General features: G+C 51.4%; 105 protein-coding genes and 1 tRNA gene (2 of these 106 running past the window's edge). 69 read left to right on the forward strand and 37 right to left on the reverse strand.

The window, feature by feature from the left end; translation table 11 throughout:
• Positions 1–449: the end of a hypothetical protein gene (locus tag ACO0LM_RS07225; RefSeq protein WP_423035659.1), read on the forward strand. Its footprint begins 631 nt before the window's first position; only the last 449 of its 1080 coding nucleotides appear in the window; its start codon lies off the left edge, out of view; its stop codon occupies positions 447–449.
• A 49-nt stretch (positions 450–498) separates the two neighbouring features.
• Here ACO0LM_RS07225 and ACO0LM_RS07230 read toward each other — a convergent pair whose 3' ends face one another.
• Positions 499–636, reverse strand: a complete 138-nt coding sequence (locus ACO0LM_RS07230; RefSeq protein ID WP_423035661.1) for a hypothetical protein — start codon at positions 634–636, stop codon at positions 499–501.
• Between the two features lie 50 nt (positions 637–686).
• Positions 687–1418, reverse strand: a complete 732-nt coding sequence (locus ACO0LM_RS07235) for an SDR family oxidoreductase (protein ID WP_423035663.1) — start codon at positions 1416–1418, stop codon at positions 687–689.
• Positions 1419–1514: 96 nt separating this feature from the next.
• Here ACO0LM_RS07235 and ACO0LM_RS07240 point away from each other — a divergent pair, with 96 nt between their 5' ends.
• The gene (locus ACO0LM_RS07240) at positions 1515–2420 is read left to right on the forward strand and encodes an AraC family transcriptional regulator (RefSeq protein WP_423035665.1); all 906 of its coding nucleotides are present in this window, start codon (positions 1515–1517) and stop codon (positions 2418–2420) included.
• Between the two features lie 193 nt (positions 2421–2613).
• Here ACO0LM_RS07240 and ACO0LM_RS07245 read toward each other — a convergent pair whose 3' ends face one another.
• The 5 genes from ACO0LM_RS07245 to ACO0LM_RS07265 all read right to left on the reverse strand — a co-directional run bounded on the left by ACO0LM_RS07245 (position 2614) and on the right by ACO0LM_RS07265 (position 6899).
• Complete coding sequence (locus ACO0LM_RS07245) at positions 2614–3243, reverse strand: NAD(P)-dependent oxidoreductase (protein WP_423035667.1); 630 nt, start codon at positions 3241–3243, stop codon at positions 2614–2616.
• Positions 3240–4316 carry an alkene reductase gene (locus ACO0LM_RS07250; protein WP_423035669.1) on the reverse strand — a complete coding sequence of 359 codons (1077 nt, stop codon included), beginning with the start codon at positions 4314–4316 and terminating at the stop codon, positions 3240–3242. The genes ACO0LM_RS07245 and ACO0LM_RS07250 overlap by 4 nt, the downstream gene beginning before the upstream one ends.
• Before the next feature lie 80 nt (positions 4317–4396).
• Positions 4397–5266, reverse strand: coding sequence for an SDR family oxidoreductase (locus tag ACO0LM_RS07255; RefSeq protein ID WP_423035671.1), 870 nt, complete (start codon positions 5264–5266; stop codon positions 4397–4399).
• Between the two features lie 105 nt (positions 5267–5371).
• Entirely contained in the window at positions 5372–5944 is a 573-nt protein-coding gene (locus tag ACO0LM_RS07260; RefSeq protein ID WP_423035673.1) for an SRPBCC family protein, read from the reverse strand.
• 25 nt (positions 5945–5969) lie between these two features.
• Positions 5970–6899 (reverse strand): NADP-dependent oxidoreductase, encoded by a 930-nt coding sequence (locus tag ACO0LM_RS07265; protein ID WP_423035675.1) that lies wholly within the window; start codon positions 6897–6899, stop codon positions 5970–5972.
• Between the two features lie 108 nt (positions 6900–7007).
• On the opposite strand from ACO0LM_RS07265, the gene ACO0LM_RS07270 reads away from it, so the two are divergent.
• Both ACO0LM_RS07270 and ACO0LM_RS07275 read left to right on the forward strand, forming a co-directional pair.
• Complete coding sequence (locus tag ACO0LM_RS07270) at positions 7008–7892, forward strand: LysR family transcriptional regulator (RefSeq protein ID WP_423035677.1); 885 nt, start codon at positions 7008–7010, stop codon at positions 7890–7892.
• A gap of 218 nt (positions 7893–8110) precedes the next feature.
• Positions 8111–8278, forward strand: a complete 168-nt coding sequence (locus tag ACO0LM_RS07275) for a hypothetical protein (protein ID WP_423035679.1) — start codon at positions 8111–8113, stop codon at positions 8276–8278.
• A 378-nt stretch (positions 8279–8656) separates the two neighbouring features.
• Here the strand turns inward: ACO0LM_RS07275 and ACO0LM_RS07280 are convergent, their stop codons facing one another.
• From ACO0LM_RS07280 to ACO0LM_RS07295, 4 genes are all read right to left on the reverse strand, one after another.
• A complete protein-coding gene (locus ACO0LM_RS07280; RefSeq protein WP_423035681.1) occupies positions 8657–9025 on the reverse strand; it encodes a DUF1622 domain-containing protein in 369 nt (122 codons plus the stop codon).
• 33 nt (positions 9026–9058) lie between these two features.
• Positions 9059–9928: a pirin family protein gene (locus ACO0LM_RS07285; RefSeq protein WP_423035683.1), complete on the reverse strand. Its 870-nt coding sequence runs from the start codon at positions 9926–9928 to the stop codon at positions 9059–9061.
• 83 nt (positions 9929–10011) lie between these two features.
• Entirely contained in the window at positions 10012–10671 is a 660-nt protein-coding gene (locus ACO0LM_RS07290; protein WP_423035685.1) for an antibiotic biosynthesis monooxygenase, read from the reverse strand.
• 107 nt (positions 10672–10778) lie between these two features.
• The gene (locus tag ACO0LM_RS07295) at positions 10779–11414 is read right to left on the reverse strand and encodes an isochorismatase family protein (RefSeq protein ID WP_423035687.1); all 636 of its coding nucleotides are present in this window, start codon (positions 11412–11414) and stop codon (positions 10779–10781) included.
• 179 nt (positions 11415–11593) lie between these two features.
• Between ACO0LM_RS07295 and ACO0LM_RS07300 the strand changes: the two genes are divergently transcribed.
• Positions 11594–12517, forward strand: a complete 924-nt coding sequence (locus ACO0LM_RS07300; RefSeq protein WP_423035689.1) for a LysR family transcriptional regulator — start codon at positions 11594–11596, stop codon at positions 12515–12517.
• A gap of 133 nt (positions 12518–12650) precedes the next feature.
• Here the strand turns inward: ACO0LM_RS07300 and ACO0LM_RS07305 are convergent, their stop codons facing one another.
• The 5 genes from ACO0LM_RS07305 to ACO0LM_RS07325 form a co-directional block, all read right to left on the reverse strand.
• Positions 12651–14027, reverse strand: a complete 1377-nt coding sequence (locus ACO0LM_RS07305; RefSeq protein WP_423035691.1) for a tetratricopeptide repeat protein — start codon at positions 14025–14027, stop codon at positions 12651–12653.
• Positions 14024–15004 (reverse strand): glycosyltransferase, encoded by a 981-nt coding sequence (locus ACO0LM_RS07310; protein ID WP_423035693.1) that lies wholly within the window; start codon positions 15002–15004, stop codon positions 14024–14026. Before ACO0LM_RS07310 ends, ACO0LM_RS07305 begins: the two co-directional genes overlap by 4 nt.
• Before the next feature lie 160 nt (positions 15005–15164).
• A complete protein-coding gene (locus ACO0LM_RS07315; RefSeq protein ID WP_423035695.1) occupies positions 15165–16760 on the reverse strand; it encodes an SPASM domain-containing protein in 1596 nt (531 codons plus the stop codon).
• Between the two features lie 82 nt (positions 16761–16842).
• Entirely contained in the window at positions 16843–17619 is a 777-nt protein-coding gene (locus ACO0LM_RS07320; protein WP_423035697.1) for a hypothetical protein, read from the reverse strand.
• A 44-nt stretch (positions 17620–17663) separates the two neighbouring features.
• Positions 17664–19013 (reverse strand): hypothetical protein, encoded by a 1350-nt coding sequence (locus ACO0LM_RS07325; RefSeq protein WP_423035699.1) that lies wholly within the window; start codon positions 19011–19013, stop codon positions 17664–17666.
• A 979-nt stretch (positions 19014–19992) separates the two neighbouring features.
• Here ACO0LM_RS07325 and ACO0LM_RS07330 point away from each other — a divergent pair.
• Positions 19993–21972 carry a PAS domain S-box protein gene (locus ACO0LM_RS07330; RefSeq protein ID WP_423035701.1) on the forward strand — a complete coding sequence of 660 codons (1980 nt, stop codon included), beginning with the start codon at positions 19993–19995 and terminating at the stop codon, positions 21970–21972.
• Positions 21973–22120: 148 nt separating this feature from the next.
• On the opposite strand, the gene ACO0LM_RS07335 is transcribed toward ACO0LM_RS07330, so the two are convergent.
• Positions 22121–22300 carry a hypothetical protein gene (locus ACO0LM_RS07335; protein ID WP_423035702.1) on the reverse strand — a complete coding sequence of 60 codons (180 nt, stop codon included), beginning with the start codon at positions 22298–22300 and terminating at the stop codon, positions 22121–22123.
• A 175-nt stretch (positions 22301–22475) separates the two neighbouring features.
• Positions 22476–22682, reverse strand: a complete 207-nt coding sequence (locus ACO0LM_RS07340) for a hypothetical protein (protein WP_423035704.1) — start codon at positions 22680–22682, stop codon at positions 22476–22478.
• A 436-nt stretch (positions 22683–23118) separates the two neighbouring features.
• Between ACO0LM_RS07340 and ACO0LM_RS07345 the strand changes: the two genes are divergently transcribed.
• From ACO0LM_RS07345 to ACO0LM_RS07375, 7 genes are all read left to right on the forward strand, one after another.
• Positions 23119–23535 carry a BON domain-containing protein gene (locus ACO0LM_RS07345; RefSeq protein ID WP_423035706.1) on the forward strand — a complete coding sequence of 139 codons (417 nt, stop codon included), beginning with the start codon at positions 23119–23121 and terminating at the stop codon, positions 23533–23535.
• A gap of 67 nt (positions 23536–23602) precedes the next feature.
• On the forward strand, positions 23603–24121 hold the full coding sequence (locus tag ACO0LM_RS07350) for a hypothetical protein (protein WP_423035708.1): 519 nt from the start codon (positions 23603–23605) through the stop codon (positions 24119–24121).
• A gap of 270 nt (positions 24122–24391) precedes the next feature.
• Complete coding sequence (locus tag ACO0LM_RS07355) at positions 24392–26497, forward strand: catalase (protein ID WP_423035710.1); 2106 nt, start codon at positions 24392–24394, stop codon at positions 26495–26497.
• Between the two features lie 247 nt (positions 26498–26744).
• Complete coding sequence (locus tag ACO0LM_RS07360) at positions 26745–27278, forward strand: hemerythrin domain-containing protein (protein ID WP_423035712.1); 534 nt, start codon at positions 26745–26747, stop codon at positions 27276–27278.
• A gap of 370 nt (positions 27279–27648) precedes the next feature.
• Positions 27649–28773 (forward strand): sensor histidine kinase, encoded by a 1125-nt coding sequence (locus ACO0LM_RS07365; protein WP_423035714.1) that lies wholly within the window; start codon positions 27649–27651, stop codon positions 28771–28773.
• 8 nt (positions 28774–28781) lie between these two features.
• The gene (locus ACO0LM_RS07370; RefSeq protein ID WP_423035716.1) at positions 28782–28919 is read left to right on the forward strand and encodes a hypothetical protein; all 138 of its coding nucleotides are present in this window, start codon (positions 28782–28784) and stop codon (positions 28917–28919) included.
• Positions 28909–29322 (forward strand): response regulator, encoded by a 414-nt coding sequence (locus tag ACO0LM_RS07375; protein WP_423035718.1) that lies wholly within the window; start codon positions 28909–28911, stop codon positions 29320–29322. The genes ACO0LM_RS07370 and ACO0LM_RS07375 overlap by 11 nt, the downstream gene beginning before the upstream one ends.
• A gap of 543 nt (positions 29323–29865) precedes the next feature.
• On the opposite strand, the gene ACO0LM_RS07380 is transcribed toward ACO0LM_RS07375, so the two are convergent.
• Positions 29866–31473 carry a response regulator gene (locus tag ACO0LM_RS07380; RefSeq protein ID WP_423035720.1) on the reverse strand — a complete coding sequence of 536 codons (1608 nt, stop codon included), beginning with the start codon at positions 31471–31473 and terminating at the stop codon, positions 29866–29868.
• A gap of 92 nt (positions 31474–31565) precedes the next feature.
• Here ACO0LM_RS07380 and ACO0LM_RS07385 point away from each other — a divergent pair, with 92 nt between their 5' ends.
• A complete protein-coding gene (locus tag ACO0LM_RS07385; RefSeq protein ID WP_423035722.1) occupies positions 31566–31811 on the forward strand; it encodes a hypothetical protein in 246 nt (81 codons plus the stop codon).
• Positions 31795–38076 (forward strand): HAMP domain-containing protein, encoded by a 6282-nt coding sequence (locus ACO0LM_RS07390; RefSeq protein WP_423035724.1) that lies wholly within the window; start codon positions 31795–31797, stop codon positions 38074–38076. The genes ACO0LM_RS07385 and ACO0LM_RS07390 overlap by 17 nt, the downstream gene beginning before the upstream one ends.
• Before the next feature lie 463 nt (positions 38077–38539).
• Here ACO0LM_RS07390 and ACO0LM_RS07395 read toward each other — a convergent pair whose 3' ends face one another.
• The 3 genes from ACO0LM_RS07395 to budA form a co-directional block, all read right to left on the reverse strand.
• On the reverse strand, positions 38540–38749 hold the full coding sequence (locus ACO0LM_RS07395; protein ID WP_423035726.1) for a hypothetical protein: 210 nt from the start codon (positions 38747–38749) through the stop codon (positions 38540–38542).
• A 396-nt stretch (positions 38750–39145) separates the two neighbouring features.
• Positions 39146–39559, reverse strand: coding sequence for a VOC family protein (locus tag ACO0LM_RS07400; RefSeq protein WP_423035728.1), 414 nt, complete (start codon positions 39557–39559; stop codon positions 39146–39148).
• Positions 39560–39645: 86 nt separating this feature from the next.
• Positions 39646–40428 (reverse strand): acetolactate decarboxylase, encoded by a 783-nt coding sequence (gene budA / locus ACO0LM_RS07405; protein WP_423035730.1) that lies wholly within the window; start codon positions 40426–40428, stop codon positions 39646–39648.
• A 263-nt stretch (positions 40429–40691) separates the two neighbouring features.
• Here budA and ACO0LM_RS07410 point away from each other — a divergent pair, with 263 nt between their 5' ends.
• The 5 genes from ACO0LM_RS07410 to ACO0LM_RS07430 all read left to right on the forward strand — a co-directional run bounded on the left by ACO0LM_RS07410 (position 40692) and on the right by ACO0LM_RS07430 (position 49866).
• On the forward strand, positions 40692–41033 hold the full coding sequence (locus tag ACO0LM_RS07410) for an NIPSNAP family protein (protein WP_423035732.1): 342 nt from the start codon (positions 40692–40694) through the stop codon (positions 41031–41033).
• A 318-nt stretch (positions 41034–41351) separates the two neighbouring features.
• On the forward strand, positions 41352–42668 hold the full coding sequence (locus ACO0LM_RS07415; protein ID WP_423035734.1) for a glycoside hydrolase family 28 protein: 1317 nt from the start codon (positions 41352–41354) through the stop codon (positions 42666–42668).
• A 76-nt stretch (positions 42669–42744) separates the two neighbouring features.
• The gene (locus ACO0LM_RS07420; protein ID WP_423035736.1) at positions 42745–45165 is read left to right on the forward strand and encodes a pectinesterase family protein; all 2421 of its coding nucleotides are present in this window, start codon (positions 42745–42747) and stop codon (positions 45163–45165) included.
• A gap of 110 nt (positions 45166–45275) precedes the next feature.
• Complete coding sequence (locus tag ACO0LM_RS07425) at positions 45276–48119, forward strand: TonB-dependent receptor plug domain-containing protein (protein WP_423035738.1); 2844 nt, start codon at positions 45276–45278, stop codon at positions 48117–48119.
• 73 nt (positions 48120–48192) lie between these two features.
• Entirely contained in the window at positions 48193–49866 is a 1674-nt protein-coding gene (locus ACO0LM_RS07430; protein WP_423035740.1) for a glycoside hydrolase 43 family protein, read from the forward strand.
• Positions 49867–50017: 151 nt separating this feature from the next.
• Here ACO0LM_RS07430 and ACO0LM_RS07435 read toward each other — a convergent pair whose 3' ends face one another.
• On the reverse strand, positions 50018–50326 hold the full coding sequence (locus tag ACO0LM_RS07435) for a hypothetical protein (RefSeq protein ID WP_423035742.1): 309 nt from the start codon (positions 50324–50326) through the stop codon (positions 50018–50020).
• Between the two features lie 113 nt (positions 50327–50439).
• Here ACO0LM_RS07435 and ACO0LM_RS07440 point away from each other — a divergent pair, with 113 nt between their 5' ends.
• Positions 50440–51015 carry a hypothetical protein gene (locus tag ACO0LM_RS07440; protein ID WP_423035744.1) on the forward strand — a complete coding sequence of 192 codons (576 nt, stop codon included), beginning with the start codon at positions 50440–50442 and terminating at the stop codon, positions 51013–51015.
• A 48-nt stretch (positions 51016–51063) separates the two neighbouring features.
• On the opposite strand, the gene ACO0LM_RS07445 is transcribed toward ACO0LM_RS07440, so the two are convergent.
• Entirely contained in the window at positions 51064–52452 is a 1389-nt protein-coding gene (locus tag ACO0LM_RS07445) for a PQQ-dependent sugar dehydrogenase (protein WP_423035746.1), read from the reverse strand.
• A gap of 36 nt (positions 52453–52488) precedes the next feature.
• A complete protein-coding gene (locus tag ACO0LM_RS07450) occupies positions 52489–54159 on the reverse strand; it encodes a GH39 family glycosyl hydrolase (protein WP_423035748.1) in 1671 nt (556 codons plus the stop codon).
• Positions 54160–54524: 365 nt separating this feature from the next.
• On the opposite strand from ACO0LM_RS07450, the gene ACO0LM_RS07455 reads away from it, so the two are divergent.
• The 30 genes from ACO0LM_RS07455 (at position 54525) to tatC (ending at position 83634) form a co-directional block, all read left to right on the forward strand.
• Positions 54525–55241 carry a GntR family transcriptional regulator gene (locus tag ACO0LM_RS07455; RefSeq protein WP_423035750.1) on the forward strand — a complete coding sequence of 239 codons (717 nt, stop codon included), beginning with the start codon at positions 54525–54527 and terminating at the stop codon, positions 55239–55241.
• A gap of 59 nt (positions 55242–55300) precedes the next feature.
• A complete protein-coding gene (locus ACO0LM_RS07460) occupies positions 55301–57415 on the forward strand; it encodes a TonB-dependent receptor family protein (RefSeq protein ID WP_423035752.1) in 2115 nt (704 codons plus the stop codon).
• Between the two features lie 385 nt (positions 57416–57800).
• Positions 57801–58145 (forward strand): hypothetical protein, encoded by a 345-nt coding sequence (locus ACO0LM_RS07465; protein WP_423035754.1) that lies wholly within the window; start codon positions 57801–57803, stop codon positions 58143–58145.
• A gap of 161 nt (positions 58146–58306) precedes the next feature.
• Positions 58307–59005, forward strand: coding sequence for a transposase (locus ACO0LM_RS07470; protein WP_423035756.1), 699 nt, complete (start codon positions 58307–58309; stop codon positions 59003–59005).
• Positions 59006–59383: 378 nt separating this feature from the next.
• Positions 59384–64072 carry a glutamate synthase-related protein gene (locus ACO0LM_RS07475; protein WP_423035758.1) on the forward strand — a complete coding sequence of 1563 codons (4689 nt, stop codon included), beginning with the start codon at positions 59384–59386 and terminating at the stop codon, positions 64070–64072.
• A 106-nt stretch (positions 64073–64178) separates the two neighbouring features.
• Positions 64179–65642 (forward strand): glutamate synthase subunit beta, encoded by a 1464-nt coding sequence (locus tag ACO0LM_RS07480; protein WP_423035760.1) that lies wholly within the window; start codon positions 64179–64181, stop codon positions 65640–65642.
• Positions 65643–66109: 467 nt separating this feature from the next.
• Complete coding sequence (locus ACO0LM_RS07485; RefSeq protein WP_423035762.1) at positions 66110–66913, forward strand: ABC transporter ATP-binding protein; 804 nt, start codon at positions 66110–66112, stop codon at positions 66911–66913.
• Positions 66910–67680, forward strand: coding sequence for a lipid asymmetry maintenance ABC transporter permease subunit MlaE (gene mlaE / locus ACO0LM_RS07490; protein WP_422983299.1), 771 nt, complete (start codon positions 66910–66912; stop codon positions 67678–67680). The genes ACO0LM_RS07485 and mlaE overlap by 4 nt, the downstream gene beginning before the upstream one ends.
• Positions 67681–67884: 204 nt before the next feature.
• Positions 67885–68364 (forward strand): outer membrane lipid asymmetry maintenance protein MlaD, encoded by a 480-nt coding sequence (mlaD, locus tag ACO0LM_RS07495; RefSeq protein WP_422983297.1) that lies wholly within the window; start codon positions 67885–67887, stop codon positions 68362–68364.
• Entirely contained in the window at positions 68361–69143 is a 783-nt protein-coding gene (locus tag ACO0LM_RS07500) for an MlaA family lipoprotein (protein WP_422983295.1), read from the forward strand. Before mlaD ends, ACO0LM_RS07500 begins: the two co-directional genes overlap by 4 nt.
• A gap of 139 nt (positions 69144–69282) precedes the next feature.
• Positions 69283–69930, forward strand: a complete 648-nt coding sequence (locus ACO0LM_RS07505; protein ID WP_423035764.1) for an MlaC/ttg2D family ABC transporter substrate-binding protein — start codon at positions 69283–69285, stop codon at positions 69928–69930.
• 15 nt (positions 69931–69945) lie between these two features.
• Positions 69946–70221, forward strand: coding sequence for an STAS domain-containing protein (locus ACO0LM_RS07510; RefSeq protein WP_423035766.1), 276 nt, complete (start codon positions 69946–69948; stop codon positions 70219–70221).
• A gap of 354 nt (positions 70222–70575) precedes the next feature.
• Positions 70576–71496, forward strand: coding sequence for an ABC transporter ATP-binding protein (locus ACO0LM_RS07515; RefSeq protein WP_422983288.1), 921 nt, complete (start codon positions 70576–70578; stop codon positions 71494–71496).
• Between the two features lie 5 nt (positions 71497–71501).
• A complete protein-coding gene (locus ACO0LM_RS07520) occupies positions 71502–72257 on the forward strand; it encodes an ABC transporter permease (protein ID WP_423035868.1) in 756 nt (251 codons plus the stop codon).
• A 79-nt stretch (positions 72258–72336) separates the two neighbouring features.
• Positions 72337–72573, forward strand: a complete 237-nt coding sequence (locus ACO0LM_RS07525) for a BolA family protein (protein ID WP_423035768.1) — start codon at positions 72337–72339, stop codon at positions 72571–72573.
• Positions 72573–73823, forward strand: a complete 1251-nt coding sequence (gene murA / locus ACO0LM_RS07530; protein WP_423035770.1) for a UDP-N-acetylglucosamine 1-carboxyvinyltransferase — start codon at positions 72573–72575, stop codon at positions 73821–73823. The genes ACO0LM_RS07525 and murA overlap by 1 nt, the downstream gene beginning before the upstream one ends.
• Positions 73823–74476: an ATP phosphoribosyltransferase gene (gene hisG / locus ACO0LM_RS07535; protein ID WP_423035772.1), complete on the forward strand. Its 654-nt coding sequence runs from the start codon at positions 73823–73825 to the stop codon at positions 74474–74476. Before murA ends, hisG begins: the two co-directional genes overlap by 1 nt.
• A 17-nt stretch (positions 74477–74493) precedes the next feature.
• Positions 74494–75810, forward strand: a complete 1317-nt coding sequence (gene hisD, locus ACO0LM_RS07540; protein ID WP_423035774.1) for a histidinol dehydrogenase — start codon at positions 74494–74496, stop codon at positions 75808–75810.
• Positions 75811–75847: 37 nt separating this feature from the next.
• Positions 75848–76621: a DNA-methyltransferase gene (locus ACO0LM_RS07545; RefSeq protein WP_423035870.1), complete on the forward strand. Its 774-nt coding sequence runs from the start codon at positions 75848–75850 to the stop codon at positions 76619–76621.
• A 123-nt stretch (positions 76622–76744) separates the two neighbouring features.
• On the forward strand, positions 76745–77833 hold the full coding sequence (hisC, locus tag ACO0LM_RS07550; RefSeq protein WP_423035776.1) for a histidinol-phosphate transaminase: 1089 nt from the start codon (positions 76745–76747) through the stop codon (positions 77831–77833).
• Complete coding sequence (gene hisB / locus ACO0LM_RS07555; protein ID WP_422983274.1) at positions 77830–78432, forward strand: imidazoleglycerol-phosphate dehydratase HisB; 603 nt, start codon at positions 77830–77832, stop codon at positions 78430–78432. The genes hisC and hisB overlap by 4 nt, the downstream gene beginning before the upstream one ends.
• A 31-nt stretch (positions 78433–78463) precedes the next feature.
• On the forward strand, positions 78464–79102 hold the full coding sequence (gene hisH, locus ACO0LM_RS07560) for an imidazole glycerol phosphate synthase subunit HisH (protein ID WP_423035778.1): 639 nt from the start codon (positions 78464–78466) through the stop codon (positions 79100–79102).
• Positions 79103–79189: 87 nt separating this feature from the next.
• Entirely contained in the window at positions 79190–79981 is a 792-nt protein-coding gene (gene hisA / locus ACO0LM_RS07565; protein WP_422983270.1) for a 1-(5-phosphoribosyl)-5-[(5-phosphoribosylamino)methylideneamino]imidazole-4-carboxamide isomerase, read from the forward strand.
• Positions 79978–80742, forward strand: a complete 765-nt coding sequence (gene hisF, locus ACO0LM_RS07570) for an imidazole glycerol phosphate synthase subunit HisF (RefSeq protein ID WP_186947693.1) — start codon at positions 79978–79980, stop codon at positions 80740–80742. Before hisA ends, hisF begins: the two co-directional genes overlap by 4 nt.
• The gene (hisI, locus tag ACO0LM_RS07575) at positions 80739–81140 is read left to right on the forward strand and encodes a phosphoribosyl-AMP cyclohydrolase (protein ID WP_423035780.1); all 402 of its coding nucleotides are present in this window, start codon (positions 80739–80741) and stop codon (positions 81138–81140) included. Before hisF ends, hisI begins: the two co-directional genes overlap by 4 nt.
• 38 nt (positions 81141–81178) lie before the next feature.
• Positions 81179–81532 carry a phosphoribosyl-ATP diphosphatase gene (locus ACO0LM_RS07580; RefSeq protein ID WP_423035782.1) on the forward strand — a complete coding sequence of 118 codons (354 nt, stop codon included), beginning with the start codon at positions 81179–81181 and terminating at the stop codon, positions 81530–81532.
• 47 nt (positions 81533–81579) lie between these two features.
• Positions 81580–81951 (forward strand): histidine triad nucleotide-binding protein, encoded by a 372-nt coding sequence (locus tag ACO0LM_RS07585; RefSeq protein ID WP_423035784.1) that lies wholly within the window; start codon positions 81580–81582, stop codon positions 81949–81951.
• A 111-nt stretch (positions 81952–82062) separates the two neighbouring features.
• Positions 82063–82281, forward strand: a complete 219-nt coding sequence (gene tatA / locus ACO0LM_RS07590) for a Sec-independent protein translocase subunit TatA (RefSeq protein ID WP_422983260.1) — start codon at positions 82063–82065, stop codon at positions 82279–82281.
• A gap of 46 nt (positions 82282–82327) precedes the next feature.
• Entirely contained in the window at positions 82328–82813 is a 486-nt protein-coding gene (gene tatB, locus ACO0LM_RS07595) for a Sec-independent protein translocase protein TatB (protein WP_422983256.1), read from the forward strand.
• A gap of 44 nt (positions 82814–82857) precedes the next feature.
• Positions 82858–83634: a twin-arginine translocase subunit TatC gene (gene tatC / locus ACO0LM_RS07600; RefSeq protein WP_422983254.1), complete on the forward strand. Its 777-nt coding sequence runs from the start codon at positions 82858–82860 to the stop codon at positions 83632–83634.
• Here the strand turns inward: tatC and ACO0LM_RS07605 are convergent.
• Together ACO0LM_RS07605 and ACO0LM_RS07610 are read right to left on the reverse strand one after the other, a co-directional pair.
• On the reverse strand, positions 83617–84294 hold the full coding sequence (locus ACO0LM_RS07605) for a DUF2461 domain-containing protein (RefSeq protein WP_423035786.1): 678 nt from the start codon (positions 84292–84294) through the stop codon (positions 83617–83619). The two genes, tatC and ACO0LM_RS07605, sit on opposite strands and share 18 nt — an antisense overlap.
• 6 nt (positions 84295–84300) lie before the next feature.
• Positions 84301–85476, reverse strand: coding sequence for a Do family serine endopeptidase (locus ACO0LM_RS07610; RefSeq protein ID WP_423035788.1), 1176 nt, complete (start codon positions 85474–85476; stop codon positions 84301–84303).
• 7 nt (positions 85477–85483) lie between these two features.
• On the opposite strand from ACO0LM_RS07610, the gene ACO0LM_RS07615 reads away from it, so the two are divergent.
• Positions 85484–86251: a Nif3-like dinuclear metal center hexameric protein gene (locus ACO0LM_RS07615; RefSeq protein WP_423035790.1), complete on the forward strand. Its 768-nt coding sequence runs from the start codon at positions 85484–85486 to the stop codon at positions 86249–86251.
• A gap of 63 nt (positions 86252–86314) precedes the next feature.
• On the opposite strand, the gene mscL is transcribed toward ACO0LM_RS07615, so the two are convergent.
• Positions 86315–86734, reverse strand: coding sequence for a large conductance mechanosensitive channel protein MscL (gene mscL / locus ACO0LM_RS07620; protein WP_422983246.1), 420 nt, complete (start codon positions 86732–86734; stop codon positions 86315–86317).
• Positions 86735–87075: 341 nt separating this feature from the next.
• Here mscL and petA point away from each other — a divergent pair, with 341 nt between their 5' ends.
• The 9 genes from petA to ACO0LM_RS07665 all read left to right on the forward strand — a co-directional run bounded on the left by petA (position 87076) and on the right by ACO0LM_RS07665 (position 96742).
• Complete coding sequence (petA, locus tag ACO0LM_RS07625; protein ID WP_423035792.1) at positions 87076–87690, forward strand: ubiquinol-cytochrome c reductase iron-sulfur subunit; 615 nt, start codon at positions 87076–87078, stop codon at positions 87688–87690.
• The gene (locus tag ACO0LM_RS07630) at positions 87690–89102 is read left to right on the forward strand and encodes a cytochrome b (RefSeq protein ID WP_423035872.1); all 1413 of its coding nucleotides are present in this window, start codon (positions 87690–87692) and stop codon (positions 89100–89102) included. The genes petA and ACO0LM_RS07630 overlap by 1 nt, the downstream gene beginning before the upstream one ends.
• Positions 89103–89124: 22 nt before the next feature.
• Positions 89125–89889: a cytochrome c1 gene (locus ACO0LM_RS07635; RefSeq protein ID WP_423035794.1), complete on the forward strand. Its 765-nt coding sequence runs from the start codon at positions 89125–89127 to the stop codon at positions 89887–89889.
• Between the two features lie 149 nt (positions 89890–90038).
• Positions 90039–90650 (forward strand): glutathione S-transferase N-terminal domain-containing protein, encoded by a 612-nt coding sequence (locus ACO0LM_RS07640; RefSeq protein ID WP_110256517.1) that lies wholly within the window; start codon positions 90039–90041, stop codon positions 90648–90650.
• A 111-nt stretch (positions 90651–90761) separates the two neighbouring features.
• Positions 90762–91250, forward strand: coding sequence for a ClpXP protease specificity-enhancing factor (locus ACO0LM_RS07645; protein ID WP_423035796.1), 489 nt, complete (start codon positions 90762–90764; stop codon positions 91248–91250).
• Positions 91251–91308: 58 nt separating this feature from the next.
• Positions 91309–91384, forward strand: a tRNA-Thr gene (locus ACO0LM_RS07650).
• A 452-nt stretch (positions 91385–91836) separates the two neighbouring features.
• Positions 91837–93834 carry a sensor histidine kinase gene (locus ACO0LM_RS07655; RefSeq protein ID WP_423035798.1) on the forward strand — a complete coding sequence of 666 codons (1998 nt, stop codon included), beginning with the start codon at positions 91837–91839 and terminating at the stop codon, positions 93832–93834.
• The gene (locus ACO0LM_RS07660) at positions 93827–94267 is read left to right on the forward strand and encodes a response regulator (protein ID WP_423035800.1); all 441 of its coding nucleotides are present in this window, start codon (positions 93827–93829) and stop codon (positions 94265–94267) included. Before ACO0LM_RS07655 ends, ACO0LM_RS07660 begins: the two co-directional genes overlap by 8 nt.
• 309 nt (positions 94268–94576) lie before the next feature.
• Positions 94577–96742 (forward strand): S9 family peptidase, encoded by a 2166-nt coding sequence (locus tag ACO0LM_RS07665; protein WP_423035802.1) that lies wholly within the window; start codon positions 94577–94579, stop codon positions 96740–96742.
• A 171-nt stretch (positions 96743–96913) separates the two neighbouring features.
• Here ACO0LM_RS07665 and ACO0LM_RS07670 read toward each other — a convergent pair whose 3' ends face one another.
• Both ACO0LM_RS07670 and grxD read right to left on the reverse strand, forming a co-directional pair.
• Complete coding sequence (locus ACO0LM_RS07670) at positions 96914–97507, reverse strand: UbiX family flavin prenyltransferase (protein WP_423035804.1); 594 nt, start codon at positions 97505–97507, stop codon at positions 96914–96916.
• Between the two features lie 7 nt (positions 97508–97514).
• The gene (gene grxD, locus ACO0LM_RS07675; protein ID WP_186947667.1) at positions 97515–97826 is read right to left on the reverse strand and encodes a Grx4 family monothiol glutaredoxin; all 312 of its coding nucleotides are present in this window, start codon (positions 97824–97826) and stop codon (positions 97515–97517) included.
• A gap of 266 nt (positions 97827–98092) precedes the next feature.
• On the opposite strand from grxD, the gene ACO0LM_RS07680 reads away from it, so the two are divergent.
• A complete protein-coding gene (locus ACO0LM_RS07680) occupies positions 98093–99955 on the forward strand; it encodes a sigma-54-dependent Fis family transcriptional regulator (protein WP_423035874.1) in 1863 nt (620 codons plus the stop codon).
• Here the strand turns inward: ACO0LM_RS07680 and ACO0LM_RS07685 are convergent, their stop codons facing one another.
• The 3 genes from ACO0LM_RS07685 to ACO0LM_RS07695 all read right to left on the reverse strand — a co-directional run bounded on the left by ACO0LM_RS07685 (position 99956) and on the right by ACO0LM_RS07695 (position 104780).
• Positions 99956–100345 (reverse strand): DUF779 domain-containing protein, encoded by a 390-nt coding sequence (locus tag ACO0LM_RS07685; RefSeq protein ID WP_423035806.1) that lies wholly within the window; start codon positions 100343–100345, stop codon positions 99956–99958. It abuts the gene before it with no gap.
• Positions 100346–100588: 243 nt separating this feature from the next.
• Positions 100589–102109 carry an aldehyde dehydrogenase gene (gene adh / locus ACO0LM_RS07690; RefSeq protein WP_423035808.1) on the reverse strand — a complete coding sequence of 507 codons (1521 nt, stop codon included), beginning with the start codon at positions 102107–102109 and terminating at the stop codon, positions 100589–100591.
• 322 nt (positions 102110–102431) lie between these two features.
• Positions 102432–104780 (reverse strand): Tex family protein, encoded by a 2349-nt coding sequence (locus tag ACO0LM_RS07695; protein ID WP_422983228.1) that lies wholly within the window; start codon positions 104778–104780, stop codon positions 102432–102434.
• 436 nt (positions 104781–105216) lie between these two features.
• Here ACO0LM_RS07695 and ACO0LM_RS07700 point away from each other — a divergent pair, with 436 nt between their 5' ends.
• The 5 genes from ACO0LM_RS07700 (at position 105217) to ACO0LM_RS07720 (ending at position 109866) form a co-directional block, all read left to right on the forward strand.
• Entirely contained in the window at positions 105217–106215 is a 999-nt protein-coding gene (locus tag ACO0LM_RS07700) for an alpha/beta hydrolase family protein (RefSeq protein ID WP_423035810.1), read from the forward strand.
• Positions 106216–106399: 184 nt separating this feature from the next.
• Complete coding sequence (locus ACO0LM_RS07705) at positions 106400–107929, forward strand: COG3014 family protein (RefSeq protein ID WP_423035812.1); 1530 nt, start codon at positions 106400–106402, stop codon at positions 107927–107929.
• Positions 107930–107953: 24 nt separating this feature from the next.
• Positions 107954–108355, forward strand: a complete 402-nt coding sequence (locus ACO0LM_RS07710; RefSeq protein WP_423035814.1) for a YcfL family protein — start codon at positions 107954–107956, stop codon at positions 108353–108355.
• Between the two features lie 54 nt (positions 108356–108409).
• Positions 108410–109024, forward strand: coding sequence for a penicillin-binding protein activator LpoB (lpoB, locus tag ACO0LM_RS07715; RefSeq protein WP_422983220.1), 615 nt, complete (start codon positions 108410–108412; stop codon positions 109022–109024).
• Positions 109025–109044: 20 nt separating this feature from the next.
• Positions 109045–109866 carry a hypothetical protein gene (locus tag ACO0LM_RS07720; protein ID WP_423035816.1) on the forward strand — a complete coding sequence of 274 codons (822 nt, stop codon included), beginning with the start codon at positions 109045–109047 and terminating at the stop codon, positions 109864–109866.
• Positions 109867–109952: 86 nt separating this feature from the next.
• Here the strand turns inward: ACO0LM_RS07720 and ACO0LM_RS07725 are convergent, their stop codons facing one another.
• From ACO0LM_RS07725 to ACO0LM_RS07740, 4 genes are all read right to left on the reverse strand, one after another.
• Positions 109953–111554, reverse strand: coding sequence for an alkaline phosphatase D family protein (locus ACO0LM_RS07725; protein WP_423035818.1), 1602 nt, complete (start codon positions 111552–111554; stop codon positions 109953–109955).
• A 153-nt stretch (positions 111555–111707) separates the two neighbouring features.
• A complete protein-coding gene (locus ACO0LM_RS07730) occupies positions 111708–112115 on the reverse strand; it encodes a hypothetical protein (RefSeq protein ID WP_423035820.1) in 408 nt (135 codons plus the stop codon).
• A gap of 35 nt (positions 112116–112150) precedes the next feature.
• Positions 112151–112477: a hypothetical protein gene (locus tag ACO0LM_RS07735; protein WP_423035822.1), complete on the reverse strand. Its 327-nt coding sequence runs from the start codon at positions 112475–112477 to the stop codon at positions 112151–112153.
• 222 nt (positions 112478–112699) lie between these two features.
• Positions 112700–113374, reverse strand: a complete 675-nt coding sequence (locus tag ACO0LM_RS07740; RefSeq protein ID WP_423035824.1) for an energy transducer TonB — start codon at positions 113372–113374, stop codon at positions 112700–112702.
• Positions 113375–113741: 367 nt separating this feature from the next.
• On the opposite strand from ACO0LM_RS07740, the gene ACO0LM_RS07745 reads away from it, so the two are divergent.
• Positions 113742–114389, forward strand: a complete 648-nt coding sequence (locus ACO0LM_RS07745) for a response regulator (protein ID WP_423035826.1) — start codon at positions 113742–113744, stop codon at positions 114387–114389.
• A gap of 25 nt (positions 114390–114414) precedes the next feature.
• Positions 114415–115343: the 5' portion of a HAMP domain-containing sensor histidine kinase gene (locus ACO0LM_RS07750; protein WP_423035828.1), read on the forward strand. The gene runs 577 nt beyond the window's last position; 929 of the gene's 1506 nt are visible here — the first part of the coding sequence; it begins with the start codon at positions 114415–114417; the stop codon falls past the right edge of the window.

The following is a 115343-nucleotide window of genomic DNA, read 5'->3' on the forward strand; positions in this document are numbered from 1 at the left end:
CACTCAAGTACGCATATAAGAGTCTTGGTGAATATCAGGATGTAATTGAAATTCTTAAAATACATCTCAGCGAAGCAAAAGCAGGCTGGGATAAGGTCAGCGTGCTTAGCGAAATGCTAGAGACTTATGTCGAGCTCAAGTCTCCCCCAGAAGCTTTTGCATGTTTTGCGCAGATAGATGCAGAATTGTCGAGATTTCATAACTGGAAGGATGTGGGGCTTGGGAGAATATTAGTTTGCGCTGCCTTTGAGTATATTGCTCTATGCGAGAACAACGATTTAGCAATGCCAGCTTGTAAGCTGGCATTGTCATGGTTCCGGGAACTGACTTCTCATACTTATGTTTTGCTGATCGCCGGCGAGAAGGCAACAAGACGCTGCCAGATTCTGATCCACGCTGAGAAATTCAGACAACTGGCTGAGGTAGAAAGAAAGCGCATAGGCATCTAAAATAGATGTTGTACTATGCAGACGACACCTCCACCCTAGCGCATCAATATCATTGAGATAATGTCGATTCACGCCTGGACATGTCGCGTATGCCAGGCAATGCCAGGGTGTAGTTGGAAGTGTCGCTGCTGTCATCCAGGCTGATCGCTATGCCGCAGTGATCAAATGCTTCTGAAGACAATTCCATGTTAATACATGCACCCGCCAGCCACGACGGCGCCTCGCGAGGCGCCGTTGTTACATCAGCGCCACCGCATCTGCACCGGCTGCAATGCGCAGCGGCGCATTCGGATCGGTGGCTGCCAGCCACACCGCTTGCACCACATCAGCAGGCTGTGTGACCTCCTCAGTCGATTGTGCCCAGCCGGCAAACACATCTTGCGCCATCGCCGCATACGCTTCCGGGATCTGTATGCGCTGCTGCGCGTTGGCGCCAAAGCTGGTGGTCGGCGCGCGGCCTGGCAACACAAGGTTGACCCGCACGTTGAACTGTTCCAGCTCCAGCGCCAGAGATTCAGTGAAGGCGTTGACCGCCGCCTTGCTGGCCGTGTACAGCGACAACAGCGGCAACGATTTCAACGTCACGCTGGACGTCACGTTAATTACCACGCCCGCCTTGCGCTGGCGGAACTGTGGCAGTACTGCTTGCGTCATCGCTATGGTGCCAAAGGTATTGGTCTCAAAGACCTCGCGCAGGGCGGCCATCGGCGTGCCCTCCACTGCGCCCAGCATACCGATGCCGGCGTTGTTGACCAGTACATCGACCGGACCTGCAGCATCGAGCAGCTTACGGATGCTATCCGCATCGGTGACGTCCAGTGGCAGCACGCGCAGTCGCTCCGAGCGTGGCAGCAATTCTTCATCTGGCATGCGCATGGTGGCGATCACTTGCCAGTCGCGCTCAAGGAAATAACGGGCGATTTCAAGCCCGAAGCCGGACGAACAGCCGGTAATGAGGATTGTTTTCATGCGAACTCCTGTGGTTGGGTGTGACGTCACTATAGCGCGCAGGGTCTGGACTTGCTACAATCAAACGTCCACATTTCGTTATGTCAGAGTCCAGATATGATCGATCCGCTTGCCGAGGTGGTGACGCTGCTGCAGCCGCGTGCCCGGTTCTCGAAAGTCGTTACCGGCGCTGGCGCCTGGCGCGTGCGCCGCTCACTCGAGGGGCAGCCGTTTTACTGCGTGGTGCTGGAGGGCACCTGCTGCCTCACGGTGGCAGGGCAAGCGCCGCTGCCATTGCTGCAGGGCGATTTTGTACTGATACCGGAGTCGCACGATTTTGTCATGAGCAGCATGCAGCCACTGCCGGAAGATGCGCCCGACCTGTTACCGGTCGCGCTGCCAGATGGCGAAGTCCGCCTTGGCAGTACATCCGGCCCGGCAGAAACAGTGCTGCTGGTTGGCCATTGCGCCTTTGATTCGCCGGACGCAGCCTTGCTCGTGTCCTTGCTGCCGCGATTGATCCACGTGCGTGGTGAACAGCGCCTGGCCACCATCGTGCGACTGGTCGGCGAGGAATCGCGCGCCAAACGGCCGGGGCGTGATGTGGTGCTGGCGCATTTGCTGGAAGTGCTGCTGATCGAAGCGCTGCGCTCGACGGCGGGTACGGCCGCTTCGCCAGGCTTGCTGCGCGGGCTGGCCGACGAACGTCTGGCACAGGCACTGCGACGCATGCACGCGGAGCTGACGGCGCCCTGGACCGTAGCGCAACTGGCCAAGGAAGCGGCCTTATCGCGCTCCGCGTTCTTTGATCGCTTCAGCCGCGCAGTCGGCGTGGCGCCGATGGAATATCTGCTGCGCTGGCGCATGGCCAAGGCCAAGAGCCTGCTGCGGCAGCGGACCGATAGTGTGGCCGAAGTGGCCGAGCGTGTCGGCTACGGTTCAGCCAGTGCGTTCAGCGCGGCGTTCACGCGGCATGTGGGTTTGTCGCCCTCACGTTACGCGCTTACGCCGCCGCCCGCTTGACCGCTTGCGGGTGGCACGCAGCAGGCGCGAATGAAGGCGTAGCGCATGCGCGCCGGATCGTCAAAGCCAACTTCACACGCGACGACGTCGATTGCATGATTGCCTTTCTCGATCATTGTTGCGCGCCGCTTCCACCCGCAGGGTTTCCACCGCCTTAGCTGGCATCCACCGCCTTGAAAAGTATTCAATGCACTTACCACGTGATCAGCGGAGAGCGATGCAACCAGGTATTGGCACTCACTTGATCCAAGACGAAGCTCGCAACGTCTTCTCGTGAAATGGAGCCGCCATGGAAGTCGGAAAGATCCGTGAGCGCGCGAATCGAGTCGCGACGAGTCTTATCGTTCAGGACGGTAGGTCGAACTATAATCCATTCGAGCCCGCTGTCCCGAATGATAGATTCCTGCCTATTTTTGTCGGCATACACTTTACGCAAAAGAAGTGGGAAGATCAGCTTGTCGAAGGCAAAGCCGCCGTGGCCAGCACTGTCACCTGCACCAAGCCCGGTGATGCAGACCAAGCGTGATACGTGTTCAGCCTTCATCGCACTGACCAACTCGCGCGTCGCTGTGGAGAGCGACCTAACCTCTTTGAATGGACTGACTGCGGTGCCCAGCGCGCTTATCACCGCATCCTGGCCTTTCACGGCTTGGCGCAATGACATCGCATTGCGAGCGTCCCCTGTGACCAGCGTCACCCCCTTCAGATCAGCCGCTTTCTGCGGCGACCGCACCAGCGCGGTGACTTGGTGCCCCCGGGCCAACGCCTGTTCGACGATATGGCGGCCGGTTCCGCCGGTCGCTCCAAGGACGAGGAGTTTCATTGTTGCTCTCCTGCCCGTGGGTAATCGATATAGCCCTTGGCGGTACCACCATACATCGTCGCGTGGTCCGGGGTGGCCAAGGCATGCCCGTCACGGAAGCGCTCGGGCAGGTCAGGGTTGGGAATGAACAGCGAGGCGAAAGAAACCGCATCTGCCAAGCCTTTGCTCACGACTTCTTCCGCGGACTTTTGATCATAACCATAGTTCAGAATTAACATGCCCGAGAAAATCTCGCGCACCTTCGGGGAAAAAGGCTGCACGCCTTCGGGCAATGTCGCCATTTCCATAAAGTGCAACATACCCAGCTTCAGCTTCTCCAGCTCACGGACGACGTGCAGATAGGTTGCCTCTGGGTTGCTGTCGCTCATGCCGTTGTAGGGATTGCGAGGCGACAAACGCACGGAGACGCGCTCGGGGCCCCAGACATCGCTGACAGCCTTCGTCACTTCCACGAGAAAGCGTGAGCGGTTTTCCAGGCTACCGCCATACTCGTCCGTGCGTTGGTTGGAGCCGTCTTCCAGGAATTGCGCAGGCAGGTAGCCGTTTGCCCCATGGATCTCGACGCCATCGAAGCCGGCTTCCTTGGCCAGTTTCGCCGAATTCTTGTAGTCGGCGATTATGGCCTTTACTTCGTGCGTTTCCAGCGCACGCGGAGTCACCACGTCCTTCGGGCCGGACGGGGTATATGCTTGTCCTTGAAAGGCAATAGCCGACGGCGCGACCGGTAAGCTGCCACCGTGGAATTCAGGGTGGGAAACGCGTCCCACATGCCACAGTTGCAGGTATATCTTGCCGCCCTTGGCGTGAACGGCTTGTGTGATCTTCGTCCAGCCTTGGACCTGCTCCTGCGTATGGATGCCCGGGGTGAAGATGTAGCCGACACCTTGTGGGCTGATCTGGGCGGCTTCGGTGAAGATCAGGCCGGCCGATGCCCGTTGGACATAGTATTCAAGCATCATGTCATTGGGCTTCTGCTCCACGGCCCGTGAGCGAGTCATGGGTGCCATGAAGATACGATTTTTGAAGCTGAGTTGGTTCTTAGTAAAGCCTTGTTGTAAAACTGACGTGGTCATGATGTTTCCTTTTAAGTTGGATAATTAACAGTGGTGGTCGAGTAGATCATGATGATGTTCCCTGGCCTGATGTTCAGTCGTCAGGCCAAGGTCACAATCTCGGAAACGAAGTCGCGATAGGAACGAAGGGGACGCCCCAGGAGCGTAGTCAAACGTTCCACATCGCCGGCTTCCGGAATCATTCCCTCAGTGAGAAAACGCTCGCTCATCAGGCGCATATCAAAGGCCATCCAGCTCGGCATGAATTGTCGAAGGTTTTTCTCAAACCCGGCGGTGTCATCGCCCGGATAGACGATCGGACGACCCAAGACTTCTGTCCAAATCGCAGCGACATCTGCGCCGGTCAACGTGTCAGGGCCAACGAGATTAATCCGGTCCAGTGGAAATGGGACAGTGGTTCGTTCTCGGCGGATAAGTTCGATGGCCGCGATTTCAGCGATGTCGCACGTATCGACCATTGCCAGGCCCTTGCTACCGATCGGCATCGGATAAATGCCGTAGCTGGTTACCACATCCTTGATCGTGAGGTCGTTACCCATGAAGTAGGCGGGGCGCAGGATGGTTGCGTTGAGTCCCATTTGCTCGATCATGCGTTCAACGCCGAATTTGCCTGCGAAGTGCGGCACGTTCACGTAGAGGTCACTATGAATCACGGAGAGGTAGACGATCCGTTCGATGCCGGCCTCTCGGGCGACGTTAAGCGTGATCAGCGCCTGAGTGTATTCGTCGGGTACCACCGCGTTGAGCAGGAACAGCGTCGAGGCACCAGAGAAGGCGGCGCGCAGCGAATCGACGTCGAGCAGATCGCCTTGGACGACGTCGACGCCTGTTGGGAAGTTTGCCTTCGAAGGGTCGCGAACAAGAGCACGAACATCGGCGCCTCGCTTCACGAGTTGCTCGACAACTTGGCGGCCGATAGTGCCGGTAGCGCCGGTAACGATAATAGTCATGATGATTACTCCTTGGTATGGTTGGTAAATTCAAAGGTGGATAGAAACTGTCGATCAACTCGACACTGCTCTATCCACAGAAAGCCGTGCTGGGCGCACGTAGCGTTAAAGGAGATTGGCGAAATGCTTGGCGACATGCCTCAAGCAGACGTCCATATACCCCTTCCACTGGGTACCGACAAATAGCCCCAGCGGAATCTTGGTAAAACTGTTTTTGGCCAAGAACGTATAAGTCCATGTCACCTGAGTACCGCCTTCCGTAGGTGTGAACCAAAATTGCCCACGTGCATAAGACATCAGATGTTTCAACGAAAAGCTCGGATCGCTGACCTGGTATGCGAAATACGAGGGACGGTCGTAATGCGTAATTTCCTCCTTTACCGTGCTGCCATCCAGCAGGTGTACTGTACGGGTTGAACCGGGCTGATCCCACGGGCCGGAGACGTTCGAAGTTGACGCGACGCCAGGCACAAGCCCGTAACCCGTCAGGATCTTCGGCAAAACATCTTGCGCGGCAACGAAGTCGAAAACGTCGCTGATGTCGCCAGGAATGAACATCTCCCGCGTGACAGCAACTTCTAACCGCGCCGTGCGATCGGCTGCAGGATCGACACCGTCTTTACCCAAATGTCTGCCGCTCGATTCAGGATCGGCATGTATGATGTTTGCAATGCTCATGTTTTTCTCCTGTTAAGGAAGGTGATTAAAGGGAGAAATTCACTACGGTCTTGCCGACTTGCGGCTGAGTCCGATTACGCTCGATCGCTTCAGGCAGTTCGTCGAAGCTCACAACGGCGTTGACCTTTGACTGCAAGCGTCCGTGCGCCACGTCCTCTGCGATCATTTGCAGCCGTGCGGCATCCGATGTGTTCATAAACCACAGGCCACGACGCCCTGCGGGGGTGCTCGCCAGAATGGCTGGCGATGCGGTGCTGACGATGACACCATCTTCGGCAAGAACGGACCACGAGCGATTCAGCATCTCGCCACCGATGTAGTCGAGCACGAGGTCGATGTCGTTAGCCGAGGCTTCGAATTGCTCTTTGTCGTAGGCGATGACATGGTCAGCGCCTAGGCTGCGGACATAGTCCGCGTGACTATCCAAGGCGGTGGCAAAAACTACTGCTCCGGCTTGATGGGCGTACTGCACCGCGAATCCCCCAAGACCGCCAGCCGCGCCTTGGATAAGGATCCGCTGGCCGGCCTGGATCGGACCGGCAAAATTCAGGCTTTGCCATGCCGCCACGGACGCCACAGGCAAGGCCGCCGCGTCCACGAAGCTCAGCGAGTCTGGTATCAGGCTAAGATTGGCCTCGTCTACCGCTACCAACTCGGCATAGGCGCCCAGGCCACCGCGTGGTCCCATGACGCGATCGCCTTTGCGCAGTTTGGTGCCTGGACCCACCGCTTCGACCACTCCGGCCAGTTCGATGCCTAAGACGGTCGGCAATTGCAATGGGAAAGCATCTCGGACATAGCCTTCTCGGACCTTCCAGTCCAGTCCATTGACACCGGCGGCCTCGACGCGGACCAGCACTTGGCCTTCTTTTGCCGTCGGTGCCTCGATGGACGAAATCTTGATGGCGGATGGGCCGCCGTATTCGGTAAGAATCAATGCACGGATGTTGTTCATGACTAAACTCCTTTGTGGTGTGGGTTGCGTACGAACAAATAATATGTTGTTCCACATTAAAAACAAAGACTGTAAAATGTAGACACTTCGTTTCAAAAGTGAGACATAATGGATTTCAATGCCCTTGAAGACTTCCAATTGGTGGCCGCCCACGGCGGCTTCGGAAAAGCCAGCCGCGCCAGCGGGCGGTCGAAAGCGACCCTGTCGCGTCGTGTTGCTGACCTCGAAGAAGCATTGGGGATACGGCTCATCGAACGGGGCGCCCGTAGCCTGGAGTTGACCGAAGCAGGTCAACTGCTGCGAGCCAGAACGGAGGGACCAATGCACGAGGTCGCCGATGCAGTTGCTGCAGCGCGAGACGGCCTGGCGACGCCGCGAGGGCGTCTGCGCATCGCGGCACCGCTCCTGTTTTCGCAGTTGGCACTCGGGCGAATTGCCGCCCGGTTCCTGACCAGCTACCCGGAAGTACAGATCGAAGCCGTGGCTGAGGACCGTCTCGTCAATCTAGTAGACGAACACTTCGATGTCGCCATACGGATAAATCCGAGCAAAGACAGCGCATTGGTTGGCAGATGCTTTGCCAAAGACAGGATGGTCCTTGCGGCCGCACCATCCATTCAGATGCCGAAGGGAGATCGTGACAAGCCATTTCCCGTCCCAGCGGTCGTCACGACTAGCTATCGCGACGGGGACATCTGGTCCGTTCGTAATGGGCAGTTCACCATCGAACCGCGGCCTGTTCTGCGTCTGTCTTCGCTCCTGATGGTTCGGGACGCTATTGTCGACGGCGCAGGGGCAGCGATGCTGCCGCAATCCATCGTCGGGAGCTTGCTGGAAAAAGGGGAACTGGTATCGTGGGGAATTGCCGGCGGCGAAGTTGAGCTTTGGGTCCTGCATACCTCTCGCCGTTTGCAGAGTCCCAAAGTCCGGGCTTTCGTGGAGTTCATGTGCGGGCAATATCCCAACGGGTCGTTCAACATTCCAATCCGATGAATTGATTAGGCTGTGACGCGATTAAGCTGAGGACTTCGCCGCCGTTCGGTTATAGATTGTTCTTTTGCTCGCTGAATTGATACTCATCTAGCCATCCTCCCTTCGGCAAGCGCCGAGAGATAAAGTTACGGTGCGAACCCACTTTATCAAAGGAGAACGGCATATTATTTTGTGGCATAGACCTCCATTCGAACAACAGCATTGACGCGGCGCACGAATTGAACGGACATACGCTCATCGGCCTCAAGCGCCTGATGGAAGTGGTCGAGGACGTCGGCGGCCGCCTGTCAGTGGTCCTGGCCGGCCACCCAAAACTGCGCAAGGATTTGCGCCGACCGACAATGGAGGCAATCGGCTACCGCACCGACATTGCGGAGTTCGTATGAACGGCCATTGCCCGAGTCTGTACAAATCACAGAAAAAGATCACAAGGACTCAAGCTTGGATGTCAGGCGCAAAAGCCGCCCGGCCCTGAGTGCTCGCGCGGTGGTGAGGTGCTCGTGGACCAATGGCGTTAAGTCCACGGTGTCGGTATTCGCTTGCACCTCGCTCTGGGACGCAATTCCATTATTGACTTCACGCAGATGAGGGATTTCTTCTACAGTGTGGACTTGCGACATTGACGCGCTCCGAAAATAAAAAACTTCTGCCGTGCGTATTTCACGCATAAAGAAGACGGCCAACACGCGGACGCCTTCTGGTGAGGAAATAGGACGCCGGGCTCTGGATGACACGGTTGACCCTATGCGATGAGGAACGCCAGTTTATTCATGCTCCCGTGCTTTTTCCTCTTGCTCCATCTCACGCGTCAGAAAATAGTTCAACGCTGTTCGAAGGACGGCGATAGCGCCTAGCTTTCCCAGCATGTCCCAACTGGGTGCGACGGACGTTGCGAGAATGTCGGCACCCAACTGAAATTCCAGCGCGAGCGCCATGTATCGCGCCAGTGTCTGCCTCACCGAGTTGTTGTCACGAATCTGATGCGCGACATAGCTTCGTGCGAACTCAACGAAAGAGGCCACCATCCCGATCCCGATAACGAGCGCACCCACACTCTCGACAACAAGCTTGAGCCACAAGACGCAATTGACGATAGCGTCCTCAGCGCCCACATCGAAAGGGGAGGGAATCATGATGATGCTTTCGTGTTTTATGTAACCAGAAATTTACGCTAAGCGCCCACTATGGAAGTCACTGACGGCCTGATTAATCTCTTCCTGCGTATTCATGACGAATGGCCCGTGTTGTACGATCGGTTGATGTAGCGGACGTCCGGCGATCAGCAGGGCACGGCAGGGTTCGGTTGCCTGCAAGACGATGCCATCGCTAGCCGCATCATTTCCGAATGCCGCCATATGGCGAGCTGGCACGGTTTTTTCGCCTATCGATAATTCGCCACGGTAGGTGAAAACAAATGCGTTGAATTCCGACGAAAGCGTCTGGGCAAAGCGCCCGCCAGCGGGCAGATGCAGGTCAAGATACAGTGGCTGCGTGATGTCGCGCTGCATCGTACCCGCGACACCGTGGCTGGCACCGGCGATGACGCGCACTGTCACACCTTCTGAGGTGACGAATTCCGGAATCTCGGTACTCTTGAAATCGCGGTACCACGGTACGAGCATTTTGTCTTTGGCGGCGAGATTCAGCCAGAGTTGAAAACTTTCCAAGCGCCCTTCCTGTTGCTCCGGCATTTCGGAGTGAACCACCCCACGACCGGCGGTCATCCACTGCATCCCTCCGCTCTCAAGCAGGCCTTCGTTCCCGGCGCTGTCGCGGTGGCGCATACGCCCAGCGATCATATAGGTGGCAATTTCAAAGCCGCGATGCGGATGATCGGGGAAGCCACCAAAGTAGTCTCCAGGATTATTGGAGGTAATGGCGTCGAGCATCAGGAAAGGGTCTAGCCGGTGCTGCCAGTCATGGTTCAGCACTCGCGTCAACTGCACGCCTGCGCCATCTGAAGTCAACTCACCTGTCACCAGATGCTCGACAGCGCGCGGTTTATGGACTATTTCCAAGTTGGGGGAAGTTTGCATGGTCACATCTCTTTAAAAAATATTAATCGCTTATAGTCAACCCGATAACAGGTTCCGCGGATCAGCAGTGCGCTTCGGATCGCTCAGGCAAACAACCACCGCTTCACGAGCTTCGTATAGCGCGGCATGATGACGTAGACCATGAGCACAACGATGGTTCCCGTCACCACAAAAGTAGTGAACAAACGATGGTCGGGGATGCCCAGGAGCCGCAGCGCCGGTGAAACGATCATGGGAACGCCGAGGACCAGGGGATAAATCACAGACCAAGTCACCAAACTCTGCCGCCAGCGGGCGGGCACCTTGGTCTTGGTTTCCATCGGGGCAAACCAGAAATCCAGACCGCTACTAATAAAGAAATCGTCGCCACTGGCAAGAAACGGCTTGACTCTGTCGATGAGCTGACTGCGAACTGGTGACTCCGTCCAGGCCTGCAGATGCGCTTTGCTGTCAAACCGGATAATGACCGTGTAGGTCGAGGAGAAACCTGGAACCGGCGGAATGATCTGCCAATCAAGATTGCCAGCCGATGACCGGCAAAGCGGCCCGATTTCGCTCATCCATTTTTCATACTCCCCCTGCCTGCCATCACGCACCCGATGAGTGATGACCACCGTTGCCCCCATGGCGTCATCGGTGCTGGTCAAATTCGTGTTTGGGCTCATGGTTTCGTTAGCGAGATGTGGCATTCGTTTCAACAGATGAAATGGTTTCGATATTTCAAATGCACAAATGGATTTCATCGGAATTCATGGCAATAAGCACACTGCTTTTTTTGCAACTCATTCCAAGTTGAAGACTAAGAGGCCACCTGCTGCCAGGTGGCCCAAGTCCAGTTTTTTGCGTGGACTTATTTCACGCTTTTTTGTGCTGTGTCATAGCTCTCCATCAACGCCCCATAGGCGGGAACGATGTGATCGATCATGACCTTCGCGAAATCCATTGCTTCTGGGCGATTCCAAGTGTTCATCAACTCAGACATGACCGCGAATGTGTCAATCGGCATTGCTCCTGCCTGCGTGACCCGGGCAATGGTGAGGTCGGTTGCCATCTGAGAGTGGTTACCTGAGGCATCCACAATGCAGAACACCTTGTATCCTGCGGCAAGTGCGCTGAGTGCAGGGAAGGCCATGCAAATACTTGTGAGCGTGCCTGCGATGAGCAGTGTTTTCCGCTTGGTGCTTTCGATGGCTTCAACAAAGGGACGGTGATCCCACGCGTTGATCGGGCCGCTGCGCGGAACATGCACCGCATCAGGGTTGCTCTGATGAATCTCGGGAATGATTGGACCATTCGGACCTTCAGGAACTGATGCCGTTGTAATGGTTGGAATCTTTGCGATGTGCGCCACCTTCGCAAGCGTAGTCACGTTATTGCGGAGGGTCGTGTACTCTATATCGCGGACCAGTTGGAACAGCCCGCTCTGATGATCTATCAGCAGCAATACCGCATCGTTGGTGTCTATCATCCACTTGTTTGTTGTCATTTCATTTTCCTTTTGGCTTTGACTACTAAATTTGCTGCCCAAGGCAGCGGAGAGAGTCAGAAGATGGGGCTTGGCCTGAATCAGAGCCAATTCCGTATCCGATTACTGTATTTAATCAGTTGCACAATGGAAGATAAACCCACAAAATAACAATTCATTATTTGATTTTGTAAAACAATATGACTATCGACATCGTAGTGAGTATGCGGGTCTTTACCGCAGTGGTGGATGCCGGGAGCTTTGCCGGTGCAGCGGACAAACTCGATCTATCGCGAGGCATGGCCACGCGCTATGTGGCGCAACTCGAAGAGCATTTGGGCGTTCTGCTGCTCCAGCGGACCACGCGCAAGCTCTCGCTCACGGAGGCCGGCAATGACTATTACGAGCGTGCGATGCAGGTACTGACCATGATCGCGGAGGCCGAGAGTTCGGTAGCACAGGAGGCCTCTGTTCCGCGTGGCATTTTGAGGGTCAGTTCCTCAAATGCGTTTGGTGCCCGTCATTTGGGCTTGGCGATCACAGAATACCTGCAGAAATATCCAGGTGTTCAAGTCGATGTCACACTCAACGATCGGGTGGTCGACTTGGTTGAAGAAGGTTTTGATGTCGCGATCCGCGTCGCAACAAAAATTGACCCAGGACTGGTTGCTCGCAAGCTCGCGAGCTCGCGCCTCGTGGTTTGTGCCTCGCCTGGCTATTTGAAAAAGTACGGACTCCCCAAAGTGCCTAAGGACCTCGCCAACCATCAATGTCTTACCTACGCCTATGTGAGTTCACCAAACGAGTGGCGCTTCAGACGCGAAGGTGTGGAGCAAAAGATTCTGGTTTCCGGTAGTCTATCCGGCAATAGTGGCGACATCCTGCGCAGTGCCGCTATCGAAGGCCTTGGCGTTACTCTGCAACCAGACTTTCTGATCTATGAGACGCTACGTGAACGGAAGCTGGTGCGCGTTCTCCCGGATTGGGAAACCGATGATCTCGCCGTATTTGCCGTTTATCCTAATCGCAAGTTTCTGCCGCCCAAGGTGCGCAGCTTCATCGATTTTCTTGTTGAGCGTTTCGGTCCCGAGCCCTATTGGAATATTAAAGTGGGTGCCAGCTAAAAGTTGATAGCGGCAATCAACGTGAGGACAATGGCGCCAAAGCCATGTGCGGCGAGTACCCTGCCCGGGCGGAATCTGCACATCACCGCCACGCCGATGAATGGCTCGATTTGGCTGAGCGAAACAATCAATGTCATTGAGATAATGTCGATTCACGCCTGGACATGTCGCGTATGCCAAGCAATGCCAGGGTGTAGTTGGATGTGTCGCTGCTGTCATCCAGGCTGATCGCTATGCCGCAGTGATCAAATGCTTCTGAAAACAATCCCATGTTAATACATGCACCACCCAAGTTGTTATGGGCTTGGGCAAAATCTTTATCCAGCGTCAATGCCATTTCAAAATGCTGCTTTGCTTCCGGGAACAGACCTTTTGAAAACAGGAGCACCCCCATCTGGTTATACAGTGCTGCGCTTGGTGCGACACCAAGTTGTTCAGAGATGGCAGATACTTCCCTGATAAAGTTGAAATAGGCACCCGACTGGCTGAAGTTCATATTGGGTTCCAGCGCCCTGGCGGTCCCGGCATCTGCTACTGCAAGCCTGTGTTGTCCAAGCAAGGTATAACAGAGTGCGCGATTGACATAAGCATTGAAATCTTTGCTGTAATAATCGATGGCATTGGTGTATGAGCTGACCGCGTCTTCCAGCCTTCGCAAGCGCAGCATGATATTGCCTTCACTGGTATATATGCTGTCGTTGCGCGGCCCCCAGGTATTGAATCTGCGGTCTTTGCGGAAGACGTATATCTTCAGATTATGGTATGCATTGTTTGTGAACTGGTAGCCATACAGCGACCAATACTGTCGCGTCAGGATGGCCGCGCTCTGTTCGGTGATATGTCTTAACTTGTCGCTCAATGCAATTCTGTTTTCCTGGGTGACAGATTTGTAGAGCTTTGGTTGCCCGGACACAGAACCATTCGACAGGCGATACGACACCATCAGGGGTGCATGACTTGCCTTGTTGGCCCGCTCTGCAAGCTGGTAGGTTTTTACCAGCAGTTGATCGCTGGTTTTGTCCAGCGAAAACGCCAGCAAAACGCAAAGCTTGCTTTGTGCTGTGGCTTGTTTCAGCTTGGGGATTGCATCTTGCAGCTCAGGCAGGGTTTCCAGGAAAGAAAAAGCGGCTTCCCATGGTTCCATCAATTCCAGGTATAGCGTGGGTTGTTCATGTGTCGGCCCAAAGCAAAGTTTCAGGTACAGCATTTTTGCCGGGAAGGCCGCAATACATTTCTTGAATGCAGTGATGATGGTGTCTGGTACCTGCAATTTTTTTGCAAGTCCGATTAAATAGTCTTCTTGCCCGACCCCGCCGGTAATGATTTCCAGGTTGTCTTCAGTCAGGACATATTCTGCATAGTGATCAAAGTTGAACAGGTCTATGGTTGCTGACAACGCTTTTTCTTCAAGTTGATATACCCGGGCCAGCGCCATGATTTCTTGCCTGATGTCTGCATCGGCAAGGGCAAGGTCGGTGTGGGCTGCTTCCAGTGTATTTTCGGTGATCATGTGAAACTCCTTTGTAACAATTGATCGTCATCTTCATAGGACAGCAGGTGCGTTTGAAAGTAATGTAACTTGTCTTCAAAAATGCCTCTTTCTACTTCAGAAAAAAAGTACATGAAGACGTCTTCGCGCATGTCATCCGTGCTGAAGATGCCGGCACCTATTCCATGCTTGACAATACGGTCCGTGCCTTCAGCGCCATCGGCAGAATTGGGGATGCCAAGCACGGGTTTGCCGTGATAAATCGCCGATAAAACGCTAGTGGTTTGTCCACTGCAAATAACGCCCAGTACAGCATCTTTGATATAAGCGATGGTCACCAGGGGATGAAGGTAGAAATTATCAGGGAATTCAATATGCTCATTCACATAGTCGGAACGTGACAGGTCCAGGATGAAATTGACGGGCAAGTTGCCCAGTATGCAGATGAGCTTGTCCCATAGATGCCGGTCATTGAACAGGCGACCGATCTGCACATAGTACAGAGGGCGATTGTTTTCCTGGCTGGTGGCAATGAAATTATCCATGTCGACATTCACATAGGGCGGTTCAAAAATGAGACCGCCGACCAGCTCAACCTGGGAAGGCAGGTTGGTCTCTGTCGTTAGCTGGGGGATGCTCCTTAGCAGGTATTTATCACCGATCAGGGGCGTAGTCGCAGGATCGGCAGTGACCAAGGGAAGGCCCAGGTTCTCTCTTAAATTATTGTAGTGCTGGGTGAGCGACTCTATGCGCCACTGTTTGCTTGAACACGTATCATCGATGCCGGGGAAAAGGTATTCACAATACCCAATGACGATCAGGGGAATCTTGACTATTTCTGCCAACACGAAAGCGGGCATCACCAACTGGGTGCAAACGATGACGTCAGGCTGATACGCATCAAGGACCTGCTTGATAAAATCGTATTGATAGCGGCCCACCCTACTGTCATACCAGTCACGCGTCGATAGAAACGGATTGGGCTGGCTGGTCGTCAAAATACTTTTTAAGCCTGAACTGTCAAACAGAAATTTATTTTCATTGTCTGAGACAAACAGAACATCCCTTCTTTTTTTCTGCAATAAATGGGCTAAGCGTATCGCCGGAAACAAGTGCCCATACGAAGAAGAGACCAGAAAAAGATATTTGTGATGATGTTCATGACCTGGAAGCGAATTTGACATAAACCAGCTTTTCCTCTTTTAAGAAGTTTTTGTTTGTAAAGGCGTCGTCCAGGTGATTGATTTTCAAATCAGATTTCAAATCAACTTCGCTCATATACGATTCAGTCAAATACACCTCTTTCAGATAATCTTCACTCAGGTAGTCCTCTTTCACAAACACTTCAGAACAAAGGCTGAGCGGATTGGTCCTGATCATCTCTGGTGTGTAGTCATTCCTGGTGATAAAACCTTCTTTTTCTGCACGCAGGACGATCTTTTCATTGATCGAATATTTAAGGCTGGGGCAGGGCAGAGATGCTTCACCCAGGGTATCGGCGGCATTGACAAATTTATGTGCGCAAAAGCTGCTGCAGTTTGGCAGGATTTTGCAGGAACTACATGTGGCATTGTCGAAGGGGTTGAATTGTTCCCATTTCTTTTGCGCCGGGCTTTTGTTGGCGAACAATGCATCCAGGTCAAAAATCGTACCTATCCTTTTATTTGGAAATGACACGGTGTCCCAGCACTTATGTACATCACCATTCGGCACCACAATGTAATCATTGGGTTTTAAGGCTGAGCAAATCCCCATGAAGGATGGCACATAGGGCAGCTCGGACAAGCCTTTATCAAATGCATATCTGAGGAGTTCAGATTCCAGTTTGCCATATTGCAGTTTCTGTATCATCTTGTCTGCAATGGCGTGGCAACCTGTCGTAATGGATTCAACCGGGGCAAAATACATTTTAAGATTGGGCAGATTGGCCAGGCCTTCGGCCGCCAGGTCATCAATCAGCGCGAGGACGCCGCCCTTGTTGCGCTCGTCGATATTTACCCGCAAATCAATCTTGATCGGTATTTCATAAATCCATTCTTTCATGTTGGCGATGATCTTGTCGTAGCTGCCTTTTTTCGACAGATAATAGCGACGGGAATCATGATCTTCACGTGCGCCATCCAGGGTAATCTGTACCGTTCTGAGGCCATGTGCATAGAGTTGCTGGGCAACCGCCCGGTTCATTTTTGAACCATTGGAAATCATCGCGGCAGTGTAGTTGATACCGCGGTTTTTATTGATGTCGATAAGCCGGTCTGCCAGACTATAGATCACCGTGGGTCTTAACAGGGGTTCGCCTCCATACCACATGGAGCGCAGGGTGTGCAGCTCAGGGACGTGTTCCAGCAGCCGGTGGTAGAGTTGCACGACACCATCCTGCACTTCTTCTGACATGGTCTGTACTGGCTTGTCTGCCCCCTGGAAACAATAGTCACAACCGAAATTGCATGCCAGGGTGGGGCAGACGGTCAGGGTTACTGTGCCTGAATCGTAGCGGCTGGCATCGTACATTTTTTTGACGACATTGAGCTCGTTGACACTGTCAGGCAGAACAAATCCCTGGCTGCCCAATTGATCAAACAGCAGTTGCTGCTGGCCTGAAGCCAGTGGGCTGGGAAGACTGCCGAGATTGCCAAGGCTGTCAAGTTCATCGCCTTCCAGCAGGCATAAACTTTGACTCAATGAATTGAAAAGCAGGCTCTTCCCACCGAGCAGCGGTACCCTGATATTGTAGGTCGATTCTTTTAATTGCATGCTTTTCTCACTCAGTTGGTACTCAGTTGGTTGTCTCGCTGGCACTGTCCGTGTGTGGGTTGCCATGCTGGCCCGATTACGGTTACGGTGGCCAGCCTGCATTTGCACCACACAGAGCGTCAAAACCACAGGCAGCTGCACCGCAGGCACCCGTAGCGGCACCGCAGGCAACAGTGGCGCAACCGTTCAGGGCGCAGGCCACAGCACCACAGGCTGCTGCCGCACACCCATTGGCGGCGCAGCCAACGGCACCACAGGCCGCAGCGGCACAGCCACCGCCACCTTTACCGGCGGCGGCGCAGGCTACGGTCGCACAGCCGACGGCACCACATCCGGCCGCTGCACATCCTACCCCCGCGCATCCGGCAGCAGCGCAGCCACCGCCGCCAGCACCAGCCGCTGCGCAGCCGACCGTTGCACAGCCTACTGCACCACAGCCACCCCCGGTACCACCGGCAGCAGCACAGGTGGCCATTGCATAGGTAATCTGTTTGCCGTCCTGCGGCTCCGTAACAGGAGTATGTGTATTGACGTCGTCGATATTGGTAGCGTAGCCATTTACACCAGCAGGACGGACACGCAGCGTTACCTCAGCTACCTCACCTGCCGCACTAGACACGAGATCGTGCGCCGTCAACACCAGGCGCAACTGATGGGTATTTTTTATCCTGGCAAGCTGTTCAGGGAGTGCGAGCTGTATCCCGTCCATGAACCCCGAAGTGCCAATGCCATCGACCTTGAATTCTATCGATTCACCACTGGTGTTGTGCTCAAAAACAGATTCAGAATCCGTATTTTGCAAGAATGCCGTGACATTCCGGCTTTGTTTTTGAAATGCTGATGCGACTAGGATTTGCATGTTCATCCTCCAACTTTGGTGTAACGCACAAGGTATTCAGCGGGCTAATGGATTTTTTGGCTGTGCGATGCCGCGCTGGCTTTAGCGAACTGGAAAGGGTCTTCCCGCAGGGCATTCTGGTCCAGCATCATGGGCTTCAGTTTTGTACTGATCGCGATGTAATTGGTCCTGTTGGTCATGGGATTGATTGCCATAGCCTGTGAGACTGCCCTAAGCGCTTCAATGTAATAACCGGCATCAAAGTAAGTCCCAGCCAGATTGTTGTACGACTCTGCCCTGACCAAATCTGTCGAGATCGAAATCGCCAGTTGAAAATAGGTAGCGGCCTGGACATGAAAGCCGTTTTTGTGGAGGTGGATACCGACATCGTTGTAGCCAGCCGCAGAGATTTTTGTATCAAGCGCATCAAACAAAGGCTTGAGCGAGGTGTCATACTGCGCCTTGAAAAACTGCGCAAAACGCAAATTGTTTTGTCCCAGGCTTTGATCCAGGCTGCGCGCTTCAAGACAATCTGCAATGGCAAGATCAAAATTGCGTAAGTTGAGGTGACTGGTGGCCCGGTGGTTCAGGTAGCCGGGCAACAGTTGGCCGATGCCGTTAAGATTGTTTGCGGCAAGTTGCTGGCGGGCTTCATCCACTTTTTGATTGAAAAAATCCAGCGAGTCAACGTATTTTCTGGCAAACAGGTAGTCCACTCCTGTCGCTTGTACTTCGCTGGCACTTGAGTAACTTGCCATGGCAGGCTGATCAGGAAAACCAGACACAAAGGCTTGTGGGTCTTGCCCCAAACCTTCAATTTGTGGCAGGGACAACAGATAGTTGGTCTTGTCAATTGCCGGGTTCAGCAGCACCGCTCTCGCGCTGGCAATGAAAGCTTCAATGATCAGCCCCGATCCAAGATAAGACGCACTCAAAGAGTCATATAGTTGCGCCAGTTCACTTTGTTTGGCGACTGAAATCGCCAGGTGATAATAACCGGCAGCATGGGCATAAAATCCATGACCGTGGTAGGCGTTGGCGATCTTTCGGCATGCATCCGTCGTCAACTTGTTCTTGAGCTGGGCCATTTGCGGCAGGATCAGGCTTTCATAATGATGAAAGAGCAAATTTGCAAGATTCAGGTTGTCCTGATCGAGATTGGCATCTCGCTTCCTGGCTTCCAGGCAATCCGCCAGCCCCTCCCTGAAATGGCCTAGCTGCAGATGAAGAAAGCCCCGGGTGTTAAGATGGTAGCTCAGCGCATGGATTTGATTGGTCGCCAGCACATCTTTGGCACTGAGCGCACGCACCAGTTTATCAATCTCTGCGAACGCTTCCTCGAAGTCATATGCCTCAATACGTGCACCGGCATAGGGGGAATAAACAGATTCTAAATTCGCACTATCAGTATTCATCTTGCATATCCTTTTTCGATATTAGCTTGATAAATAGGACTTACGCAAAATCGCCCCAGCTGCGTTGTAGCTCCTCTCCTAGGAGCCGCATACCAAAATACTGTCTTCGTCGCTACGGTGTAGTTGGGGTTTTAGACAACATGTTGTCTGCCAACGTAACGAGCCTCCCTTGTAAGGGAGGCTACCTTAGCGATAGCCTTGCTGGTACGGTTTTGCGTATGTCCTAATAAAGCACTTCTGTAGTGAATAAGTATTGCTATATATACACTATATTAAAATGGTAAATAGTCAAGTTTTTTATTTATTGATATGGATAGGGCTTACCCAAATTTCATGATGTCAGATGGGCTTCTTGGCTGCATACAAAGATAATCGGCAAGTAATCCTTGTTTGACACGCTAAATGGTTTGTTGAGTTTGCCAGGCAATGGCGGTCAGTCTGATCTAAACCAGCATGGCACAGGCAATGTGATTGCGCTGTATACCTGCCCGGCCCTGACAAGCTTCGGTCGTAAAGTGCCACTCAGGGGCAGTAACAAAGATGTGATTGAATTTCTTGTTGTCTGGCAACCCTGGCTTTGGTCAAGTATCGTCACAGGACAAAAAGTAATTTCTTTGTACGCTACCGTACGATTAATGGGCTTCCCCACAGCTATAGTTGCACGAACTATAAAATAGAATAGTTTCCGGATGATCATGCCGCAATCTGGCGTCGTTCGATTTAACGCGTCGTGGAAGTACGATACCCATCTCTTATCCGTTATGGCAAATACGGTTGATACGCGCTAGTGTAGTGTTGCACGTAGATTGACGCTTATAAAATCGCGAATTTTTCGTTGAGACAAGGAAAAAACCGCAGCAATACCGAGGTATTGCGAGGATTTTTGACGCAGTATCGGCGGAAAAGGCGCATTTTATAAGTGGCAAGAAGAGTGCAGCACGACACTAGCTAACAAAGTTTGTTACCGTGGAAACAGCCGATGGCCATCCAAAATTTACCTGAAGATAAAAAACTCATTGAGGTGCCGCGCTTTCAGCTATTGGTTGATGCGATCACTGACTACGCGATATATATGCTGGACATTGATGGCCGCGTGATAAGTTGGAACGCCGGTGCGCAAAAATTCAAGGGCTACATATCGGCAGAAATCATTGGCCAACACTTTTCCCGATTCCACACGCCAGAGGACCAGAAGGCAGGTGTTCCCGTGCGCGCACTTCAGATTGCTGACACGGAAGGTCGTTACGAGAATGAGGGTTGGCGCGTGCGTAAAGATGGGTCCCGTTTCTGGGCCAGCGTGATCATAGACGCCATCCGGGAAAACGGTCAGCTAGTTGGCTTTGCACAAATTACCCGTGACATCACTGACCGCAAGAAAGCGGAAGAAGCATTGCGTCTGAGCGAACAGCAATTTCGTATGCTGGTGCAGGGGGTGACTGATTATGCGATCTATATGCTGGACAAGGACGGTTATGTCAGTAACTGGAATGCCGGTGCGCAACGTATCAAGGGATATCGACAGGAAGAAGTGATCGGTACGCATTTTTCCCGCTTTTATACGCAGGAAGATCAGAAGAGCGGGGTACCACAGCGCGCACTATTGACAGCCAGGAACGAAGGTCGTTTTGAACAGGAAAGCTGGCGCGTGAGGAAGGATGGCAGTCAATTTCGCGCCCATGTGGTGATTGATCCTATTTACAATGCCTTTTACGAATTCGTTGGTTATGCCAAGATTACCCGGGATATTACCGAAAAATATGAAGCGGCAATCGCGCTGAAAAAAACCGAGCAAGCATTGCAGCACGCGCAGAAGATGGAAACAATCGGCAAATTGACGGGCGGCATAGCGCATGATTTCAATAACCTGCTACAGATCATTTCAGGCAATCTTCAATTACTGTCCGCTGAGATAGTCGGTAATCCGCATGCACAGAGGCGTGTTAACAATGCGCTTGCCGGTGTCAGGCGTGGTGCCAAGCTGGCCAGCTATTTATTAGCTTTTGGACGGCGTCAGGCGCTCGACCCTAAAGTTGTCAACATAGGTCGTTTTGTGATTGATATGGAAGATATGCTGCAGCGCAGCCTGGGTGAAACTATCGAAGTTAATACTATACTGGCTGATGATTTATGGAATACCTTTGTCGATGTTGCTCAAGTTGAAAATGCTTTACTTAACCTCGCGGTCAATGCACGCGATGCCATGGAATCCGTCGGTAAGCTCACCATTGAAATCAGTAATGCTGTTCTGGATGAAAATTATGCGTGCACACACGCAGAAGTTAACGCTGGTGATTACGTGATGCTGGCGGTATCCGACGTCGGATCAGGTATGCCACCAGAAGTCGTCGCCCAGGCATTTGAGCCGTTTTTCTCGACCAAGCCTGAGGGCAGGGGAACAGGATTGGGTTTATCCATGGTGTATGGCTTTGTCAAGCAGTCAGGTGGCCATGTCAATATATATAGCGAACTTGGCTATGGTACTACCGTCAAACTTTATCTTCCACGTTCGACAGAACAGGAAGGCGGGTTGGCGATACAGGCAGCGGAAAAAATTGTCGGAGGAACCGAAACTATTCTGGTGGCAGAAGATGATGAACAGGTTCGTACTACTGCCATCGAGATACTGAGCGCTTTAGGCTATAAAGTATTACATGCTGGCGATGCTGACAGTGCCCTGGCAATCATTGGCACCGGTGTCAAGATTGATCTGTTGTTTACGGATGTCGTCATGCCCGGCGTATTGCGAAGCCCTGAACTGGCACACAAGGCCCGCGAGCGTTTGCCGGATCTGGCGGTATTGTTTACCTCGGGCTATACGCAAAATGCCATCGTACATGGGGGGCGGCTGGATGCCGGCGTAGAGTTGCTGAGCAAGCCATATAGCCGTGAAGCGCTGGCACGCAAGGTCAGGTCTGTGATTGCTAATTGCAAGCAGCATAAAGCATCTAACCCCTTATAGTAACCACAATACCGCACATTGCATTATATCGGCTACATGCGGGGTCTGCTATAGCGCCGTTGATATAGTCGCGTACAACACAAATTCAAAATACTTTCAGATGACGAATGCCATCGGTTCCTGTGCTGATAACTAATCGATTTTGTTGCTATGGAGATTGATTGGCTATGACCATCTCGATTTTTCGCAAAAACTGATCCTTGGCGGCACTTATTTCTATGTCTGACATTGAAGGCAGGCGGTCGATCAATTTATCGAGCGCATCTTTAAAATCTGCACTTGAACTGTAGTTTGGATTGTTTGAATTTTCTGTGATTTTTTTCGTCATGCTTATTCCTGTCTATTGAATATACGCCTGGCGTTGGCTGATTTCATGAACATATGCAGATAAAGAAAAACATATGTTCCAGTTTGTCGCATGGTCTTTTATTTCCGGTGCGCAAATTAACATTGTCAGCTACTGCGCTAGGCAGGTGACCGCCAGGCTTTTTGGGGGAGGCAATTTAGCTGGAAAAATACATGGTTCGCAAATTTCGACGGTGCTCTTCCATTTTCTTCAATTGCATATGGTGCTTTGCAGGAGTCAAATTTTTCGGCGTTTTAGCGCAGCCAATGTCTGTCGCTGTAATGCCAGGATCAACTTTTTGTTCGTTGAGCGCAGAAAGTTTTTGATTTTTTGTTGAAAAATGGAAACCGAAAAAATTCCTCATGATGACTCCTCTGAAAAGATAGCTTGGTTAAGTACTTTCTCTACCACATAGTATCAGCATCGGCAGGGCCGATGAATTATGGCAGCTACTCTGCGATAGAGCTGTTATGGTAACTAGAATCCCGCATATTCAGTACCGGACAATAGCGACCAGATTTGTAGGAAAAATCTTACCACTCGCTTTATGCAATCTATACAGGATTTTCTGTTTATTCAACATTGTTATAGGTAAAAAAAAGCCAATGTGCTCAGCCACATTGCTGAAATCGGGTATTGATAAAGGTGTAGATAAAGGTGTATTTCTCCGATGAAATAACATTGCATATCTTTGCCTCTCCCTGCTTCCTGTTCCGTGTGACCTACCGCACAGATGATGGGTGATTAATTATCTTAATCTATCGCCACTTGTCCGCAATGGACTTAATCAGGAGGGATAAATGGGACGAATATTAAATCAGGTTGGCTGTGCCGCTTTGCTGGGCTTCGCCATATTGCCAGGTATAGGTTTTGCAGCAGATCCAGTTCCCCCAGTTGTTACAGAAGGGAAAACTGCGTCGAACGTCGATAATACGGCGATCAATAACCGTGACAAGTATGCCGGGAATAAAACGCCAGCAGATCAATTCAATACAAAAGAAGATCGCAAGCTTCTTGCTGCAGTCCGGCGTTCAGTCGTGCACGACAAATCGCTGTCAATGATGGCCCATAACATCAAAATTATGGTGGATGCGGGTGTCGTTACTTTACGCGGTCCGGTAAAAACCGCAGACGAAAAATCGCAAGTCGAAAAAATCGTTCAGGCTGTCAATGGTGTGAGTTCTATCAATAATTCACTGGATGTAAAAACCAATTGAACCTGGGCAGGCAAGGCAGGTAAGGCAGGTAAGGCAGGCATGTAAATAACTCACCAAAGGAAATCAAATGAAAACCGCTATCTACTGTATCGCAACAAATCGTGTTCAAGCAGAAACCATCGTCGACAAGTTGAAAATTTCAGGATTTTCAAGTGCTGATATCTCGGTCTTGTTGCCTGATCAAACCGGTACCCGGGATTTTGCGCATGAGCAAAATACCAAATTGCCCGAAGGGGCTGCCACTGGCGGGGTTGCTGGTATGGGTGTAGGCGCCATACTGGGTTGGTTGACAGGTATAGGTACGTTGGCAATCCCTGGCGTTGGTCCTTTCATTGCGGCTGGCCCTATTATGGCTGCATTGAGTGGTGCTGCGTTGGTGGGGGCGGCCGGTGGCCTCATTGGCGGCCTGGTGGGTATGGGTATTCCTGAATATGAAGCAAAATTATATGACGGAAAAATTCGCGGCGGCAATGTTCTTATCTCTGTGCATACCGATAATTCTGATCAAGCTGAAATTGCAAAAGACATTTACAAAAAAGCTGGCGCAGAAGACATCAACTCGACGTCCGAGGCCAGCGTCGCTTAAGGTTTTTTCAGGGTAACAGATTACTTGTATCGCAAGAACGGACTGTGTAAGCAGTCCGTTTTTTTTCTTGAAATTGAAATACAAAATTCAGGAAAAAAAATCAGTAGAAAATAAAAGAGTATTTCTATTGCAAGCCTGCCCTGAGTGTTCGCTTCCGAACAAATAATTCCGTCATTTTGGTCTATCGTCAAATCAGAAAAAATTAAGCGTCGATCTGATCCATGTTTGATTTTTATTGTGTCAAAATCGATCTTTTGTAGAGTGTCTGCCATGTCTAAAACTAATACGACCATCGCCAATCCCGAAATACAGGAAACAAAAAATCTGACCACCACTTCGATTGGTAATGGGGGAGAACTACATCAGATTGCTGGAAATACTCATCCTGAACTGACAACCAATCAAGGTGTCGTCATTGCAGACGATCAAAATTCTCTCAAAGCCAGTGTCAGAGGACCGACTCTGCTGGAAGACTTTATCTTAAGAGAGAAAATTACCCATTTTGATCATGAGCGTATTCCGGAACGTGTCGTGCATGCACGAGGAACCGGTGCTCATGGCTATTTTGAACTGACACATTCACTGGAAAAATATACCACGGCCAAAATCCTGACCGAAACAGGGCATCAAACCCCGGTGTTTAGCCGTATTTCCACGGTTGCGGGCGGCTCTGGCTCTGCTGACACGCCAAGAGACGTGCGCGGGTTCGCCGTCAAATTTTATACATCCGAAGGCAATTGGGACTTGGTCGGCAATAATATTCCAGTCTTCTTTATCCAGGATGCCATTAAATTTCCTGACCTTGTCCATGCGGTAAAAATGGAGCCTGATCGCGGTTTCCCGCAAGCGGCGACAGCGCACGATACATTTTGGGATTTTATTTCACTGACGCCAGAAGCCATGCATATGGTGATGTGGATCATGTCCGACCGCACACTGCCTAGATCACTACGTATGATAGAAGGTTTTGGCGTGCATTCATTCCGCCTCATTAATGAGATGGGTGAACCTACCTTCGTGAAGTTCCACTGGCGCCCGAAGGCCGGGCTGCAGTCCACCGTTTGGGATGAGACGGTAAAAATTGCCGGTGCTGATCCTGACTTTCACAGGCGCGATTTCTTTGATGCCATCAGTGCCGGTGATTTCCCCGAATGGGAATTGGCAGTACAACTATTTACGCAAGAAGAAGCAGACGAATTCCCGTTTGACCACCTCGACGCAACCAAGCTCATTCCTGAAGAGTTGGTACCACTGACTGTGATTGGACGCATGGTGCTTGACAGGTGGCCGGATAATTTCTTTGCCGAGACTGAACAAGTTGCATTTTGTCCATCGCATATTGTTCCTGGCATCGATTTTTCCAATGACCCTCTGTTGCAAGGGCGTTTATTTTCCTATCTGGATACCCAGCTGTCCAGGCTGGGTTCAGCCAATTTCCATCAGATTCCCGTTAATGCGCCGAAGTGTCCGTTTGCCAATCACCAGCGTGATGGTCATATGCAAATGACGCACCCTACCGGCAGGGTAGCGTACGAACCCAATTCGTTGGCAAAGGATGCGCCACGCGAACAACCGGCGACAGGCTTTAACAGCATGGCAGAGCCTGTGGTGGGTGACAAAGGCAGGATACGCCCAGAAAGTTTTGCTGATCATTACAGTCAGGCACGCCAGTTTTTTGCCAGCCAGAACGACACTGAACAAGCACATATCGTTGCAGCGCTGGTTTTTGAGCTGTCAAAAGTTGCGCATCTGCATATACGCGAAGCAATGGTCGGCCATATGCTGCATATCAACGAAGAACTGGCGCGACGTGTTGCCACTGGCCTGGGCATCAAGGATTTGCCAGCGGCACCAGCTATCCCGGTTGCGGTACAAAATTTACCTGTGTCACCTGCCTTGCGATTGATCGACAAGATGAAGGACACCCTGGCCGGCCGTGTGGTTGGTATTCTTATTGCCGAAGGCTCCGATGCCAAGACCCTGGAAAAGCTCAAAGCGGCTGTTGCCAGTGCAGATGCCAAGTACAAAATTATTGCTCCACAGATTGATGGCATACACCTGTCTGATGGCAAGGAAGCCAAAGTGGATGGACAACTGGCAGGTAGCCCCTCGGTAATATTTGACGCAATCGCGCTTGTTCTCTCCAGCGAATCGGCAAAAAAGCTGGAGCGAGATATGGCAGTGGGCGACTTTGTCAGGGATGCTTATAGCCACTTGAAAGCGATTGCTTATGATGCCGGTGGCGAGATTCTGTTGAATGCGGCAGGTATCAATAAAGACACCGCCGTTACATCGACAGATAATGTGAAGGGCTTTCTGGCAGCGGCAAAAACACGGCAATGGAGTCGCGAGAAACTGGTAAGGCCATTGCTGTGAGAGGGCAGGTCCCGCAAACAGCTACTGTCCAAACATCAAGGAATATTGCGTCTGCAAGCAGGACGCTATCTGTGGTTACTGTCCTACACGGCTTCAGCGCAGAGGCTTACTGCCATTTACAGCACAGGTTTTAAGATGACCTTACCTGCTCGTCTGAGCTTATTTTACAAGCAGCTCTTGGTTTTTGAATGCGGTCAGGCAGGTAGGTTTATTGCACTTCCTCTTATCAATGACATAAGGAATCACCATGCGCACTACGACACCTTCGGCCAAAGCCAAGCCTGTAAAAAACCCTGCTGTTATCGCTAAAAAGGCGAATGATACAACAGCACAAGATGCTATCAGCCTGCTTAAGCAAGACCATGAAAACGTGAAGGCATTATTCAGTAAATTCGAAAGCCTGGGCGATGCTGCTGTAGTCAGCAAGAAGAAAATTGTTGCCCAGATTTGCCTGGAATTGACCAAGCACACTATTGCTGAAGAAGAGATTTTTTATCCAGCGATGCGTGAGATTGGCGAAGATACCAAGGACATAATGGACGAAGCTAATGTCGAACATGCCGCTGCCAAGGACCTGATTACACAGATCCTGGCGATGGAGCCTGGTGACGATCTCTATGATGCCAGAGTCAAAGTCTTATCCGAACAAATTGAGCATCATGTACAGGAAGAAGAAGGTGAGATGTTCCCCAGAGCAAAAAAAGCAAAACTGGACCTGATGGCCCTGGCCGAAGCAATACAGGAGCGCAAGGATGAAATTGACCTGCCGTCCCTGCAATAAGTGAAGCAACACAAGGACCCAAGGCATGAAAGAGCTTCTTTCCTGCCTGAAGTTCTGAAGTGTTGTTTATGGAGTATAGTTATCAAGAACAACGCTGCCACCCAGGATTGAGTTCGGAACTTTTGGGTGCAGTGATTATTACTCGGGTTTTTAAATTTTCGCCTTGATGACTAGCCAGATTGATTGGGCGCAGGGAGTTCCAGCGTCGGCCCGGGCCAGTTGAGATGAATGTGCTGTAGCGCACAGATTTATTAAGCAAAAAACTCCACCATCATGGCATGCGTTTGGCTTTCTTGACGTAAATCCCCATACCGGCATTTCTCGCCGTAGGTCTGCAATTGGCAGGCATGGGATACCTACGAGGTATACCATGATGCATGAATTTTTGATCGTCCATCGCGCAGAGCTTGAACGCAGATGCCGCGAAAAAGTTTCCGCTCGATCTGGCGGATCCCCGAACAAGCAACAACTGGAGCAAGGTATTCCTATGTTCCTGGATCAACTCATACGCACACTGCAGGCAGAACACCGGGGTAGCGCGAATGAGGCACTGGCTGTATCTGGTTCGGCATTAGGCGATCCTCAACGGCACGCTGAACTAGGCGTAACGGCTGCAATTCATGGAGCCGATCTTCTGACGCTGGGCTATTCGATCAATGAAGTAGTGCATAATTACGGTGATCTTTGTCAGGCTGTATCGGATCTGTCGATTGATCTTAAGGAGAAATTTGAGGTCAGTGAGTTCCGTACGCTTAATCGCTGCCTCGACAATGGTATCGCAGACGCTGTGACTGCGTTTAGTGAGCACCGCGATTTGGTGATCGCCGATGAACAGGCTTTGGAGGCGAACCAGCGTTTGGGATTTTTCGCCCATGAGCTTCGCAACTACTTGCACACGGCAATGCTGGCGCTAGCGGCTATCAAGTCGGGTAATGTGGGCTTGACTGGTTCCACCGGGGCCGTGCTGGATCGCAGCATGGTGGGACTTCGGGGACTGATTGACCGTTCCCTGGCTGAAGTCCGCATAGGGCCGGGTATGACGCTGCACCGCGCAGTTTTCAATCTTGCCAATTTTATTGGAGAAGTGCAATATTCCTCTTCGCTCGAAGCTGAATTACTCAAGTGTAACTTCAACGTTGAGCAAACTCCATCCATACTGATGGTCGATGCTGATAAGGACTTGTTGTTCTCTGCGCTGGGTAATCTGTTGCAGAACGCATTCAAATTTAGTGGCGAAGGCGGTATTGTTACGCTTGGCGTCGACGCAACAACCGACCGCATACGCATCAATGTCAAAGACAGCGGGCCAGGACTGAGCGAGGATGCTAGCCACAATATATTTTTGCCGTTCACTCAGAGCGGTTCCAACAAAAGCGGCCTGGGACTGGGACTCTCTATTGCACGGCGCAGCGTTGAAGCGAACGATGGCTTGCTGACAGTGAAAAGCCAACCCGGCCAAGGTTGCGTGTTCACTATCGATTTACCTCGTCAATGAGTAGAAAATTGAATGATATTTCCTTTTTAATTGTTGAAATAATGAAAAAAACTTCGCTTGAGATGGATGTTTTGAACGCATCTGATCCTGCTTTTGCGGTACAGGAAGAGTTGCTTTCAAACCCGATAGGTAACAATGAAAAATAAAGAGAACGAAACCTCCGTCGCCAATGAACCTGCCAGTGAGGCGGGGGCAGGCTTGCATATTCTGGTTGTTGAAGATAATCAGGATTTGCTGGAGATGCTGTGTGAAATGCTGGATATGATAGGGCATTTTGCTATCCCTGCCGCTAGTGCAGAAAGGGCTTTGGAATTATTGGCACAAAAGCGTTTTGACGTGCTGCTGACGGATATCAATTTACCCAAAATGTCTGGTATCGCCTTGGGAAAGCAAGTTAAGCTTGATGCACCTGATATGCATATTGTTTTTTCATCCGGTCATGGCCCTCATATTCATACTTATGTGAATTTCCCCTGCTATGTGCTGACAAAGCCTTATGAATTGAGCCAGATTCAGCAGCTACTTGATGGATTTTCCGTTGCGTCGTGATAGGGAAAGCCGGTGTTATGAACGACGTATACTAAAAATTCCATTGCTTGACGCTCTTTGACCGCTGCATAGGCGGTAACAATTTTCTATTAATTTGCTCTTTGATTGTCCGAGTTATCTTGCACCATTTAATGTGTGGTTAGAATACGCAGGCGGAATAGCGCCAGCAGCTTCAGATTTGATCCATGTCGGGTGTATTGGAAGGGGCAACCCAGAGTATTCCCTGGATTTACCAGTTTGAGGAAACTTGACCTGCTGGACCTGAACTTCATTTTATTTTTCATGATAAGCACCGACCGCAGTTGACTAAATGAGATGACCAATCTTAAAGTCACTCAGGCGCGCCGCATATCAGTGGGCCTCCATCAGTCGTGTAGGATGGGGACGACAAAGTAAGCTGAGCTTGACCTAGCCAGTTACAATGGCTTGATATGGAATCAGACAAATACAGAAATGCGTCTGTGCACATGTAGCTACATATACCTGTGCATATACATCAGGCAGATTTGAATTTTGGCTTCATGCAGAGATATGAGCACTTTTTCAGGCAACTTGAAGAGTTTCTATGGCAAGCATAAGTTGCTGGAGTTTTAAAGGTTTGACGAAGTGGGCATCAAAGCCGGCTTCCATTGTCATTCTATGGTCTTCACCGAGCCCATAACCGGTCAGTGCAATTAAGTACATGCCCTTGGTATCTTTATCACTGCGTAAGCGTCGTGCCACTTCATAACCATCCATGCCTGGCAATCCGATATCGATAAGGGCAATGCCAGGCTTTTCCTCTTTCGCCAGGATGAGTCCCTCGGCACCGGTCGCCGCATCAAGAACCTGAAACCCGTGCGCCTTGAGTAACTGTGTGGTCATTTCACGGGCATCTTCATTGTCTTCAATCAGCAGCAGCTTCCTGGTCGTTTTCAGACTTCGAACCTCGTTCAGCTCAGGTGAGGGCCTGCTTTCCGTAGCCTGGGGTAATACAATAGAAAAAGTGCTGCCCAGATTTTCACCTTCGCTATGGGCGAGGATGTCGCCTCCGTGCAATTCAACCAATTGTTTAACCAGAGCGAGGCCTATACCGAGTCCACCTTTAGCACGGTCCAGGGAATGTTCTCCCTGGACGAAAACATTAAAAATCCGGGGTAGCAAGTCTTTCGCAATACCTATACCTGTGTCGGTGATCGTCAATTTTATGGCACCCTTGCATACAGCATTTTTGATAGTGATGGTTCCACCAGTGGGGGTGTATTTGATGGCATTGTCCAACAAATTGGTAATGATTTGCTCTACGCGAGTAGGATCTGCATCTATCCAGGTGTTGCCGGGATCAATACTCCATTGGTAATTGTCAACCGGGCGGCTGGCTCTTAGACTATCTAGGCAGGACAAGACAACGTCGCCGAGATTGACTGCAGTTTTGTTGAGAACGATTTTTCCGGACATCACTCTCCCCAAATCCAGCAAATCATCGACTATGCGCGTCAGATGGAGTGATTGTCTTGAGAGGATTTTTTTTGCACGCTCCACGCTATCTGCTTTTGCGCCCGGAAATCCTATGATGGATGCTGCGCTGGTGATTGCGCTTAAAGGATTGCGCAACTCGTGACCAAGCATGGCCAGGAATTTATCTTTCGCTTCATTTTGTTCAACCGCTATTTTTCTTTCTTTTATTTCACGCTGAAGTTTGTCATTTGCAGCCTGTAAATCCTGCGTACGAAGACCAAGAGCCTCTGTTTGCGCTTTCAATTCCAGATTTTTTTTTGCCAGCGAAACAAATACGGATACCTTCGCTTGTAAGACCTGGGGAATGACGGGGGTGAAAAGATAGTCTACGGCTCCTTGCTGGTAAGCCCTTAATTTATTCAGATCGTCGACCAGAAAAGCGGTAATGAAAATAATCGGTATCGAAGAGGAGCGTGCGCGCTTGTGTATCGCTTCTGCCGTTTCGAATCCATCCATACCGGGCATGTTGACATCCAGTAGGATCACGGCAAAGTCATCCAGCAATACGTGACGCAGTGCGTCCTCGCCAGATTTGGCGGTAACGACCAGGCAATTATTCTCATCAGCCCAACTCGTGAGCAGTCCGCTTAAGGCAAACAAACTCGCCGTATCGTCATTGACCACCAGAATCTTAGGTTTATATTTTGCTTGCACGGGTTTCCTCGCCGGCAGGATTTCCAGTTGGAGACATTTTTACCATTATATAAATATTCAATTGTCACAAATCTTTAAATTTGAAGTAAATTATGGCACCGTATCTCATTTTAAGGAAAGAAAAATACCTGGATATCTTTGAAAAGGTGCTTGCAGATTTTTTTGTACTGTTTTCCCCGCATATTGCAGTGCAAGTTACATGCGTTATTTTGATATTGCCTGGGGGACACTACATCAATTCCAGTCAAATTCTTGCAGAAAAAGGGCAAGACAGTTGGTTGGGTAACATTTGCTATCAATCTTATTGCATAAAAGGCCCGAATGAACATGCTCACTGACATCTCAGAAACACTAGATTCCAAGCTATTGCTCGCTGCACTGACAGCGCTCAAGAAGGGTGATTTCTCAGTCAAAATGCCGTCTGACCTGACTGGCCTCAACGGCAAGATCGCCGATACCTTGAATGAGATTATCGAAAATAGCGCATCTATGACGCAAGGCATTCTCAGCGTCAGTCAATTAGTTGGTCAGGAAGGTCGCTTGTTGCAGCGTGCTTCTTCCGTACGGGCTGAAGGTGACTGGGGAACGATCGTCAATTCTGTCAATTCACTGATTGATGATCTGGTCCGTCCCACCACAGAAATGGCAAGGGTGATTGGTGCGGTGGCAAAAGGTGATCTTTCCCAAAGCATGGCACTGGAAGTCGACGGGCGCGCCTTGCAAGGGCAATTCCTCAGCGCCGCAACTACGGCTAACACGATGGTCAGTCAGCTCAGCTCTTTTGCGTCAGAAGTAACCCGCGTGGCGCGTGAGGTTGGTACTGAAGGTAAGCTTGGTGGTCAGGCGAATGTCCCCAGCGTGGCAGGTATCTGGAAAGATTTGACTGACTCGGTCAACTCCATGGCGGGTAATTTGACTTCACAGGTACGCAATATCGCCGAAGTGACTACTGCCGTGGCAAACGGTGACTTATCCAAGAAGATCACGGTTGACGTGCGCGGTGAGATCCTGCAACTGAAAGATACTATCAACACCATGGTGGATCAGTTGCGGTCTTTTGCGTCTGAGGTTACGCGAGTGGCACGTGAGGTGGGTACCGAAGGCAAGCTAGGTGGCCAGGCATATGTACCAGGCGTAGGCGGTACCTGGAAGGACCTGACCGATAACGTCAATTTCATGGCATCCAACCTGACGGGGCAGGTACGCAATATCGCCGAAGTGACAACAGCGGTGGCGAATGGAGACTTATCCAAGAAAATTGCGGCGGATGCCAAGGGTGAGATTTTGCAATTAAAAGATACCATTAACGTGATGGTGGATCAGCTCAGCTCGTTTGCGTCTGAAGTGACGCGGGTGGCAAGGGAGGTTGGTACCGAAGGCAAACTCGGTGGACAGGCGCAGGTCAAGGGTGTAGGCGGTACATGGAAAGATTTGACTGATTCTGTTAATTCCATGGCGGGTAACCTGACAGGTCAGGTACGTAATATCGCGGAAGTGACAACAGCTGTGGCCAATGGGGACTTATCGAAGAAAATTACGGTGGACGTGAAAGGGGAAATTCTTGAACTGAAAAACACGATCAACGTGATGGTGGATCAATTGAATTCGTTTGCATCTGAAGTAACCCGTGTGGCACGCGAAGTAGGTACTGAGGGAAAACTCGGTGGTCAGGCAAACGTGCCCGGCGTAGCGGGTACCTGGAAAGATCTGACCGATTCGGTCAATTCCATGGCAGGTAACCTGACGGGGCAGGTAAGGAATATTGCCGACGTCACTACAGCGGTGGCGAATGGTGACTTGTCCAAGAAAATTACTGCTGATGCCAAAGGCGAAATTCTGGAATTGAAAAACACCATCAACGTCATGGTGGATCAGCTCAGTTCTTTTGCGTCTGAAGTGACCAGGGTGGCCCGCGAAGTGGGCACCGAGGGTGAATTGGGCGGACAGGCGAATGTGCCTGGTGTGGCGGGTACCTGGAAAGATCTGACCGATTCGGTCAATTCTATGGCAGGTAACCTGACGGGGCAGGTGAGGAATATTGCCGACGTCACTACAGCGGTGGCGAATGGTGACTTGTCCAAGAAAATTACTGCTGATGCCAAAGGTGAAATTCTGGAACTGAAAAACACCATCAACGTCATGGTGGATCAGCTCAGCTCGTTTGCGTCTGAAGTGACGCGTGTGGCGCGTGAGGTGGGTACGGAAGGTGTCTTGGGTGGCCAGGCGAATGTGCCGGGGGTCGCGGGTACCTGGAAGGATTTGACGGATAATGTCAACTTCATGGCATCCAATTTGACGGGTCAGGTGCGTAATATCGCCGATGTGACGACGGCGGTGGCGAAAGGTGATTTGTCGAAAAAAATTACGGTCGACGTCAAAGGAGAAATTCTGGAGCTGAAAAACACCATCAACGTCATGGTGGATCAGCTTAGTTCGTTTGCGTCTGAAGTGACCCGCGTGGCGCGTGAAGTTGGTACGGAAGGCAAGCTGGGTGGACAGGCATTTGTGAAAGGGGTCGGCGGCACCTGGAAGGATCTGACGGACAACGTCAACTTCATGGCGTCCAATCTGACAGGTCAGGTGCGTAACATTGCCGAAGTGACGACGGCGGTAGCGAATGGTGATTTGTCGAAGAAAATCACGGCCGACGTCAAGGGTGAAATTCTCCAGTTGAAAAACACCATCAACGTCATGGTGGATCAGCTCAGTTCTTTTGCGTCTGAAGTGACCCGTGTGGCGCGTGAAGTTGGTACAGAAGGCAAGCTGGGTGGGCAGGCGAATGTGCCCGGCGTTGCTGGTACCTGGAAGGACTTGACGGATTCGGTGAACTCCATGGCAGGTAATCTGACTTCACAGGTGCGCAATATTGCCGACGTGACGACAGCGGTGGCGAATGGTGACTTATCCAAGAAAATTACCGTGGACGTGCGTGGCGAGATTTTGCAACTGAAAGACACTATCAATACCATGGTCGATCAGCTCAATTCCTTTGCCTCTGAAGTCACACGGGTGGCGCGTGAGGTGGGTACTGAGGGACGTCTGGGGGGCCAGGCGAATGTGCCCGGCGCTTCCGGTACCTGGAAGGATTTGACGGATAATGTCAACTTCATGGCGTCCAACCTGACTGGCCAGGTACGTAATATTGCCGACGTGACGACAGCGGTGGCGAACGGTGACTTGTCCAAGAAAATTACGGTGGACGTAAAAGGTGAAATTCTTGAATTAAAAGACACCATCAACGTCATGGTGGATCAGTTGAGTTCCTTCGCTTCAGAAGTGACACGGGTAGCACGCGAAGTGGGCACAGAAGGCAAGCTCGGCGGGCAAGCGCAAGTGAAGGGCGTTGGTGGCACCTGGAAAGACTTAACAGAAAACGTCAATTTCATGGCGGCGAATCTCACAGCACAGGTACGCGGCATTGCGGGTGTGGTGACAGCCGTGGCGAACGGTGACCTTAAAAAGAAACTGACTGTCGCCGCACAGGGTGAAATTGCCTCGCTGGCCAATACCATCAATGAAATGACGGACACGCTGGCCGTGTTCGCGGATCAGGTGACCACGGTTGCGCGCGAGGTCGGTGTCGAAGGTAAGCTCGGTGGCCAGGCCAGTGTGCCCGGTGCATCTGGCACCTGGAAAGACTTGACTGAAAACGTCAACCAGCTTGCTGCCAACCTGAGTACACAGGTTCGCGCCATCGCGGAAGTGGCAACCGCAGTGACGCGGGGCGACTTGTCACGCTCTATTCAGGTCAAGGCGCGTGGTGAAGTGTCCGACTTGAAAGACAATATTAATGAAATGATCCGTAACCTCAAAGAAACGACACAGAAGAATGCTGAACAGGATTGGCTCAAGACTAATCTGGCACGCTTTACCCGTTTGCTGCAAGGCCAGCGTGATCTGAGTACGGTTACCAAGCTGATCCTGTCTGAACTAGCTCCGCTGGTTTCTGCCCACCATGGGGTGTTCTACATGATGGACTCCAATAACGACGCACCCTTGTTGGAAATGATCGCCAGTTATGGCTACCGTTCCAGTAGCAAATTACCGACTTCCTTCCTGCCGGGCGAAGGCTTGGTAGGACAGTGTGCAATGGAGAAAAGCAGGGTCTGGCTAACGAATGTGCCGCGCGACTATATCAAGGTGTCTTCCGGTCTTGGTTCTGCACCACCTACCAATATTGTGGTCTTGCCTATTTTGTTTGAGCAGCAGGTCAAAGCGGTGATCGAGATTGCTTCGCTCGATAAATTCACGCAGACACATATGGGTTTTCTCGATCAGTTGATGGAATCTATTGGCGTCGTGTTGCATACCATCGAAGCTAACAGCCGTACCGAGAGTCTGTTGACACAGTCCCAGTCATTGGCGCAAAAGTTGCAACAGACTAATCAGGAGCTGGCAGAAAAAGCCAGTCTGCTGTCCGATCAGAACATTGAGGTGGAACGTAAAAACCGAGAGGTGGAGCAAGCCAAACTGGCACTGGAAGAAAAAGCGACTCAGTTGGCTTTGTCATCCAAATACAAATCCGAATTTCTGGCCAATATGTCACATGAGTTGCGTACGCCACTGAACAGTTTGTTGATCCTGGCCCAGCAATTAAGTGATAATCCGCAGGGTAATCTATCTGGAAACCAAGTGGAATTCGCCAGGACCATCTTTGGTTCTGGTAGTGATTTGCTGACGCTGATCAACGATATTCTGGATTTGTCGAAGATAGAATCAGGTACCGTCACACTGGAACTCAGCGAATCGCGCCTGTCCATACTGGCCTCTTATGTCGAGCGCACTTTCCGCCACATGGCAGAAGCCAAGAATATCAATTTTTCGATTACCCTGGATCAAGGCTTGCCAGCTGCTATTAAAACCGATACCACACGTTTGCAGCAGATTTTAAAAAACCTGTTATCCAATGCCTTCAAATTTACTTCTCGCGGTGAAGTGCGGCTCAGCATTGGTGTCGTGCAGTCAGGTTGGACACCGGATCTTCCCCAGTTAAGTCATGCAGATGCCGTGCTGGCATTCTCGGTGGCTGACACGGGTGTTGGTATCGCCAGTGACAAATTGCAATTGATTTTTGAGGCGTTCCAGCAGGCAGATGGTAGTACGGCACGTAAATACGGTGGTACAGGACTGGGGCTTTCCATTAGTCGCGAACTTGCGCGTTTGTTGGGAGGGGAAATCCGCGTTACCAGTATAGTCGGGCGAGGTAGCACATTTACCCTGTTCCTGCCATACAGCGGTGGGGGGCTGATTCGCCCGATGCCGCACCAAAGCACGATCTCAACGCCTCCCACACTGACCAGGGTGTTAGAAACACCCGTGAGTTCTTCTGATGGCTCGGTGCATCCTGTCACTAGCGAAGCAGCGACGATGAGCCTGAACTATGCTGATGGTGAGGCTGCATTCGATGACAGGAATATGATTGCCAGCGGGGACCCAGCTCTATTGATCGTTGAGGATGATGCCAGGTTTTCTGCGATTTTACTCGCTTTCGCCAGAGAAAAAGGTTTCAAGGGTATAGTCAGCCAAAGTGGCGATGCGGCGTTGACGCTGGCACGCGATTACAGTCCGACTGCGATTTTGCTCGATATAGATTTGCCGGACTGTGATGGTTTTACCGTGCTCGACCGCCTGAAGCGCGACCCCGGCACCCGGCATATCCCCGTGCATATCATGTCCAACGCAAATGAGCGCGAGCGTGGTCTGCTACATGGTGCTATTTCTTATCTTACCAAGCCGATCAAGCGCGAGAGACTGGAAGAAGAGTTCAACCGCATTCAACAATTCCTGATTCGCGGTAAGCGCAGTTTGCTGGTAGTGGAAGATGAAGAGTTGCAACGTGCCCACATTGTTGAGTTGATAGGGGAGCATGATGTGCAGATCACCGCTGTAGAGAATGGCCAGAAAGCGCTGGACGCACTAAGAAGCACGCATTTTGATTGCATGGTATTGGATCTGACTTTGCCTGATATTGACGGTTTTGAGTTACTGGACATCATCAGCAAGGATAAAAAACTTAGAGATTTGCCGGTGATTATCTATACAGCCAAGGAATTGTCACGCAAGGAAGTCACAAAGATACGCAAGGTCGCGAAAACCATTGTGGTGAAAGATGCCCGTTCTCCAGAGCGCCTGCTTGATGAGACGGCACTCTTCCTCCATCGGTCGCCAGCCGATTTACCCGAGTTGCAAAGACGCATGCTGGAAGACATGCATGCATCCGATGGCAGCCTGGCAGGACGTAAAGTGCTTGTCGTTGATGATGATTTACGTAACATCTTTGCCCTGACGACAGTATTGGAAAGGCAGGACATGCGGGTCGTCTTTGCGGAAAATGGCAGGGATGGCATAGAGTTGCTGGAACAGGACTCCGATATCGAAATAGTCTTGATGGATATCATGATGCCGGAAATGGATGGCTACGACACCATGCGCGCCATCAGGAAAATACCCAAGTTCAAAAGCATGCCTATCATCACCCTGACTGCCAAGGCCATGAAAGGCGACCGGGACAAATGTTTTGCGGCGGGGGCGTCCGATTATATTACCAAGCCGGTAGATAGTGCGCAGTTACTGTCATTGATGCGTGTCTGGCTGACGGAATAAAGCAGGCATCTGATGAACGCATTAAAAGTCGAGGATATCGAACTTGATATGCTGCTGGAAGCCATCTACCGCTATCGCGGTGATGTCTGTATGCTGGTTTCATGCTTGTCATGTCTCAATCTGATTTTTTAGATTGAGTGTCAGAGTAAAGCACTATTGTGCCGTGCTGTATCGGACTTTTCGACGTTCTTTGGTAGGAGAGTGGCTAATCACGGCAGGCAAAGAGCATCGTTGTTAAGGAGCGCGTGACATAGAAAAAATACCGCAAAAACTGACAATACCCTTCAATGGAGATAAATACATGGCGACGCTAACAGGCTTGGAAATAGTGAAGCATCATGATGCAGACCACGCAGGTATGAATCAGTTTCAAATTTCCAAGCCTGTCCTTTCATTGTGCGACTGTAGCAATTAGACAGTGATTACGCAGTCGCAGCCATTCAGATTGAATGACACGAAAGAGTTAACGATTTTTGGAATCCGAAGTGGATTTGGAATCGTTGCGTTGCGAGTTGCCAGCGCTGTTATTGCCACTGGTAGATTTTGACCCCTGGCTGGAACCCTGGGTATCATTTTTGTGACTTTGCTGACCGGCCTTCACGTGTTGCTCGTGTGTGCTGCCTGGTGAATTGGCTGATTTTTTAGACTGGTTGTTGTTTGCTTGAGAAGGCATACTTAACTCCTTAAAGTTTTCCGCTGAATGCCGCGGTCACATTTTACTGATCGTTTGCAATCAGTAAGGCCATGATAGTTGCAATACTTTTAAGGAGGAGTAGGACCAGCGTAGGAGAGTGCGCACTATCCATGTCAGAAGATGAAGCGGTAAATTTGTGCGGGCGTCGTTTCATACCGCAATGTTAAAGCAGATATTTCGCAATCCTTGCCAAGGCGTTTTACTTTTACAAACCCATCTTCAATGGGGGACCTTGGCAGCAACAGATTGATGTTGCCTATCCATAATCTACTTACTGTTCACTTATCTGTGTAGTGGAGTTTTAGATGCTTTGCCTGTCACAGATGCATGTTTTGCAGGAGGCCCGTTTCAGGCAGTACTTGTGACTGGGTCTGGCTATGCTTGTGACACATTCACCATCCATGACAAACCAAAGCGATCGACTACCATGCCGGACAATGATGACCAGAAAGTTTTTGCCAGTGGCATTTGCACCTGGCCACCATTGCTGAGTGCAGCAAACAGGTGTTTGGCCTCATCATCGTCTTTGGCCCCAAGATTAAGTGTTATGCCCTTGAAATCCGGTTGACTCAAGGTTTGGACACCGTCTGTTAACATCAGTGTGGTTTCGCCGATGCGAAATGAAGCATGCATGATCTTTTCCGGGTCAGAAGAGACAGTGCGTAGAGCCGGGTCTGGGCTGTCTTTCCAGCGTATCATGACGATCAGTTCGGCACCGAGTGCTTCGGTATAAAATTTGAGTGCCTGTTCGCTATGGCCACCAAAAGCCAGAATGATTTCAACTTGCATGATAATTTCCCTCACAATTCCGTTAAAGAAGGCGTGACAGCGGGTCAGAACTCCTGGGCTGGCTGTATTGCAGGCTGTGCCAGTTTTTAATCCTTACGCAAGCCCTCAACCGCCTTCAATTCTTTCGCACGATCAACAGTTTGATTGCTTGTGGCAAATAGTTTGTTAGCCGGCAGTTTGATTTCAATATCAGATACTGCACCTACCTTGATCACACCCTGGCTGAGGTTAAGTGCCAGTACGTGGCCGCCGGCTTTGTGGTCGTTGGAAAGATAGTGCCAGTGATACCCAGGTACATTAAAGCCCTTGGCAAAACCGGGGCTGCGAAAGGCGACTAGTACGCCTTTGGTATTGGTGAAGTTGAACAGGGTCTGTGTCTTGGTGACTTCAGCCAGTGGTTTGTAGGGTTTGTCCTGTGGCGCAATGGCGCGTGTGGTCAACTGTTTAAAATCACCCTCTACCCGGATCGCATAGAAAAGATTTTTATTTTCCAGATGCTGATCCAGCATGTCTTCCAGTTCTTTCATGCTGGTTTCTTTACTGACCTCATAGCGATAGTCGGTGTTGAATCTGGTGACCACAGCGAAAGGTGTCAATTGCGTGCCGCTGGCTTTTACAACGGTGCCGTCGGCTTTGAACTGGAACACCTCACCATCGAGGACGATCATCTCTCCATCCACCCGGTTGAAGGTGCCAATACCAAAATCCCCCTTGAGTTTGAGCTCATCGACTGTCAGTTCACCTTCATAAGCACCAGCCAGCAGTGCGTCTATGGTGGAGTAATGAAACGCTTTGGGTTCCTGTGGTGTTTGTGCGCAGCTTAATGTGGCAACGAGGAAAAGCAGGGATGCAAGACTCAGATTTTTCATGGTTTCAATGGATGATAGTGTTGCGATAGCAGGGGGTAGAAAAGACGTGCGCCATACATTAACCCAGGATAAGTTTACTATATGGTCAAATAGGTAATTGTAGATTGTGCTGCAAAACCGGGTAAAAGGCACGTTTTAAAATGATGGCGGGTTTTTGCTGAATGGCAATACAGGAAGTAGAACTATGGGAAGACGTGGCTGTCTGAGACTGTGATATTCGCAAGCACCGGGCAGCGTGTGTCCATAAAACATCGGTGATCATAATGAAACGATTAATTGAAATACGTACTTATCGCCTGAAGCCAGGTACGGCCGAGGCCTTCCATCAGGCGGTACATAGTCTGGCAGTACCTATGCTGAAGAGCTGGCATGTGGATGTTGTTGCTTACGGGCATACAGATCATGAAGAGGAAAGCTATTTCTTGATACGCTCCTATGAAAACCGTGAGGCACTGGAGCGAGAGCAGAATGCTTTTTATAGTTCTAGCGAGTGGAAAGATGGCCCCAGGAAAGAATTGGTGGATCGTATAGACAATTATATGAACACGCTGATCTGGGTGTCGGCTGAAGCAATTGACAGCATGCGGGAATTGAATCGAGCCTGAGCCTACTTTGCTCTGCTACAAATCTGCAACTTTGTGGCCTCCAGGAATTGTGAAAACCACCAAATCGAATAACGATTCTTCCTAGTGGTGACCAAAGCAATGGTCTGTTTCATTTTCATCTGATAACCTTTTTGAACTTGAATCAGACTTGGTGCTGATCATGCAAAAGTAATTTGCAATACTATAAAATATAGTCAACCGTGCAACCTCGGCCATCGCTTAGCAATGGTCCTCGTTTTAACGGCACGGAGTACGCGAGGTGCTCCAGTTAAACGCCATGCCGCAGGCATGCGCGTTAGTGATAACTGGAGACTGGCAATGTACCGTTTTACTTCCGTTCGAATTCATAAACCTATCCTGAACGTGCAGGGTTTGCTTGGCCTAATCGCACTTACTGCATGGACCAATGTGGCCCAGGCGCAAGACACACGCGACGTGCATGAACCCGTGATGCCACCAACATGCACAGTGTTGCAGGCAGAACCCCCGACACCCAATCGTAACGATGCGCCGCGCATTCAGGCCGCGATGGACAAATGTACGCCAGGTCAGGCTGTGCATTTGGCACCCGGCAATGGCAATACGTCATTTATTTCTGGCCCGTTGAAGCTGCGTTCTGGCGTAACGCTGGCGGTCGATGCGGGCACTACCTTGTATGCCAGCACCAATCCTTTGCTGTTTGATCGTGGTACAAAAACCTGTGGTATCAACGATGCTGCAGGCAAAGGTTGTCAGCCATTCATCACTGTCGAAGGTGTATGGGGCGCTGGTATCATGGGTGAGGGTGTCATCGATGGCCAGGGCGGACAACTGATTGAGGGCAAGAGCGAAACATGGTGGCAAATTGCACGCCGGGCGCAGACGGAAAAGCAGCGCCAGAATGTGCCGCGCCTTATCCAGTTGGACAAGGTGCAGGATTTCACCATGTACCGTATCACCTTGCGTAATTCACCGAATTTCCATGTGGCGATGAATCGTGTCGATGGTTTTACGGCCTGGGGTATCCGCATCGATACCCCGCATGATGCACGCAATACCGATGGCATAGATCCAGGTGCATCGCGCAATGTGACGATTGCGTATAGCCACATCCGCACGGGTGACGACAATGTCGCCATCAAAGCCGGCAGCAGCGGGCCCAGCGAAAACATTTCCGTCCTGCATAACCACTTCTATAGTGGCCATGGGATGTCCATAGGCAGTGAAACCAATGGTGGTGTACGCAATGTGCTGGTCGAAGACCTGGTGATGGATGGAACCACGTCTGGCTTGCGGATAAAGAGTAATGACAGGCGCGGCGGCATCGTTTCTGGCGTGGTATATCGGGATGTCTGTCTGCGCGATATACGCTGGCCGCTGTACATCAATACGCAATATGAACCTGGCCCATCCGGTGATTTGATTCCTTCCTATACCGATATCCGCATGGAGCGCGTGCACAGCCTGACCCCAGGGCAAGTGATCTTGCAAGGGTATGACGAGCAACGCCCACTGCAACTGGGGTTGAAGGATGTGGTGGTGGATGGCAACCCGGTGGTCAAGCTTGAATTTGCCAAATTGACGGGGCAACTGAATGCACCGGGAGCGCAGGCGGTCAATTGCACAGAACGCTTCGTGCCGTTTCCACAATCATGATGCAAGAGCCTCAGTCGCCAGTTTAATTACTGCTACTGGCTGAGGCTTCTTTCAGAAATTCTCACAACACATATCAATGAACACAAGACATTTACTGCTTGCTTTGCTGGCGGCCATATTGTCATTTCCCGCATGCGCCGGTACCTGTCCCGGCAATGCAAGCTGGTGCGACGATTTTGAAAATGGTGCAGGGCGCTGGTTAAGCAAGGGCACTGGCGCATCTGACGTGGCCGCATCTGATCTGATAATACGCAGCCAGGACGGATCGAACAATCATGTGCTGGTACTGAGCGGCCAGGGCGGCCCCTTGCTGGTATCCGACCCGGCAGCACAGGTAAACGGTGCTTACTTCGTAGAGGCACGCTTGCGTCCAGTTGCAAGCGCCGCTACGGCAGGCGGGCAGGGCTACCTGATCGCCCGCTATCAGGACGATAACAATTGGCTGGGTGCCAGCGTCAGTGTCAATCGTGACAGGCAAAGGCTCGCCGTTGACCTGGTCAAAATGCAGAATGGCAAGCTGCTACGTTTGAAACAGTCTGGAAAAGATGCAGGCCCCAATGGCAGTTTTTACACGATCCGGCTGGAAGTTGCCGGTGACGCGCTGGTGCTGTACCTGAATGGCGAAATGCTGGTCAGCGCCACGGATTCTTCACAGTTTGAAGGCCGTATAGGCTTGCTAGCCAAAGGCCAGAGTGTTGAGTTTGATGATGTGCGTATCGGTATAGGTGCGGGTACAGGTACAGGTGCGGGTGCAACTGCCAGCAAGCCAGTGCGCCTTGCCTTGGCACGCATGATGGATCGCGTTAGCTTGCAGCTAGGTGAGGTGCCTCAGCCTTACCCAGTGCTTGCGTTCTCAGGCAAGGACAAGCTCACACTTTCCCTGAGTGCGCTCTCCAGTGATGCCAGTATTGTGGGCGTTGTTGTGGAAGACGGGAAGCTGGTATTCACAGCAAAAAGGCCTGGCCTGGCGACCATCGTTGTCAGCAGCCAGGCGGATGCCAACGTGGCCACCTATATCGCAGTGCGGGTTGATCCGGCTTTCACAACATCATCGCAGCAGTATGTGCTGCAAGGCAAAGTCAAACCAGCAGCGCATGCTGAAGACGTGCCAGTGGATACCCCTTTGCAGATGGAATTTGATCAGGTACCTACCCTGGGGCAAAGTGGATCGGTGCGAATTTATCGTACAGCAGACAATGCCCTGGTCGATGTCATTCGCGTCGGTGACGACATCGATGAGATTGGTTATGAAGGGCAGGAATTAAAACGTGTGGTGCGCTTCAGGCCTATCAGGATAGATGGCAAGACGGTGACTATCCAGGCGCACAATGCGCGCCTGGCGTATGGCACTGCGTATTACATCGCTATTGACGCCGGTGTTTTCGTCAACGCCAGCCTGGCGGGGCAAGCATTTACCGGCCTGGGGCAATCTGCCGCTTGGGGTTTCAGCACGCGCAAGCAGGCACCATCTGGCACCAGCCTGACCGTTGACGCTGATGGCCTGGCTGATTTCCGCACGGTGCAGGGGGCCCTGAATCATGCAATGCGCTATTTGTCGCGGTCAGAACCGGTATCCATACACATTGCCAATGGCCGGTATGACCAGTTACTTTACTTGCGTGGTAAAGACAATATCACCCTGCGCGGTGAAAGCCGCGACGGTGTCATCTTGCAGGCCTACAACGACGATGGCAATAATCCTGGAACAGGCGTCAGCCAGGGGCCAATGACGCCATCCATCACCGGTGGCCGTTCAGTGTTCCTGATTGAAGATGCCGACCTGCTGACGCTGGATACGCTCACCCTCATCAACACGGCAGTGCGTGCCAAAAGTGTCGGCGCGCAGGCAGAAACACTGGTATTCAGCAGCGATCGTGGCCGCCTGGTGGTGCAGCATGCAAGCTTTTTCAGCGAGCAAGACACCATACAGGTGAAGGGTTACTCGTGGTTTTACCGCTCGCTGATTGCCGGCAATGTAGATTTTATCTGGGGTGCCAACAGGGCTGCCTTGTTTGAAGAAAGTGAAATCCGCTCGGTCGGTGACAGTGCCAATCCCGGCAAGGGTGGCGGCTATGTGGTGCAGGCCCGCACGGTTGCTGCCAATGAAGCCGGCTTTGTTTTTTTGAACAGCCGCCTGACGCATGGCAATGGTCCCGGGCAGAACGATGTCTTGCCCGGCACGACGTATCTGGCCCGCCAGGGGCCACCAAGTACATGGGACAGCGTCAGCTTCATCCACTGCATGATGGACAAACATATAGCACCCGTGGGCTGGCTGACGCCACGCCCGGAATCCGTACAGGCGCAGCCCGGTGCTGGCTGGGGTGAGTACGGCAGCATGGATATCAACGGCAAGCCACTGGATGTATCGCAGCGCTTGCCCGGGCACACATTAACTGAACAACAGGTGGCGGCACGCTTCGCCAACCGCCGCCTGGTTTTCGCAAGTTTCGATAACGGCAAAGGCTGGAACCCATCGCCATCGGATAGCAAGTAAGGCTGTAAATAAGGTCGTAAATAAGATCGTAAGTAAGGCTGTAAATAAGGTTGTAAATAAGACTGTAAGCAGTAACACACATAAAAAATGATAAAACAAGGAGATAGACAATGAACAAATTCAGGCGCGCCACAGCCCCACGCTTAGTACTCAGCACGGTCACCCTGGCCGTGCTGAGCTTAATGAGCCAGGCCCAGGCTCAACAGGTGCAGCAAGCCCCGGCGACCCCCACCGCACCGCCGGTAGCCAAGATAGAAATAACCGGTTCGTCGATCAAACGGCTAGCCACAGAAAATGCCTTGCCGCTCACCACCTACAAGGCAGAAGAACTGGAAGCACAGGGGCTGACGACCATGTCCGAAGTGGCCACATCCTTCGTCATGGGTGCCACCAATGAACCCGTTGGCGGTGGTGGTGGCGGCACCATGATTAATATGCGTGGCCTGAACACCAACCGCACCCTGGTCTTGTTGAACGGGCGGCGCTTGCCGAATGAAGCCATTGGTGACAGTTCGATTAACGTCGACGTCGTGCCTATGAGTGCGATTGAGCGCGTTGAAGTCTTGCGTGATGGCGCATCGTCAATTTATGGTACCGATGCAATTGCCGGGGTCGTCAATTTCATTACCCGGCGTACGATGAACGAAATCAAATTGACTGCCAGTGTTGTCGCACCAGAGCGTGCGGGCGGTGGTGATCAACGTCGCTTTTCCATCGCCGGTGGCAAGGGTGATTTGAATAAGGATGGTTGGAACGTGTATGCAGTATTTGATACACAGATGCGCTCGTCCCTGCTGCAAAAGGACAGGCCTAACATCACAGATCCAGATGCCATCGCCCGCTTGGGTGGAAGTGTATTCAGCACCAATACCGCTGGGTCTTCCTCTGCCCCTGCCAACTTTACGGTGTACACCAATGGCAAGGCGACCAGCACTACCGGAAACCCGTATTGGGCTACCGGTTGCTCCAGCACATATGGCGCGCAATATAGTCTTCCTTCGATCAAGACTTCTGGTTCTGGCATCAAGACCTGTCTTCTTGACCCGACTCTTTACCCACAATTGTTGCCAGAGAACAGGCAGACTACCTTATTTACCAAAGGGTCTTTGCGCCACGGTGACAACAAATTGCTGACGGTTGAAGTGCTTGCCAGTGAATCCTATATTGATGCACTCAACCCGCCGCAGGTGTTTGGTGCACAGACGGATTACGATAAGTTCAACCCCGGTGTACGCAAGCCACTGTTTATTACCAAGAGCAGTAAATGGTATCCGGGTGGCAGTGGTGGTGTGCCGGCAGTTGCCGGGGTAACCGGGCAGGATTTGGCATTGACCTGGAGCCTGGATGAACTCGGCCCTGCCGCTACAGATGACCGTCAAAACACCAATCGTTTCGTCATCGCTGATGAAGGCGAATTCATGGGGTGGGATTATCGTGTAGGCTTCAATGCCGCGATGAGCAAACGGCGCGTAGGCTGGAAGAGTGGCTTTGTCACCACCCCGAAACTGTATGACGGTGTGGCAAACGGCATCCTCAATCCATTCGGTACGCAGGACGCCACTGGTCAGGCCTATCTCAACAGTATCAAGGTGGACGACACTACCTATCGCACCGCCAGCGTGAAGTACTTCGGCCCTGATGTTAACCTGTCGCGCGCATTGACAGAGCTGGCCGGCGGTTCGCTGTCGGTGGCGGTGGGTGGCGACCTGCACCGGGAAACCTATACAGATTCCACGAGTCTTCTGGCCAATGATGTAGTCTACAAGGTATCCGGTACGCCGGGTGCCAATCCAAGTGGTGCCCGTACTATTGCGGGTCTGTATGTGGAACTGGATGCACCGCTGACCAAACAGCTAGACCTGACCTTTGCTGCCCGTGCTGATCGTTTCAGTGATTTTGGCTCTACCGTGAACCCCAAGGCGAGCATACGTTGGGAACCGCACAAGTCTGTCATGCTGCGTGGTACCGCCAGCACCGGCTTCCGCGCACCGACCTTGCCTGAATTGTATGGCACACCACGCACCAAGACGGCATCTACCAATCGCTGGGATGACCCTTTGCTTTGCCCAAGCGCCACGCCGTCACAGCCAAATACCGGAACGCTGACTACCGATCCAAAATATGCCAGTTTGAATCTTGACCCGGCACGCGTATGTAATACCCAGCAGACCATACTGACCGGTGCAAATCCTGATCTGCAGCCAGAAAAATCACGCACACTGACGGCTGGTATCGTGCTTGAACCTGTGCAGAACATGATGCTGTCTTTTGACATCTGGGATATCCGCATGAAGGGAACCATCGCCCAGATTACGGAAGAAACGATTTTTTCTGACGTGAACAAATATGCCAGTCTGTTTGTGCGCAACCCTGATGGCACGCTGAACTACATCGTGGTGACGCGTCTGAACATGGGTGGAGTACACACCCGTGGTGTGGATGTCAATTTGCGCTATCTTTTCCCAACTGCCAGATGGGGTAAGTTCGGGGTAAGCATGGATGGTACTTACGTCAACAAGTATGAAGGGCAAAACGATGTCGGCGGTGCCTGGGTCGATAGCGTAGGCCGGCCAGGTGCCTTGGCGACTGGTTCTACCTCGGCCAATACCTATATCTACCGCTGGCGTCATAATTTGCGTCTGTCCTGGGGCATGGGGAAATTCGCAACGCAGTTGTCGCAATCGTATACTGCCAGCTATGAAGATACCAACGCATTGCCGACGCAAAAAATCGGGCAGCCGTATTACAACGTGATCGATTCCTACATCATCTATAACCTGAGCGCCAACTATAGATTTTCGGATAAATTCAGGTTGAACTTTGGCATCAACAATCTGTTGAATGTTGACCCGCCTTTGTCGAATCAGCGATTGAGTTCACGTGTGGTGTTTGCGCAAAATGTCGCCAAACCTATAGGTCGTGCTTATACTGTCAAGGCAGAATACGCATTCTGATTTTTGCTTTGAGCATTTTCCGCACTTAACAAGTCGAAGAGCTGCCTGCGCAGCTCTTCGCGCGAATATTAAAATGATCGTTACCAGCATGCCCACTTACACGTTTTCCACTATGCACCGCATCACGTCAACCATCCTTCTCGGGCTTAGCATGGCTGCCTGTCAGCACACCCCGACTACGCAAGGCGAGGCGACCAAAGAACCGTGGGTGGCTGACCTGGGTGATGGGCGCTATAAAAACCCGGTGCTGCATGCCGATTATTCTGATCCGGACGCGATACGGGTTGGTGACACTTATTACATGACATCGTCGAGCTTTAACAGCTCACCGGGTTTGCCTTTGCTTCAATCCAAGGATTTGGTGAACTGGGAACTGGTGGGCCATGCACTGCCGCAATTGGTTCCTGCAGAACGTTTTGTCGTGCCACGCCATGGCGAAGGTGTCTGGGCGCCATGCCTGCGTTATCACGACAATCAATTCTGGATATTTTACCCCGACCCCGACCTGGGTATTTTTGTCATCACGGCAAAAAGTTTTTCCGGGCCATGGAGCACACCCAAGCTCTTGCTGCCGGGTAAAGGCATCATCGATCCCACACCGCTGTGGGACGACGATGGCAAGGCTTACCTTTTGCATGGCTGGGCAAAAAGCCGGGCCGGGATCAACAATCTCCTGACCTTGCGTGCCATGGCCCCGGATGCCAGCCATCTGCTGGACAGTGTCGGCCAGATTATTATCGATGGCAATAAAATACCAGACTACCGTACGCTGGAAGGCCCGAAATTTTACAAGGCTAACGGCTATTACTATGTATTTGCACCGGCAGGCGGGGTTGAACAGGGCTGGCAGGCGGTATTCCGTTCGCGCAGTATCAACGGACCATATGAAGTCCGTACTGTCATGGATCAGGGTAATAGTCCCATCAATGGCCCGCATCAGGGTGCCTGGCTGCGGGCGCAGGATGGCAAGGACTGGTTCCTGCATTTCCAGGACAAGGAAGCCTATGGCCGCGTCATGCATCTGCAACCCATGCGTTGGGTGGATGACTGGCCTGTCATTGGTGAGAATGGCCCGAAAGCTGGCATAGGCCAACCGGTGCTGACGTATGCAAAACCGGTAGCGGGTGCAGCAATCAAGGTGCCACCGACGTCTGATGAATTCAATGGAACCAAGCTGGGCCTTCAGTGGGAATGGAATGCCAACTTTAGTGAGCAATGGTATTCATTGAGTGAACGTCCAGGCGTGCTGCGTCTTTACACGCAAATTGAACCTGAAATGATCAATAGCATAAGGCGCGCACCGTCAGTGTTGACGCAAAAATTGCCTGCACCAGAATTTGTAGTCAATACCCATGTCCAGTTAAACAATGCAGCAGATGGCGACCGGGCTGGCTTGATTTTGAATGCCATGCAATATGCCTGGCTGGGTTTGCAAAAAACCGCTGGCGTGACGCAACTTGTGTATGTGACTTGTACCGCGTCTGCCGACCGCTGCAAGGAAACTCCGGTGGTGATCTTGCCATCCGCACCATCTTCCATGTATCTGCGCCTGAGCATGGCCGACGGTGCAATGGCAAGTTTTTCTTACAGCACAGACAATGTGAATTTCCGGCCAGTCGCTCAAACCTTCAAGGTCGGCAAAGGGCGCTGGGTGGGCGCACAGGTGGGGCTTTTCAGTATCGGGGAAAAAGCCGCGACACCAGGTTCCAGCCTGGATGTCGATTACTTTCGCGTTACAGCGAAATGATGGTATTCATCCGATCAGGGCGCATTGCAGCCTGATAGCGACAAGACAATATTATCCGCACAAGGATGCACGTAAAAAACGACGCCCAATAAAAATTGGGCGTCGTTTTTTTAAGCGGCAATCTCTCGACGAGACCGCCATTCCCAGCGGATTACTTCGATGCTGCTGGTGTTGATGCAGCTGGTGCTACTTTGGCATCGTCCGCTTTCATGTCTTTTTTCGCGTGCTTTTCATGCTTCGCGTGTTTCATTGTTTTTTCTGTCGTAGCTGGTTTGGCCTCAGGTGCTGCCGGTGCTGCCAGTGCTACAGCGGCAGGAGCAGATTTTGCGACGCTGGCTGCAGCTGCTGCCTTGACTGGCTTATTTGCTGCCGCACTTGCCGCTGTACTGGCTGGCGTCTGAGCAAATGCGCTACCCATGATAACGGTGGTAGCAACGAGAGCGGTGATGAGCTTGTTCATGTTTATTTCCCTGATATGAATGTTTTGTTTTGATGATTTCTTTACCGGCAGCTTTTGCTGCCGGTAATACCTGCGCTTATTAACTATTGCCTATTGCCTATTGCCTATTGCTTATGGCTTATTTCGATGCTGCGCTAGCTGAGGCTGATGCAGCTTTTGTGTCATCTTTCTTGGCTTCTTTTTTTGCATGCTTTGTTGCTTTGTCTGTCACTGGTTTGGCTTCAGTTGTTGCAGCGGCAGAGGCAGGGGTAGAGGTAGATGCAGCGCTGGCTTTGGCAGTGGGAGCGGCTTTCGCTACGCTGGCTGCTGTGGCTGCCGACGCGGCCTTTGCTGCCTTTACTGGTGTGCTGGCAACTGTTGCAGATGCCGCTGGCGTCTGTGCAAATGCGCTACCCATAACAACAGTGGCGGCGATGAAAGCGGTGATGATTTTGTTCATGATGTTTTCCTATTCCTGTTTGGGTTTGCTTGCTTTGTTTTGCGTAGTCAGCCTACGTAAGCCAAGAACGCGGTCGACGACAAGCCCGTTGACGAAAAAAAGACAGTTTCAGCCTGTTAGTGTTGTTGATCTAATCGCAGTGCAGGCTGTCAACCAAAAGCATGGTTCGTACGTTACGCACGTATGCTTGTATAAATCCTGGAAAGCAAGGGAACAAAAAAACAAAAAACGACATCGGCATATTGCCTGATGTCGTTTTTTTATAGGCCGTTAGCCTGGCCTGCAGCAAGCCTACTAGTTATGGCTTGGTTTTTTCGCTATAACTGACACGATAAATGCGTCCGCCAAAGTCATCCGAGATGAGCATGGACCCATCCGGCAGGAATGCGATATCGACGGGGCGGCCAATCACCTTTTCATCTTGCAAGAAACCATCGACGAACACGGTGTCACTGACCACCTTGTTGTTATGCAAGGTGATCAGGGCGACGCGGTAACCGATTTTTTGCGTGCGGTTCCATGAACCGTGTTCTGCGATAAATAGCTGATTCTTGTATTGCGCAGGGAACTGCGTGCCTTCGTTGTAGGCCAGACCGAGTGAAGCAACATGTGGCCCCAGTTTGGCTGCGGGCTCTGCAAATTCTTCACAACGCCTGTTTTTGTGGAACTCCGGATCTTCCACCACACCGCCGGCGCAATAAGGAAAACCGAAGTGCATGCCGGGTTTGGGGGCGTAGTTCAATTTATCAGAAGGCATGTTGTCGCCCATTTCATCGCGGCCATTGTCGGTGAACCACATTTCCCTGGTTACCGGATGCCATGCAAAACCGACGGAATTTCTGATGCCGCGTGCATAGATTTCAAAGCCTGAGCCATCGGGATTCATGCGATAAATCTTGGAATGTGGGGCATCTTCCTTGTCGCAGACATTGCACGGTGCACCTATCGGTATATACAGTTTTCCATCCGGACCTGCCTTGATTATTTTCTCACCATGCCATTTGTCTTTGGGAAAGTCATCTTTGACCACATGCAGTTGCGGCGATTTTTCATACGTCTTTTCAATGTCGTCAAAACGAATGACACGCGTCATTTCTGCTACGTACAGTGAACCATTCAGTAAGGTCAGCCCGATAGGGGAATCCAGGCCTGTGGCGACGGTGACCACTTTGGGGGGCACAGAATCCTTGCCGCTATTGATGACGGCATAAATTTTTCCGACTTTACGTGAACCGACGAAGACAATGCCGGATGCAGTCACTGCCATGCCACGAGCGTTTTCAAGCTGGTCGCTGTATACGGAAATGGAAAAGCCGACGGGCAGGCGGAACTTTTTGAGTTCGGGGTAAGTGTCTGCTGGTGCTTCCTTCGTGCTTGCTGCCTGAGCCGCTGGTTCAGGCTGCAACAGATATTCAGCGATGGCAGCAATTTGCTTCGGGTTCAAGACATTCTTCCACGCAGGCATGCCGGTATTGGGCAAACCTTCGCTGATGAAGCGTTGCAGGCTATCTTTTTTTCCGTTGACCTTTACCCATGGCCGCTTGAGCAGGCTGGGGCCTACTCCTCCTTCACGGTGGGCACCGTGACATTGGGCGCAACTTTGTTTATACAGGTCGCCACCTTCCCCGGCAAGGACAGAGGAAGTGTTCAGTAGCAACAGGGTGGCGAATAGCGTAATGATTTTCATAAGGCGCTGTCAGTGTCGGAGTGGCTGAAATGAGTTCTAATAGCTTAACCTTACCAAGGAAACAGCCTGGCGCGGTAGCTGCATGTGCAGGGTCACTTGTTGCTCATGTACCTGCAAGTACTTGGGGGCTTCGAGTTCAGTCAGTTGGCCAGCTGTTTCCAGTTCTGCAATCTGCGCAGTGCTTGGGTTTTGTGGCGAGCCCATCTTTTTCCAGACTGCATAGGAATTGCTGTGTGTTTCATCAATGCGATAGTGATGCATGGTGAGTTTGTCTGCAGGTATGCCCTTGATGGTCAGTGCTACGGGCGAGCCAGCGTCGATAATGTCGGTGTCATGGTAATTCCACACCAGAATGCTGACCCCCTGTTTATCTTTGGCGGCAAGTGCATTGATGTCGGTTCTTTCTGCACGTACGCCGGTTTTGATGACGGCTGCGGTGTCGTAGGCAATATCGCCACTGACTTCAACCCGTTGACCCGACATCATGCCCAGCATGCGAAATACATTGAGTACTGGCTTATCGACGCCATTGGTGGCCAGGTCGCGAAAGCCGGCAAACCATGGCTGGTCTTCAAATTCAAACGACCAGTTGACGGCACCCAGCAGATTGACGCCACGCTGATCGGCAATCTCGTATTCACGGGCAATGGATGCAGCAGTGTAGCTGGAATACAAGGTGCCATTGCGATAAGCATTTTCTGGATTGGTCTGCATGCCGCAAGCAGCACAGCCTTCGGGGTCAGATTCACCGATGATGATGGGTATGTTCTTCAACTCGGGATAAGCAGCAATCATGGAAAAGCCGCGATCAATTTTGCTGAGATGCGCCATGATGCCCATTTGCACCACGCCATTGACCAGTCTGGGTGAACCCTTGGCATGAAAGGCGACAAAATCAAGCGGCGCGCCGGTCTTGCCTGTCGCCATATTGGTTTCGTACAGTGCGTGCTTCAGGAAATGGTCAAAAAATTTGCCTAAGCTGGCAGTGTGTGGGCCACCCATACGCGCGGTTGGCAAGGCGCGTTTGACGGCATCGGCTGCATAATCGTACATCTTGAAATATTCGCGTTCTGTGTCTGCGGCTTTTAAATAGGCACCGTCCGGTTCATTCCACAATTCCCAATACCAGCTCTCGACTTCGGCTTGACCATAGCGATCCACGCTGTGTTTCACCCATTGATAAATCAGTTCTGCCCATTTGTCGTAGTCCTTGGGCGGGTGGGCCCATCCTGTCATGATGTCTTTGTATTTTTTACCAGGCTCCCAATTGTGGCGGTAGGGTTGCGGTACCACGGACAGCGCTTCCGGCATAAAGCCGATTTGCGCCAAAGGCTTCATTTTTCGTTCGACATAGGTATCGAAAATCTTGTCGATGATGGTCCAGTTATAGATGGGCTTGCCATCTTTGTCTTCTTTGTACATATCGGTCGACCCCCATTTCAGCGCGGCTGTGCCATCGCCGGAAGTCATCAGATTGTGAGCGCGTACATACACCGGGACCGGGCTCAGCGCGGCGATCTCGCTGAGTAATTTCTTGCCGTCTTTCATTGTCGTGTAATTGGGTTCGTCATAACCAAACCATGCCCATATCGGCTTCATATCACCTTTTTCCCTGGCCAGGTCGACTTGCAGGGCCACTGCAGGGGCTTGACTGTGCGCTGTGACAGACGCACCCAAAAGGCAGCAACTAAGAATGATACTTTTCATGATCTTGTCGTTTTTCAGATGGTGAAGATGGTGAATTGGTGATTAGGCGCGCAATGACATACAGTTGCGCAACGGAAGGTGACTGCCAGGCCTCCGGGATTACTGTGTTGAGTACGGATTTTTATAAGGATCAGTACCCTTGTTTGCCTGGGGCAGTATTGTGGTTGAAGGGAATATTGTCAATAATATTGCTCTCACGTTTTTGATTGAATCCTATGTTAGATAGTTAATCGATTGTTTTATAAGGTAAAATTTAGAAATGCCATAGATTGCTATTTATTTTACTTAGTTAATATTATCGATAATAAATGGGTGGCAGATTTCCATCACCATGAACCCTATTCCCATCCTGACGAGTTTTACCCATGCCTCAAGCACAACGCCGCACTATTGATCCATCCCTTGATAGCGTGCAGGCCATCGGCGAAGCCGAGCTGGTCATGCAACTGGAGGAGGACATACTTTTTTTGCGTGTCAAACCAGGCGAGCGGCTGGTGGAAGATCTCTTGATGCAACGCTTTGGGGCAACACGGCATTGCGTGCGTCAGGCGCTGAATCGGCTGGAGCGCACCGGGATAGTCACGCGTGAACCCAACAAAGGAGTGCGTGTACGTTCGTTTTCGCAAGAAGAGGTGAGTCAGATTTATGAGGTACGCGAGTTTTTGCAGCGCCAGGCCGTACTGATGTTCAAGCTGCCAGCACCGCCGGAATTTATTGATGAATTGAACGCGATTCATCAGACGTATTTAGTGCATGTGAAGAATGCTTACCTGCGTGGTGTGCATGAATTGAATGACCAATTTCATTCGAAAATATTTTCTCTTTGTGGCAATCGCTATCTGGAGCGTTCGATTCAGGATTATATGAATTTGAGTTATGCAATCCGCACCAACTCATTGGCTGTGCCAGACAAATTGCAGATTTCTGTGGCCCAGCATGCATTGATGATAGAACTGCTGAAGGGACGTGACAACTGGACGCTGGCACAACTTTGTGTCGACCATATCTTGCCCAGCAAGTACGAGTATCTTGCGCAACGCAAGGCTAGTGACGCTGCAGATGACGTTGCAGATGAGGCCTGACCTGGCCATGCTACTGTTTGCATGCCGCTTGGTCTGAATACCTGAAGCAAAGAAGATATATGCATAAAAAAAGAGTTTTTCTGGGGCTGAGCCTGCTTGCGCAATGTAGCCTCATTAGCCTGGTACCGGCATATGCAGAGACGCCGGGTGATGTCGTAGTCATCAGTGGCAGTCGTGTCGAACGCAGCAGCTTTGATCTGGCGGCTGCGATTGATGTCGTTGACGATATCCGCATGGGCGAGGCGCAGATGCGTGTCAATCTGTCTGAGGCGCTGGTATCGGTGCCTGGCCTGGTGGTATCGAACCGGCAGAATTATGCGCAAGATCTGCAAATATCTTCCCGTGGTTTTGGTGCACGCTCTGCCTTTGGCGTTCGTGGCATGCGTTTGATCAGCGACGGCATCCCAGCCACCATGCCTGACGGTCAGGGGCAGGCGGCCACGTTTAACCTTGATGTCGCCAGTCGCATCGAGGTCTTGCGCGGCCCGCTTGCCGCCATCTACGGTAATCATTCTGGTGGTGTGATGCAGTTGCTGACCAAAACCGGTAAAGGCCCGGCTTCGGTTGAGCTTAACCTGCTCAGTGGCAGTGATGGCGTTGGCAAGATTGATGTCAACGCGCAGGGGGAAAGTGCAGGCATTGCCTATGTGGTGGATAGCTCGCGTTTTCAGACTAGCGGATATCGACAGCATAGTGCCGCAAAACGCGAGGCTAATTTCGCCAAGATAGCGCTGGTCCCATGGGAGAAGAGCAAGCTGACACTGGTGGCAAACAGGCTGGTCCAGGAGGATACCCAGGACCCGCTGGGCGTGCAATGGCTGACATTTCTGAATAATCCACGCCAGGCGGAAATTGACAGTTCTGACACGCAAAATCCAAAGCGCTCATTTGCCGAACGTTACAACACCCGCAAAAGTATCAATCATGTGCAATTCGGGCTGACCTATGAACAACTGATGGATAGCGGTCGCTTGCGGCTCAGCTTGTATGACGGTGACCGTCAGGTGAGTCAGTACCAGGCGTTTTCCAAGGCGTTTCAGGCAACTGCCAGCCAGTCGGGTGGCGTGGTTGATTTTGACCGGCATTTTTACGGCGCAGAAGTTAACTGGCTTACTACCACTGAATTGGCTGGCGGCGTGTTGATCACGACACTGGGATTGGAGTACGCAAGATCCAGCGACAAACGCCAGGGGTTTGAAAATTTTATCCTTGCGCAGTATGGCGTGAAAGGTAATTTGCGACGTGATGAACAAGATATCGTCACCAGCCTTGACCCCTATTTGCAAACGGAATGGGTGGCTGGACCGTGGCGATTCAGTGCGGGCTTGCGACGCAATCAGCTTGATATCCGGGTACATGATTATTTTCTGGCGAATGGCAATGACAGCGGTAGCCTGAGCTATGCGAAAACCACGCAATTTGCCGGGCTATTGTATAAATGGAACCCCAATCTGAACCTGTATGCCAGTGTGGCGCGTGGCATGGAAAGCCCTACGCTGAATGAGTTATTTTATTCAGGCAGTGGTAGTGGATTTAATTTTAATTTGCGGGCGGCACAAAATACCCAGATGGAAGCTGGAGCAAAAGCCATCTTGCCGGGTGGTGCAAGATTGAACGCGGCCGTTTTCCAGGTGCGCAGCACCGATGAACTGGTGGTTGACACAGCCGTCGGCGGGCGAACCAGTTACCGGAATGCCGCCAGGACTTTGCGCCAGGGGGTGGAAGTGGCGCTGGACTGGTCCTGGCGCAATGGTGTCAGTGCGCGGTTTTCCGGCACGGCTTTACGGGCAATCTATGACCAAGCCTATGGAGCGATTGCGGCAGGTAACAGCTTGCCAGGTGTGCCAAATACCAACTGGTATGGCGAACTTGCATGGCACGCCCAGGATGAGCGTTTTAATGTGGGACTGGAAATGCTCGGTAGCGGCAAGTTATATGTCGAAGACAGCAATAAAGAGACAGCTGCGCCGGCTTATGCCATTGCCAATTTCCGCATTGGTGCCAGACAAGATGCTGGTGCCTGGCGCTTCAAGGAATTTTTGCGTGTGAATAATTTATCGGATAAGACGTATGTCGGCTCGGTGATCGTCGCTGATACAAACCGGCGGTTTTACGAAGCAGCCCTGGGGCGTAACTGGCTGCTGGGCGCAAGCATCCAGATGACGTTTTATTAATACAATCTTTGCAAGCACAGGCAGCGATACTGTCCCCTGTTATTGACGGCAGGATGTGGGCAACGTAAATCTGGTCAAGCAGAACAAGTAAGCTGGATGTGAAGCTGTTGACGTGCTTTTTCGACATCTGCCCTGATAAGCCGAAGTGAAAAAACGCCTTGTTAGTTGACTTTCTATTTGTTACAGATTGTTAAAGAAAAATGGCAAAAAGCCTGTTTTTTACGCAAAAACAGGCTTTTTTATTGTTTTTTTATAAAAAATATGAAAAAAATCTGGTCTTATGTAACGTTCCATGTCAACTGAACTGCAAGTCGAATCGTTTTGGACTAAAGAATCTTTGCTGACTACTTCCATTAAGCAAAGTTTCACTTACAGGAGTCAGAAAATGATTTACGAAATACTGGTTCGCCCCTCGGACAATAGCAAGAAGATGACGTCAGATCATTTGATCTGGATAGAAAGCGACATGACTACCCGTTCTTTCGAGAACTGGCTGCGCGAAAGATCCTTGCTGGACGGTAGCGGCCATGCGCCTGTAGCGCGCTGGAGTATCGTACAGACGCAGCGTGCTGCGCATTTTAAACTGGCTACGCAAGCCAAGGCCCTGAAAAGCCGTATTTCCGAATTGATGACCGGTGTACCGGAAGTTGTCGCCGTACCAGATGCGAAACGTGCACTGAAAGTGTTCCGCCTGAAGAGTCCAGCAACGCCACAGTTGATCGCAGCCTGATTTTAGTACGGTCTGACCTCAGTCAGATCGCCGGCTGAAGTCTGGCGTGCTTGTCAAAATATATTGCCCTGATCCTGCGTCAGGGCAATATATTTTGACAAGCACGCCTTGGGCAAGCACAATCCAGTCTCTTTTTCGGATTGCACCTTGCTTGCCCTGCCATGGCCAGATTAGCCCGACTTGTTATCCCACATCAGCAACATCATGTCATCCAGCGTGGAAACGCTGGTGCCATGGTTTTTATTGATGCGGAAGATTACACAGCCTTTCTCGATTGGCTGAAGCAGGCGGCTAGCCTGTTTGATGTCGCTATCCACGCCTATGCCTTATTACCCGATCACCTGCATTTGCTGCTGACGCCAGGTGATGAAACCGGTCTGGGCAAGATGATGCAATGGCTGGGGCGGCACTATGTCCCCTATTTTAATCGCAAATACCAGCGCAGTGGCACCTTGTGGCAAGGGCGTTACCGGGCCACGGTGATCGAATCTGCCGCTTACTTCATACCCTGCAGTATTTATATAGAAAGCAACCCCCAGCGGGCTGGGCTGGTGGCGGATTTGCTGGATTACACCTGGTCCAGTTACCGTCATCACATAGGTCTGCATATCGATCCGCTGATCACAGATCACAGCACCTATTGGGCTTTAGGCAATACGCCGTTTCAACGCGAAGCTGCGTATCGCGAAGGGATGGAGCAGGGCTTGTCCAGCCAGCAGATTATGGAAATTACCCAGGCAACTTCCAAAGCCTGGATGCTGGGTTCATCCCGTTTCAAGATAGAGATGAGTAAACTGACTGAAAGACGGGTAGAGCCGATCAAGCGTGGCCGCCCCCGCAAAGCTGCCGTTAATTCCTGAACGCCATCATCCAGCAAGACTCAAGCCATCCAGTTTGAAATCCAAAAATTATCGAAATGCTTGTAAATTTCTCTTTGTTTACTATGTCCCCAATTAAATAAATTTGTGAATTTGCTTAATTAAATTTGACACTGACCCTAAATAAACTTGTTGAATAATCTTTTGCACCGCAGTATTCTCTCCCTTAGTCCTTTTCAGGATTTACGCAAAACTGTTTAAGAACCTTGTCTTTATGCCTGTAAGTCGCTTGCCAGCGAATTTCCAACAGACACCCGAGCTTGATCGACCCCCTGGGTTGGCTGTCACGGTCCCGGGTTTGAACAGGTGATAGCAGTTTTGCGTAAGTGCTGAATTTAAATTTGTTTTCCGGAGATCACTATGCATGCTCAAGGTTTATACGACCCATCCAATGAACACGATGCCTGTGGCGTCGGTTTTGTTGCCCACATCAAAGGCAAAAAGACCCATGCCATCGTTGATCAGGGTTTGCTGATATTGAAAAACCTGGACCACAGGGGCGCCGTAGGTGCAGATGCCCTGATGGGTGATGGTGCCGGTATCCTGATCCAGATTCCTGACCAGTATTACCGTGAAGAGATGGCCAAGCAGGGCATCAGCTTGCCGCCGCCAGGTGAATACGGCGTTGGCATGATCTTCTTGCCTAAGGAGCATGCATCCCGTCTGGCCTGTGAGCAGGAAATCGAACGCGCCGTGCGCGCCGAAGGTCAGGTTGTACTGGGCTGGCGTGATGTGCCGGTGGACCGCGACATGCCGATGTCGCCGACCGTACGCGAAAAAGAACCCGTCATACGCCAGATTTTCATCGGTCGTGGCCCGGACATCATGGTGACCGATGCGCTGGAACGCAAGCTGTACATCATTCGCAAATCTGCGGTACATGCGATTGAAGCGCTGAAGCTGATCCACGGTAAAGAATACTTTGTTCCGTCGATGTCGGCCCGCACCATAGTGTACAAAGGCTTGCTGCTGGCGGATCAGGTTGGTGTCTACTATAAAGACTTGCAGGATGAGCGCTGTATTTCTGCGCTGGCGCTGGTGCATCAACGTTTCTCTACCAATACTTTCCCTGAATGGCCGCTGGCGCATCCTTACCGCATGATTGCGCATAATGGTGAAATCAATACAGTAAAAGGCAACTTCAACTGGATGCGCGCCCGCGAAGGCGTGATGAAATCCGCCGTGCTCGGTGATGATTTGCAAAAACTGTATCCGCTGATTTTTGAAGGCCAGTCCGACACAGCCAGTTTCGACAATGCGTTGGAACTGCTGGTGATGGCTGGTTACCCTATCGCCCAGGCAATGATGATGATGATCCCGGAAGCCTGGGAAAATCACACCATGATGGATGAAAACCGTCGCGCCTTCTACGAATACCATGCGGCCATGATGGAACCATGGGATGGCCCGGCTGCGATGGCATTTACCGATGGCCGCCAGATCGGTGGCACGCTGGATCGGAATGGCCTGCGTCCGGCACGTTACATCATCACCGATGATGATTTGGTAGTCATGGCATCCGAATCCGGTGTCTTGCCAATTCCTGAATCCAAGATCATCAAGAAATGGCGCCTGCAACCAGGCAAGATGTTCCTGATCGACCTGGAAGCAGGCCGCATCATCGACGACAAGGAAATCAAGGATACCTATGCCAATGCCAAGCCTTACAAGCAGTGGATACAATCGGTACGCATCAAGCTCAATGACCTGAAACCCGGAGCAGACAAGGCTGAATACAGCGCCAGCCTGCTGGACCGCCAGCAGGCATTCGGCTACACCCAGGAAGACCTGAAGTTCCTGATGGCACCGATGGCTATTGGCGGCGAGGAAGCAATCGGCTCCATGGGCAATGATTCTTCACTGGCCGTCATGTCGAACAAGCTGAAGCCCCTGTACAACTACTTCAAGCAATTGTTTGCCCAGGTGACCAACCCGCCTATCGATCCTATCCGTGAAGCCATGGTGATGTCGCTGGTATCCTTCATCGGCCCCAAGCCGAATCTGCTGGATACCAATAACATCAATCCACCTATGCGCCTGGAAGTGTCGCAGCCTATCCTGGATTTTGCCGATATCGCCAAGTTGCGTAACATCAGCGCGAATACCGGTGGCAAGTTCCAGTCGTATGAACTGGACATCTGCTATCCGGTGGCATGGGGCAAGGATGGCATTGAAGCGCGTCTGGCTTCCATCTGTGCTGAAGTCGTGGATGCGGTCAAGTCTGGCCATAACATCATGATCATCACTGATCGCAAGATGGATGCCAACTATGTGGCGATTCCAGCATTGTTAGCAACATCGACCGTGCATCAACACCTGGTCAGCAAGGGCTTGCGTACCACCACTGGCCTGGTAGTGGAAACCGGCTCTGCCCGTGAAACCCATCACTTCGCCTTGCTGGCAGGGTATGGTGCAGAGGCAGTTCATCCTTACCTGGCGATGCAGACACTGGCAGACATGGCGAAAGACCTGTCCGGCGATTTGTCGGCAGAAAAAGCCATCTACAACTACACCAAGGCAATTGGCAAAGGCTTGATGAAAGTCATGTCCAAGATGGGTATTTCCACCTATATGTCTTACTGTGGCGCGCAGATTTTTGAAGCCATCGGTTTGAACAAATCACTGGTGGACAAATACTTCAAGGGCACTGCCTCGAATGTTGAAGGTATAGGCGTGTTCGAAGTGGCAGAAGAAGCCCTGCGTTTGCACAAACTGGCTTTCAGCAGCGACCCGGTATTGGAAAATGCACTCGACGCCGGTGGCGAATATGCATACCGCGTGCGTGGTGAAGACCATATGTGGACACCGGATGCGATTGCCAAACTCCAGCATTCCACCCGTTCCAACAACTACAATTCGTACAAGGAATACGCCCAGATCATCAATGATCAAAGCAAGCGTCACATGACTTTGCGTGGCCTGTTTGAATTCAAGATCGATCCAGCCAAGGCCATCCCGCTGGACCAGGTAGAACCAGCCAAGGAAATCGTCAAACGCTTTGCGACTGGCGCTATGTCCCTGGGTTCCATCAGTACGGAAGCACATGCCACACTGGCAGTGGCGATGAACCGCATAGGCGGTAAATCAAATACCGGTGAAGGTGGTGAGGACCCGGCGCGTTATCAGCAAGAACTGAAAGGCATCCCGATCAAGCAGGGCCAGACCCTGGCTTCGGTGGTCGGCAAAGACCAGATCGAAGTCGATATTCCCTTGCTGGACGGTGATTCGCTGCGTTCCAAAATCAAGCAGGTAGCATCGGGCCGCTTTGGTGTGACGGCAGAATACCTGAGTTCGGCCGACCAGATACAGATCAAGATGGCGCAAGGTGCCAAGCCGGGCGAAGGCGGTCAGTTGCCAGGCCACAAAGTGTCTGAGTACATTGCCAAACTGCGTTTCTCGGTACCTGGCGTGGGCTTGATTTCGCCGCCGCCACACCATGATATTTATTCGATCGAAGATCTGGCGCAACTGATTCATGATTTGAAAAACGTGAATCCTAAAGCGTCGATTTCGGTCAAGCTGGTATCTGAAGTGGGGGTCGGCACGATTGCTGCCGGTGTCTCCAAGGCCAAGGCTGATCATGTGGTGATCGCTGGTCATGACGGCGGTACAGGTGCATCGCCTTTGTCGTCCATCAAGCATGCCGGTACACCATGGGAACTGGGTTTGTCTGAAACCCAGCAAACACTGGTCTTGAATGGCTTGCGTGGCCGTGTCCGGGTACAGGCTGATGGTCAGATGAAAACCGGCCGTGACGTCGCGATTGCCGCCATGCTGGGTGCCGACGAAATCGGTTTTGCGACTGCACCGCTGGTGGTTGAAGGCTGCATCATGATGCGCAAATGCCATCTGAATACTTGCCCGGTCGGTGTCGCTACACAAGACCCGGTATTGCGCGCCAAGTTTTCTGGCAAACCTGAGTATGTCGTGAATTACTTCTTCTTCGTTGCTGAAGAGCTGCGTCAGATCATGGCGCAACTGGGTATCCGCACGTATGACGATTTGATCGGCCGTGTTGATTTGCTCGACAAATCCAAGGCTGTCGGTCACTGGAAAGCAAAGGGACTGGACTTTAGCCGCATTTTCCATCAGCCAGAAGTGGCGGAAGGGGCTGCAATACGGCATATTGATGTGCAGGATCACGGTCTGGAAAAAGCGCTGGATAACAAGTTGATTTCCCAGGCAAGAATTGCCCTGGAAAGCGGTGAAAAAGTGTCCTTTATCTCACCTATCAAGAACCTTAACCGTACTGTCGGCACCATGCTGTCCGGTGAAGTGGCGAAAAAATATGGCCATGCCGGTTTGCCGGATGACACCATCCATATCCAGTTGCAGGGTACGGCGGGGCAGTCTGCTGGTGCCTTCCTGGCGCATGGCGTGACCCTTGACCTGGTGGGTGAGGGCAATGACTACGTCGGCAAAGGTTTGTCCGGTGGTCGTATCATCATCCGCCCGAATACTGAATTCCGTGGTTGGGCTGTCGATAACATCATCTGCGGCAATACCGTGCTGTACGGGGCGATTTCTGGTGAAGCCTTCATCAACGGCGTTGCCGGTGAACGTTTTGCGGTACGTAATTCCGGTGCGCTGGCAGTGGTTGAAGGAACCGGTGACCATGGTTGCGAATACATGACTGGCGGTACCGTCATCGTGCTGGGTGACACCGGCCGTAACTTTGCTGCCGGTATGTCGGGCGGTATCGCTTACGTGTATGACCCGGAAGGCGAGTTCGAAGCCAAATGCAATATGTCCATGGTAACACTGGAGCCAGTGCTGGCTGGTGATGTACAGGTGGCCACGCTGGATAAATCGATCTGGCATAGCCGCCTCAGCGGCGGTGAAAGAGAGACGGACGAAGCTATCTTGCGTAATCTGATCGAGCGTCATTTCAAACACACAGGCAGCACCCGTTCCCGCAACCTGCTGGACGACTGGGCGCGCAGCCGTGCCAAGTTCGTCAAGGTATTCCCTACCGAATACAAGCGCGCACTGGGTGAAATGTATGCGGCCAAACAAGCCGCAGCCAAAAAGGAAAAAGTCGCCGCATAGGCTGGATGATCGCGCCGCAGCCTGGCTGCGGTGGCGTCTCCGTGTGCTGTTCAGACTATTCAGATTAAGACAGGGCAGATGCCCGCAACGATATTGAGGTTAGAAAATGGGTAAAATTACCGGCTTCATGGAATACAAACGCTTGCAGGAAGCAAGCGAGGCACCACAGTCACGTAAAAAGCATTACAAAGAATTTTTGGTGCATCTTGATGATGGCCAGGCCAAGGTGCAGGCAGCGCGCTGCATGGATTGCGGCATTCCTTTCTGTAATAACGGCTGTCCAGTGAATAACATCATTCCCGACTGGAATGATCTGGTCTTCAACGGCAATTACAAACTGGCGCTGGATACGCTGCATTCCACCAATAACTTCCCGGAATTTACTGGCCGCATCTGCCCTGCACCTTGCGAATCCGCCTGTACCCTGGGTATCAATAGTGATGCAGTAGGTATCAAGTCGATCGAACATTTCATCATTGACAAAGGCTGGGAAAACGGCTGGGTCGTGCCACAAGTGCCTTCCATCAAGACCGGCAAGAAAATCGCCGTGGTTGGCTCTGGTCCTGCAGGCATGGCAGCGGCGCAGCAATTGGCACGCGTCGGTCATGATGTGACCGTATTTGAAAAGAATGATCGCGTTGGTGGCTTGCTGCGTTATGGCATTCCTGATTTCAAGATGGAAAAATCGCATATCGACCGCCGTGTCGACCAGATGAAAGCAGAGGGCGTGATTTTCCGCACCAGTGTGTTTGTCGGCAAGGATTTCCCGGCCACCGTCACCAACTGGGCCAAGGAAACCGTCTCGCCTGAACAACTGCAAAAAGAATTTGATGCGGTCATCATTGCCGGTGGTGCAGAAACCCCGCGTGATTTGCCGGTGCCTGGCCGTGAACTGAAAGGCGTGCACTTCGCCATGGACTTTTTGCCCTTGCAGAACAAGGTCAATGCGGGTGACAAGGTCAAAGACCAGATCATGGCCAGTGGCAAGCATGTCGTGGTGATTGGTGGTGGTGATACCGGTTCGGATTGCGTTGGAACCTCGAACCGCCATGGTGCCAAATCGGTTGCCCAGTTTGAACTGATGCCACAACCACCGGAACAGGAAAACAAACCCATGGTCTGGCCTTATTGGCCAACCAAATTGCGTACCTCTTCTTCCCATGAAGAAGGGTGCGAGCGTGACTGGGCGGTTGCCACCAAACGTCTGGAAGGCAAGGGCGGCAAGGTTGATAAGCTGATCGCCTGCCGCGTTGAATGGAAAGATGGCAAGATGCAGGAAGTGCCGGATTCCGAATTTGAAATGAAGGCTGACCTGGTCTTGCTGGCCATGGGCTTTGTTTCACCAGTCCAGCAGGTGCTGGATGCTTTCGGTGTCGATAAGGACGCGCGTGGCAATGCCAAGGCAACGACAGATGGTGCTGGCTGCTACAAAACCAATGTCGACAAAGTGTATGCGGCAGGTGATATGCGTCGTGGCCAGTCGCTGGTTGTATGGGCGATCCGTGAAGGCCGTCAGTGTGCACGCGAAGTGGATGTCTTCCTGATGGGTGATTCGGTACTGCCACGTTAATCTGCATCGGCTTGCCTGGCACCTTAGGTGCATATGGCTGGCATGACAAGACATAAGACAGGGAGCAGGCACGCAAGGCTTGCTCCCGCTTCATTTGTGCGCTATCAGAGTTACTGATTTGCGTTGTTATTGGCGCTTAATTGGCACTTATATTGCCCGGCATTGATCATGAACAAGCAGTTTTTGTGTATGCTTGGCGCTTAAACCAGACTATCAGAACAGTAAAGAACTTAATGAAAGAGTAAGTATTTGTAAATAACTGACTTCTTGTTCATTAAAAAATTTATTTTTTCACCCCTCATTTTCGAATAAAATTTTGAGATGGGTGACTTTGCTGTGTTTTGCGTGGATTTATTCAGTTATTCCGAATTTATCCTGAATAATTGTATTTTTGTCATAGTTGTCTGTACAACTCTCTTTGCTGTTCTGCATTACAATCTAGCTTTTACAAAACTATCTCCTCTGCTGTGCCAAATCTTGTAGAAATTCGTGATATCCATTTTGGGTATGGAGACCGGGTGATTTTGTCCGGGCTGCATATGGATTTTCCACGCGGTAAACTGATTGCCGTGATGGGTGGTTCTGGATCAGGTAAGACAACCATACTGCGTTTGATCGGTGGGCAGATTCGCGCCCAGCAAGGTAGTGTCAGCGTCAATGGACAGGAAATCAGCCGGCTTGATAATGATGGCTTGTATGCCATGCGCCGCAAAATGGGCATGCTGTTCCAGCATGGTGCCTTGTTCACTGATCTGAGCGTGTTTGATAACGTGGCTTTTCCCTTGCGCGAGCATACGGATCTGAGCGAGTCCATGATACGCGACCTGGTGTTGTTGAAATTGCAGGCCGTCGGTTTGCGCAATGCGGCAAGTCTGATGCCATCTGAAGTGTCGGGTGGTATGGCCAGGCGTGTAGCCCTGGCACGTGCCGTGGCGCTTGACCCGCAACTGATCATGTACGATGAACCATTTGCTGGTCTGGATCCGATTTCCATGGGGGTTGCTGCCAATTTGATACGGAACTTGAACGACGCATTGGGGTCTACATCCATTCTGGTTTCGCATGATGTGCATGAAACCTTTGCGATTGCGGATTATGTCTATTTCTTGTCCAAGGGCAAAATCGTCGCACAGGGTACGCCGGCAGAAATGCAGGTTTCGGATGATCCTTATGTCAGGCAGTTTGTGCATGCCGAGGCAGATGGTCCGGTTCCTTTTCATTATCCCGGCGCTTCCCTGCAGGATGATCTTGGACTGGAGAAGCGTGCATGATAATTGAAAAAATAGGCGGTGCTGTCAGATCGACTGTGGCTGATCTTGGCTATTCTGCACGCAGCTTTTTTTCTATCCTGAGTAATTGCCTGGGTTTGTGGCGCAGGCCACGCCTGGTGACAGACCAGATACATTTCATCGGCAATTATTCCATGCTGATCATTGCCGTATCCGGATTATTCATCGGTTTTGTGCTGGCTTACCAGGGGTATTATGTCCTGAACCGTTATGGTTCAGAAGAAGCCCTGGGTTTGCTGGTGGCATTGTCACTCACGCGTGAACTGGGCCCGGTGGTGACAGCATTGCTGTTTGCCGGACGTGCCGGTACGTCATTGACGGCAGAAATAGGCTTGATGAAGGCTGGTGAACAATTGGCCGCTATGGAAATGATGGCAGTCAACCCGATACAAAGGGTGCTGGCACCGCGTTTTCTGGCTGGCATTATTGCGATGCCGGTGTTGACATCGGTATTCAATGCGATGGGTATTATTGGTGGTTACATCGTCGGCGTGAAGCTGATCGGCGTTGATAATGGCGCGTTCTGGTCGCAGATGCAGGCTGGCGTAGAAATCTGGCAAGACATAGGCAATGGCGTCATCAAAAGTATCGTGTTTGGTTTCGCAGTCAGTTTTGTCGCCTTGTTTCAAGGTTATGAAGCACAGCCTACCCCTGAGGGGGTGGCACGTGCTACTACCAGGACGGTGGTTGTTTCTTCCTTGCTGGTGTTGTGTCTGGATTTCATACTGACAGCGTGGATGTTTCAATGATCGTGCATGACATGACGAAGAAACATGTAGCTTGTATATAGTAGATAGTAGACACGAGCAAATGTAAGCAACTAAGGTATATCTGAATTTTAAACATCGCCCGCCTGTAATGATGCACGGTTTCATTCATGCAGGCAGCGCATACGGATTGATTTGTTGATGCCTCGCTCAATGGCTGGCTAACAAAATGTAGGAAAAAAGAAAATGCAAAAAAAATCTCTGGATTTCTGGGTAGGTCTGTTTGTGGTGCTCGGCGCTCTGGCTTTGCTGTTCCTGGCGCTGAAGGCCGGTAACCTGAGCTCGCTCTCATTTGAGCAAACCTATTCCGTAACGGCACGTTTTGACAATATCGGTGGCCTTAAACCACGGGCGGCGGTGAAAAGCGCAGGTGTAGTGGTCGGTCGTGTCAGCCAAATCAAATTCGATGATAAAACCTTCCAGGCTACGGTCGTGATGGATCTGGAAAAACGCTATAAATTCCCGCAAAACTCGTCTATCAAGATTTTGACGGCAGGTTTGCTGGGCGAACAATACATAGGTCTGTCACCTGGCAGCGATGAAGAAAAAGTCCTGGTTGCCGGTGACAGAATTAAATATACACAGGATGCCATTGTGCTGGAAAACCTGATCAGCCAATTCCTGTTTAGTAAAGCCGCGGATGGCAATACGGAAGAGAAAAAATGAAATCCCAATCCCCATTCCCTGCATTCTCCGGGTTACGCAGACTGCTTCCCCTGTTATTGCTACTTACCAGCATCGTGTTGACAGGATGTAGCACGGTCACGGTAGAAAAGATCAAGGACAAGGCAGACCAAACCCTTGATGTACTGAGCACCAAGACCAATATCGGTAAAAACCCGCGTGATCCGCTTGAGGGTTTTAACCGTGCCATGTTCAGTTTCAATGACACCGTCGATCAGGCGATCGTCAAACCGGTGGCGGAAGGCTATCGCGCTGCTTTGCCGACGTTTGTGCAAACCGGTGTCGGTAACTTTTTCAGCAATATCGGCGATGTCTGGAATGCAGTGAACAATATATTGCAGGGCCGCGTCAATGATGGCGTCACTGATGTGATGCGCTTTGCGGTGAACACCACCTTTGGTATTGGTGGTTTGCTGGACATCGGCTCTGCTGCCGGTATGCCCAAGCACAATGAAGATTTTGGACAGACTTTGGGCAAATGGGGTGTCAAGTCCGGACCTTACCTGGTGTTACCGGTGTTGGGGCCATCAACGGTACGTGATGCGCTGGCGACCCCGGTTGATTTGAAAGGTGATTTGTGGACATACAAGCGGCCGGTCTACGTGAAAAACATAGGCACAGTGTTGCGCCTGGTGGATAAACGGGCATCGGTGCTGGATGCCGGCAGTTTGCTTGAAGAAGCGGCGCTGGATAAATATGTATTTTTCCGGGATGCCTATTTGCAACGTCGTGCAGGTCAGGTGAATCCTGACGACGATTAAAATTATTGTATTTGTGCAAATTATTTACCGGATCTGCTGATCTGGTGTGCACAAATTGTAAGAAATAATAACTGCCGTCAACCTGCTTGCAGGCTGGCAGGTTAACGCGATATGCATATCGCATAAAAAAGGAATAAAAATGAAGAATCTAATCACAAAAATAATTGCTCTGACCTTGCTTGGTGTGACCCTGTTCAGTGGTAATGCCATGGCGCAACAGGAAGCGCCAGATGTATTGATCAAGCGTCTCAGTCAGGAAATTCTGGATCTGGCCAAGAACGACAAGGAAATTCAGGCCGGTAATCAAAAACGTGTCTATGACATGGTGGAAAGCAAGATCCTGCCGTTTATCGACTTCCCGCGCATGACATCGCTGGCTGCCGGTAAAAGCTGGAAAGAAGCCACGCCTGAGCAGCAAAAGCAGCTGACTAATGAATTCCGTACCTTGTTGGTGTTCACTTACTCTGGCGCGATATCCCAGATCAAGGATCAGCGCGTGGAATTCAAGCCTATGCGTGCGGCTGCTGAAGACACTGAGGTGGAAGTGCGTTCCCAGGTGATCCAGGCCCGTGGCGAGCCTCTCCAGTTGAACTATCGCCTGGAAAAATTGCCGGCTGGTTGGAAAATTTTTGACATCAATGTACTCGGTGCCTGGTTGGTGGAAACCTATAAAGGCAGCTTTTCAGCAGAAATCACCAAGTCTGGTATCGATGGCCTGATCAAGACACTGTCTGAAAAAAATAAGAAACTGGCATCATCCGGCGCTGCCAAGGCTGCTGCAAAATAAGCTGACGAGGTATTTGTGTATAAAGTAACAGGCGATCTATGCCATGACAATGCCCCCGCAGCAGTGGCTGCGGGCTTGTCTGCGATTGCCTCCGGGCAATTAGCTTTTGATTTATCTGAATTGAGCAAGATAGATTCCAGTGCCGTGGTTGTCATGATTGAATGGCAACGTAACGCCTTGCAGCAAGGTAAAGAATTGCAATTCCAGGGACTGCCAGCCAGTCTGCTCAGCCTGATCGCTTTATATGGCCTGAGCGAACAGTTTCAGGTCACCGTTCCAGAACGACATTGACGCTTCTTAGAACCTGATTACGATCTGTAGCGAGCGTGCGTCAGCGGGGTAAGGGTAACAAAAGCGCAGCGCAAAAAGCGGAATGTACTGTAGTACATGAGCATTTTGAGCAGCACATGAGCCCAGCGCGGAATCCGATTGCGCGCGCGCAGTAAGATCGTAAACAGGTTCTTTTCTGGCGGCGTCGTGCTGCCAGTCACTGAAATGCACAGTACTTACCCCTGAAGCTGTGCCATTTCGGATCAAATCCGGAAAATCCCCTATAATCAAAGGTTTCGCCACCTGAATGGCGTTTAGCCCAAGCTTCCGATTCTTTCTACCCCTGATGAGCACGTAAAGTGCAAACAACGCCAGATGGCAGCCATACAAATTACCAATATACAAAAACGCTACCAGTCGCTACAAGCACTGGGCGGTGTTTCACTCACGGTTGAAGAAGGTGAGTTCTTCGGCTTGCTGGGCCCAAATGGTGCTGGCAAGACCACGCTGATTTCCATACTGGCGGGCCTGAACCGGGCTGATGCTGGCAATATCACTGTGCAAGGGCACGATGTAGTCAGTGATTATCGCAATGCGCGCAAGAAGCTTGGCGTGGTACCACAAGAACTGGTGTTTGATCCTTTCTTCACGGTACGTGAAACCTTGCGCATGCAATCCGGTTACTTTGGCCTGAAAAACAATGACAAATGGATAGACGAGGTGATGGAAAACCTCGACCTGACCAATAAGGCCGACACCAATATGCGTGCCCTGTCCGGCGGCATGAAGCGCCGGGTGCTGGTGGCACAGGCACTGGTGCATAAGCCACCCGTCATCGTGCTGGATGAACCGACTGCGGGTGTGGATGTCGAATTGCGTCAGACCCTGTGGCAATTCATCGCCCGCCTGAACCGCGAAGGCCATACGGTCGTGTTGACCACCCATTACCTGGAAGAGGCGCAGGCCCTGTGCAATCGCATCGCCATGCTGAAACTGGGCCAGGTAGTGGCGCTGGACAGTACGGCCAACCTGATCAAACGCATTTCTGGCTCGCAGTTGCGGATTACGCTGGCGGCCAGTGGTGTGGTTGCGCTGCCCGTCAGCCTGCGCGACAAAGTCATTACCCATGAAACACCGTCTGACCCGCGTTCGTTTGCCCTGCGTGTGACGGACTACAACCAGGTCGAAGGCATGCTGGCAGCTTTCCGTGCTGATGCTTGTGTCATAGAAGATATGCATTTACTGCAAGCCGATCTGGAAGATGTCTTCCTGCAAATCATGGAGGGCTCCAAATGAGCAGCATGACGGGCTTTAATACCCTGTTCTACAAGGAAGTTTTGCGTTTCTGGAAGGTAGCTACCCAGACCATTACTGCACCTATCATGACGGCTTTGCTGTATCTGCTGATATTCGGCCACGTGCTGGAAGAACATGTACAGGTGTATCCGGGCGTAAAATACACGGCTTTCCTGGTGCCGGGCCTGGTGATGATGAGTGTTCTGCAAAATGCCTTTGCAAATTCTTCGTCGTCGCTGATACAGTCCAAGATCACAGGTAATCTGGTGTTTATTTTATTGCCACCCTTGTCGCACTGGGAAATATTCAGTGCCTATGTACTGGCGGCCATTCTGCGCGGTATTGCCGTTGGTGCTGGCGTTTTCATCGTGACAGCCTGGTTTGCCGACCTGCATTTTGTTGCGCCCTGGTGGATAGTGATTTTTGCCTTCCTTGGTGCCGCCATGTTGGGTACTATGGGTCTGATTGCCGGTATCTGGGCAGAAAAATTTGATCAGCTCGCGGCTTTTCAAAATTTTTTGATCATGCCTGCCACTTTCCTGTCAGGCGTGTTTTATTCCATACATTCCCTGCCTGGTATCTGGCAAAGCATTTCGCGCTTCAACCCGTTTTTCTACATGATAGACGGCTTCCGCTTTGGTTTCTTCGGCAAGTCCGATGTTGATCCTTTGCTTAGTTTGATGATTGTTTGCGTGTTCTCGGTTTTGTTGGCAAGCATCGCCATCAATATGTTAAAACGTGGATATAAGTTGAGACACTGAGTACCAAACTGAATGCCACACTGAATACCGCATTACCTACAACACCAATTGCGTCACCATTTGATCAAGAAAGTTAGCCGTGTTTCCTACGCCCGAACAAATTAAACATTACATAGCAGCCGGTCTGGAATGTACGCACCTGGAAGTCGAAGGCGATGGCCAACATTTCAAGGCCGTGATCGTCTCCACTGCCTTTGCCGGCAAACGCCCGATACAACGCCACCAACTGGTGTACGCCGTGCTGGGTGACCGCATGCGCGAAGAAATACATGCCCTTTCGATGAAAACCCTGACTCCTGAAGAGTACGCCGCATAATGGATAAATTATTGATTACAGGCGGCAATCGCCTGAATGGTGACATACACATCTCCGGTGCCAAGAACGCGGCACTGCCTATCCTGTGCGCAGGCTTGCTGACCTCGGGTGACGTGGTTTTGCACAATGTGCCATCGTTGCAGGATGTCAGCACCATGCTGAAACTTCTGCGTCAGATGGGTTTGCAAGTCACACAGGAAAATGGTGTGACTACCCTGAACGGTGCCGCCGTCGACAAACTGGAAGCACCGTATGACCTGGTGAAAACCATGCGCGCATCGATACTCGTGCTGGGCCCTTTGCTGGCGCGTTTTGGTGAAGCCAAGGTATCCCTGCCTGGCGGTTGTGCGATAGGTTCGCGTCCTGTGGATCAACACATCAAGGGCCTGCAAGCCATGGGTGCCGAGATCACCATAGAAGCTGGTTACATCCATGCCAGGGCAAAAAAACTCAAGGGTGCGCGCATAGTCACTGACATGATTACCGTGACAGGTACAGAAAATCTGTTGATGGCAGCCACGCTGGCCGAAGGCGAAACCGTGCTGGAAAACGCAGCGCGTGAACCGGAAGTCACCGACCTGGCCAACCTGCTGCTTGCCATGGGTGCAAAGATAGAAGGCATAGGCACGGATCGCCTGGTCATCCAGGGTGTGGATAGTCTGCATGGCGCGACCCATACCGTGATCGCCGACCGCATAGAAACTGCAACCTTCCTGTGTGCCGTCGCTGCCACTGGTGGTGACATCACTTTGAAAAACACCCGTAGTGACATCCTGGATGTCGCTCTGGATAAATTGCGTGAAGCGGGCGTGATATTGACGACCGGCCCGGATTGGATACGTGCGCAAATGAGCGGACGCCCCAAGGGAGTCGGTTTCCGCACTACCGAATACCCCGGCTTCCCTACCGATATGCAGGCGCAATTCATGGCGCTGGACTGTATTGCCCAAGGCACCAGCATTGTTACCGAAACGATATTTGAAAATCGCTTCATGCATGTACAGGAAATGAACCGTCTGGGTGCGAAGATAGAAATCGATGGCCACACCGCGATTGTGAATGGCGTCGATAAGCTGGTCGGTGCGCCGGTGATGGCAACCGATTTGCGTGCCTCTGCTTCGCTGGTGATTGCTGCCATGGCGGCAGAAGGTGAAACCCTGATCGACCGTATCTACCATCTGGATCGCGGCTATGACCGCATGGAAGTCAAACTCTCCGCAGTTGGTGCACAGATACTGCGAGTCAAATAATGTCTTCACAACTGACATTGGCCTTGTCCAAGGGCCGCATCTTTGAAGAAACCCTGCCCCTGCTGGAAGCAGCAGGCATACGCGTGGCCGAAGATCCGGAAAAATCGCGCAAGCTGATTTTGGCCACCAATGATCCTGATGTACGCGTCATCATCGTGCGTGCTTCTGACGTGCCTACTTATGTGCAATATGGCGCTGCCGATTTCGGTGTGGCTGGCAAGGATGTCTTGCATGAACATGGCGGTGCAGGCCTGTACCAGCCTATCGATCTGAACATTGCCAAATGCCGCATGTCGGTGGCGGTATCGCTTGGTTTTGATTATGAAAACGCTGTGCGCCAGGGGGCGCGCCTGCGTGTCGCTACCAAGTACACGGAAACTGCGCGTGAGCATTTCGCCAGCAAAGGTGTGCACGTGGATTTGATCAAGCTATATGGTTCGATGGAACTGGCACCACTGGTTGGCCTGTCGGATGCGATTGTTGACCTGGTCAGCACTGGCAGCACCCTGCGTGCAAACAACCTGGTTGAAGTTGAGCACATCATGGAAATTTCTTCACGTCTGGTGGTGAACCAGGCAGCGCTGAAGTTGAAACGTGAACGCTTGCAACCCATATTGGAGGCATTTGATCGCGCCTCCAAAGCAAATGCATAATTGACCCAGAGAACAGCATGGCATCCCTGATTACCCGGCTTGACACTGCCGATATAGATTTTTCCAGGAAACTGACTTCCCTGCTGGCCTTTGAAGCCAGCGAAGATGAGGCGATAGATCGCGCTGCTGCGCAGATTCTGGCCAGCGTCAAAACCAGTGGCGACACTGCCGTGCTGGAAGCGACCAATCGCTTTGATCGCCTGAATGCCAGCAGTGTCGCCGCGCTGGAATTGTCACAGGAAGAAATGCATGCCGCACTGGCATCATTGAATGCTGAACGTCGCACAGCGCTGGAAATCGCCGCTGCACGCGTACGTGCTTATCACGAGATTCAAAAAACCGAATGTGGCTCTGCCGGTTTTAGTTATACCGAAGCTGATGGCACCGTGCTGGGGCAAAAAGTCACGCCGTTGGATCGCGTTGGTATCTACGTACCCGGTGGCAAGGCCGCTTATCCATCTTCGGTATTGATGAATGCGATACCGGCCAAGGTAGCTGGCGTCAAAGAAATCATCATGGTCGTGCCTACACCAGACGGTGTAAAGAACCCGCTGGTATTGGCAGCGGCCGCGATTGCCGGGGTTGATCGTGTGTTCACCATTGGTGGTGCCCAGGCCGTCGGGGCGCTGGCGTATGGCACGGCAAGCATCCCTGCTGTCGATAAAATCGTTGGCCCTGGCAATGCCTATGTGGCTGCTGCCAAGCGTCGTGTGTTTGGCGTCGTCGGCATCGACATGATCGCCGGCCCGTCTGAAATTTTGGTCTTGTGCGATGGCACGACAGACCCGGACTGGGTCGCCATGGATTTGTTCTCACAGGCGGAACATGACGAACTCGCGCAATCCATTTTATTGTGTCCGGATGAAGCGTATATCGAAGCCGTGCAGGCCAGCATCGTCAAGCTGTTGCCTGCCATGCCCAGGCATGCAGTGATCCGTACTTCGCTGGCGAATCGTGGTGCATTGATCAAGGTGCGTGATATGGATGAAGCCTGTGAAATTGCGAATAGCATTGCGGCCGAACATCTGGAAATTTCTGCAGAAAATCCACAGCAATGGGCAGACAAGATACGCCATGCCGGTGCCATGTTCCTTGGCCGTTATTCATCTGAATCCCTGGGTGATTATTGCGCTGGTCCCAACCACGTGTTACCGACTTCGCGTACTGCGCGATTTTCTTCACCATTGGGCGTATATGATTTCCAAAAGCGTTCATCCATGATTCACGTCAGCGAGCAAGGTGCACAGACCCTGGGTAAAGTGGCGGCTGAGCTGGCCTATGGCGAAGGTTTGCAAGCCCACGCGCGTAGTGCAGAATTGCGACTCAAGCCATGACAGCGAAACCGCAGCCTGAGATGAATACCTGCATATGATGGCTGACTGGCGTAACCAGGTGTTTTGTGAAGATGCGTTGCAAGGTCTGGCGCGCGTGCCCGATGCCAGCATCGATTTATTGCTGGCTGATCCGCCGTATGGCCTGGGCAAGGATTATGGCAATGATTCTGACAAGATGGAATCTGCCGCTTACCTGGAATGGATGGCGCAATGGGTGGATCTGGCTCTGCCCAAGCTGAAGGCGAATGGCAGTCTGTACATTTTTCTGACCTGGCGTTATTCGCCGGAAGTGTTTGTCATGCTCAAGCAACGCATGAGCATGATGAATGAAATCATCTGGGACAGACGAGTGCCATCCATGGGTGGTAGTGTACGCAAGTATTCATCGGTGCATGACACCATAGGCTTTTTTGTCAAAGCCAAGGATTATTATTTTGACCTGGATGCGATACGCATCCCGTATGATGCAGCCACCAAGAAAGCGCGCAGCCGAAAAATTTTCGAAGGCGCGAAGTGGCTGGAAATGGGATTCAATCCCAAAGATGTCTGGAGTGTGTCGCGCCTGCACAGAGAGCATGCCGAACGCGAAGAACATCCTACCCAAAAACCGCTCGAAATCATCGAGCGCATGATCAAGGCTTCCTGCCCACCCGGCGGTGTTGTTCTCGATCCCTTCATGGGCAGCGGCACCACCGCCGTAGCTGCCAAACGTTGTGGGCGTGATTTTGTCGGTTTCGAATTGAACCCAGACTATTGCGCAATGATAGAAAATCGCCTGGCCCTGATCGATACGGAAGAACTTCCTGCCTGATTGATTCTGGTGGTCTGCGCGATTTTCAATGGTGAGTGGACTGTACGGTAGTAGTTGAAGGCGAAGTATTTGTCACGCGCCCTTCACTTCTGCTTCAACCGTTGCACTCCACTAGCCCTGAACATGGAGCAAGAATTGAGCATCACCAAACTGATACGCCCTGAAATCGCCAGCCTGTCCGCCTACCACGTGCCGGATGCCAGCGGTTTCCTGAAACTGGATGCGATGGAAAATCCCTACCAGTTGCCAGCGGACATGCAACAGGAACTGGCCCGGCATCTGGCGGGTGTGGCACTTAACCGTTACCCACAACCAGCCTATGCCAGCCTCAAGCAATTAATTGCCGACAAGCTAGGCGTGCCTGCAGCGCATGACATCGTGCTGGGTAACGGCTCGGATGAACTCATCAGCATGGTATCCATCGCCTGTGCCAAACCTGGTGCCAAGGTATTGGCCCCCGTGCCTGGCTTTGTCATGTATGCGATGTCTGCCCTGTTTGCCGGACTGGAATTTGTTGGCGTAGACCTGAATGCAGATTTCACGCTGAACAAAACCGCCATGCTGGCTGCTATTGCCGAGCATCAACCTGCCATCATCTACCTGGCCTATCCGAATAATCCTACCGGCAGTTTGTATGATGCCGATGACATGGTCGCGATTTCGCAGGCAGCCGGCAACCAGGGCATCGTTATCGTTGATGAAGCGTATCAACCCTTTGCCCAGGCCAGCTTCATGCCCAGACTGGCGGAATTTGATAACCTGGTGGTCATGCGTACCGTGTCCAAGTTGGGCTTGGCAGGTATACGCCTGGGTTATATGGCTGGAAATAATGCTCTGATGCATGAATTTGAAAAAGTGCGTCCACCCTACAACATCAATGTGCTGACCCAGGCGGCGGCAGAATTTGTGTTGGCAAGAGTGGAAGTACTGGATGCCCAGGCAGCAGAATTGCGCCAGCAACGCACTGCCCTGATGGCTGCGATGGCAGGTTTGCCAGGCGTGCAAGTGTTCCCGTCGGCTGCCAATTTTGTGTTGATTCGTGTTGCGAATGCCGAACAAGTCTTTGTGAAATTACGCGAACAAAAAATTTTAGTCAAAAATGTAGGTAAAATGCATAATCTGCTGGGAAATTGTCTGCGCATTACAGTCAGTACCCGGGAAGAGAATGCTCTTTTTCTTGCTGCCCTGGCAGCATCTTTATCATCAAAATGAACAAGCCAATTGAACGCATTGCGGCGGTTACCCGCAATACCAATGAAACGCAAATCCGTGTTGCCATCAATCTGGATGGCAGCGGCCAGCAAAAACTGAACACCGGTGTGCCTTTTCTTGACCACATGCTGGATCAGATCGCCCGTCATGGCCTGATCGATCTGGACATAGAAGCCGTCGGTGATCTGCATATCGATGCCCACCACACCGTGGAAGATGTCGGTATTACGCTGGGCCAGGCATTTGCCAAGGCGATCGGTGATAAAAAAGGTATACGCCGTTATGGCCATGCCTATGTGCCCCTGGATGAGGCACTGTCACGCGTGGTCATCGATTTTTCTGGCCGCCCCGGTCTGGAATACCATATTCCCTTTACCCGCGCCATGATAGGCAATTTTGATGTTGACCTGACTCGTGAATTCTTTCAGGGCTTCGTCAATCATGCCCTGGTGACCTTGCACATCGACAACTTGCGCGGCGACAACTCCCATCATCAGTGCGAAACCGTATTCAAAGCTTTTGGCCGCGCCTTGCGCATGGCAACCGAGCTGGATGCGCGTGCCGCTGGGACCATACCTTCGACCAAAGGCAGCCTTTAAATCCTGATACCAGCCATGCTGGTAAATCATTATGAACAAAATTGTTGTTGTAGATTACGGTATGGGCAATTTGCGCTCGGTAGCGCAAGCCCTGCGTGCCGTTGCGCCGGATGCTAATGTGTTGATCTCTGGCGAAATTGCCGATATCCAAAGCGCTGACCGCATCGTTTTGCCGGGGCAGGGGGCCATGCCCGATTGCATGAGTTGCCTGCGTGAATCAGGCTTGCAAGATGCCTTGCTGGAAGCTGCCCGTAACAAACCCCTGTTCGGTGTTTGCGTAGGCGAGCAAATGCTGTTTGACATCAGTGAAGAAGGTGAAACACCCGGCCTGGGCCTGTTGCCCGGCAAAGTGGTACGCTTTGCGCTGGAAGGTCAGTTGCAGGAAGATGGGTCGCGTTACAAAGTGCCGCAAATGGGCTGGAACCGCGTGCATCAATCGCGGTCTCACGCTTTGTGGCAAGATATTGCAGACGATGCTTATTTTTATTTTGTGCACAGCTACTATGCGCGCCCTGTCGATGGCCTGCATACCGTCGGGCTGACCGATTATGGTAGCCCGTTTGCCTGCGCTGTAGCCCGCGACAATATTTTTGCGACACAGTTTCACCCTGAAAAGAGTGCAGCAGCCGGCTTGCAACTGTATAAGAATTTTGTACACTGGAAACCTTAAGCGCATTTTTTCCTGAACAGGTTTTTGCTTTTCGGTTTTACTAATCACTTTTATTGTCTATCTGACGCCCACACTTTTTCTCATATCATGCTGCTCATTCCTGCTATCGACCTGAAAGACGGTCACTGCGTACGCCTTAAACAAGGTGATATGGACCAGGCTACCGTGTTTTCCGAAGATCCTGCTGAAATGGCGCGCCACTGGCTGCGTCAGGGCGCTCGCCGCCTGCATCTGGTGGATCTGAACGGTGCTTTTGCCGGCAAGCCCAAAAATGAGGCTGCAGTCAAAGCCATCATCCAGGCCGTGCGTGATTATGCCGAAGAAACCGATACCGAAGAAATCCCCGTGCAGCTAGGCGGCGGTATCCGCGATCTGGACACGATAGAACGTTATCTGGACGATGGTCTGTCCTACATCATCATTGGTACTGCAGCGGTCAAGAACCCTGGCTTTCTGGCAGATGCCTGCAGCGCCTTTCCGGGCCAGATCATCGTCGGCATCGATGCCAAGGATGGCAAGGTGGCGACGGATGGCTGGAGCAAATTATCTGGCCATGAAGTCATCGACCTCGCCAAGAAATTTGAAGACTACGGTGTCGAAGCCATCATCTATACCGACATCGGCCGCGACGGCATGATGGGTGGCGTCAACATTGATGCCACGGTCAAGCTGGCGCAAGCCGTCAGCATCCCTGTGATTGCCTCTGGCGGCGTGCACAACCTGGCGGATGTGGAAGCCTTGTGTGCAGTCCAGGATGAAGGCGTGGAAGGCGTGATTTGTGGCCGTTCGATTTACGAAGGCACCCTGGATTTGTCGTCAGCACAAGATCGTGCCGATGAACTCAGCGGTGAATTCGACGACGAAGAAGAGATGGAATGAGCTTAGCCAAACGTATTATCCCTTGTCTCGATGTGACTGCTGGTCGTGTCGTCAAGGGCATTAATTTTCAGGAACTGCGCGATGCCGGTGACCCGGTAGAAATCGCCCGCCGTTATGACGGGCAGGGTGCAGATGAAATTACTTTTCTCGATATCACCGCCTCTTCCGACGGACGCGACCTGATCTTGCCGATTATCGAAGCCGTGGCTTCACAAGTGTTTATTCCGCTGACAGTCGGCGGCGGTGTGCGTACGGTGGCCGATGTGCGCCGTCTGCTGAATGCCGGTGCCGACAAGGTCGGTATCAATACCTCGGCAGTCACCAACCCGCAACTGGTGGCGGATGCGGCGCATAAATATGGTTCGCAATGCATAGTGGTTGCCATCGATGCCAAGAATGTAGCGCCCGGCAAGTGGGAAGTATTTACCCACGGTGGCCGCAATGCCACTGGCCTGGATGCGGTTGAATGGGCACAGCATATGGCGAAACTGGGTGCCGGTGAAATCCTGCTGACCAGTATGGACAAGGACGGTACCCGTTCCGGCTTCGATCTGGGCCTGACCCGTGCGGTGTCGGATGCCGTGTCTATCCCCGTGATTGCCTCTGGCGGCGTGGGTGGTCTGCAAGACCTGGCGGATGGCATCAAAGTGGGCGGTGCGGATGCCGTACTGGCGGCCAGCATTTTCCATTACGGACAACATACGGTAGGTGAAGCAAAGCAATTTATGGCGGCACAACATATTCCCATGAGGTTGTCATGAGCGCGGCAAAATGGTTGAACAAGGTTAAATGGGATGAAAATGGCCTGGTGCCTGTCATCGCCCAGGAAGCCAGCAGCAATGACGTACTGATGTTTGCCTGGATGAACCGGGATGCCCTGTCGAAAACGGTGGAGCTGGGTGAAGCCGTGTACTGGAGTCGTTCCCGCAAGAAGCTCTGGCATAAAGGTGAAGAATCGGGCCACATCCAGAAGGTCAAGGAAATCCGTATCGATTGCGATGAAGACGTGGTTTTGCTGAAGATAGAACAGACTGACGGCATCGCCTGCCACACTGGCCGTCATTCCTGCTTTTTCCAGAAATTTGAAGGTAGCCTCAATGATGGTGACTGGGAAGCGGTTGATCCTGTACTGAAAGACCCGGAAAACATTTACAAATAAGTATGTACAAATGAGTATTTACAAATGAGCGTGGCAAAATGACAGCAACACAAGAGCAGACTTTGCAGCGTCTGGCAGAGATCATAGAAAGCCGCAAACTGGCGAATGGCGGTGATCCGGACAAATCGTATGTGGCCCGCCTGTTTTCCAAGGGTGACGACGCCATCTTGAAAAAGATAGGCGAAGAAGCAACGGAAACCGTGATGGCCGCCAAGGATGCGCGGGTGTCCGGTGATGCCACCAAGCTTTTATATGAGTGTGCTGATCTGTGGTTTCACTCGCTTGTCATGTTGGCGCAGTATGATCTCAGCCCTCAACAGGTGCTGGATGAGCTGGCCAGGCGCGAAGGTATTTCTGGTATAGACGAAAAAGCGGCACGCAAGGATGCGTGATCGGCCTCAAAATAATCATGCATCTTGTTGAAATGAACGGGTAAAACGTGGATAACTGCATTTTTTGTAAAATAGCTAGCAAACAGATTCCTTCTGCCAGTGTCTATGAAGATGAAGAATTACTGGTTTTTAAAGATATCAACCCGGCTGCCCCGGTGCACCTGCTGATTATCCCTAAAATCCATATCGATACCTTGTCTTCAGTACAGCAGGAACATACGGTTTTGTTGGGTAAAATGCTGGCTTTGGTCCCCAAGTTGGCACAAGAGCAAGGTTGTGCCCTTGTGCAAGAGGCTGATGGCAGCTTAACGGGGGGTTACAAAACCCTGATCAACACCGGACCGGATGGCGGGCAGGAGGTGTATCATCTGCATATGCATGTGATCGGCGGCCCCAAACCGTGGCGTGGACAACGCTGAGACTGGCTGACCGTGCGATAGAATACGCGTTACGGTCATCGGATTCCCATCAGGACTGGATGTTCTGATCATCATATTTTTCGGGAGCAAGTCTCTCACAAGGAGTAAGTAATGGGTTCATTAAGTATTTGGCATTGGCTGATTGTTCTGGTGGTAATCGTATTGGTGTTTGGTACCAAAAAACTGGGTAATGTCGGTTCCGATCTGGGCAAGGCTGTCAAGGGCTTCAAGGATGGCATCAAAGGCGAAGAGGAAAAAACTGCTGCTTCCCAGCAGGTTGCCGATAAAAGCACTATAGACGTAGAAGCAAAAGAAAAATCCAAGCTGTGATGTTTTTTTTGACTGTTCATCCGGATTTCTTGCCCAGGTCTGACCAATGATAGATTTGGGTATTAGCAAACTCGCCCTGATTGGTGTGGTTGCTTTGATAGTGATAGGCCCTGAAAAATTGCCCAAAGTGGCAAGGATGGCCGGTACCCTGCTGGGACGGGCGCAGCGCTATATCAATGAAGTGAAATCCGAAGTCAGTCGCGAAATCGAGCTGGAAGAATTGCGCAAAATGCAAAAGGATGTGCAGGAAGCTGCCCAGAATGTCGAGCAATCGATACATCAGACCTGGTCAGAAACCGAAAATGAACTGCGTAACATCGGCCAGGAAACCGAATCTGCACTTTTGCATACCGCTACGCCGGAACAACTGGCAGTCAAGGTAAAAAATTTCCGTCGCAAGAAATTGGCCCGCACTTCTGCTGTACCAGCCTGGTACAAAAATCGCCATGGCCAAAGGCAGAAAATCATCTCAGGCTCGGCTAGAATGGCACGCCATCGCGTAACAGCCCGTTCTGGCAGCAGCTTCTTTTAATTGTCGCTTATGTTTTTGCGTTTTTATAATCTGGCGGTATTCGCATGAGCGAGCAAACGGAACACAGTCCTGAAGAAAGTTTCATCTCGCACCTGGTCGAATTGCGCGACCGGCTGGTCAAGGCCATGTATGGCCTGCTGATTGCCTGTGCTGCCCTGATGGCATGGCCAGGGCCATCGGCGATCTATGACTTTCTTGCAAAACCCATGCTGGCATCCCTGCCGGCAGGTTCAAAAATGATCGCGACAGGCGTCATATCACCGTTCCTGGTACCGATGAAAGTCACCTTGCTGATGGCTTTCATGCTGGCGTTGCCGTGGATACTTTACCAGGCCTGGGCTTTCATCGCTCCCGGCTTGTACACCCATGAAAAACGCCTGGTTGCACCGCTGGTGATTTCTTCATCGGTGCTGTTTCTGAGTGGCGTCGCGTTCTGTTATTTCCTGGTGTTTGGCCGCGTCTTCAAATTCATCAATGAATTTGCACCTGCTTCCATCAGCGTGGCACCAGACATAGAGAACTATCTGGATTTCATCATTTCCATGTGCCTGGCGTTTGGGGTGACGTTTGAAGTGCCGGTGGTGGTGGTGGTGCTGGTACGCATGGGCCTGGTACCACTGGAAAAACTCAAGGCCATACGCCCCTATGTCATTGTGGGTGCCTTTGTGATTGCCGCCATCGTGACACCACCCGACATCGTCAGCCAGTTTTCGCTGGCGGTACCGATGATTATCCTGTTTGAACTGGGTTTGCTGATTGCTCCGCTGTTTGTGAAGGCAACCCAGGCACCCGAATCGACGGAATCAAACGGCGGGCACTGACCTTAACCAGCTTACCAGCGGCTTCGCGCTCTGGTAGGCTTTCAGCAGGGTGGCTTTCAGATCATCCGTATCCATGCCCTTGAGCGGGCATTCTGTCCACACCATGAAATTCTTCAGCTTGATCTGCTCTATGTGAGGCAGATCAGCATCAAAGCCTTTCGGCGGACGTTGCAGCTTGCCTTCATCCTGCAAGACACCAAAATACTGTTTCAGCTTCTTGTCCTTCAAGACCTTGGCAAAGCCATCCGGGTCAGCCACGATGTGATTGCGGATCGCTTTCAGGCGGTCTGAAGGCGGCATGTATTCTCCGCAGGCATAAAACAGGCGGCCAGTGCCATCCATCTGGAAATAATAGGCCGGCCCACCGCCTTCGCTGGGTTTTTTGCGTCCGTAGGGTACGATGGACGAAGAAAATGTGGTCTTGTAGGGTGACTTGTCATGGGCAAAACGGACGTCACGGTTGATGCGGAACAGGGCTTTTTTCGGCTCCAGTCCAGCAATGGAGGGATCAAACCTGCTGATGTCGGCGATCAGTTCCGTTACCAGTTGCAAAAATTCTGCGCGCAAGATGTCATAGCGCGGCTTGTTCATGACAAACCAGGCGCGGTTATTGTTATCGCCCAGTTCGGACAGATAAGCTTGTAAATCAATCAGGTGCATGGGATTTTATTCTCTCTGTTCTTCTTTGCGTGCCGGTGGGCGTTTGCCTATCAGGACTTCCAGTGTGGGTTCCTTGGTGTCACGCAAGACAGTAATTTTAGCCTTGTTGCCAGGTTTTAGCTGTGCCACCAGATTCAGCATCTGGGTGGTGTCGCCAACGGCTTTGCCTTCTATCGCAATCAGGATGTCACCTGGCTTCATACCTGCCTTGTCAGCCGGGCCGCCACGGATGACGCCAGCAATGATGGCGCCGGATTTTTGTTTCAGGCCAAAACTGTCAGCCAGTTCAGGTGTGATGTCTTGCGGTTCCACGCCTATCCAGCCGCGCACCACATGGCCATTGGTGATGATGGATTCCATCACCAGTTTGACGGTGGACACCGGAATGGCAAAGCCTATGCCGACCGAGCCGCCATTTTGCGAATAAATCGCGGTATTGATGCCGAGCAGGTTGCCATTCACATCCACCAGTGCACCACCAGAATTACCGGGATTGACGGCAGCATCGGTCTGGATAAAGTTTTCAAAGGCATTGTCGGTCAGGTTATTGCGACCCAGGGCAGAAATAATGCCCATGGTGACAGTCTGGCCGACACCGAAAGGATTGCCTATGGCCAGCACGACGTCGCCGACACTGGCCTGGTCCGAACGACCAAGGGTGATGGCCGGTAAATCGGTCAAATCGATTTTGATGACGGCCAGATCGGTTTCCGGATCGGTACCCACCACCTTGGCATTTGCCTTGCGGCCATCGGCCAGCGCGACTTCGATGTCGTCGGCAGATTCAACGACGTGGTTATTCGTCAGGATATAACCCTGGGTGCTGACTATCACGCCAGAACCCAGGCTGGACAGGCGTTCTGCCTGCGGATTTTGCTGGTCGCCAAAAAAACGCTTGAGGAAAGGGTCATTCAACAGCGGATTGCGACGTTGCCTGACTTCTTTTGAGGTATAAATATTCACCACCGACGGCATTGCATGCTTGGCTGCTGCGCCGTAAGAACTTTGTGCCGGCACGCTGTTGGCCGGTGCTTCCTTGACGGTGACACCTGCGTTCAAGGGCAAATCCTGGCCGGCGCGATAACCGCCTTTTACCCACCCGGGTTTCAAGGTGGTTACAATAAACCATATCGCCAGACCGACAGTGACAGTTTGGGCAAACAATAACCAAAGACGACGCATAGTGAGAATGAGTATGAAATCAGTGAATCGGGATGAACTGGGACACTTTTTGGCAAAAGAATTGCAAGTCAATTACTTTCGTGATTATTGCCCAAATGGCTTGCAGGTGGAAGGGCGCGATACAATAAAACATATAGTCAGCGGTGTGACTGCCAATCTGGCCCTACTGGAGAAGGCGGTAGAACTGCAGGCGGATGCTGTATTGGTGCACCATGGCTATTTCTGGCGTGGCGAAGACATGCGCGTGATCGGCCAGAAACACCGCCGCTTGAAGCTGTTGCTAAAGCATGATATCTCACTGTTTGCCTATCATCTGCCACTGGATGGACATGCAGAACTGGGTAACAACATCGGTCTGGCCCGCTGCCTGGGTTTGCTGCCCGATGGGCGTTTTGGTGAAAATGACCTGGGCTGGCTGGGGCGGGCAGACAATGTACAACTCAACACCATGGCCGACCTGGCGCTGCATGTAGAGCTTAAACTGGGGCGCAAGCCCTTGCTGATTGGTGATCCGGCAACACCGCTGGGACGCATTGCCTGGTGTACCGGTGCCGCGCAAAACATGCTGGATCAGGCGATTGCGGCGGGTGCCAGTGTCTATCTGAGTGGGGAAATTTCAGAACCTACGGTGCATCTGGCGCGGGAATCAGGGGTTGCCTACCTGGCTTGCGGCCATCATGCGACCGAGCGTTTTGGCGTGCAAAGCCTGGGTAACTTCATTGCTGCGCAACTGGGCATACAGCATAGCTTCGTGGATATTGATAATCCCGTGTAGCGACACCCGGTGTGGCGACACCCGAAGCAACTCTCCCTTGCAGACAAGGGAGAGCGTATATCCTTACTTCTTCAATGCATCGCGTATCTCGCGCAACAACAGGATGTCTTCGGCAGTCACTGCTGGTGCCGGTTCTGGTGCTGGCTCTGCCTTTTTCATAGCATTCACCAGTTTCACCATCTGGAAAATCACAAAAGCCAGGATGACGAAACCGACGCTGACCGTAATGAAATTACCGTAAGCGATCACACCACCTGCCTTTTTGGCTTCTGCCAGTACCAGATGTGTGCCCTGACCATTCAGCGGGATATAGTAATTGGAAAAGTCCAGGCCACCGACGATACGGCCGATGACAGGCATGACGATGTCGCCGACCAGCGAATCAACGATTTTGCCAAAGGCGGCACCGATAATGACACCAACGGCCAGATCGACGACATTGCCACGGCTGACAAAGGTTTTAAATTCTTGCAACATACTCATGAAAGTCTCCTGTTTGATGGGCTTGACGGATATGCATGCCATGTCCAAATATAAGTGACAAGATTTTAATGCCCAAATCATATGAAAAGGGCACGGAATTTTGTTAATTGTGTTTTCCATCCCCAAGCAAATGCCAAATCCCGATTGGAATTCTGGACTTTAAACAGGTTTAAGACTAGCTGAAGCACGCTATTGAGGGGCTAAATGTCGAAAAAAGCCTTCAAGTTGGCGATTCGGATATCTTTTTCTTTAAAACCATACCCGCCTCATTTATAATTTAAGGTTGCTAGAAGCTGGGTTGTGCTTCATCAAGTTTTGATTATTGACAGAATGGGGTTGGTATGAGTATCGAAAAGCAGGTCGATTCCGGCCGTCGCGGTTTGCTCGTCGCCACTTGCGCGGCGGGTGGTGTGGCAGGCTTGGCAACGGCAGGGGCGCTGGTAAGCACTTTCCAGCCATCCGAGCGTGCTAAGGCAGCAGGCGCGCCGGTGGAAGTGGATATTTCGGCCTTGAAACCGGGTGAAATGACGACCACGGAATGGCGCGGTAAGCCAGTATGGATACTGAAGCGTACGCCAGAAATGATGGCGAGTCTGGCCAAGACAGAAGACAAGGTAGCCGATCCAAAATCGGAAAAGCCCTACACCATGGAAATGCCGGACTATTGCGAAAAGCAAAGCCGTTCACGCAAAGAACACAGCGATATCCTGGTGGCAGTCGGTATCTGCTCGCACCTGGGGTGCTCTCCAAGTTCCAAATTCCAGGAAGGTGCACAGCCATCCTTGCCGGATGACTGGAAAGGCGGCTTCCTCTGCCCATGCCACGGTTCGACTTTTGATCTGGCTGGCCGTGTATATAAAAACAAACCAGCGCCTCAAAATCTGGATGTGCCTCGTCACATGTTTTTATCAGACAGCAAAATCATCATCGGTAAAGATGAGAAAGGCGAGGCTTAATCATGGCATTTGTTGAGAAAAAACTCCCGGCGGACGCTCCTGTCGTGGACAAGGCCTTGAACTGGGTAGATTCCCGTTTCCCGCTGACCAAGCTGTGGAATGATCAATGGGGCAAGTACTACGCACCCAAGAACTTCAATTTCTGGTACATCTTCGGTTCCCTCGCCATGCTGGTGCTGGTTATCCAGATCGTTACCGGTATTTTCCTGGTGATGCATTACAAACCAGATGCGACGCTGGCGTTTGCGTCGGTTGAATACATCATGCGTGATGTGCCATGGGGTTGGCTGGTGCGCTATATGCACTCAACGGGCGCTTCGGCATTCTTTATCGTCGTGTACCTGCACATGACCCGTGCTTTCCTGTACGGTTCATATCGCAAGCCACGTGAACTGATCTGGCTGTTCGGTTTTGCCATCTTCCTGTGCCTGATGGCCGAAGCTTTCTTCGGTTACCTGCTGCCATGGGGCCAGATGTCTTACTGGGGTGCACAGGTTATTGTTAACTTGTTTGGTGCCATTCCTTTCATCGGTCCTGATCTTTCCCTGTGGATCCGTGGTGACTACGTGGTGTCTGATGCGACATTGAATCGCTTCTTCTCTTTCCACGTCATCGCTATTCCCCTGGTCTTGCTGGGCCTGGTGGCCGCTCACTTGATCGCCTTGCATGAAGTGGGTTCGAACAATCCTGACGGTATCGAAATCAAGGATAACCTGGGACCGGACGGTCACCCTGTTGATGGCGTGCCTTCTCACCCTTATTACACTTTCCACGATATTTTTGGCGTGACTGTGTTCCTGACGATTTTCAGTGCAGTTGTCTTCTTTGCACCAGAAATGGGTGGTTATTTCCTGGAATACAACAACTTTATCCCGGCTGATTCCCTGAAAACGCCTCCGCACATTGCACCGACCTGGTATTTCACGCCGTTCTACTCGATTCTGCGTGCAACTACTTCCGAGTTCCTGTATGTCGTACAAATTGGTGCCGCTGCTTATGTTGCACTGATCTGGCTGACAACCAAGCTGCCACAATTGCTGAAGATCGCCATTGCACTGATCGCTCTGGTTGCCATCATCGGCATGACACCTTTCGGTCTCGATGCAAAATTCTGGGGTGTGGTATTGTTTGGCGGTTCTGTCGTGATCCTGGCTTTCTTGCCATGGCTGGACGTATCCCCAGTTAAATCAATACGTTATCGCCCTGACTGGCACAAATATGTGTACATCGTATTTGGTATTGCATTCGTGACGCTGGGTTATCTGGGCGTGGAACCACCTTCACCAGTTCGTGAGCGTATTTCTCAAGTTTGCGCGGTCATTTATTTCGGCTTCTTCATGCTGATGCCATGGTGGAGTGCAATGGGAACATTTAAGCCCGTGCCCAAGCGCGTTACATTTGCAGCGCACTGAGAAAAAGCGAGGAAGAATAAGCATGAAATTACTTAAAAAACTGATCGCTGTATTGGCTTTTGCACCAGCATTGGCAATGGCAAATAGCGGTACTTTCCCACTGGATCACGCTCCTGACCGCTCTACCGATATGGCAGCGCTGCAAAACGGCGCAAAATTGTTCGTCAATTACTGCCTGAATTGCCATTCAGCATCTGCGATGCGTTACAACCGTTTGAAAGATATCGGTTTGACCGATGACCAGGTCAGGCAAAACCTCTTGTTCACCGGTGAAAAAGTCGGTGACCTGATGAAGACCACCCTGGCAGCAAAAGATGCCAAGGCATGGTTCGGCGCGGTGCCACCAGACCTGTCCGTGATTACCCGTGCCAAGGCATCCGAAGCAGGTTCCGGTGCTGACTGGATTTACACTTATCTGCGTACTTACTACAAAGATGAATCCCGTCCAACCGGCTGGAACAATATGGTATTCCCCAACGTCGGCATGCCGCACGTACTGTGGGAATTGCAAGGCACGCGCACAGTCAAAATGGTAGAAGAAAAAGACGCGCATGATGAATCCAAAACCGTTCATAGATTCGACGGTTTTGAAACAGTCAAGCCAGGTACCATGACTTCTCTCGAGTATGACAATGCAGTGGGCGACCTGGTCGCTTACCTGCAATGGATGGGCGAGCCTGCACAAAGCACACGCAAACGTCTGGGCGTTTGGGTATTGCTGTTCATGGCGAGTTTGGCCACACTGGCATGGCGCTTGAATGCGTCCTACTGGAAAGAAGTCAAATAAATGTAATGTTCCCGGTTGGCGCTGCTTACAGTGCGAGCCGGGGATTTTTGAGATCGTCCGTTTTTCTCCGTCGTAAATGGACGTGTAATCCCTGGGGTGAGGTGCGCAAAACTGGCTCCTCGCCCTGATCGTTTCTAAGGAACTATAAAATGATGGTTCTCTACTCGGGCACAACTTGCCCATTTTCCCAACGTTGCCGCCTGGTTCTGTTTGAAAAAGGCATGGATTTTGAAATCCGCGATGTTGATCTGTTTAATAAACCGGAAGATATCTCGACCATGAATCCTTATGGTCAGGTACCGATTCTGGTTGAGCGTGAATTGATATTGTATGAATCCAATATCATCAACGAATACATCGATGAACGTTTCCCGCATCCGCAACTGATGCCGGCAGACCCGCTGCAACGTGCACGTGCCCGCCTGATGTTGTTCAATTTTGAAAAAGAATTGTTCATCCACGTCCATACCCTGGAAAACGACAAGAACACCGCGTCGGCCAAGGTACAGGACAAGGCACGCGCAGAAATCCGCGATCGCCTGACGCAGCTTGCCCCTTTGTTCGTCAAGAACAAATACATGCTGGGTGATGAATTCTCCATGCTGGACGTGGCCGTTGCTCCCTTGTTGTGGCGCCTCGATCACTACGGTATAGAATTGTCGAAAACAGCAGCACCGCTGATGAAATATGCAGAACGCATCTTCTCTCGTCCTGCCTATATCGAAGCACTGACTCCTTCTGAAAAGGTCATGCGTCGTTAAGCGCTGTCTGTAGCAGATAGGGGATAACAAGGCTGATGCGTTACGTCAGCCTTGTTGTTTTTCGACTCCGCGCCTATTCTTGAAATACAATTTTCGTCTGATGGTATAGCCATGCAAGAAATACCCACCAAGCCCTATTTTATGCGTGCCATTTATGAATGGTGTACCGACAATGGCTACACACCATATATGGCAGTCAAAGTGAATCATGCCGCACGCGTTCCCATGGAATTTGTACGCAATGGCGAGATTGTCCTCAACATCAGCTTCGGTGCCACCAGTGGTCTGAAGATGGATAATGATGCCGTCGCCTTCAAAGCCAGATTTGGTGGCGTTTCGCGCGAAATCCATGTGCCAGTCGAAAACGTCATGGCAGTGTATGCCAGTGAAAATGGCCAGGGGATGGCATTTGAAGTCGATCTCGGCGAAGCGAGCGCGGCCCCTGCAGCCGATGAGGCAGCAGCAGAACCCGTCAAACCGGTCATCGGTCTGGCTGCAGTGAACAGCAAGCTAACACCGGTAGAAGCCACGGCGCCGCAAGCAGAAGTAAAAAAACCTGAAAAAAAATCAGAAAAGCCCTCGCTAAAAATAATAAAGTAGCCTATAATCTTGGACTTCGGGAATGCAACGGCAACGAAGCAAAAACGAAAACAGTTTCGCCGACTTAGCTCATTTGGTAGAGCAGTTGACTTGTAATCATCAGGTGGCCAGTTCGATTCCGGCAGTCGGCACCAAATTAAAAACCCATCGTTAGCAATGACGATGGGTTTTTTCTTTATCCCTTCTTTATCCCTTCTTTGTTCCTTCTTAGTCCCTTTACTATCCTTTTCTTTGTTGCAAAATCCCCCTGTAGTTTTCCCGCAGGCCAGTAGTCTTTCCAGACTTTCTCTGCCATGCATTGAGCGCGAATCCTGTTCGTAGCTAGCGACAGTATTTATTCGAAGAAACTTCCCGTCGCCTTAACAGGCAAATAATCAAATCAATAATTACAGGCAAAACTGAGTTTTTTCTGATATTCTCATTTTGTCAATTGTTGAAATTGCCATGATTGACAGGCATTAATGCACTAAGATCGTAAACAGGTTCTAAAACTTGATGCAAGTCTGGAGCAGCTTGCCTGAATCTGATCCTGAAGTGGCATGTGTTTGAATAGGCATCAAACTTTGACCGTAAGGAGAGCCGGACTATGAAGCGTCTTGTCACTCAACCGGGATTGATCGGGCTAGGCTTGATGGCGCTCGGTGCAGAGACGATGATAGGCTGGGTGACACGGCAGCCACTGTGGGTGCTGCTATTCCCCAGCAGTACAGTCATGGTGTTTTCTACTGCATTCTGTTTTTTTTGTGCAGGCATTGCATTTGTGTTGCCTATGTTTCGCGCGGCACATACCGCATTGATACGTAATTTGGCAGGCATTACCATTGTGTTGATTGGTGGGGTGATGTTGCTGGAGAACGTGCTGTCCATCGGTACGGGCCTGGATATGCCCGACCTGCATCGCTGGTTTGATGATGCCAACCCCTATCCAGGCCGCATGGCACCCAATACCGCGCTGGCATTCATGGCGGGCGGCGTTGGCTTGCTGCACAGAGAGGGCCTTCTTTACCTGAAGCCGCGCATGCTGGCGGCCATCATGCTGACCATCAGTTTGCTGGGCATGGTGGGATATGCGTTGTTGCTGGACCTTGCCTATACCTGGTATGGGTTTCCGCGCATGGCTTTTTCAACCGGCCTGGGTATGAGTCTGTTTGCCTGCACGCTGTTAATGGAAAGAGCGGAATCCGATGGTGCAGCCAAAAAAGAATCGAATATCTACCTGTTCCTGGGTGTCGCAGTCACGGTGCTGATCAGCACCATGTTTGTTTCTTATGGCAGTCTGCGGGCAATGGATGCGCGCACCAGTTGGGTGGATCACACTTATCAGGTCAGGCTGTTTGCAGATGAAGTGATCAGTACTTTGCAGCAGGCCAGGCGCGCCGGCGATCAACATGAATTCAAGGCCATCACTGCGGCAATGGACGACAAACTACTTGAGTTGCAACGCCTTAGCAAAGACAACCCCACGCAGCAAAACAGGTTGACACAGTTACGCCAGGTCTTGCAGAGGCACCTGGATGCTGCACAGCGGATTTTGCCGGAAGAATCCAGCGATGCGAATGGTTCCAGGCTGGATGTGGAATTTAAACCTCTGATACTGATGATGAATCAGTTTGCAAATGCAGAGAGTCTTTTTCTGGTACAAAGAAAACAGGATTCCATACAAAGTACGTCCAGCACGATTTCCATTATTGTGATTGGTAATCTGCTCGGTTTCGCGATTTTGCTGTTCACTTTCTGGCTGCTAAAAAACCAGAATGATCAGCGCAATGCGCTGGAACTGGCTTTGCAACAATCGAATACTGAACTCGAAAGCAAGGTCGAAGAAAGAACCCGGGCACAGGCTCTGCTGAATGATGAACTGCAAGAACTGAATCAGACGCTGGAAGCAAGGATTGCAGAGCGTACCGCTGATCTGGAGAGTTTTACTTATTCGATCTCGCATGATTTACGCGCACCTTTGCGCGCCATTGATGGCTTTGGCCGCATGCTGGAAGAAGACTATGCCGCCACCCTGGACCAGAGCGCAGCACGTTACCTTGCAGTCATACGTAGCAATAGTCAGCGCATGGGTAATCTGATTGATGACTTGTTGGCCTTTTCCAGGCTGGGTCGCCAGGATGTCGTCAAATTTCAGATCGACATGACAATGCTGGTGCAGGAAGTCATTAACGACGCCGTACAGAACTTGCCCGATCCGCCAGAGATACAATTGCAGGCTTTGCCGCCGGCATTTGCAGATCGTAGCCTGATGAAGCAAGCTTGGGTGAACCTGGTGTCCAATGCGATCAAGTACAGCAGCAAAAAAGAGCAGCCACGTATTGAGATCAGCGGCAGTGTCGAGGATGGTGTACTCAGGTATATGATCAAGGACAACGGTGCCGGCTTTAATATGGAATACTATGACAAGTTGTTTGGTGTGTTTCAGCGCCTGCATCATGTCGATGAATTCAGTGGCACCGGTGTTGGTCTTGCCATCGTACATCGCATTGTCAGCCGGCACGGTGGACGTGTCTGGGCGGAATCCGTCGTCGATGAAGGTGCCACTTTCTTTTTCACCTTGCCTATGGGAGAGAACAATGGATGAACTGGAAGCAATAGAAATTTTGCTGGTTGAAGACAGTGAAGAAGACGCAGAATTGACCATGCGTGCGCTGAAAAAGAATAACCTGGGTAACAAGCTGGTCTGGGTCAGGGATGGCGTGGCTGCGCTGAATTTTATTTTTAATACCGGCGAATACGCAGGCCGTGCCAAGGGCGATCCCAGGCTGATTTTGTTGGACATCAAAATGCCGAAAATGGATGGTGTCGAGGTGCTCAGGCGGATCAAGGCCGATGACCGCAGCAAGACTATTCCGGTAGTGATGCTGACGTCGTCAGCAGAAGGCCGGGACGTGACGGAATGCTATAAGCTGGGCGTTAATAGCTACCTGATCAAGCCGGTTGATTTCGATGCCTTCATGAGCGTCGTTGCACAGGCGGGTCTGTACTGGACAGTGATGAACAAGGTGCCTAAATAAAAAGCGGTTTCCCCTGCCATGGACAAAGCCAGGTTGTAGCATCCGCCCGGAAATCGATCGCTTAGCACCTGTTTGCATGATCGACTGATCGTGCGATTTCACACTATTTTTCTTCATATTCCGGCTACGCAGGAACTGTATTCCAGTGACTGCAGTCATAATTCCTTGGTAAAACGAGAACTGATTTCACACCTTGTGGTGAAATCAGTCCACATCCTGCTTCATGCCTTGGCATGGAATTATCTAATTTCGCAATATTGATGGGTGAGGAATGTTATGAAGTTGCATCATGCATATTGCAGGGTAAGCTTGTTGTGTCTTTGTCTGGCGGCCATGGCTGCCAGCCAGGTACAGGCACAAGAGGGGATGTTGAGTCTGGACATGCTGTATCACCCGACAAAAAAAGAAAAATTTGATACCAGGCCGCTCACCCGCCTGGCATGGGATGCGCAAAACCGGCTGATAGAAACCCAGAGTGTCAATGGTGTTGTCCAGCAGCTGGTGGTCAATCCAGTCACCTGGGAAAAACAGGCTTTGCCGGCGGATGGCAATATCCTGGCCATGATGATGACGGCTGGTATTCCGGAACCAGAAGCCAAAGCCCAGGTGGACAAGTTGACGCCACTGATCAAGCCTGAACTGAAGTCTTATCTGTTCACTTACAAGAATGATGTATGGTTGCTCGATCTGCAACGGGGCAAAGTCAGGGAACTGACACACACACCTGATGTGGCAGAAGATGAAGCCCTGCTATCCCCCGATCTGCAATCGGTTGCTTACCTGAAAGGGAATGACCTGTATGTGACCAACGTCGCCAGTGCTACCGAAAAAAGGCTGACCACCAGCGGCAGTGAAACTGTATTTAATGGCCGTCTTGACTGGGTGTACATGGAAGAAGTGTATGGTCGTGGCCCTCTGCGTGCTTTCTGGTGGGCACCCGATTCGCAAAAACTGGCTTACCTGAGTTTTGATGAAAGTCGGGTGCCGGTGTATACCCTCAGCGGTGACCATGTACAGCCGGCCAGGACTGAGCGCGCCCGTTACCCCAAAGCTGGCGACCCCAATCCCGATGTCAGGCTGGGTGTCGTCGATATGGCCGGCAAAACCAGCTGGACTGAAAGCCCGTATGCCGGCAAGGAAACCCTGATCGTACAGGTAGGCTGGACACCAGACGGCAAATTGCTGGCATCCTGGCAAGACCGGGTACAGACCTGGCTGGATTTGCGTTTATATGACGCTCAATACCGTAGCACGCAATTGCTGCGTGAAAGCGGCCCGGCATGGACTGATCGTTTGCCATTGCCTCAGTTCTTGAAGGATGGCAGCTTTGTCTGGGAATCAGACCGTACGGGTCACCGGCATTTGTACAGGTATGACACACATTACCAGTTGAAGGGGGCCATCACCCAGGGTGAATGGGATGTCCGTAGCATCTATGGGGTGGATGAAAACCGGGGCAGGGTATTGTTTGCCGCCAATGAACGCAATCCCATAGGCAACGATGTGTATGCCGTCAGCCTGGAGGGTGGCAAACTGCAAAGACTGACGACAGAGTCAGGCACCCATATGGCGCATTGGAATACTGCATATACGCACTTCATCGATAGCTGGAGCAGCCTGAAGCAGCCGCCAAGGCAAGCTGTCTTCAATGCCGAAGGCACGTCCCTGAAGCTGGTTGATGATGTCGGCATGCCAGAAAAAATGCAGGGTCTGAAACTGGCTACCGTGACACAACAGCAAATCAAAGCGCGGGATGGTTTTTTGATGGAAAGCCTGTTATTCCTGCCACCAGATTTTGATCCGAAGAAAAAATACCCTGTCTACCAGCATCTGTATGCCGGCCCCATGACACCGCAGGTTACGGACCGCTGGAACAACAATCTCTGGCATCACTTCCTGGCACAACAGGGTTATGTGGTGTGGATACTGGATAACCGCAGTGCCAGCAACAAGGGCGCAGTCAGTGCCTGGCCGATACATAAAAAACTGGGTCAACTGGAATTGCAGGATCAACTGGATGGCCTGGAATGGCTGCGCCACCAAGGCTGGGCCGACATGGACAGGATAGCCCTGAATGGCTGGAGTTACGGCGGCTATATGACCTCGTATGCGATGACCCACAGCACGGCCTGGAAGATAGGTTTTGCCGGCGCGCCAGTCACTGATTATCGCCTGTATGACAGCATCTATACCGAGCGCTACATGGGTTTGCCGCAGGAAAATGCCGAAGGCTATGACAAAGGCAGTGTGTTGAAAGCAGCCAATAAGCTGAGCGGTAAAATCCTTCTCATGCATGGCACCATGGACAACAATGTGCATCCGCAAAATACTGTCATGCTGATCGATGAATTGATCAGGAATGGTAAGGACTACAGCCTGCAATTGTATCCAGGTGCAGGCCACAGCCCACGTGGGGACTGGATAATATGGTCGCTACAAAAAGCCAAGTGGGAGTTTTTGAAGAACAATCTTTGATTGCTCATTTACCCCAATAAAAAACGGGACAGATTTATCATCTGCCCCGTTTTTTCTGTTTGTTTCGTTGGACCGGACCTCGTAGTAAATTGCGTGGAAAAAATTTTCCGCGAATGGTCGACGGGCTTGTGACGCGCCATGACAGCTATGTACGTACTCTCTATGAGCTTGCTAAGCGTTTTCTTTGATACCTTGCCAGCGAGGTGTCAGTTCATGCGGAAGGGCAAACATGTCGAGTACGCGACCGAGAGTGTGGTCGACCATCTCGTCTATGCTTTGTGGGCGGTGGTAAAAACCCGGCAGGGGTGGGAAGATGATGCCGCCCATTTCGGTGACGGCAGTCATATTGCGCAAGTGGGCCAGATTGAAGGGTGTTTCGCGCACCATCAAGACCAGACGGCGGCGTTCTTTCAAGACCACATCGGCCGCACGGGTGATCAGATTGTCAGACAAGCCGTGTGCCACGGCTGCCAGGGTCTTCATTGAGCAAGGGGCGATGACCATGCCATCCGATAAAAACGAACCGCTGGCAATACTGGCACCGACATCGCGCACATTGTGGACAACATCGGCCATGGCTTCGACATCCTTGCGCTTCATGTCCATTTCCTGATGCAGATTCAGTACACCTGCTTCTGAAATCAGCAGATGACTTTCTACACCGGAAATATTACGCAAAACCTGCAATAGGCGCACGCCGTAGACAGCACCTGTCGCACCGGTAATGGCAACAATCAGGCGCTTGGAGGCGGCAGGTGCAGTCATTCCTGTCTTAGTCTTTCAGCAGGGCTTGCAGTTCGCCGCTTTCAAACATTTCATTCATGATGTCAGAACCGCCGACAAATTCACCCTTGATATACAGTTGTGGAACCGTAGGCCAGTTGGAATAATCCTTGACGCCCTGACGTACTTCCGGGTCTTCCAGCACATTGATGGTGACCAGGTTTTCCACACCACTGGCTTTCAGCAATTGCACGGCACGGCCAGAGAAGCCGCATTGTGGGAACTGGGCAGTTCCTTTCATGAATAAAACGACAGGGTTTCCTGTGACGGTTTCTTTAATCCAGCTTTGTACGTCGCTCATGGCTATCTTCCTTAAATAACGAATCCTCTCATTATAGAGGAAAGCACAATTCAGTGTAGCTGACCTGGGTCAAGATGATGGGAGAAAGGAAGGACTAAAATCTGATGGGAGTTGCCGACATCAGATACCAATGGTGTTACATTAAGCCCTCAGAGCCAATAAAATCGGCCATGTTGCTGGAGACCCGTATGCACATACGTGATACAAGAATTTCATCAGGGCAAGTTTCTGACCTTGGCCTGATTTCTGCTTCATCTGCTCACATGATGATAGAACAGGCTCATGAACGTTCCGCCGCCTATGGCATACCGCGCACAGCTGCGCCGGATTATGGCCCTTTGGGCAAGACTGACCTGAAAGCGCTGCTGGAGCAAAACCAGGTCTTGCATCAGCATGCAGTGCCCGTCATGGAAACCCTGTATGAACAAATAATCAACACGCATAATATGGTCATCCTGACCGACGTGAATGGGCTCATCATTCACACTCTGGGGGATGCCGATTTTCTGGAAAAAGCCGACAGAGTGGCACTTAGCCGCGGTGTGGCGTGGTCAGAACGTAGCAAAGGTACCAATGCCATCGGCACCGCCATTGCCGAAAAAATGCCAACAATAGTCCATGCAGATCAACATTACCTGGAAGCAAACAGCTTTCTGACTTGTTCCGCTGCCCCGATTTTTGATGTCATGGGCAATGTCATCGGCGTACTGGACGTGACCGGTGACCAGCATAATTTCCACAAACACACCATGGCGCTGGTGCGTATGTCGGCGCAGATGATAGAAAACCAATTATTTGCCTCGTCTTTTCAGGATGCCATCAAACTGAGTTTCCATAGCCGCCCGGAATTTCTGGGTACGCTGATGGAAGGCATCGCCTGTTTTGACAGCGATGGCCGCTTTTTGTCGGCTAGCCGCAGTGGCTTGTTCCAACTGGGGTTGAGCTTGTCTGCCCTGCAGGCACATACCTTTTCATCTCTGTTTGGCTTGCCGGTATCCGCCCTGCACGAGCATTACCGGACGGCTGCACCGGGTTTGCTAACGCTGTGCCTGCACAACGGTGTGCGCGTGTATGCCAAGAGCCAGAGCCTGAAACGTCAGTCTGCCGCCGCCCGCCATGTGCTTGACAATGCGCGTGAACCGCAAATAGCACAGGTTGCCGAAACCAGACCCAAATTATCCAGCCTGCATTATCTGGATACGGGTGATGAACAAGTCGCCCGCGCCATCGATAAACTCAAGCGTGTCATAGGTCGGGATATTTCCGTCCTGGTGACGGGGGAAACCGGCACCGGCAAGGAACTGCTGGCGCAGGCGGTGCACAATGATTCACCGCGCAAATCCGGTCCCTTTGTGGCAGTAAATTGCGCCTCGATACCCGAAACCCTGATTGAATCCGAATTATTCGGCTATGAAGATGGTGCCTTTACCGGTGCGCGCAAGAAGGGTAATGTAGGCAAGATCTTGCAGGCGAATGGTGGCACGCTGTTTCTGGATGAAATCGGCGACATGCCCCTGAACCTGCAAGCACGCTTGCTGCGTGTCTTGCAGGAACGCATGGTGACGCCGCTGGGCAGCAGCAAATCCATTCCCGTCAACCTCGCCCTGATTTGCGCCACCAATCGCAATCTGCGCGAGATGATAGGCAAAGGCGAATTTCGCGATGACCTGTATTACCGCCTGAATGGGCTGGTCGTGCGCCTGCCACCCTTGCGTGAGCGCTCTGATCTTGGCATCGTCATAGAGAAAGTGCTGGCGACAGAGAGCGAGGGGCGGCAGTACAGAATTGCGCCCGCGGTCATGCAAGTCTTTCACGCTCATGGCTGGCCGGGCAACTTCCGTCAATTGACGAATTTGTTGCGCACGGCCATCGTCATGACGGATGCCGATATGGAAATCCGGCTGGAACATCTTCCTGAAGATTTTCTGGAAGATATGGAGGCGATAAGCGCGCCAGCGGCCTCATCTGCAACGACCACTCAGCCAGCATCCAGCCTGGAAGTATTGGAAATGGATGCCATACAACAGGCTTTACAACGGCATCAGGGGAATGTCTCTGCTGCCGCCAAGGCATTGGGCGTGTCGCGCAATACAATTTATCGCAAACTGGCGGCTTTGAAGAGCGATTGATTACACTTGTGGACCGTGCAACACGGCAGCGCCCAGCAAATTATTTTCTTCATCTGTGAACAGACGTGATCGCGTCAGGAAGCGTTTGCCTGTGCCATTGTCGAGCGAAAACATGCCGCCCATGCCAGCCACCACATCAATGATCAATTGGGTGTGCCGCCAGTATTCAAACTGATCGCTACCCATGTAAAACGGCGTGCCATCCAGATCGCCCAGATACACATCGGCATCGCCTATGCCATATTCATTCCTGGCGTAACACAGGGGTGAACTGCCATCACAGCAACCACCGGACTGAAAGAATAATAGCGGACCGTATTTGTTTTGCAGCGCACCGATAAATTCCAGCGCAACAGGTGTGGCGGTGACGCGGGCAGGTGCGTTGGTCATTTTTTTCTGTATCCTATGTTTTTTTTGTTACTTCATTTAACAAAAATCCAGATATAAATTCCCTCCCTTTCAAGGGGAGGGTTAGGGTGGGGATGGGTTTCAGTTGATGGGCCATTATTCCATTTTCTGAAGAACCCCATCCCCATCCCAACCTTCCCCTTGAAGGGGAAGGAGCTAAAAATCCTGACGGTTTCCTGCTTTCCTCTGTGCCTCTGTGTTGAGAGGTCTTGAACTTAATGATTGCTAAAAGAATCCCATCGCATTCGGGTTATAGCTCACCAGCAGGTTTTTGGTCTGCTGATAGTGATCCAGCATCATCTTGTGGTTTTCACGACCGATGCCGGATTGTTTGTAACCGCCAAAGGCCGCATGGGCTGGATACAGATGGTAGCAATTGGTCCAGACACGGCCAGCTTCTATGGCGCGACCCACACGGAATGCGCGTGAACCGTCGCGTGTCCACAAGCCAGAACCCAGACCATACAAGGTATCGTTGGCAATGGAGAGTGCTTCTTCTTCATCCTTGAAGGTGGTGACCGACACCACGGGCCCAAAGATTTCTTCCTGGAAGATGCGCATCTTGTTATGACCCTGGAAGATAGTTGGCTTGACGTAATAACCCTTGGCCAGATCACCATCCAGCATATTTCTTTCACCACCCAGCAAGAGTTGTGCACCTTCCTGTTTGCCTATGTCCAGATAAGACAGGATTTTTTCCAGTTGTTCCTGCGATGCCTGCGCACCTATCATGGTCGTGCTGTCGAGAGGGTTGCCCTGCTTGATGGCGGCGACACGCTTGACGGCTCTTGCCATGAATTGATCGTAAATGGATTCCTGTATCAACACGCGCGAAGGACAGGTACAGACTTCGCCCTGATTCAACGCAAACATGGCAAAGCCTTCCAGGCATTTATCGAAGAAGGCGTCATCATGATCCATGACATCGGCAAAGAAAATATTCGGCGATTTACCGCCCAGTTCCAAAGTCACGGGAATGATATTTTGCGACGCATATTGCATGATCAGGCGACCGGTTCCGGTTTCACCTGTGAAGGCGATTTTGGCGATACGTTTGCTGGTCGCCAATGGCTTGCCGGCTTCCAGACCAAAGCCGTTGACGATATTCAAGACACCGGGCGGCAATAAGTCCTTGATCAGGTCGATCAAGACCATGATGGAAGCGGGGGTTTGTTCTGCCGGTTTCAGGACGATACAATTGCCTGCAGCCAGTGCCGGTGCCACCTTCCAGACTGCCATCAGGATAGGGAAATTCCAGGGGATGATTTGCCCAACCACACCCAGGGGTTCATGGAAATGATAGGCATATGTCTGGTCATCAATTTGCGCAACTGAACCTTCTTGTGCACGTATGCAGCCAGCGAAATAGCGGAAGTGATCGATGGCCAACGGGATATCCGCCGCCATGGTTTCGCGTATGGGTTTGCCATTGTCTATGGTCTCTGCCGTTGCCAGCAGGCTCAGATTGGCTTCCATACGGTCGGCGATTTTATTGAGTATGTTGGAACGTTCCGCCAGCGAGGTCTTGCCCCAGGCTTTCTTGGCTGCATGGGCGGCATCCAGTGCCAGTTCCACATCTTCTGCCGTTGAACGCGCAACTTCGCAAAAAGCCTGGCCGATGACGGGGCTGATATTCTCAAAATATTCACCCTTGACCGGGGCTACAAATTTGCCACCGATAAAATTGTCGTAGCGTTTGGCGAAAGGATTGCTGATACCCAGTTTGCTGATGTCTGCCATGTTCATGATGGTGATCTCCGTTGTTTGTTAGAGGGTGCGCATAAGTAATGCGACACATCGATAACAACGCAAACGGCGTGCCATGCTGGAGATGTTGAACTGGCGAAATAGTTGAGCGTAAGCGGCGGATGAATTCCCTCCCCTTGAAGGGGGAAGGAGCAAATACGGCAAAATATTCAGATAGGAGTAACTGACTACTTGTGTTGCAGCAAGCGCGAGCTTGTCACATTATTTCGCAACACCGGTCAGACTGTCACAATTTGGGACAGTTGGATAAATCACATATTCCTTCCCTTCAGGGGGAAGGAATATGCAGGCTGCAATATTATTACCCACGCAATTTCGCAAACGCCGCCGCCATCGCATTGCCAGCAGGTGCTGGTGCCTGGGCTTGTGAACGGTGTTGATTCAAGCGCTTGGCATCGTTACGGTCGCCGCGCTGTTCAGGTTTGCTGCCTGCTACCGGTGCCGCATCTGTCAGACGCATGGTCAGCGCGATACGCTGGCGTTTGACATCCACTTCCAGTACCTTCACCTTAACCACCTGGCCAGCCTTGACCACGGTATGCGGGTCTTTGACGAAGGTGTTCGACAGCGCCGAGATATGCACCAGACCATCCTGGTGTACACCGATATCAACAAAAGCGCCAAAGGCGGCCACGTTGGTGACCACCCCTTCCAGTATCATGTCTGGACGCAAGTCCTTGATTTCTTCCACGCCATCTTTAAAGGTGGCGGTAGTGAATTCAGGACGTGGATCCCGACCCGGTTTTTCCAGTTCGCGGATGATGTCGGTAATGGTAGGCACGCCGAATTTTTCGTCGGCATATTTGGCCGGGTTCAGGGATTTAAGTAACCCAGCGTCGCCAATAACACCCTTCACGTCCTTCTTGATATCAGCCAGGATTTTTTCTACCAGCGGATAAGATTCAGGATGGACTGCGGATGCATCCAGCGGGTTGCTGCCGTTCATGATGCGCAAGAAACCAGCGGCCTGTTCAAAAGTCTTGTCGCCCAGACGTGGTACTGCACGCAAGTCAGAACGTGAGCTGAACATGCCCTTGGCATCGCGGAAATTGACGATACTTTGCGCCACGCTGGACGACAGGCCGGAGACACGCGCCAGCAAAGGTGCAGAAGCAGTATTCACATCCACACCAACCGCATTTACGCAGTCTTCGACAACTGCGTCGAGCGAGCGCGCCAGTTGGGACTGGCTGACATCATGCTGGTATTGACCCACGCCGATGGATTTGGGATCAATCTTCACCAGTTCAGCCAAAGGGTCTTGCAGGCGACGCGCAATCGATACAGCACCACGGATGGATACATCCAGATCAGGCAATTCTTTTGAAGCGAATTCGGATGCGGAATACACAGATGCACCGGCTTCAGACACGACGATCTTGGTCAGCTTGAGTTCAGGCTTGAGCTTGATCAGGTCGCCCGCCAGCTTGTCGGTTTCACGCGAAGCCGTGCCATTGCCGATAGAGATCAATGAGACATTGTGTTTGGCCGCCAGTTGCGCCAGGACGTGCAGCGAACCATCCCAGTCATTGCGTGGCTGATGCGGATAGATCGTCGCATACTCAACCACTTTGCCAGTAGCATCAACGATCGCTACTTTGACACCGGTACGCAGGCCAGGATCAAGACCCATGGTGGCGCGCGGGCCGGCAGGTGCTGCCAGCAACAGGGCTTTCAGGTTACGGGCAAAGACATTGATGGCTTCGATTTCTGCGGTTTCACGCAGCTTGCCCATCAATTCAGTATCCAGATGCATGAAGACCTTGACGCGCCAGGCCCAGCGCACGGTATCGACCAGCCATTTGTCGGCAGGGCGGTCTTTCTGGCTGACACCAAAGCGGGCGGCGATGCGGCTTTCGCATGGGTTCAGTGGGGCATCCCATTTTGGTTTTTCTTCTTCGCTGTCCAGACGCAGGGTCACCGTCAGCATTTCTTCGCGGCGGCCACGGAACAGGGCCAGCGCACGGTGAGAAGGGATAGTGCCCAGGGTTTCGGAATAATCAAAATAATCGGCAAATTTTTCACCCGCCTCTTCTTTGCCAGCGACCACCTTGGATTCCACGATGCCGTGGTCATTCAGATATTCGCGCAAGGCTTGCAGCAGAGTGGCATCTTCAGCAAAGCGTTCCATCAAGATTTGACGGGCACCATCAAGCGCGGCTTTGGCATCTGGCACGCCGGGGTTGTCGCCATTGTCGGTGGTGAAGGCCGGTTTCAGATAGCTTGCTGCTTCTGTATCCGGGTTCAGCATGGGGTCAGCCAGCAAGGCATCGGCCAGTGGCAACAGCCCGGCTTCAACGGCGATCTGGGCCTTGGTGCGGCGTTTGGGTTTGTATGGCAGGTACAAATCTTCGAGACGGGTCTTGTCTTCGGCATGGGTGATGGCATCCAGCAGTACCGGCGTCATCTTGCCCTGTTCTTCTATCGAAGCAATGATGGCAGTGCGGCGGTCTTCCAGCTCGCGCAGGTAGCGCAAGCGCTCTTCCAGCAGGCGCAACTGGATATCATCCAGGCCACCAGTCACTTCTTTACGGTAACGGGCGATAAACGGGACGGTCGCACCTTCGTCCAGCAAGGCAACAGCAGCGGCAACCTGAACTGGTTTGGCAGCCAGTTCTACGGCAAGTCTTTGTTCAATCGAAGGCAACATAAATCCAGAATCCAGACAATAAAAAAGCAATCAAGGCGCAGATGATACGCAATTTGCGACTTTGCGCCAGTCTTGACATGGGCGCGGACTAAGGTTAGAAGAGTGAGATTGTTAAAAACACAGCATTGAATTTCGCTGCTGCTACCCCTGGAAACTGCTTTAGCCCTTCTTGCAGCGTCCCCGGAGGTTTTCTTCTTCACTTACCAAGTTTTACAGGATACTGCTTACAGGAATGATAAAGTTGAGCATTGCAATATCTATTTTGCTACTTATCAACCGGTGCGTGCATCTCATACGATAAACGTGGCCGTCTACAAGGTGAGTGCAGTTGGGATGAAAACCGCAAACAATTGTCTGATGAGATTGATGAAGATGAGTCACGCAAGGCATTTGCAAAATGCGTTGTATCGCGTGGTAATCAGCTAAACCACGGCACATGACTATATTTGATTTCAAGTACCTGCGCAGATATGCATCCGTGCTGATCAGCATGATACTGTGCTGCCTGCTATCCGCTTGCAACATGGCCGAACTGCAACGCGGACGGACACTGGTGCAACTGAGTCAATTCCAGTTCAGTGATGGTGGCAAGGCGATTTATTATCAACTGGAAAAAAAGCCCTGGCGGCAACAGGATGCCGATGGGCCGCTGGCGAACCTGATCTTTGTGATTTCTGGTTCGGATTGTGTCAGCATGGGCGAATTTCTGCCGCAGTATTTTTCTGGAATGGAAGGCGAGTCTGGTCGTACACGCATTCTTATTCTGCACAAGCGACATATTTTTCCTGGTTCAAATGGCCAATCATGTGGTGACGCATTTGTGCGTGCCGATCACCCCTCGCGCTGGCAGGCAGATCAACTGCAATTCATGCGAACGCAACTCGCCAGTCTGCAGCAACATGGCATCAGACCCAGGCGCGTGATTGTGTGGGGGGTGTCTGAAGGTGCGGAGCTGGCACCGATACTGGCGCAACAAATACAGGCGACGCATCTGGTGTTGCTCTCGCATGCAGGCATGAATGCACAGGATGCTTATCGTTCACTGGCCATGTATCACCCCCATATGCAACAGGGCTGGCAAGCCTTGCAGAACGCATTGCTGACAGTGCCGGCTGATCAAGATGCGCTACGCGTCCATGGACGTAGCTGGCGTTACTGGTCTGAAATTGCAGCTATTCCGCAAACGCAGAATTTGCTGCATGCAGGCATACCCATTTTCCTGGCGATTGGGGAAGCCGATCCTGTGATACCTCCCGGTGCCGTCGATAATTTGCAGCAAACCTTTAGCCTTGCTGGCAAGCAAATTCATATCAGTCGATTTCCCGGTGTGGGGCACAGCCTTGGTGGCAAGGATGTCAATCGCCTGCCGGATTTCATGCATCAGGTGGATAATTGGCTGGTGGAAACAGATGCACACAAAACTTCCATGCAGTAATGATCTTTTGAGATGAGTTAATTACAACTCGTTACACAACTGTATTTTTGTAGCAGTTCTTTCAATGACAATATGGCATAGCCTTACTATACTTGTTGGCTGTGCTTGCGCCGTAGTAGGTTGAAGGAGGTGTCTTGCATGTCGTGCCTTTTCGTTTCTCTCAAAAAAAATCATAATCATAACTATGCGCCTATCGACTGTCTCCTATACCCCTATTGTCGCGGCACTATTGCTCGCCGGTTGCGTGACTACGCCAACCCATGACAGCAAAGTTGCAGCTTCTCTTTCTGTCGCCAAAAGCGGCCAGATCGATGAAGCGATCAAACAAGTGGAAGCACAAACACAGGGCAATAATAAAGCTGATCTGTTGCTGAATCTGGAAAAAGGTGAACTGATGCGCATAGGCAAGCGCTACAAGGATAGCCTGGATGCATTCGATGTTGCCGACACCAAAGTGAAGGAATGGGAAGAAACAGCCAAGTCCTCACCGCAGAAATTGATGGGCCAGATCGGTGCCACCATCATGGGCGATGCCAGCCGTGACTATGAAGGCCAGGACTATGAAAAAGTCATGCTGACCACACGCATGGCCATGAACCGGCTGAACCTGGGTGATCTTGATACGGCCCGCGTCGATATCAAGCGCACCCATGAACGCGAAGCCGTGATCGCCGAATTCCGCGCCAAGGAAACTGCAGAAGCTGAAAAAGAAGCAAAAGACAAAGGCGTCAGCACGTCAGGCAAGGAACTGAATGGTTATCCGGTAGAAACCTTGAATGATCCCGAAGTACTGAAACTCAAAAATGGCTACCAGAATGCACTCAGCCATTACATGGCAGGTTTTGTGTATGAAGCTCTGAATGAACCTGGTCTGGCCGCACCCGGCTATCGCAAGGCGATAGAATTGCGCCCTGATTTGCCGGTGCTGGAAGATGGCCTCAAGGGGCTCGACCAACGTACCAGCTTCCGTCGCAAAAAAGGTGTGACTGATGTCTTGTTCATTATCGAAGCCGGCAATTCGCCAGCACGTCAATCCAAGAAAATTGCTTTCCCGGTACCTACTGGCAGGGGCTTGGTGACGGTATCCTTCGCTTTCCCGGTGATTTATCCGGATACCAATGCGCCTGTGATTGACAGTGTGCGTGTCGGTAACCAGGTGTTGCCAACAGCGCTGGTGACCGACTTCAATGTCATGGCCCGCAAGGCATTGAAAGATGAATTGCCTGGAATACAAACACGCGCCGCGATTCGCACCGTGACCAAGGCGGTGGCACAGGATCAGGTCAACAAGAAATTCGGCGCTCTTGCCGGACTGGCAGCAAACGTCGCCGTCGCCGCGACTGAAAGCCCGGCAGATGACCGCATGTGGCGCAGTCTGCCAGAACGCGTTTTTGTTGCGCGTGCCTTTATTGCACCTGGTGAATATGAAGTGAACTTTTCCAACCGCCCGGGTGACAGCATGAAGCTGACGGTGGATGGTCGTTACATGGTAGTACCGGTCCGCATGTATCAGGACAAGACCTATCTGGGCGACCAGGCAAAGTTTGGCAGCGTGACACCGGTGGCACAATTGCAGGCCGAGCCAGAAGCCAAACCTGCGGAAACAGCAAAAGGCAAGTCCAAGACCGCAGCAAAAGCAAAACCGGCAGCCAAGGCTGCTACAGCCACAGCAACCACCAGTACCAGCAGCACCAGCAGTGCCAAATCCAATTGACATCCAATTGATAACAGAGGGTATATGAAACAGTTTTCCAAACAATTTGCAGCATGCGCCGCTCTGGTTGCCGCCTGTTTTACCACACCAGTCATGGCGGATGATATTCCTAACGCCGTTTCTCCCGGCATTGCCGCCAAGCTGATCGTGCGTGGCACGCTGGAAGGCGTCCAGGTGACCGACCTGCGTTCACAACGCAAAAATGATGTCCTGGTGGTACAGGCAGAACTCGTCAATCAAATCGTCAAGGATGTGCGTGTGTATTACCGCTTCCGCTGGACAGATGCCGCAGGCATGCAGGTAGGTGATGGTGAAGTATGGAAACCCTTGATGATACTGGGCAAGCAAAGCCAGTTCATCAGAGGCACAGCCTATGGTCCGCAAGCGACCGACTTCAAGATTGAAATGAGTGCAGAACCACGCTAAGTGGATACAGATTTTGCAGAGTTGAAACAGATAAAATTTAATTACGGAGCACCTATGAAAAACATTTCCTCACTGTCCAAATCCTGCGTCATGCTGGCGCTGGTGTGTGCCTCACTCAGCGCCTGCCAGACAAAACTGTCTCAGCCTACCGTCAGCCTGGCGCGTCAGACCACCTATGGCGACAACAAGGCAGTAGAAACCGTTACCAATGAATTCGGCTCCACTGACTTGCAGATGATTGCAGAAAAAATGGTCGGTTCCCTGCTGGAAGATCCGGTATTGGCAAATCGCCCTACCATGACACTGGCCGGTGTACGCAACAAGACCAGCGAATACATCGATACCAAATCCATCATGAACAGTATCCAGACTGCACTGGTAAAAAGCCGCAAGGTCAAGTTCACCCGCAGTGCCGATGAAATGCAGCAAGGCGTCGATGAGTTGCAACGTCAAAATCAAAGTGGCCTGTACAAAAATGATGGCAAGGCAAAAATCGGCAACATGACAGCCGCCAAGTATTCCCTGGAAGGTGAGATTGTGTCAATCGTCAAGCAAAGTGCAAACACCAAAGACGTGTTTTATAAAATGACCTTGAAGTTGTATGACGTGGAAGATGGTTCCATCGAATGGCAAGACGAAAAAGAAATTCGTAAAACTTCCAAGCGCTAATCCTTCAAAAAGGAAATACGATGTTGAATTTGAAAAAATTGGTGGCAGGCCTGTTTTGCTCGGTCACTGCATTCAGCGCTTATGCGGCTGAACCAAAAATTGCCGTGACTGATCTGACATACGAAGAAAAAGTCAGTGAATATTTCCATGTGGTGTCTGCTTCCAGCAAAAGCAGTGTCAAGGGTAGCTATAGCGAGCGTGAAACGGATCGCAGCTATTCACAACGTGGCAATGTGAACGCCAAGAGCGAAAGCAATTACTACGAAGCTGAAGGTTTTTATACCTATATTGACCGCGGCGAACTGAAAACCTATACCGCCGACCTGAAAGGCTCGCTGATCAAGGGCGGTGGCGTTACGCTGGTACAGGCACGCCCCTATGTTGGCAAGCCCATGGAAAAAATTTACGACATCATCGGTCGTATCAAACAGGGTATGTATCCAGGCGCTGATTATGTCTTGTTTGGCACACTGAGCAATATCCAGTTCCGCCAGGAAAGCAATCAACTGCAATACGGCAATTCCATGACAGCCAGCCTGTCGTTGGACCTGGTTGCTGATTTCAGCCTGATCAATACCAAGACGTATGAAATCAAGGCAGCTTTCAGCGCCAGCGGTTCAGGCGTTGATACCAAGATCATCAGCCGTGCCGGTGACCGTGTGGTGTTCAATCGCGGTAAAGTCATGCAAGAGACTTCGCACACGCTGGCAGACAATGCCTACAATGAGCTGATGGTGCAGTTCGGTTATCCACGCGGTAATAACCGTGGACAGAATGTCCGCATACAGGGCCAGCCAGTGACACCGGTGCAAAATCCTGAGCCGGTGACTGTCTATAAGTAATTGTTTTAGTTTTTGTGAAAAAAAATGGCTGACCTGATGGTTAGCCATTTTTCATTTGCGTTGGGTGAAGAATGATTTGATCGAACTTAAACCTCAGGATTGATATCAACCTTGTACAGGTTCTTGCCATCAATATCGTGCAGGGACACCGTCATTACCTTGGTTTTTGCATCGATTTTGGCGATGCCAAAGAATTGCAGTAAGTCTGCTGGTGAGCGATTTTGTTTCAGGTCTTTCGGTACGCTGACATAGCGCACGTCGGGGCCAAAGGTCTGGTCGACTTCGTTGGGGCCAAACGTGCCTGCGTTCAGTGGGCCACCGACAAATTCCCAGAATGGCTTAAAGTCGGTAAAGCTGGCTTTGCCGGGTGAATAATAAGTGGCTGAGGCATAGTGCACATCAGCAGTAACCCACACCACGTTCTTGATATTGTGCTGCTTGATGAATTTCAATAGCTCTGCAATTTCCAGCTCGCGTCCCAGAGGTTTGCCATTGTCGCCATTGGCCCAGGCTTCAAATGTACCTTGCGGCACGTCCGGGTTCAGGTCGGGCACCACCAGGGAAATTGGCATATCGCTTGCGATGACTTTCCAAGTCGAGCGTGAACGCAGCAGGGCCTGTTTTATCCATTGCAATTGTGCCTTGCCCAGAAAGGCTGCATCCTTGTCCAACCTGCTTTGACGATTGGGAGAATTGGCTCCGCGATAGCTGCGCTCGTCCAGCATGAACACTTCAAGCATGGGGCCGTAGTTGAACATGCGGTAAATGCGTCCGGGATCGTTCTCGTCTATGCGATAGGGATTGTATTCAAACATCGCACGGCGGGAATTTTGCGCAAGTGCATTTAAGTCGCGTTCGTGATAACGCTTTTCCGCAGCACCGATTTGCTGACCCGGATACCAGTTATTGCGTACTTCGTGATCATCCCATTGCACCAGAAAAGGCACTTCGGCGGCAAAACGTCGTTTATTTGCGTCGAGGAAGTTATAGGCAAAATTGCCGCGATAATCTTCCAGGGTTTCTGCGACTTTGGATTTGGCTGGTGTCACCAGGTTATTCCACAGGCTGCCATCGTCAAGTTTGACTTGCGCCTGTATCGTCCCGTCAGCATAAATCTGGTCGCCGGAATGAATGAAAAAATCAGGTTGGAAGCGACGCATGCTTTCATAAATCCGGTATCCGCCAAAGGCCTCATTGATACCCCACCCCTGGCCGGCTTCATCGCCTGAAAATGCAAAAATGATGTCGCGTTCCGTGCCGCCCGGTATCAGCAAGCTGCCTTGTACAGGTTCACTGTTTGCCGATGGATTTTGTAAATCCTGAAAGCGCACGCGGTAAAAGGTACGCTGACCAGCAGGCAAGCCACTGAGGTCTATGCGTGCCGTGTAATCGCTGCCAGGTAATGCCAACGGGCCGCTGATGCTGCGCGCATCTTTGAAGGTTTCATTGCTGGCATACTCAAGCAGCATACGGGCTGGCCTGTCGGTGCGACTCCAGATGATGGCCTTGTTGCCGGTAATGTCGCCGCTCATGACACCACAAGGCATTTGCGGTCGCAATTTATCTGAGGTGATATAGGCCGGTGACAAAGCAAATGCCGGCAAGCTTGATCCACCTAAAAGAGTGCTGGCGCCGACGGTGGCCTGGCGTAAAAACTGGCGACGGGAATTCTTGCTGAGTTTTTGCATGGCTTTACAGAGTTGGCTATGAATGCTTTAGAAATCTCTGATTGCGTGTAGCGAGTGGCGTGCGCCTGGGTTCAGCAACGCAGTTTACAAGACTGCATCATGAACACAACAGACCTTAAGTTACGCTACATCGTCACTCAATCCGGGTTTTCGTCATTGTAGGGCCTCTGTATGACTAGATGATGTCAGTTTCAGCGTGTCTTGACGGCGAGACTTACGAAAGTCGGTAACGGTGAGGGCCGTGACTAACAGCATTCCCAAGGGTAATAACCAGGCACAGATCAAGACCATGATGCCCAGATAAGGCGCTCGTGCCAGAGTCCCTTCATAGGGATGAAATTCCATGGTATCAGTCGGGTCACGGTGCTGACCATCCAATACCTTGACCATCAGGACTGCCGATTTGTACGGTGTTGTATGCTGCTCTTGAATATGGAAAGCCATGCCAGGCCGCCCCGTCTGCGCATAGTGTAGATTGGCGACTTCGGTGGCCCAACAACTGGCCTGACCCATTGGCAGCAATATCAGGCAACCCAGCAAGACGAAAATTTTCCTGATCATTGCAGTGTTTTTTTCTGCTAAAAAAACACTTGTTTTCATGTCGGGGACCAGGTTTTTCTGGTCAGGAATTGTAATGCCGTTGTGTCAGATAGATCCAGTGCAGGCATCGGTTTTTCTGGCACCTGGATTTTGCCAGCACCATGAATCACGCCCAGTTTTACCTTGCGTAACTTGACGTTGACGGTAATCAGGGTTTCCATCCTTTTTTGGCGAACTTCATTAAACGTCGCCAGCCAGTAGATATCATCAACTTTCAGGGTTTCTGCCCTGATGTTGTCGCGAACCGGATCCGCACAGGGCAGGCCAAAACTATTATTGTTGCCAGTTGTCCTGGAAATTATGTCGACAGATGTGATAGTCATGATTTCGTGTGTCCTTCGATAGCTCGTGGAGTCGGTTTCATTAATCCGATGCAAGTGTCTGGCATCTAGTGTATTGCGGCGGTTTTTTCCTTGTCTCAACGAAAAATTCGCGATTTTATAAGCGGCAATCTGCGTGCAACACTACACTAGACAAGTAAACAAGAGACTTCTCGTCAGCAATTACCTGGCGCCAGGTAATTGCTGACCGGGCGTTGCAAGAAATCATCCATCTATCTTCCAGACATATTGCACCTTGGTCCAGCTTTGTTGCGGTACGCCATCCACCGTGCCTGGCTTGAAGCGACATATAGATAATGCCTGTGCTGCGGCCCGGTCAAGAGTGCGGAATCCGCTGGAAGTATCAGTTTTGGTTTCCAGCACGCGGCCATCGGATCCAATCAGCATCGAGAAAGTGACGGTCCCGGTTTCCTCATTGCGTATGGAACTGGCTGGGTAGACGGGCTTGGTGCAGGCGTTCATGTCCACCACGGCAGCAACATGATGCGGCGCTTTGATAACTGCCGGTGGCTCTGTGCTTGTGCCGGTACCACCCTCAGCGCCACCGCTTTCTGTTTTGCCTTTTCCCTCCTTGGCGTCGCCCGTTTTCTTTGCTATGCCGGATTCATCTGTCGTAGGCTTGACTTTGGTTTCTACCTCGGGGAAATAGGGTGGTGGGTCTTTGGGCTTTGGCAGTTCTCTGTCGAATTTTGGTTGTTCCGGCTCCTTCACTTTAGGCTCGGTTATATCTTTTAAAATGATGGGGGGAGCAGACGGTAAGGAAATCTTGATTTTCATGTCGTTGAGAATGACAGCCAGCAAAGCAACATGCAGCAGGGTGACTACGCCAAGACGTGACATGCGTTTGAAGGGATTTTGCTTGTTTTCGGTAAATTCCATTTTTTCCTCCAGGGGTTTAGCAAAGCCTGAGAAAGACCGATGCTATGGCATACGGGTTTTCGTCCTGATTTTTAATTGGAAGTGCAATCAAGATGCTTTAAAATAGCAATAAAAATGACACTTGAAAAGCATTTAAAGGAAATATTTGAGGTATTTTTATTGCCATATTCTGGAAAATCACGCACGCCGAAGGAATTTAATACGAATAATCTCAGCTTTTATCGTTGAAAGTTGCTTGTCCCTCATAGTGGATTTCCTGGGATCAGTCGTGGTTTTTCTCTCAAATTGAAAAATTGCTAGTAAAAAGCATTATCATTGCGTTCAATGAGTAAAACAGTTCTCTACCTTGGCAGAAAGTGTTGTGTATATGCAAAAGCAAACTGGCATTCGTGTTTTATTGGCTGACGATCACCCTATCGTGATGACGGGCTTTGCCATGTCGCTCAGCAATCTGGGAATAAAAGTGCTGGGTCAGGCCAAAACCCCGCAAGAGGCGTTTGAACTCTTTGCGACCCTGCAGCCCGACGTGGTGATACTGGATATACGCTTTGGTGCCGAACTGACAGGACTCGACGCTGCGCGCAACATCCTGGCAAAATTTCCCGATGCGAAAATCATTTTCCTCAGCCAGTTTGATCAGGATGCATTGATCAAGGAAGCCTACAGGCTGGGGGCCAAGGCTTTTGTCACCAAGGACTGTGATCCAGCCGATCTGGCAAACGCCGTGCAACGCGCTCATCAGGGCGAATTGTATTTCTTGCCGCATATTGCTGAACGGCTGGCGAACCTGTCGGTGCGTGGTGATGAGTCACCGCAATCCCTGTTGAGTGAACGTGATCTGGAAATTTTCAAGTTGATGGCAGAAGGCCTGACCAATGCCGAGATTGCCGAGCGTCTGGAGCTGTCGCTGAAAACCATCAGCAATGTCAGCCAGACCATTAAAGAAAAACTCGGTGTGCACCGGCCTGCGTATATCACCAAGCTGGCCGTCAAGCATGGCTTGATCGCCCCATGATGTTGTCGTCAGCGATGGGCTGCTGATGTCGGGCGCAGCTATCTTCAACTGGAAGAATTGGGGCATACGCACGCGGCTGATATTGATCACCTTGCTGCCGGTGATTTACATGTTCTGCTCCATCGTCTGGTATTCGTATCACTCGCGTTTGCAGGAAGCCCGCACGGAACTGGCCGAGCGGGCCTATGTCGTGTCTACCGCGCTGGCAGAAAGTGTGGAATACAATCTGCTGTCCAAAAACATGCCCGGCTTGAGAAGCACGATGACCGATGTCATGCAGTCAGATCACAGTATTTTCAGGATCGATGTGCTGGATATCGACAAAAAAGATATCGTCCACATCATTTCCGCCCGTCGCGTGCAGAGTGATGAAAGCTATGTCGAAGTGCCGATCAAGAAGCAAATGGTATGGGTCAATATCCTGAAAGACCCGGCGAATGCGGGATTAGCCGCGCGCAGTATGGACGGTGCAAAAAAAGCTGGAAAAGACAGCGACATCATTGGCTATGTGCGGGTCACCATGTCGCCCACGCGGATAACGGAAAAGCATAGCCAGCGCTTCCAGTTTGAACTGGCCCTGAGTGCACTGGCGCTGCTGGTCAGTGCCATGGTGGCGGTGTTTCTGTCGCAAAGCCTGACCTACCCTTTACAGCGATCGATAGAAACCTTGCGTGAAATACGTGAAGGCGATTATTCCACCACACTGAAGTTGAGTACTGGCGGTGAACTGGGGGACTTGCAGACTTCCATCAACACCATGTCGGTTAGCCTGCAGCAAGCCAAACAGGATCTGGAAAACAAGGTGCAGGAAAGAACCAGGGACTTGCTGGAGTCGCGCAATGATGCCCTGAAAGCGAATGCAGAAAAAAGAAAGCTGATACAGAAAGTGCATACCATCGTCGAAGATGAACGCAAAAGCATTGCGATAGAGATTCATGATGAGTTGAATGCATC

The organism is Undibacterium sp. Di26W (genome assembly GCF_049340265.1).
GTDB lineage: Bacteria > Pseudomonadota > Gammaproteobacteria > Burkholderiales > Burkholderiaceae_D > Undibacterium.

Bases quoted from the DNA above. Each gene is read 5' to 3' on its own strand.
- ACO0LM_RS07230 (WP_423035661.1), bottom strand. From the start codon at position 636: ATGGAATTGTCTTCAGAAGCATTTGATCACTGCGGCATAGCGATCAGC.
- ACO0LM_RS07235 (WP_423035663.1), bottom strand. From the start codon at position 1,418: ATGAAAACAATCCTCATTACCGGCTGTTCGTCCGGCTTCGGGCTTGAA.
- ACO0LM_RS07240 (WP_423035665.1), top strand. From the start codon at position 1,515: ATGATCGATCCGCTTGCCGAGGTGGTGACGCTGCTGCAGCCGCGTGCC.
- ACO0LM_RS07245 (WP_423035667.1), bottom strand. From the start codon at position 3,243: ATGAAACTCCTCGTCCTTGGAGCGACCGGCGGAACCGGCCGCCATATC.
- ACO0LM_RS07250 (WP_423035669.1), bottom strand. From the start codon at position 4,316: ATGACCACGTCAGTTTTACAACAAGGCTTTACTAAGAACCAACTCAGC.
- ACO0LM_RS07255 (WP_423035671.1), bottom strand. From the start codon at position 5,266: ATGACTATTATCGTTACCGGCGCTACCGGCACTATCGGCCGCCAAGTT.
- ACO0LM_RS07260 (WP_423035673.1), bottom strand. From the start codon at position 5,944: ATGAGCATTGCAAACATCATACATGCCGATCCTGAATCGAGCGGCAGA.
- ACO0LM_RS07265 (WP_423035675.1), bottom strand. From the start codon at position 6,899: ATGAACAACATCCGTGCATTGATTCTTACCGAATACGGCGGCCCATCC.
- ACO0LM_RS07270 (WP_423035677.1), top strand. From the start codon at position 7,008: ATGGATTTCAATGCCCTTGAAGACTTCCAATTGGTGGCCGCCCACGGC.
- ACO0LM_RS07280 (WP_423035681.1), bottom strand. From the start codon at position 9,025: ATGATTCCCTCCCCTTTCGATGTGGGCGCTGAGGACGCTATCGTCAAT.
- ACO0LM_RS07285 (WP_423035683.1), bottom strand. From the start codon at position 9,928: ATGCAAACTTCCCCCAACTTGGAAATAGTCCATAAACCGCGCGCTGTC.
- ACO0LM_RS07290 (WP_423035685.1), bottom strand. From the start codon at position 10,671: ATGAAATCCATTTGTGCATTTGAAATATCGAAACCATTTCATCTGTTG.
- ACO0LM_RS07295 (WP_423035687.1), bottom strand. From the start codon at position 11,414: ATGACAACAAACAAGTGGATGATAGACACCAACGATGCGGTATTGCTG.
- ACO0LM_RS07300 (WP_423035689.1), top strand. From the start codon at position 11,594: ATGACTATCGACATCGTAGTGAGTATGCGGGTCTTTACCGCAGTGGTG.
- ACO0LM_RS07305 (WP_423035691.1), bottom strand. From the start codon at position 14,027: ATGATCACCGAAAATACACTGGAAGCAGCCCACACCGACCTTGCCCTT.
- ACO0LM_RS07315 (WP_423035695.1), bottom strand. From the start codon at position 16,760: ATGCAATTAAAAGAATCGACCTACAATATCAGGGTACCGCTGCTCGGT.
- ACO0LM_RS07320 (WP_423035697.1), bottom strand. From the start codon at position 17,619: ATGCAAATCCTAGTCGCATCAGCATTTCAAAAACAAAGCCGGAATGTC.
- ACO0LM_RS07325 (WP_423035699.1), bottom strand. From the start codon at position 19,013: ATGAATACTGATAGTGCGAATTTAGAATCTGTTTATTCCCCCTATGCC.
- ACO0LM_RS07330 (WP_423035701.1), top strand. From the start codon at position 19,993: ATGGCCATCCAAAATTTACCTGAAGATAAAAAACTCATTGAGGTGCCG.
- ACO0LM_RS07335 (WP_423035702.1), bottom strand. From the start codon at position 22,300: ATGACGAAAAAAATCACAGAAAATTCAAACAATCCAAACTACAGTTCA.
- ACO0LM_RS07340 (WP_423035704.1), bottom strand. From the start codon at position 22,682: ATGAGGAATTTTTTCGGTTTCCATTTTTCAACAAAAAATCAAAAACTT.
- ACO0LM_RS07345 (WP_423035706.1), top strand. From the start codon at position 23,119: ATGGGACGAATATTAAATCAGGTTGGCTGTGCCGCTTTGCTGGGCTTC.
- ACO0LM_RS07350 (WP_423035708.1), top strand. From the start codon at position 23,603: ATGAAAACCGCTATCTACTGTATCGCAACAAATCGTGTTCAAGCAGAA.
- ACO0LM_RS07355 (WP_423035710.1), top strand. From the start codon at position 24,392: ATGTCTAAAACTAATACGACCATCGCCAATCCCGAAATACAGGAAACA.
- ACO0LM_RS07360 (WP_423035712.1), top strand. From the start codon at position 26,745: ATGCGCACTACGACACCTTCGGCCAAAGCCAAGCCTGTAAAAAACCCT.
- ACO0LM_RS07365 (WP_423035714.1), top strand. From the start codon at position 27,649: ATGATGCATGAATTTTTGATCGTCCATCGCGCAGAGCTTGAACGCAGA.
- ACO0LM_RS07375 (WP_423035718.1), top strand. From the start codon at position 28,909: ATGAAAAATAAAGAGAACGAAACCTCCGTCGCCAATGAACCTGCCAGT.
- ACO0LM_RS07385 (WP_423035722.1), top strand. From the start codon at position 31,566: ATGGCACCGTATCTCATTTTAAGGAAAGAAAAATACCTGGATATCTTT.
- ACO0LM_RS07390 (WP_423035724.1), top strand. From the start codon at position 31,795: ATGAACATGCTCACTGACATCTCAGAAACACTAGATTCCAAGCTATTG.
- ACO0LM_RS07395 (WP_423035726.1), bottom strand. From the start codon at position 38,749: ATGCCTTCTCAAGCAAACAACAACCAGTCTAAAAAATCAGCCAATTCA.
- ACO0LM_RS07400 (WP_423035728.1), bottom strand. From the start codon at position 39,559: ATGCAAGTTGAAATCATTCTGGCTTTTGGTGGCCATAGCGAACAGGCA.
- budA (WP_423035730.1), bottom strand. From the start codon at position 40,428: ATGAAAAATCTGAGTCTTGCATCCCTGCTTTTCCTCGTTGCCACATTA.
- ACO0LM_RS07410 (WP_423035732.1), top strand. From the start codon at position 40,692: ATGAAACGATTAATTGAAATACGTACTTATCGCCTGAAGCCAGGTACG.
- ACO0LM_RS07415 (WP_423035734.1), top strand. From the start codon at position 41,352: ATGTACCGTTTTACTTCCGTTCGAATTCATAAACCTATCCTGAACGTG.
- ACO0LM_RS07420 (WP_423035736.1), top strand. From the start codon at position 42,745: ATGAACACAAGACATTTACTGCTTGCTTTGCTGGCGGCCATATTGTCA.
- ACO0LM_RS07425 (WP_423035738.1), top strand. From the start codon at position 45,276: ATGAACAAATTCAGGCGCGCCACAGCCCCACGCTTAGTACTCAGCACG.
- ACO0LM_RS07430 (WP_423035740.1), top strand. From the start codon at position 48,193: ATGATCGTTACCAGCATGCCCACTTACACGTTTTCCACTATGCACCGC.
- ACO0LM_RS07435 (WP_423035742.1), bottom strand. From the start codon at position 50,326: ATGAACAAGCTCATCACCGCTCTCGTTGCTACCACCGTTATCATGGGT.
- ACO0LM_RS07440 (WP_423035744.1), top strand. From the start codon at position 50,440: ATGGCTTATTTCGATGCTGCGCTAGCTGAGGCTGATGCAGCTTTTGTG.
- ACO0LM_RS07445 (WP_423035746.1), bottom strand. From the start codon at position 52,452: ATGAAAATCATTACGCTATTCGCCACCCTGTTGCTACTGAACACTTCC.
- ACO0LM_RS07450 (WP_423035748.1), bottom strand. From the start codon at position 54,159: ATGAAAAGTATCATTCTTAGTTGCTGCCTTTTGGGTGCGTCTGTCACA.
- ACO0LM_RS07455 (WP_423035750.1), top strand. From the start codon at position 54,525: ATGCCTCAAGCACAACGCCGCACTATTGATCCATCCCTTGATAGCGTG.
- ACO0LM_RS07460 (WP_423035752.1), top strand. From the start codon at position 55,301: ATGCATAAAAAAAGAGTTTTTCTGGGGCTGAGCCTGCTTGCGCAATGT.
- ACO0LM_RS07465 (WP_423035754.1), top strand. From the start codon at position 57,801: ATGATTTACGAAATACTGGTTCGCCCCTCGGACAATAGCAAGAAGATG.
- ACO0LM_RS07470 (WP_423035756.1), top strand. From the start codon at position 58,307: ATGGCCAGATTAGCCCGACTTGTTATCCCACATCAGCAACATCATGTC.
- ACO0LM_RS07475 (WP_423035758.1), top strand. From the start codon at position 59,384: ATGCATGCTCAAGGTTTATACGACCCATCCAATGAACACGATGCCTGT.
- ACO0LM_RS07480 (WP_423035760.1), top strand. From the start codon at position 64,179: ATGGGTAAAATTACCGGCTTCATGGAATACAAACGCTTGCAGGAAGCA.
- mlaE (WP_422983299.1), top strand. From the start codon at position 66,910: ATGATAATTGAAAAAATAGGCGGTGCTGTCAGATCGACTGTGGCTGAT.
- mlaD (WP_422983297.1), top strand. From the start codon at position 67,885: ATGCAAAAAAAATCTCTGGATTTCTGGGTAGGTCTGTTTGTGGTGCTC.
- ACO0LM_RS07500 (WP_422983295.1), top strand. From the start codon at position 68,361: ATGAAATCCCAATCCCCATTCCCTGCATTCTCCGGGTTACGCAGACTG.
- ACO0LM_RS07505 (WP_423035764.1), top strand. From the start codon at position 69,283: ATGAAGAATCTAATCACAAAAATAATTGCTCTGACCTTGCTTGGTGTG.
- ACO0LM_RS07515 (WP_422983288.1), top strand. From the start codon at position 70,576: ATGGCAGCCATACAAATTACCAATATACAAAAACGCTACCAGTCGCTA.
- ACO0LM_RS07520 (WP_423035868.1), top strand. From the start codon at position 71,502: ATGACGGGCTTTAATACCCTGTTCTACAAGGAAGTTTTGCGTTTCTGG.
- murA (WP_423035770.1), top strand. From the start codon at position 72,573: ATGGATAAATTATTGATTACAGGCGGCAATCGCCTGAATGGTGACATA.
- hisG (WP_423035772.1), top strand. From the start codon at position 73,823: ATGTCTTCACAACTGACATTGGCCTTGTCCAAGGGCCGCATCTTTGAA.
- hisD (WP_423035774.1), top strand. From the start codon at position 74,494: ATGGCATCCCTGATTACCCGGCTTGACACTGCCGATATAGATTTTTCC.
- ACO0LM_RS07545 (WP_423035870.1), top strand. From the start codon at position 75,848: ATGGCTGACTGGCGTAACCAGGTGTTTTGTGAAGATGCGTTGCAAGGT.
- hisC (WP_423035776.1), top strand. From the start codon at position 76,745: ATGGAGCAAGAATTGAGCATCACCAAACTGATACGCCCTGAAATCGCC.
- hisB (WP_422983274.1), top strand. From the start codon at position 77,830: ATGAACAAGCCAATTGAACGCATTGCGGCGGTTACCCGCAATACCAAT.
- hisH (WP_423035778.1), top strand. From the start codon at position 78,464: ATGAACAAAATTGTTGTTGTAGATTACGGTATGGGCAATTTGCGCTCG.
- hisA (WP_422983270.1), top strand. From the start codon at position 79,190: ATGCTGCTCATTCCTGCTATCGACCTGAAAGACGGTCACTGCGTACGC.
- hisF (WP_186947693.1), top strand. From the start codon at position 79,978: ATGAGCTTAGCCAAACGTATTATCCCTTGTCTCGATGTGACTGCTGGT.
- hisI (WP_423035780.1), top strand. From the start codon at position 80,739: ATGAGCGCGGCAAAATGGTTGAACAAGGTTAAATGGGATGAAAATGGC.
- ACO0LM_RS07580 (WP_423035782.1), top strand. From the start codon at position 81,179: ATGACAGCAACACAAGAGCAGACTTTGCAGCGTCTGGCAGAGATCATA.
- tatA (WP_422983260.1), top strand. From the start codon at position 82,063: ATGGGTTCATTAAGTATTTGGCATTGGCTGATTGTTCTGGTGGTAATC.
- tatB (WP_422983256.1), top strand. From the start codon at position 82,328: ATGATAGATTTGGGTATTAGCAAACTCGCCCTGATTGGTGTGGTTGCT.
- tatC (WP_422983254.1), top strand. From the start codon at position 82,858: ATGAGCGAGCAAACGGAACACAGTCCTGAAGAAAGTTTCATCTCGCAC.
- ACO0LM_RS07605 (WP_423035786.1), bottom strand. From the start codon at position 84,294: ATGCACCTGATTGATTTACAAGCTTATCTGTCCGAACTGGGCGATAAC.
- ACO0LM_RS07610 (WP_423035788.1), bottom strand. From the start codon at position 85,476: ATGCGTCGTCTTTGGTTATTGTTTGCCCAAACTGTCACTGTCGGTCTG.
- ACO0LM_RS07615 (WP_423035790.1), top strand. From the start codon at position 85,484: ATGAGTATGAAATCAGTGAATCGGGATGAACTGGGACACTTTTTGGCA.
- mscL (WP_422983246.1), bottom strand. From the start codon at position 86,734: ATGAGTATGTTGCAAGAATTTAAAACCTTTGTCAGCCGTGGCAATGTC.
- petA (WP_423035792.1), top strand. From the start codon at position 87,076: ATGAGTATCGAAAAGCAGGTCGATTCCGGCCGTCGCGGTTTGCTCGTC.
- ACO0LM_RS07635 (WP_423035794.1), top strand. From the start codon at position 89,125: ATGAAATTACTTAAAAAACTGATCGCTGTATTGGCTTTTGCACCAGCA.
- ACO0LM_RS07640 (WP_110256517.1), top strand. From the start codon at position 90,039: ATGATGGTTCTCTACTCGGGCACAACTTGCCCATTTTCCCAACGTTGC.
- ACO0LM_RS07645 (WP_423035796.1), top strand. From the start codon at position 90,762: ATGCAAGAAATACCCACCAAGCCCTATTTTATGCGTGCCATTTATGAA.
- ACO0LM_RS07655 (WP_423035798.1), top strand. From the start codon at position 91,837: ATGAAGCGTCTTGTCACTCAACCGGGATTGATCGGGCTAGGCTTGATG.
- ACO0LM_RS07660 (WP_423035800.1), top strand. From the start codon at position 93,827: ATGGATGAACTGGAAGCAATAGAAATTTTGCTGGTTGAAGACAGTGAA.
- ACO0LM_RS07670 (WP_423035804.1), bottom strand. From the start codon at position 97,507: ATGACTGCACCTGCCGCCTCCAAGCGCCTGATTGTTGCCATTACCGGT.
- grxD (WP_186947667.1), bottom strand. From the start codon at position 97,826: ATGAGCGACGTACAAAGCTGGATTAAAGAAACCGTCACAGGAAACCCT.
- ACO0LM_RS07680 (WP_423035874.1), top strand. From the start codon at position 98,093: ATGATAGAACAGGCTCATGAACGTTCCGCCGCCTATGGCATACCGCGC.
- ACO0LM_RS07685 (WP_423035806.1), bottom strand. From the start codon at position 100,345: ATGACCAACGCACCTGCCCGCGTCACCGCCACACCTGTTGCGCTGGAA.
- adh (WP_423035808.1), bottom strand. From the start codon at position 102,109: ATGAACATGGCAGACATCAGCAAACTGGGTATCAGCAATCCTTTCGCC.
- ACO0LM_RS07695 (WP_422983228.1), bottom strand. From the start codon at position 104,780: ATGTTGCCTTCGATTGAACAAAGACTTGCCGTAGAACTGGCTGCCAAA.
- ACO0LM_RS07700 (WP_423035810.1), top strand. From the start codon at position 105,217: ATGACTATATTTGATTTCAAGTACCTGCGCAGATATGCATCCGTGCTG.
- ACO0LM_RS07705 (WP_423035812.1), top strand. From the start codon at position 106,400: ATGCGCCTATCGACTGTCTCCTATACCCCTATTGTCGCGGCACTATTG.
- ACO0LM_RS07710 (WP_423035814.1), top strand. From the start codon at position 107,954: ATGAAACAGTTTTCCAAACAATTTGCAGCATGCGCCGCTCTGGTTGCC.
- lpoB (WP_422983220.1), top strand. From the start codon at position 108,410: ATGAAAAACATTTCCTCACTGTCCAAATCCTGCGTCATGCTGGCGCTG.
- ACO0LM_RS07720 (WP_423035816.1), top strand. From the start codon at position 109,045: ATGTTGAATTTGAAAAAATTGGTGGCAGGCCTGTTTTGCTCGGTCACT.
- ACO0LM_RS07725 (WP_423035818.1), bottom strand. From the start codon at position 111,554: ATGCAAAAACTCAGCAAGAATTCCCGTCGCCAGTTTTTACGCCAGGCC.
- ACO0LM_RS07730 (WP_423035820.1), bottom strand. From the start codon at position 112,115: ATGATCAGGAAAATTTTCGTCTTGCTGGGTTGCCTGATATTGCTGCCA.
- ACO0LM_RS07735 (WP_423035822.1), bottom strand. From the start codon at position 112,477: ATGACTATCACATCTGTCGACATAATTTCCAGGACAACTGGCAACAAT.
- ACO0LM_RS07740 (WP_423035824.1), bottom strand. From the start codon at position 113,374: ATGGAATTTACCGAAAACAAGCAAAATCCCTTCAAACGCATGTCACGT.
- ACO0LM_RS07745 (WP_423035826.1), top strand. From the start codon at position 113,742: ATGCAAAAGCAAACTGGCATTCGTGTTTTATTGGCTGACGATCACCCT.